The 109493-nt window shown below is 59.9% G+C and carries 117 protein-coding genes and 1 pseudogene (1 of these 118 running past the window's edge); 59 read left to right on the top strand and 59 right to left on the bottom strand.

The genetic code is table 11. The annotated features are described in order from the left end of the window. Positions 1-348 carry the 3' portion of an Lrp/AsnC family transcriptional regulator gene (locus ACR0JW_RS09690; protein WP_170679588.1) on the top strand. The gene continues 111 nt to the left of window position 1, outside the view, so the window shows 348 of its 459 coding nt (coding positions 112-459); its start codon lies beyond the left edge, outside the window; its stop codon occupies positions 346-348. 3 nt (positions 349-351) lie between these two features. On the opposite strand, the gene ACR0JW_RS09685 is transcribed toward ACR0JW_RS09690, so the two are convergent. Beyond that, a complete protein-coding gene (locus tag ACR0JW_RS09685) occupies positions 352-1191 on the bottom strand; it encodes a CPBP family intramembrane glutamic endopeptidase (protein ID WP_480713852.1) in 840 nt (279 codons plus the stop codon). A gap of 299 nt (positions 1192-1490) precedes the next feature. Between ACR0JW_RS09685 and ppk2 the strand changes: the two genes are divergently transcribed. Beyond that, positions 1491-2408, top strand: a complete 918-nt coding sequence (ppk2, locus tag ACR0JW_RS09680) for a polyphosphate kinase 2 (protein WP_170614336.1) — start codon at positions 1491-1493, stop codon at positions 2406-2408. 47 nt (positions 2409-2455) lie between these two features. Here ppk2 and ACR0JW_RS09675 read toward each other — a convergent pair whose 3' ends face one another. Both ACR0JW_RS09675 and rpsU read right to left on the bottom strand, forming a co-directional pair. Next, on the bottom strand, positions 2456-3562 hold the full coding sequence (locus ACR0JW_RS09675) for a CAP domain-containing protein (RefSeq protein WP_480713851.1): 1107 nt from the start codon (positions 3560-3562) through the stop codon (positions 2456-2458). A gap of 310 nt (positions 3563-3872) precedes the next feature. After that, positions 3873-4079 carry a 30S ribosomal protein S21 gene (gene rpsU / locus ACR0JW_RS09670; RefSeq protein ID WP_005614280.1) on the bottom strand — a complete coding sequence of 69 codons (207 nt, stop codon included), beginning with the start codon at positions 4077-4079 and terminating at the stop codon, positions 3873-3875. A gap of 111 nt (positions 4080-4190) precedes the next feature. Between rpsU and ACR0JW_RS09665 the strand changes: the two genes are divergently transcribed. Together ACR0JW_RS09665 and ACR0JW_RS09660 are read left to right on the top strand one after the other, a co-directional pair. After that, entirely contained in the window at positions 4191-4883 is a 693-nt protein-coding gene (locus ACR0JW_RS09665; RefSeq protein ID WP_170679592.1) for a COQ9 family protein, read from the top strand. A 55-nt stretch (positions 4884-4938) separates the two neighbouring features. Beyond that, a complete protein-coding gene (locus ACR0JW_RS09660; RefSeq protein ID WP_480713850.1) occupies positions 4939-5925 on the top strand; it encodes an NAD(P)H-quinone oxidoreductase in 987 nt (328 codons plus the stop codon). Positions 5926-5962: 37 nt separating this feature from the next. On the opposite strand, the gene ACR0JW_RS09655 is transcribed toward ACR0JW_RS09660, so the two are convergent. After that, positions 5963-6820, bottom strand: a complete 858-nt coding sequence (locus tag ACR0JW_RS09655) for a DUF2189 domain-containing protein (protein ID WP_170614340.1) — start codon at positions 6818-6820, stop codon at positions 5963-5965. 190 nt (positions 6821-7010) lie between these two features. Between ACR0JW_RS09655 and ACR0JW_RS09650 the strand changes: the two genes are divergently transcribed. Beyond that, on the top strand, positions 7011-7994 hold the full coding sequence (locus tag ACR0JW_RS09650) for a quinone oxidoreductase family protein (protein ID WP_170824909.1): 984 nt from the start codon (positions 7011-7013) through the stop codon (positions 7992-7994). 54 nt (positions 7995-8048) lie between these two features. On the opposite strand, the gene ACR0JW_RS09645 is transcribed toward ACR0JW_RS09650, so the two are convergent. The 7 genes from ACR0JW_RS09645 to ACR0JW_RS09615 all read right to left on the bottom strand — a co-directional run bounded on the left by ACR0JW_RS09645 (position 8049) and on the right by ACR0JW_RS09615 (position 12696). After that, positions 8049-8525: a YHS domain-containing (seleno)protein gene (locus ACR0JW_RS09645; protein WP_170679775.1), complete on the bottom strand. Its 477-nt coding sequence runs from the start codon at positions 8523-8525 to the stop codon at positions 8049-8051. 189 nt (positions 8526-8714) lie between these two features. Continuing rightward, positions 8715-8996 carry a hypothetical protein gene (locus ACR0JW_RS09640; RefSeq protein ID WP_480713849.1) on the bottom strand — a complete coding sequence of 94 codons (282 nt, stop codon included), beginning with the start codon at positions 8994-8996 and terminating at the stop codon, positions 8715-8717. Then, complete coding sequence (gene plsY, locus ACR0JW_RS09635; protein WP_170679600.1) at positions 8993-9598, bottom strand: glycerol-3-phosphate 1-O-acyltransferase PlsY; 606 nt, start codon at positions 9596-9598, stop codon at positions 8993-8995. The genes ACR0JW_RS09640 and plsY overlap by 4 nt, the downstream gene beginning before the upstream one ends. After that, a complete protein-coding gene (gene pyrC, locus ACR0JW_RS09630; RefSeq protein WP_170679602.1) occupies positions 9598-10878 on the bottom strand; it encodes a dihydroorotase in 1281 nt (426 codons plus the stop codon). The genes plsY and pyrC overlap by 1 nt, the downstream gene beginning before the upstream one ends. Continuing rightward, positions 10875-11261, bottom strand: coding sequence for a hypothetical protein (locus tag ACR0JW_RS09625; RefSeq protein ID WP_170679604.1), 387 nt, complete (start codon positions 11259-11261; stop codon positions 10875-10877). Before ACR0JW_RS09625 ends, pyrC begins: the two co-directional genes overlap by 4 nt. After that, positions 11246-11764: a hypothetical protein gene (locus ACR0JW_RS09620; protein WP_170679607.1), complete on the bottom strand. Its 519-nt coding sequence runs from the start codon at positions 11762-11764 to the stop codon at positions 11246-11248. Before ACR0JW_RS09620 ends, ACR0JW_RS09625 begins: the two co-directional genes overlap by 16 nt. Continuing rightward, entirely contained in the window at positions 11761-12696 is a 936-nt protein-coding gene (locus ACR0JW_RS09615) for an aspartate carbamoyltransferase catalytic subunit (RefSeq protein WP_480713848.1), read from the bottom strand. Before ACR0JW_RS09615 ends, ACR0JW_RS09620 begins: the two co-directional genes overlap by 4 nt. Before the next feature lie 762 nt (positions 12697-13458). Here ACR0JW_RS09615 and ACR0JW_RS09610 point away from each other — a divergent pair. The 6 genes from ACR0JW_RS09610 to ACR0JW_RS09585 all read left to right on the top strand — a co-directional run bounded on the left by ACR0JW_RS09610 (position 13459) and on the right by ACR0JW_RS09585 (position 20956). After that, positions 13459-14226: a uracil-DNA glycosylase gene (locus ACR0JW_RS09610; RefSeq protein WP_170679611.1), complete on the top strand. Its 768-nt coding sequence runs from the start codon at positions 13459-13461 to the stop codon at positions 14224-14226. Continuing rightward, positions 14223-14822 carry a metallophosphoesterase family protein gene (locus ACR0JW_RS09605; RefSeq protein WP_170679613.1) on the top strand — a complete coding sequence of 200 codons (600 nt, stop codon included), beginning with the start codon at positions 14223-14225 and terminating at the stop codon, positions 14820-14822. Before ACR0JW_RS09610 ends, ACR0JW_RS09605 begins: the two co-directional genes overlap by 4 nt. Further along, entirely contained in the window at positions 14819-15439 is a 621-nt protein-coding gene (locus tag ACR0JW_RS09600; protein ID WP_480713847.1) for a LysE family translocator, read from the top strand. Before ACR0JW_RS09605 ends, ACR0JW_RS09600 begins: the two co-directional genes overlap by 4 nt. A 6-nt stretch (positions 15440-15445) precedes the next feature. Next, entirely contained in the window at positions 15446-15988 is a 543-nt protein-coding gene (gene moaB, locus ACR0JW_RS09595) for a molybdenum cofactor biosynthesis protein B (RefSeq protein ID WP_170679617.1), read from the top strand. 106 nt (positions 15989-16094) lie between these two features. Next, entirely contained in the window at positions 16095-17549 is a 1455-nt protein-coding gene (locus ACR0JW_RS09590; RefSeq protein WP_170679619.1) for an RND family efflux transporter, read from the top strand. 5 nt (positions 17550-17554) lie between these two features. Then, the gene (locus tag ACR0JW_RS09585; protein WP_170679621.1) at positions 17555-20956 is read left to right on the top strand and encodes an efflux RND transporter permease subunit; all 3402 of its coding nucleotides are present in this window, start codon (positions 17555-17557) and stop codon (positions 20954-20956) included. Here the strand turns inward: ACR0JW_RS09585 and ACR0JW_RS09580 are convergent. After that, a complete protein-coding gene (locus ACR0JW_RS09580) occupies positions 20934-21368 on the bottom strand; it encodes an NUDIX hydrolase (protein WP_480713846.1) in 435 nt (144 codons plus the stop codon). The two genes, ACR0JW_RS09585 and ACR0JW_RS09580, sit on opposite strands and share 23 nt — an antisense overlap. A gap of 7 nt (positions 21369-21375) precedes the next feature. Beyond that, positions 21376-22188 (bottom strand): protein-disulfide reductase DsbD domain-containing protein, encoded by an 813-nt coding sequence (locus ACR0JW_RS09575; RefSeq protein WP_170679622.1) that lies wholly within the window; start codon positions 22186-22188, stop codon positions 21376-21378. 146 nt (positions 22189-22334) lie between these two features. Here ACR0JW_RS09575 and ACR0JW_RS09570 point away from each other — a divergent pair, with 146 nt between their 5' ends. Beyond that, entirely contained in the window at positions 22335-22889 is a 555-nt protein-coding gene (locus tag ACR0JW_RS09570) for a YqgE/AlgH family protein (protein WP_170679624.1), read from the top strand. On the opposite strand, the gene ACR0JW_RS09565 is transcribed toward ACR0JW_RS09570, so the two are convergent. Continuing rightward, a complete protein-coding gene (locus tag ACR0JW_RS09565) occupies positions 22890-23840 on the bottom strand; it encodes an L-threonylcarbamoyladenylate synthase (RefSeq protein ID WP_170679626.1) in 951 nt (316 codons plus the stop codon). Between the two features lie 137 nt (positions 23841-23977). Here ACR0JW_RS09565 and ACR0JW_RS09560 point away from each other — a divergent pair, with 137 nt between their 5' ends. From ACR0JW_RS09560 to ACR0JW_RS09530, 7 genes are all read left to right on the top strand, one after another. Continuing rightward, on the top strand, positions 23978-25681 hold the full coding sequence (locus tag ACR0JW_RS09560) for an acyl-CoA dehydrogenase family protein (RefSeq protein WP_170679628.1): 1704 nt from the start codon (positions 23978-23980) through the stop codon (positions 25679-25681). Further along, a complete protein-coding gene (locus tag ACR0JW_RS09555) occupies positions 25678-26727 on the top strand; it encodes an MBL fold metallo-hydrolase (RefSeq protein WP_170679630.1) in 1050 nt (349 codons plus the stop codon). Before ACR0JW_RS09560 ends, ACR0JW_RS09555 begins: the two co-directional genes overlap by 4 nt. A 3-nt stretch (positions 26728-26730) precedes the next feature. After that, positions 26731-27183: a DUF6173 family protein gene (locus ACR0JW_RS09550; RefSeq protein ID WP_170679632.1), complete on the top strand. Its 453-nt coding sequence runs from the start codon at positions 26731-26733 to the stop codon at positions 27181-27183. Positions 27184-27247: 64 nt separating this feature from the next. Next, positions 27248-29086 carry a glycerophosphodiester phosphodiesterase gene (locus ACR0JW_RS09545; RefSeq protein ID WP_170679634.1) on the top strand — a complete coding sequence of 613 codons (1839 nt, stop codon included), beginning with the start codon at positions 27248-27250 and terminating at the stop codon, positions 29084-29086. Next, on the top strand, positions 29073-29633 hold the full coding sequence (locus ACR0JW_RS09540; protein WP_170679637.1) for a hypothetical protein: 561 nt from the start codon (positions 29073-29075) through the stop codon (positions 29631-29633). Before ACR0JW_RS09545 ends, ACR0JW_RS09540 begins: the two co-directional genes overlap by 14 nt. A gap of 67 nt (positions 29634-29700) precedes the next feature. Beyond that, a complete protein-coding gene (locus ACR0JW_RS09535) occupies positions 29701-29835 on the top strand; it encodes an aa3-type cytochrome c oxidase subunit IV (RefSeq protein ID WP_170614361.1) in 135 nt (44 codons plus the stop codon). A gap of 17 nt (positions 29836-29852) precedes the next feature. Beyond that, positions 29853-30485, top strand: coding sequence for a hypothetical protein (locus ACR0JW_RS09530; protein ID WP_170679639.1), 633 nt, complete (start codon positions 29853-29855; stop codon positions 30483-30485). On the opposite strand, the gene ACR0JW_RS09525 is transcribed toward ACR0JW_RS09530, so the two are convergent. Together ACR0JW_RS09525 and ACR0JW_RS09520 are read right to left on the bottom strand one after the other, a co-directional pair. Further along, on the bottom strand, positions 30474-30806 hold the full coding sequence (locus tag ACR0JW_RS09525; RefSeq protein WP_170679642.1) for an AzlD domain-containing protein: 333 nt from the start codon (positions 30804-30806) through the stop codon (positions 30474-30476). The two genes, ACR0JW_RS09530 and ACR0JW_RS09525, sit on opposite strands and share 12 nt — an antisense overlap. After that, positions 30803-31525 (bottom strand): AzlC family ABC transporter permease, encoded by a 723-nt coding sequence (locus tag ACR0JW_RS09520; protein ID WP_170679644.1) that lies wholly within the window; start codon positions 31523-31525, stop codon positions 30803-30805. Before ACR0JW_RS09520 ends, ACR0JW_RS09525 begins: the two co-directional genes overlap by 4 nt. Between ACR0JW_RS09520 and ACR0JW_RS09515 the strand changes: the two genes are divergently transcribed. The 4 genes from ACR0JW_RS09515 to ACR0JW_RS09500 are packed head-to-tail and all read left to right on the top strand — an operon-like array spanning position 31524 to position 35657. Beyond that, complete coding sequence (locus tag ACR0JW_RS09515; RefSeq protein WP_480713845.1) at positions 31524-32462, top strand: formate dehydrogenase accessory sulfurtransferase FdhD; 939 nt, start codon at positions 31524-31526, stop codon at positions 32460-32462. The genes ACR0JW_RS09520 and ACR0JW_RS09515 overlap by 2 nt on opposite strands. Continuing rightward, positions 32459-33103, top strand: a complete 645-nt coding sequence (mobA, locus tag ACR0JW_RS09510) for a molybdenum cofactor guanylyltransferase MobA (protein WP_480713844.1) — start codon at positions 32459-32461, stop codon at positions 33101-33103. The genes ACR0JW_RS09515 and mobA overlap by 4 nt, the downstream gene beginning before the upstream one ends. Continuing rightward, the gene (mobB, locus tag ACR0JW_RS09505) at positions 33100-33591 is read left to right on the top strand and encodes a molybdopterin-guanine dinucleotide biosynthesis protein B (RefSeq protein ID WP_170679648.1); all 492 of its coding nucleotides are present in this window, start codon (positions 33100-33102) and stop codon (positions 33589-33591) included. Before mobA ends, mobB begins: the two co-directional genes overlap by 4 nt. Further along, on the top strand, positions 33588-35657 hold the full coding sequence (locus ACR0JW_RS09500) for a molybdenum cofactor synthesis domain-containing protein (RefSeq protein WP_480713843.1): 2070 nt from the start codon (positions 33588-33590) through the stop codon (positions 35655-35657). The genes mobB and ACR0JW_RS09500 overlap by 4 nt, the downstream gene beginning before the upstream one ends. A gap of 9 nt (positions 35658-35666) precedes the next feature. Here the strand turns inward: ACR0JW_RS09500 and ACR0JW_RS09495 are convergent, their stop codons facing one another. The 3 genes from ACR0JW_RS09495 to ACR0JW_RS09485 form a co-directional block, all read right to left on the bottom strand. Next, on the bottom strand, positions 35667-36656 hold the full coding sequence (locus ACR0JW_RS09495) for a hypothetical protein (RefSeq protein WP_170679650.1): 990 nt from the start codon (positions 36654-36656) through the stop codon (positions 35667-35669). Between the two features lie 14 nt (positions 36657-36670). Next, positions 36671-37141 (bottom strand): transcription elongation factor GreA, encoded by a 471-nt coding sequence (greA, locus tag ACR0JW_RS09490; protein ID WP_170679652.1) that lies wholly within the window; start codon positions 37139-37141, stop codon positions 36671-36673. Between the two features lie 232 nt (positions 37142-37373). Then, complete coding sequence (locus ACR0JW_RS09485; RefSeq protein ID WP_170679654.1) at positions 37374-37754, bottom strand: VOC family protein; 381 nt, start codon at positions 37752-37754, stop codon at positions 37374-37376. A gap of 86 nt (positions 37755-37840) precedes the next feature. On the opposite strand from ACR0JW_RS09485, the gene soxR reads away from it, so the two are divergent. The 4 genes from soxR to ACR0JW_RS09465 all read left to right on the top strand — a co-directional run bounded on the left by soxR (position 37841) and on the right by ACR0JW_RS09465 (position 42704). Next, positions 37841-38296: a redox-sensitive transcriptional activator SoxR gene (soxR, locus tag ACR0JW_RS09480; protein ID WP_170679656.1), complete on the top strand. Its 456-nt coding sequence runs from the start codon at positions 37841-37843 to the stop codon at positions 38294-38296. Positions 38297-38432: 136 nt separating this feature from the next. Continuing rightward, positions 38433-40079, top strand: coding sequence for an electron transfer flavoprotein-ubiquinone oxidoreductase (locus tag ACR0JW_RS09475; protein WP_170614371.1), 1647 nt, complete (start codon positions 38433-38435; stop codon positions 40077-40079). Between the two features lie 140 nt (positions 40080-40219). Further along, positions 40220-41896: a tetratricopeptide repeat protein gene (locus ACR0JW_RS09470; protein ID WP_170824913.1), complete on the top strand. Its 1677-nt coding sequence runs from the start codon at positions 40220-40222 to the stop codon at positions 41894-41896. Beyond that, positions 41886-42704 (top strand): 4-(cytidine 5'-diphospho)-2-C-methyl-D-erythritol kinase, encoded by an 819-nt coding sequence (locus tag ACR0JW_RS09465; protein WP_170679660.1) that lies wholly within the window; start codon positions 41886-41888, stop codon positions 42702-42704. Before ACR0JW_RS09470 ends, ACR0JW_RS09465 begins: the two co-directional genes overlap by 11 nt. On the opposite strand, the gene ACR0JW_RS09460 is transcribed toward ACR0JW_RS09465, so the two are convergent. After that, positions 42697-43695 (bottom strand): polyprenyl synthetase family protein, encoded by a 999-nt coding sequence (locus ACR0JW_RS09460; protein WP_480713842.1) that lies wholly within the window; start codon positions 43693-43695, stop codon positions 42697-42699. The genes ACR0JW_RS09465 and ACR0JW_RS09460 overlap by 8 nt on opposite strands. Positions 43696-43751: 56 nt before the next feature. Between ACR0JW_RS09460 and ACR0JW_RS09455 the strand changes: the two genes are divergently transcribed. The 3 genes from ACR0JW_RS09455 to ACR0JW_RS09445 all read left to right on the top strand — a co-directional run bounded on the left by ACR0JW_RS09455 (position 43752) and on the right by ACR0JW_RS09445 (position 45024). Continuing rightward, positions 43752-43967 carry a putative signal transducing protein gene (locus ACR0JW_RS09455; protein ID WP_170614375.1) on the top strand — a complete coding sequence of 72 codons (216 nt, stop codon included), beginning with the start codon at positions 43752-43754 and terminating at the stop codon, positions 43965-43967. Further along, positions 43964-44734: a tRNA1(Val) (adenine(37)-N6)-methyltransferase gene (locus tag ACR0JW_RS09450; protein WP_480713841.1), complete on the top strand. Its 771-nt coding sequence runs from the start codon at positions 43964-43966 to the stop codon at positions 44732-44734. Before ACR0JW_RS09455 ends, ACR0JW_RS09450 begins: the two co-directional genes overlap by 4 nt. Before the next feature lie 125 nt (positions 44735-44859). Further along, entirely contained in the window at positions 44860-45024 is a 165-nt protein-coding gene (locus ACR0JW_RS09445; RefSeq protein WP_170614377.1) for a YdcH family protein, read from the top strand. Positions 45025-45124: 100 nt separating this feature from the next. On the opposite strand, the gene yddG is transcribed toward ACR0JW_RS09445, so the two are convergent. From yddG to ACR0JW_RS09400, 9 genes are all read right to left on the bottom strand, one after another. After that, complete coding sequence (gene yddG, locus ACR0JW_RS09440) at positions 45125-45991, bottom strand: aromatic amino acid exporter YddG (protein ID WP_480713840.1); 867 nt, start codon at positions 45989-45991, stop codon at positions 45125-45127. Between the two features lie 80 nt (positions 45992-46071). Next, positions 46072-46794, bottom strand: coding sequence for an acetoacetyl-CoA reductase (gene phbB / locus ACR0JW_RS09435; RefSeq protein WP_170614379.1), 723 nt, complete (start codon positions 46792-46794; stop codon positions 46072-46074). 187 nt (positions 46795-46981) lie between these two features. After that, on the bottom strand, positions 46982-48157 hold the full coding sequence (locus ACR0JW_RS09430) for an acetyl-CoA C-acetyltransferase (protein ID WP_170679668.1): 1176 nt from the start codon (positions 48155-48157) through the stop codon (positions 46982-46984). 191 nt (positions 48158-48348) lie between these two features. Then, entirely contained in the window at positions 48349-49182 is an 834-nt protein-coding gene (locus ACR0JW_RS09425) for an EAL domain-containing protein (protein WP_170679670.1), read from the bottom strand. A gap of 113 nt (positions 49183-49295) precedes the next feature. Then, entirely contained in the window at positions 49296-49484 is a 189-nt protein-coding gene (locus ACR0JW_RS09420; RefSeq protein ID WP_170614382.1) for a hypothetical protein, read from the bottom strand. A gap of 92 nt (positions 49485-49576) precedes the next feature. Further along, a complete protein-coding gene (locus ACR0JW_RS09415) occupies positions 49577-50548 on the bottom strand; it encodes a sterol desaturase family protein (RefSeq protein WP_170679672.1) in 972 nt (323 codons plus the stop codon). Continuing rightward, entirely contained in the window at positions 50545-50931 is a 387-nt protein-coding gene (locus ACR0JW_RS09410; protein ID WP_170614384.1) for a hypothetical protein, read from the bottom strand. The genes ACR0JW_RS09415 and ACR0JW_RS09410 overlap by 4 nt, the downstream gene beginning before the upstream one ends. A 59-nt stretch (positions 50932-50990) precedes the next feature. Then, a complete protein-coding gene (locus tag ACR0JW_RS09405; RefSeq protein WP_170614385.1) occupies positions 50991-51320 on the bottom strand; it encodes a hypothetical protein in 330 nt (109 codons plus the stop codon). Positions 51321-51435: 115 nt separating this feature from the next. Continuing rightward, entirely contained in the window at positions 51436-52008 is a 573-nt protein-coding gene (locus tag ACR0JW_RS09400) for a TlpA disulfide reductase family protein (RefSeq protein WP_170679674.1), read from the bottom strand. 21 nt (positions 52009-52029) lie between these two features. On the opposite strand from ACR0JW_RS09400, the gene argH reads away from it, so the two are divergent. Genes argH through ACR0JW_RS09375 form a run of 5 tightly spaced genes read left to right on the top strand, consistent with a single transcriptional unit; the run spans position 52030 to position 57684 of the window. After that, positions 52030-53418, top strand: coding sequence for an argininosuccinate lyase (gene argH / locus ACR0JW_RS09395; protein WP_170679675.1), 1389 nt, complete (start codon positions 52030-52032; stop codon positions 53416-53418). Beyond that, the gene (locus tag ACR0JW_RS09390) at positions 53415-53600 is read left to right on the top strand and encodes an argininosuccinate lyase (protein WP_321249300.1); all 186 of its coding nucleotides are present in this window, start codon (positions 53415-53417) and stop codon (positions 53598-53600) included. The genes argH and ACR0JW_RS09390 overlap by 4 nt, the downstream gene beginning before the upstream one ends. Before the next feature lie 30 nt (positions 53601-53630). Beyond that, the gene (locus tag ACR0JW_RS09385; RefSeq protein WP_480713839.1) at positions 53631-53780 is read left to right on the top strand and encodes a hypothetical protein; all 150 of its coding nucleotides are present in this window, start codon (positions 53631-53633) and stop codon (positions 53778-53780) included. Positions 53781-53835: 55 nt separating this feature from the next. Beyond that, the gene (gene lysA / locus ACR0JW_RS09380; protein ID WP_480713838.1) at positions 53836-55101 is read left to right on the top strand and encodes a diaminopimelate decarboxylase; all 1266 of its coding nucleotides are present in this window, start codon (positions 53836-53838) and stop codon (positions 55099-55101) included. Between the two features lie 36 nt (positions 55102-55137). Beyond that, positions 55138-57684: a TIGR02302 family protein gene (locus ACR0JW_RS09375; protein WP_480713837.1), complete on the top strand. Its 2547-nt coding sequence runs from the start codon at positions 55138-55140 to the stop codon at positions 57682-57684. Between the two features lie 18 nt (positions 57685-57702). Here ACR0JW_RS09375 and ACR0JW_RS09370 read toward each other — a convergent pair whose 3' ends face one another. After that, the gene (locus ACR0JW_RS09370; RefSeq protein WP_170679679.1) at positions 57703-58416 is read right to left on the bottom strand and encodes a zinc-ribbon domain-containing protein; all 714 of its coding nucleotides are present in this window, start codon (positions 58414-58416) and stop codon (positions 57703-57705) included. 187 nt (positions 58417-58603) lie between these two features. Here ACR0JW_RS09370 and ACR0JW_RS09365 point away from each other — a divergent pair, with 187 nt between their 5' ends. Genes ACR0JW_RS09365 through ACR0JW_RS09350 form a run of 4 tightly spaced genes read left to right on the top strand, consistent with a single transcriptional unit; the run spans position 58604 to position 61509 of the window. Then, positions 58604-59281 (top strand): ATP-binding cassette domain-containing protein, encoded by a 678-nt coding sequence (locus ACR0JW_RS09365; RefSeq protein ID WP_170679786.1) that lies wholly within the window; start codon positions 58604-58606, stop codon positions 59279-59281. Further along, on the top strand, positions 59278-60177 hold the full coding sequence (locus ACR0JW_RS09360) for an FtsX-like permease family protein (protein WP_170679681.1): 900 nt from the start codon (positions 59278-59280) through the stop codon (positions 60175-60177). The genes ACR0JW_RS09365 and ACR0JW_RS09360 overlap by 4 nt, the downstream gene beginning before the upstream one ends. Beyond that, the gene (locus ACR0JW_RS09355; RefSeq protein ID WP_170679683.1) at positions 60177-60917 is read left to right on the top strand and encodes a lysophospholipid acyltransferase family protein; all 741 of its coding nucleotides are present in this window, start codon (positions 60177-60179) and stop codon (positions 60915-60917) included. The genes ACR0JW_RS09360 and ACR0JW_RS09355 overlap by 1 nt, the downstream gene beginning before the upstream one ends. Then, the gene (locus ACR0JW_RS09350) at positions 60904-61509 is read left to right on the top strand and encodes a pyridoxamine 5'-phosphate oxidase family protein (protein WP_170679685.1); all 606 of its coding nucleotides are present in this window, start codon (positions 60904-60906) and stop codon (positions 61507-61509) included. Before ACR0JW_RS09355 ends, ACR0JW_RS09350 begins: the two co-directional genes overlap by 14 nt. A 147-nt stretch (positions 61510-61656) precedes the next feature. Here the strand turns inward: ACR0JW_RS09350 and lpdA are convergent, their stop codons facing one another. The 10 genes from lpdA to mdh form a co-directional block, all read right to left on the bottom strand. After that, the gene (gene lpdA / locus ACR0JW_RS09345; RefSeq protein ID WP_480713836.1) at positions 61657-63045 is read right to left on the bottom strand and encodes a dihydrolipoyl dehydrogenase; all 1389 of its coding nucleotides are present in this window, start codon (positions 63043-63045) and stop codon (positions 61657-61659) included. 74 nt (positions 63046-63119) lie between these two features. Next, positions 63120-63389 (bottom strand): hypothetical protein, encoded by a 270-nt coding sequence (locus ACR0JW_RS09340; RefSeq protein WP_170679689.1) that lies wholly within the window; start codon positions 63387-63389, stop codon positions 63120-63122. A 2-nt stretch (positions 63390-63391) separates the two neighbouring features. After that, positions 63392-64909: a 2-oxoglutarate dehydrogenase complex dihydrolipoyllysine-residue succinyltransferase gene (odhB, locus tag ACR0JW_RS09335; RefSeq protein WP_170679691.1), complete on the bottom strand. Its 1518-nt coding sequence runs from the start codon at positions 64907-64909 to the stop codon at positions 63392-63394. Between the two features lie 3 nt (positions 64910-64912). Further along, positions 64913-67870 (bottom strand): 2-oxoglutarate dehydrogenase E1 component, encoded by a 2958-nt coding sequence (locus tag ACR0JW_RS09330; RefSeq protein WP_170679693.1) that lies wholly within the window; start codon positions 67868-67870, stop codon positions 64913-64915. After that, a complete protein-coding gene (locus tag ACR0JW_RS09325; RefSeq protein WP_170679694.1) occupies positions 67867-68406 on the bottom strand; it encodes a DUF805 domain-containing protein in 540 nt (179 codons plus the stop codon). Before ACR0JW_RS09325 ends, ACR0JW_RS09330 begins: the two co-directional genes overlap by 4 nt. A 206-nt stretch (positions 68407-68612) precedes the next feature. Further along, entirely contained in the window at positions 68613-69494 is an 882-nt protein-coding gene (gene sucD, locus ACR0JW_RS09320; RefSeq protein ID WP_170679695.1) for a succinate--CoA ligase subunit alpha, read from the bottom strand. Between the two features lie 19 nt (positions 69495-69513). Further along, entirely contained in the window at positions 69514-70035 is a 522-nt protein-coding gene (locus ACR0JW_RS09315; protein WP_170679697.1) for a hypothetical protein, read from the bottom strand. Positions 70036-70054: 19 nt separating this feature from the next. After that, complete coding sequence (locus ACR0JW_RS09310; RefSeq protein WP_170679699.1) at positions 70055-70723, bottom strand: class I SAM-dependent methyltransferase; 669 nt, start codon at positions 70721-70723, stop codon at positions 70055-70057. A 45-nt stretch (positions 70724-70768) separates the two neighbouring features. Beyond that, complete coding sequence (sucC, locus tag ACR0JW_RS09305; RefSeq protein WP_170614402.1) at positions 70769-71962, bottom strand: ADP-forming succinate--CoA ligase subunit beta; 1194 nt, start codon at positions 71960-71962, stop codon at positions 70769-70771. A 331-nt stretch (positions 71963-72293) separates the two neighbouring features. Further along, entirely contained in the window at positions 72294-73256 is a 963-nt protein-coding gene (mdh, locus tag ACR0JW_RS09300; protein ID WP_170614403.1) for a malate dehydrogenase, read from the bottom strand. A 161-nt stretch (positions 73257-73417) separates the two neighbouring features. On the opposite strand from mdh, the gene ACR0JW_RS09295 reads away from it, so the two are divergent. After that, complete coding sequence (locus ACR0JW_RS09295; RefSeq protein ID WP_170679701.1) at positions 73418-74173, top strand: sulfite exporter TauE/SafE family protein; 756 nt, start codon at positions 73418-73420, stop codon at positions 74171-74173. Positions 74174-74177: 4 nt separating this feature from the next. Here the strand turns inward: ACR0JW_RS09295 and ACR0JW_RS09290 are convergent, their stop codons facing one another. Then, positions 74178-74492 (bottom strand): hypothetical protein, encoded by a 315-nt coding sequence (locus ACR0JW_RS09290; protein ID WP_170679703.1) that lies wholly within the window; start codon positions 74490-74492, stop codon positions 74178-74180. Positions 74493-74659: 167 nt separating this feature from the next. Between ACR0JW_RS09290 and ACR0JW_RS09285 the strand changes: the two genes are divergently transcribed. The 11 genes from ACR0JW_RS09285 (at position 74660) to ACR0JW_RS09235 (ending at position 84906) form a co-directional block, all read left to right on the top strand. Next, positions 74660-75517: an HpcH/HpaI aldolase/citrate lyase family protein gene (locus tag ACR0JW_RS09285; protein WP_170679705.1), complete on the top strand. Its 858-nt coding sequence runs from the start codon at positions 74660-74662 to the stop codon at positions 75515-75517. A 6-nt stretch (positions 75518-75523) separates the two neighbouring features. Further along, complete coding sequence (locus ACR0JW_RS09280) at positions 75524-76078, top strand: NnrU family protein (protein WP_170679707.1); 555 nt, start codon at positions 75524-75526, stop codon at positions 76076-76078. A gap of 12 nt (positions 76079-76090) precedes the next feature. After that, complete coding sequence (locus ACR0JW_RS09275; RefSeq protein WP_170679708.1) at positions 76091-76297, top strand: DUF1737 domain-containing protein; 207 nt, start codon at positions 76091-76093, stop codon at positions 76295-76297. After that, positions 76297-77325 carry a MaoC family dehydratase gene (locus tag ACR0JW_RS09270; protein ID WP_170679710.1) on the top strand — a complete coding sequence of 343 codons (1029 nt, stop codon included), beginning with the start codon at positions 76297-76299 and terminating at the stop codon, positions 77323-77325. Before ACR0JW_RS09275 ends, ACR0JW_RS09270 begins: the two co-directional genes overlap by 1 nt. Positions 77326-77377: 52 nt before the next feature. Next, positions 77378-78049 (top strand): DUF1194 domain-containing protein, encoded by a 672-nt coding sequence (locus ACR0JW_RS09265; RefSeq protein ID WP_170614410.1) that lies wholly within the window; start codon positions 77378-77380, stop codon positions 78047-78049. Between the two features lie 205 nt (positions 78050-78254). Continuing rightward, positions 78255-78641 (top strand): succinate dehydrogenase, cytochrome b556 subunit, encoded by a 387-nt coding sequence (gene sdhC / locus ACR0JW_RS09260; protein ID WP_170679712.1) that lies wholly within the window; start codon positions 78255-78257, stop codon positions 78639-78641. Between the two features lie 13 nt (positions 78642-78654). Beyond that, entirely contained in the window at positions 78655-79026 is a 372-nt protein-coding gene (sdhD, locus tag ACR0JW_RS09255) for a succinate dehydrogenase, hydrophobic membrane anchor protein (protein WP_170614412.1), read from the top strand. Between the two features lie 19 nt (positions 79027-79045). Then, the gene (sdhA, locus tag ACR0JW_RS09250) at positions 79046-80851 is read left to right on the top strand and encodes a succinate dehydrogenase flavoprotein subunit (RefSeq protein ID WP_170614413.1); all 1806 of its coding nucleotides are present in this window, start codon (positions 79046-79048) and stop codon (positions 80849-80851) included. Positions 80852-80914: 63 nt separating this feature from the next. Further along, on the top strand, positions 80915-82582 hold the full coding sequence (locus ACR0JW_RS09245) for a glycosyltransferase family protein (RefSeq protein WP_170824919.1): 1668 nt from the start codon (positions 80915-80917) through the stop codon (positions 82580-82582). A 97-nt stretch (positions 82583-82679) separates the two neighbouring features. Beyond that, positions 82680-83459: a succinate dehydrogenase iron-sulfur subunit gene (locus ACR0JW_RS09240; protein ID WP_170679716.1), complete on the top strand. Its 780-nt coding sequence runs from the start codon at positions 82680-82682 to the stop codon at positions 83457-83459. Between the two features lie 601 nt (positions 83460-84060). Then, complete coding sequence (locus ACR0JW_RS09235) at positions 84061-84906, top strand: urea carboxylase-associated family protein (protein ID WP_480713835.1); 846 nt, start codon at positions 84061-84063, stop codon at positions 84904-84906. A gap of 43 nt (positions 84907-84949) precedes the next feature. Here the strand turns inward: ACR0JW_RS09235 and deoD are convergent, their stop codons facing one another. From deoD to ACR0JW_RS09220, 3 genes are all read right to left on the bottom strand, one after another. Next, positions 84950-85663 (bottom strand): purine-nucleoside phosphorylase, encoded by a 714-nt coding sequence (deoD, locus tag ACR0JW_RS09230; protein WP_170679720.1) that lies wholly within the window; start codon positions 85661-85663, stop codon positions 84950-84952. Positions 85664-85679: 16 nt separating this feature from the next. Next, positions 85680-85997 carry an H-NS histone family protein gene (locus ACR0JW_RS09225; protein ID WP_170614421.1) on the bottom strand — a complete coding sequence of 106 codons (318 nt, stop codon included), beginning with the start codon at positions 85995-85997 and terminating at the stop codon, positions 85680-85682. A 122-nt stretch (positions 85998-86119) separates the two neighbouring features. After that, positions 86120-88087: a protein meaA gene (locus ACR0JW_RS09220; RefSeq protein ID WP_480713834.1), complete on the bottom strand. Its 1968-nt coding sequence runs from the start codon at positions 88085-88087 to the stop codon at positions 86120-86122. Between the two features lie 143 nt (positions 88088-88230). On the opposite strand from ACR0JW_RS09220, the gene ACR0JW_RS09215 reads away from it, so the two are divergent. The 4 genes from ACR0JW_RS09215 to ACR0JW_RS09200 all read left to right on the top strand — a co-directional run bounded on the left by ACR0JW_RS09215 (position 88231) and on the right by ACR0JW_RS09200 (position 92100). Further along, positions 88231-89619 carry a 1-acyl-sn-glycerol-3-phosphate acyltransferase gene (locus ACR0JW_RS09215; RefSeq protein ID WP_170679724.1) on the top strand — a complete coding sequence of 463 codons (1389 nt, stop codon included), beginning with the start codon at positions 88231-88233 and terminating at the stop codon, positions 89617-89619. A gap of 113 nt (positions 89620-89732) precedes the next feature. Beyond that, the gene (ccrA, locus tag ACR0JW_RS09210) at positions 89733-91019 is read left to right on the top strand and encodes a crotonyl-CoA carboxylase/reductase (protein WP_170679726.1); all 1287 of its coding nucleotides are present in this window, start codon (positions 89733-89735) and stop codon (positions 91017-91019) included. Between the two features lie 204 nt (positions 91020-91223). Continuing rightward, positions 91224-91442, top strand: coding sequence for a hypothetical protein (locus tag ACR0JW_RS09205; RefSeq protein WP_170614121.1), 219 nt, complete (start codon positions 91224-91226; stop codon positions 91440-91442). Next, entirely contained in the window at positions 91381-92100 is a 720-nt protein-coding gene (locus ACR0JW_RS09200; protein ID WP_170614425.1) for a LuxR family transcriptional regulator, read from the top strand. The genes ACR0JW_RS09205 and ACR0JW_RS09200 overlap by 62 nt, the downstream gene beginning before the upstream one ends. A 48-nt stretch (positions 92101-92148) precedes the next feature. Here the strand turns inward: ACR0JW_RS09200 and ACR0JW_RS09195 are convergent, their stop codons facing one another. From ACR0JW_RS09195 to ACR0JW_RS09185, 3 genes are all read right to left on the bottom strand, one after another. After that, complete coding sequence (locus ACR0JW_RS09195) at positions 92149-92568, bottom strand: excalibur calcium-binding domain-containing protein (RefSeq protein WP_170614426.1); 420 nt, start codon at positions 92566-92568, stop codon at positions 92149-92151. A 72-nt stretch (positions 92569-92640) separates the two neighbouring features. Beyond that, positions 92641-93048, bottom strand: a complete 408-nt coding sequence (locus ACR0JW_RS09190; protein ID WP_170614427.1) for a universal stress protein — start codon at positions 93046-93048, stop codon at positions 92641-92643. Positions 93049-93118: 70 nt separating this feature from the next. Continuing rightward, positions 93119-93439 (bottom strand): antibiotic biosynthesis monooxygenase family protein, encoded by a 321-nt coding sequence (locus ACR0JW_RS09185; RefSeq protein WP_170614428.1) that lies wholly within the window; start codon positions 93437-93439, stop codon positions 93119-93121. A 120-nt stretch (positions 93440-93559) separates the two neighbouring features. On the opposite strand from ACR0JW_RS09185, the gene ACR0JW_RS09180 reads away from it, so the two are divergent. Next, positions 93560-94243: a hypothetical protein gene (locus ACR0JW_RS09180; protein WP_480713833.1), complete on the top strand. Its 684-nt coding sequence runs from the start codon at positions 93560-93562 to the stop codon at positions 94241-94243. 43 nt (positions 94244-94286) lie between these two features. Here the strand turns inward: ACR0JW_RS09180 and ACR0JW_RS09175 are convergent. The 3 genes and pseudogenes from ACR0JW_RS09175 to ACR0JW_RS09165 all read right to left on the bottom strand — a co-directional run bounded on the left by ACR0JW_RS09175 (position 94287) and on the right by ACR0JW_RS09165 (position 98737). Beyond that, positions 94287-96575 (bottom strand): annotated as a pseudogene (locus tag ACR0JW_RS09175) (glycosyl hydrolase family 28-related protein). Between the two features lie 137 nt (positions 96576-96712). Further along, a complete protein-coding gene (locus ACR0JW_RS09170) occupies positions 96713-97114 on the bottom strand; it encodes a DUF4864 domain-containing protein (protein WP_170679728.1) in 402 nt (133 codons plus the stop codon). A gap of 48 nt (positions 97115-97162) precedes the next feature. Beyond that, entirely contained in the window at positions 97163-98737 is a 1575-nt protein-coding gene (locus ACR0JW_RS09165; protein ID WP_170679730.1) for a lysine--tRNA ligase, read from the bottom strand. A gap of 239 nt (positions 98738-98976) precedes the next feature. On the opposite strand from ACR0JW_RS09165, the gene ACR0JW_RS09160 reads away from it, so the two are divergent. After that, positions 98977-99384 (top strand): hypothetical protein, encoded by a 408-nt coding sequence (locus tag ACR0JW_RS09160; RefSeq protein WP_170679731.1) that lies wholly within the window; start codon positions 98977-98979, stop codon positions 99382-99384. Positions 99385-99394: 10 nt separating this feature from the next. Here the strand turns inward: ACR0JW_RS09160 and hemF are convergent, their stop codons facing one another. The 4 genes from hemF to clpS are packed head-to-tail and all read right to left on the bottom strand — an operon-like array spanning position 99395 to position 102483. Then, positions 99395-100279, bottom strand: coding sequence for an oxygen-dependent coproporphyrinogen oxidase (hemF, locus tag ACR0JW_RS09155; protein ID WP_170679733.1), 885 nt, complete (start codon positions 100277-100279; stop codon positions 99395-99397). Positions 100280-100284: 5 nt separating this feature from the next. Further along, positions 100285-101085 carry an SDR family oxidoreductase gene (locus ACR0JW_RS09150; RefSeq protein ID WP_170679735.1) on the bottom strand — a complete coding sequence of 267 codons (801 nt, stop codon included), beginning with the start codon at positions 101083-101085 and terminating at the stop codon, positions 100285-100287. Between the two features lie 37 nt (positions 101086-101122). Next, entirely contained in the window at positions 101123-102088 is a 966-nt protein-coding gene (locus tag ACR0JW_RS09145; RefSeq protein WP_170679737.1) for a class I SAM-dependent methyltransferase, read from the bottom strand. A 53-nt stretch (positions 102089-102141) separates the two neighbouring features. Beyond that, positions 102142-102483 carry an ATP-dependent Clp protease adapter ClpS gene (gene clpS / locus ACR0JW_RS09140; protein WP_170614437.1) on the bottom strand — a complete coding sequence of 114 codons (342 nt, stop codon included), beginning with the start codon at positions 102481-102483 and terminating at the stop codon, positions 102142-102144. 91 nt (positions 102484-102574) lie between these two features. Between clpS and ACR0JW_RS09135 the strand changes: the two genes are divergently transcribed. Together ACR0JW_RS09135 and ACR0JW_RS09130 are read left to right on the top strand one after the other, a co-directional pair. Continuing rightward, entirely contained in the window at positions 102575-103276 is a 702-nt protein-coding gene (locus tag ACR0JW_RS09135) for an HAD family hydrolase (protein ID WP_170679739.1), read from the top strand. Between the two features lie 278 nt (positions 103277-103554). Next, entirely contained in the window at positions 103555-104955 is a 1401-nt protein-coding gene (locus ACR0JW_RS09130; RefSeq protein ID WP_170679741.1) for a D-alanyl-D-alanine carboxypeptidase family protein, read from the top strand. A gap of 59 nt (positions 104956-105014) precedes the next feature. Here the strand turns inward: ACR0JW_RS09130 and ACR0JW_RS09125 are convergent, their stop codons facing one another. The 5 genes from ACR0JW_RS09125 to ACR0JW_RS09105 all read right to left on the bottom strand — a co-directional run. Beyond that, positions 105015-106262 (bottom strand): hypothetical protein, encoded by a 1248-nt coding sequence (locus ACR0JW_RS09125; protein WP_170679743.1) that lies wholly within the window; start codon positions 106260-106262, stop codon positions 105015-105017. A 173-nt stretch (positions 106263-106435) separates the two neighbouring features. Beyond that, entirely contained in the window at positions 106436-107197 is a 762-nt protein-coding gene (locus tag ACR0JW_RS09120) for a 5-oxoprolinase subunit PxpA (protein ID WP_170679745.1), read from the bottom strand. 12 nt (positions 107198-107209) lie between these two features. Then, positions 107210-108208, bottom strand: a complete 999-nt coding sequence (locus ACR0JW_RS09115) for a 5-oxoprolinase subunit C family protein (protein WP_170679747.1) — start codon at positions 108206-108208, stop codon at positions 107210-107212. Then, positions 108208-108954 (bottom strand): 5-oxoprolinase subunit B family protein, encoded by a 747-nt coding sequence (locus ACR0JW_RS09110; protein ID WP_480713832.1) that lies wholly within the window; start codon positions 108952-108954, stop codon positions 108208-108210. The genes ACR0JW_RS09115 and ACR0JW_RS09110 overlap by 1 nt, the downstream gene beginning before the upstream one ends. Before the next feature lie 356 nt (positions 108955-109310). Next, positions 109311-109493: hypothetical protein (locus ACR0JW_RS09105; protein ID WP_480713831.1), on the bottom strand; the 183-nt coding region annotated here is incomplete at its 5' end.

The raw sequence follows: 109493 nt of genomic DNA, 5'->3' as shown, positions 1-109493 counted from the left end.
AGACGTGTACAACGGCTGGAGGTCGAAGGCTATATCCGCAACTACGTGGCACTGCTGGATGCGCGCAAGATGAACGTTCCGACAACCGTGTTTGTCGAGATCACGTTACAGGGTCAGGCCGAAGAGGTTCTGGATGCGTTCGAGAAGGCAGTATCCCGGATACCGGATGTTCTGGAATGCCATCTTATGGCGGGTACAGCGGATTACATCCTGAAGGTCGTCGCGGAAAACACCGAGGACTTTGCCCGTATCCACCGGCAATACCTGTCACGTTTGCCCGGCGTGGCGCAGATGCAGAGTTCCTTTGCGCTGCGGACCGTGTTCAAGACCACCGCATTGCCCGTGTGATCTTCAGGCTCGGCCGGGATAGGTGAACAGGGCCAGATGCAGGGCGTTGAAGGCGAAATGCATCACAACGGGAACCCAAATTCGTCCCGTCGCGAAATAACCCAGACCACAGCCCAGCCCAAGCAGCGATGCAAACAGGACCAGAGGGACGCCACCGCCCGCATGGGCCACGCCAAACAGAAGGCTTGCGACCGCAATTCCTGCGGCAGACCCGAACCGGGTCGCAAGGACCGTTTGCAGATAGCCGCGAAAGAAGGCCTCTTCCGCGAGGCAGGTCAGGAACAGGTTGGAAAGGGCAAAGGTCAGCCACCATTCGGGCAGGCCGACTTCTGGATGCACGGCCCCAGTCAGTAATCCTGCTGCAAAGAGCAGCGGCAAAGTTACGACACCAAGTGCAAGGGGCACCCAGCGCACCGGAGATTTTCGGCTCAACATCGCAGGACAAGCAAGCACAACCGCGAAGAACACCAGTGGTTTGTCCAGATTCAGGTGCATTGAGAACAGCGCGCTATCTGGGCCCGCGCGGACCTGATCCAGGACCAGAAAATTATGAAACCCGGGCAGCAGATGAGCACCAAGTGCGATGCACCAAACAATCAACGCCAGATGCCCGACCAGAACCCACCGGCCCTGTAGTCGATGAAGAAACCAGGCCCCGATCAAGCCCGACACGGCAAGTCCGGTTGCCAGCGGCGACAGAAGCCCGGTCAGCAGCGCGGCGACCGCGAAAACCGAAAGCAACGCAAGACCCAGCCGCAGATGCCCGGCCAAGGTGCTTACCTGAGCGGTTATCAGGATCGTCCATGGCCAGATCATGGGCAACAGAGAAACAAAATGGTCCACAAAAGCCTCATGCATTCGATGTCGGCATTGTTGCCGCGTGATTGGGGGAAATGGCAATATCGCTCTGGCCTGTTGGTTTCAACCTGTTGGCATTGCGTCAATTCTAACGCTTGTATCCCCGGCATCATGGGTCCACATTCAGGACAAAGACCGCACAACGCCCCTATTTCCGTGGTCGGTACCTGTGAGGTCAGCACCTCTTGCCCGGGGATTTGGCGATGCCACCGCATTTTCGGTGACATCCGGCAGTTACACTTGCCCGGTACGGTCCAGACCCGACGAATGATAAGGAGTAGACCTTGACCTACGAAAACAACAGTACCCCCAAAGATTGGCTTGAGGCGGAACTGGAAGACACGCTGGACGAAGATTTCGAAATCGAGTTCAGCGAACCGATGCTTTCGATGGAGGTCCGCAAGATCTACAAGGACCAGCATCCCGACATGCTGGACCGCAAGGTCTATTTTCAGAACCTCTTGCGCCTGCAGGCCGAGCTGATCAAGGTGCAGGATTGGGTGGTTCACACCGGCGCCAAGGTCTGCATTTTGTTCGAAGGCCGTGACAGCGCCGGCAAAGGGGGGGTGATCAAACGCATCACTCAACGCCTGAACCCGCGCGTCGCCCGAGTTGTGGCCTTGCCCGCGCCCAGCCGCAGGGAGCAGAGCCAGTGGTATTTTCAACGATACGTTCCGCATCTGCCTGCGGCAGGTGAAATCGTGTTCTTCGACCGCTCGTGGTACAACCGGGCCGGTGTCGAACGCGTCATGGGCTTTGCCAATGAAAACCAGGTCGAGCAGTTCTTTCAGGACGTTCCCGAATTTGAACGGATGCTGGTGCGGTCGGGGATCATTCTTCTGAAATACTGGTTCTCGATCACCGATGAAGAACAGCAACTGCGATTCCTCATGCGAATTCACGACCCGATGAAACAGTGGAAACTGTCACCCATGGATCTGGAATCCCGCATCCGCTGGGAGGCGTACACCAAGGCCAAGGAGGACATGTTCTTCCGCACCAATATCCCCGAGGCACCTTGGTACATTGTGGAAGGCAATGACAAAAAGCGCGAGCGGCTGAACTGTATCGAGCACCTGCTGACCAAAATCCCTTACGAGGACGTGCCGCAGGACAAGGTCAATCTGCCCGACCGCCGGTATAATCCCGAATACGAACGGCGCATCCTGCCGGATGAGCTTTACGTTCCCAAGATCTATTGATGAAGTTGTGCGAGGCTAGTTGTCCAGCCTCGCACCGGAACGCCGGATCAGGCTGCGTCCATCATGCAGTCCACGTTGAAGATATTGAACATCATGAAGTCACAGCCATCGTCGGCGAACGTGCCTGTATCAGCGGGGTCCTTCATCTGTTCGCTGTCTTCGCCCGTCACAAGATCAAAGTCATCCATGTTACCGGTTTCGTCGCCTGCGGTTTCGGTGCCATCCCAATCGAAATGATCGAACTGGGCCTGCAGGTTTTCCAGGAATGAAGCGATCTCATCCAGAAAGGCCTGTACGTCAAAACAATCGGACTCCGGTTCGCCTGAATCGGTCACTTCGGTATCGGGCGTTTCGGTTTCCGGATTTTCCGTCTCGGTATCATCCGCGTCAGTTGTTTCGGTCTCCGGTTCTTCGGTCTCGGTATCATCCGCGTCAGTTGTTTCGGTCTCCGGTTCCTCAGTCTCGGTTTCATCCGTGTCCGTTGTTTCGGTCCCCGGATCTTCCGTTTCGGTATCTTCGGTGTCGGTTGTTTCGGTCTCCGGATTTTCCGTTTCCGTCACGTCTGTGTCGGTCGTTTCGCTATCCGGCTCCTCGGGTTCAGTTACATCCGTGCCCGTCGTCTCGGTATCCGTTTCCTCCAGGTCGGGTGTTTCCTCGACCGGTGTGACCGGCGTTGCAGGTGCCGAGGGTTCTCCGGTGTCCGGCAGAACAGCGGCATCGGTTGCGGCAAAGTTCTGGGTGACCACGACCGCGTCAAAACCCTGCATGTCACCGGTTTCAATGCCGATACCGATATACTCGAATTCGGGGTTCAGGATATTGGCGCGGTGGCCCGGGCTGTTCATCAGACCCTGATGCAGTTGGGCAACATCATCGCTGATGCCTGGGGCGTCCCGTTCGGATTGCCAGGCGATGTTTTCGCCGGTGCGCCAGCTGCCTTCCAGGTCGAACCCGGCATTTTCCATCCGCTGAGTCGCGCTCGATCCGCCCGATCCGGTGTGGCTGAAGGTATCCGTGTTCAGCATCCAGCTGCTGTGGGTTTCCGACGAGTCGTTCAGCTGGGTTTCAAGTTTCAGCTGGTTCAGCCCGCGGGATGTGCGCTCCTGATTGATCAGCGCCAGCATTTCGCGTTCGAACGTGTTTGCAGTCGACATTGTTGCCTCCGTTTATGGTTGAGTCCTTGCGGACGACGCCACCTAGAGGTGCAAGGCGCGACAGCGATAGAGACTGTCGAAAGATGGGCGGTTTACGGCGAAGCGGCGCTTTCCGGGCAGGATTCGCTGCGCTGCAAAATGCCGGGCAAAATGCTGCTGATGGGAAAATGGCAGCTTGTCGCGCGGTCTGTCCCACGGGTCGGCGGAATGTAACCGGCAAACGGGCGATGCCCCCTGAAAACGACAAACCCCCGGGCAGGGCCTCGGGGGTCGTCAAATAGTGTCATCCAAAGCTGGACGAGCAAGGTGCTTAGAGCAAACCTTCGCGCTGTGCTTTCTTGCGTGCCAGTTTACGGGCACGGCGGATCGCTTCAGCTTTCTCGCGCGCTTTTTTCTCGGACGGTTTCTCGAAATGTTGCTTCAGCTTCATTTCACGGAACACGCCTTCGCGCTGCAGCTTTTTCTTCAGGGCCCGAAGCGCCTGATCGACGTTATTGTCGCGAACACTAACCTGCATGTGGTTGTCACCACCTTTCTAGATAGAGTTGCAAGGAAATTGCAGGAGTTGGCCGTATAGCAAAGCCGTTATATCTTGTCTAGTACTGGCTCTGAGAACCGGAGAACCGCTATGACCACCACTTATGAAGATGCAAAGCAACAGCTTTTGGACGCGATGCTGACCCACGTTCCGTTTGACGGCTGGTCCGAGGTGGGCTTTCGCGCGGCCATTGCGGACTGTGACATGGATGAAGGTCTGGCGCGCGCGATCTGTCCGCGTGGCGCGGTCGATCTGGCGCTGGCTTTCCACGCACGCGGCGATGCAGTCATGGTCGAACGTCTGATATCCGAAGATCTGGGTGATCTGAAATTCCGCGATCGGGTCGCTGCCGCAGTGCGCTTTCGGTTGCAGGCCGTCGAGGACAAGGAACTGGTCCGCAAGGGTATGACCCTTTTTGCGCTGCCCCTTCATGCGGCAGACGGGGCCAAGGCCCTGTGGCAGACCTGCGACCTGATCTGGGATACGCTTGGCGACACGTCTGATGACGTGAACTGGTACACCAAGCGCGCCACCCTGTCGGGAGTGTATTCTTCGACCCTGCTGTTCTGGCTGGGTGATGAGTCCCCCGCGCATCAGAAGACATGGGAGTTTCTGGACCGGCGCATCGACAATGTCATGCAGTTTGAGAAACTCAAGGCGCAGGTGAACGACAATCCATTGTTCAAGCCGTTCCTTGCGGTTCCGAACTGGCTGGCCGGGCAGGTGAAGCCGCCGATGAAAATGCGGACCGATCTGCCCGGGATGCTGAATCCGCGCAAGTAAGCGTCTGGGCCTTCCAGAAATTGCCTGCTAGGCATTGGGCAAAGGAGATTTGCCCATGACCCAGACGATGCGCGCCGTTGAAATATCCGAGCCTGGCGGCCCGGATGTTCTGCGATTGACCGAACGCCCGATTCCGAAACCGACCAATGGTCAGGTAATCCTGAAGGTCGCCTATGCCGGGGTGAACCGCCCCGACGCGCTGCAGCGCGCAGGTGCATACGATCCCCCTCCGGGCGCCAGTGATCTGCCGGGCCTGGAAGCTTCCGGCGAAGTGGTTTCCATCGGATCAGGGGTTGAAGGGCTGTCACTCGGCGATCAGGTCTGCGCGCTTCTGCCAGGCGGTGGTTACGCCGAATATGTCGCCACGCCCGCCGCCCATTGTCTGCCTGTGCCAAATGGTATGGGCATGAAAGAAGCCGCATGCCTGCCCGAAACCTTCTTCACCGTCTGGTCCAACGTCTTCACGCGCGGCGGGCTGAAAGCAGGCGAGCGGTTTTTGGTCCATGGCGGATCCAGCGGAATTGGCACAACGGCGATCCAGTTGGCCAATGCCTTTGGCGCACGGGTCTTTGCAACAGCCGGATCTGCCGAGAAATGCGAAGCCTGTGTCCGGCTGGGGGCAGAAAAGGCGATCAACTACCGGGACGAAGATTTCGTGGCGGCGATGCGGGTCGAAGGCGGGGCGAATCTGATCCTCGATATGGTGGGGGGTGATTACATCCCGCGCAACGTCAAGGCGTTGGCCGAGGATGGACGTCTCGTGCAGATCGCGTTCCTGCAGGGTCCGAAAGTCGAGCTGAACTTTGCCATGATGATGGTGAAACGCCTGACCCTGACCGGAAGCACCCTGCGCCCGCAAAGCGATCTGGCCAAGGCAAAGATCGCGCAGGACTTGCGCGAGGCGGTCTGGCCGCTTCTGGATGCCGGAAAGATCTCACCTGTGATGGACAGCGAGTTTGCCTTGGCCGAAGCGGTGGCAGCGCATGCGCGCATGGAAAGCTCGGGCCATATCGGCAAGATCGTTCTGAACGTCGCAGGCTAATGGAACAGCGCGCGGGGGTGCCCCGCGCGCGACCGCGTCAGGCGATGGCCCGACGATACAGATGCCAGGTCGAATGGCCCAGAACCGGCATCACCACGATCAGGCCCAGCAGCATCGGGATGGCCCCCAGAATAAGCAGGGCCGCGACGATGAAGCCCCAGGTCAACACCACACCCGGGTTTTGGCGCGTCACGCGGAAGGATGTTACCACAGCCACCGGTAGCCCGACCTGCTTGTCCAGCAGAAGCGGAAAGCTGACAACACTAATCGCCAGGGCGACAAGCGCAAACAGGAAACCGACGGCGGTTCCGACAACGATCATGGTCCAGCCTGCGCCGGTTGTGAACACCTGCGTTGCAAACACACTCAGAGAGGCGGGCGGTTCCGGCCCCAGCGTCTGTGCATAGATAGCTTGTGCGGCCATCAGCCAGATCAGCAGCAACATGACCAGGTAGAAGCCAAGCGCCAATATGGCACCGAAGGACGGCGACCGGAAAACACCGAACGCGTCCAGCCATTGAACCACTTCGCCCTGTTCGCGCTTGCGGCTGATTTCGTACAGACCCACGGCCGCGACCGGGCCGATCAGGGCAAAGCCCGCGATCAGGGGCGCCAGCAGTGGCACCATGTTCATGTTCAGCCCGAAGCCGACCATCAGAAGCCCGGCAATCGGGTAGATCAGCACCACGAAGATCGCGTCGGCGCGCGTTTCCAGAAAGTCCTGATATCCGGCTTTCAGGCAGGAACGCAGGTCCTGAAGTGTCAGTGTCTGAACCACCGGCAGGTGCTTGGTATCGGCGCTTCCGATCCGCGATACGCTTTCCGATATATGATCGCCGGACGCACTGATGTTTCTGGCGGCCCAGCTGATTGGATTACCGATTGTTTTTGCCATACTCATCCCCTCCCCTAACGAGGTTGCGTCTCGGATCATGTCCGGCGCAGGGGGTCGTGGCCGGATCAGCCGACAACGTTTGAAATCACTATAGCACAGTATCTCCTTTTACGCCGCCATAATTCTGAGACAGGTCAATTGCTCTGTGCCTCAGTCATGTTAGCTTTGTTGCAGGCGCAAGGAGGTGAGCATGCAGCAAACAGCACGTACCGTGGTCATTCATGAAACCGGCGGCCCCGAGGTTCTGCGAATCGAAGACAGGCCCGTGGGCGATCCCGGTCCGGGAGAGATTCGCATTCGGCATCACGCCTGTGGGTTGAATTTCATCGATGTCTATCAGCGGACCGGCCTTTATCCGCTGGAACTTCCGCACGCCCTTGGCATGGAGGCCGCAGGGGTCGTTGAGGCCGTCGGCGAGGGCGTGAGCCACCTACAACCCGGTCAGCGTGCCGCTTACGCAGCGGCTCCCCCGGGCGCCTATTGCGAGGCGCGCGTGATGCCGGCGGCGCAGGTCTGCCCGCTGCCCGACAGCATTCCGTTCGATGCCGCCGCTGCCTTGATGCTCAAAGGGATGACGGTCGAATATCTGTTTCACCGGACGACGCCCCTGAAACGCGGCGACACGGTGTTGTTTCACGCTGCCGCCGGCGGGGTGGGACTGATCGCCTGCCAGTGGGCCAAGTCCGAGGGCATCACCCTGATCGGCACGGCGGGCACGGATGAAAAATGCCAGTTGGCCAGGTTCAACGGGGCCGCCGAATGTATCAATTACCGGACCGAAAATTTTGCCGAACGCGTGGCCGAGATCACCCACGGCAAGGGGGTGGACGCGGTCATGGATTCAATCGGCGCGGATACGTTCGAAGGTTCTCTGGATTGCTTGAAACCATTGGGCATGATGATCTCGTTCGGCAATGCGTCCGGACCGGTGCCACCGGTGGATATCGGCATACTCGGCCGTAAAGGCTCGCTGAAGATCACCCGCCCGACCTTGTTCACCCACATCGCGGATCATTCGGTATGCCAGGCCATGGCCCGGCGTCTGTTCGGCAAGGTCGAAGGCCGGGAAGTCAGGCTGCACATCGATCAGCGCTTTGCCCTGTCACAGGTCGCCGATGCGCATCGGGCGCTGGAGGCGCGCCAGACGACCGGCAGCACGGTTCTTGAACCCTGAACGCAAATGGCGGCGGAAATCTCCGCCGCCGTTTGTTCTGAAAGGATCAGAAAATTACTGCTGCTGCAGTTCAGCAGGGGTTTTATGAGCGATGGTTTCCCAGTTCGCGTCCGCTTTTTCGTTGAAGCCCGGGATGTCGCCTTCCCAGCGTTCCTGGATGTCCGCCGACAGGTTCAGGTACAGCTTGTTGTCAACGATTTTCCAGTAGTTCGGATCACCGTCGAACTTGAAGCCCATGGCCGTGCCGAAGGCGCAGTAGCCGCCATATGCCGGCAGGTAAGCCTCTGGGTTCTCTTCGAATGCGGCTTTGTTTTCTTCCGAGGAGAAGCGGTACAGCGCTTCGTTGTGCAGTGCGGTGATGCGGTAGTCGCCTTTGGTCGCTTCACCTGCGGTGAAATAGGCCACCGGGTCGTAGCCCTGCAGGGCGAGGCCGGTCGAACTTGCGTTCAGTTCAACACCCGCCGCCATGGCCGAGCTTGCAATTGCAACAGACAGCGCGACGCCGCCGATAAGGGATTTGATCTTGTTCATTGCTTCACCTTTCGTGAACCGGGTCACCAGATGGCGTTGGAATTGCACCTTGGTTTCCCTCGTGATTTTGTCCTGTGCGGTCGGTAATTGGCCGTCACAACATCCCAGTTGGGAAGCGGGCTGTTCACGTTCAAAGCAATCAATTGTGATTGTGCGGTTATGAATAGGTGATGTGCGGGAACGAAGGTTTCAGCCGACCGGTTGCGGATCGGGCACCAGCGCCATCGTGAACGCGATCACCTTGGCTGCAGACATCTCGCAGGGCCGGAGCAGCGCACCGCTGTTCTTGGTCTGATACAGGTTCAGGCTGATGTAATCTGTGCCGCCCAGCTGATGCGCCACCGGCTTGTGCGACTTACCTTTCGCCACGGTCTGGCGGCACACGACATAACGCCCGTCGCGGCTTGTCCCGGTGAAAGTGCCTATGGGCAGGGCAAAGAATGCGTTCAGAAATTCGTCTGGCGGGGTCACGATTTGCCGATTTTCGGCTCGGTCCCGGCCTTGATACGCGCGACGTTGGCACTGTGCCGCCAATAGACCAGCAGGGTCAGGATTATCCCCAGAATGAAACTCGCGCCATCCGTCAGAACAACGATCCAGACCGTCAGCAGGGCCGCCGCCGCAAGCGCGCCAACCGAGGAGATCCTCCAGATCGCCGCCGCCACAAGCCAGCTCAGACAGCAGGCAACCCCGACCCGCCAGTCCAGTGCCAGCCACAGGCCCAGAAAGGTCGCGACACCCTTGCCGCCCTTGAAGCCCAGCCAGACCGGAAAGCAATGTCCCAGAAAAGCGGTCAGGGCGGCAATCTGGGCTGCGTCTTCTCCGGCCAGTGAACGTGCCAGCAGAACAGCCACCGCCCCTTTGGCCGCATCGAAAATCAGGGTTAGCGCGGCGGCGGCCTTGTTGCCGGTGCGCAGAACATTGGTGGCGCCGATATTGCCGGACCCGATACTGCGCAAGTTGCCCAGCCCCATGACCCTGGCGATGATCATGCCGAAGGGAACGGACCCCATAAGGTAACCGATCACGGCCCACAGGATCAGTTGGGTCATGGTGCTGTCGATCAGGGGCATCAGGTTCTCCGGTAAACTTCTTTGCCAGCGACAAAAGTCGCTGTGACCTTACCCTGCATCCGCTGGCCGTCAAACGGTGTGTTCTGCGACTTGGACTTCAGGGCGAACCGGTCCAGCACAAAGGGGACATCGGGATCGAACAGCACCAGATCGGCCGGTGCGCCTTCGGACAGGCGACCGCACTCCAGGCCCAACCGTTTCGCCGGGTTCAGGGCCATGGCGCGAAACAGCGTCGGCAGGTCCAGCTGCTCGGCATGATAAAGGCGCAGCGCGGCGGGCAGCAGTGTTTCCAGCGCCACCGCGCCCGAGGCGGCTTCTTCAAACGGCAGACGCTTGCTTTCTTCGTCCTGCGGCGTGTGCATCGAGCTGATCGTGTCGATCAACCCGGTGCGCAGCGCCTCGATCACCGCCAGCCGGTCGTCTTCGGACCGCAGCGGGGGTTTGACCTTGAAGAAGGTACGGTAGTCGGCCACGTCCAGTTCGTTCAGCGTCAGATGATGGATCGAAGTGCCCGCAGTGACGTCCAGCCCATTGCGCTTGGCGCGTTCCAGCGCGGGTAGGGCGCGGGCGGTGGTGATCTGGTCGGCGTGGTATTTTGCACCGGTCATTTCCAGCAGGGCGATGTCGCGGTCCAGCCCCATCCGCTCGGCCATTGGCGATACGGCGGGCAGGCCGCGCAGGGCAGCGAACTTGCCGCTGGTCGCGGCGGCCCCGGCGCTCAAGCCTGGTTCCTGCGGATGCGCGATGACCAGTGCGCCGCAGGATTTCGCGTAGGTCAACGCGCGAGAGAACACTTTGGTATTGGCGATAACGTGATCGCAATCGGTGAACGCAACGGCTCCTGCGTCTTGCAGGAAACCGATCTCGGTCATTTCGCGGCCCTCGCGGCCCTTGGTCAGGGCGGCCATCGGCAGCACGTTAACCGGTGTATCGGCCTGTGCCCGGCGGGTGACGAATTCCAACGTTTCCGGCGTGTCGATGGCGGGGCTGGTGTCGGGCCGGGTGACCATGGTGGTCACGCCACCGGCTGCCGTGGCCAGACCTGCGGATTTATAGCTTTCCTTGTGCCGTTCACCCGGTTCGCAGACCTTGACGCCGATATCGACGATTCCGGGGGCCAGGCATTGCCCGCCGCAGTCGATGATTTGGGAGTCGCAAACCGGTGCCTGCCCCTCTCCGCGCGCCACAATCCGACCCTCGGCGACCTGCAGCCACCCGGTTGCATCGGTTCCGGCCTCGGGGTCGATCAGGCGGGCGTTTGAGAAGAGAACGGTGCTCATGAAATGGCCCTTTCGATTGCGGCTTTGGTGGCGGCAGGGTCTGCCTGGTATTTGATCAGATGTTTGTCACCGCTTTTGGTGACGATCTGGACGAAGCTGCCCATGACGTTGACCGCATCAATCTGGTTCAGTGGCACATTGCGGGGGCCGGGGCCGGTCAGGATGGTATCCGTCATCTGCCATGTGGCAACCAGTTCTTCGGAGGCCAGATACCAGGCGCGGATACCGATGGCGGCAAGCCCGGCGGGTGCGCCGGTCCAGACGTAGGGGTTGCCGATCAGCCAGAGAACCAGCATCGCACACGCCATGGCCCCGGCAGCGAGCCAGGCGTTGGTGCGGATATAGGCGCCTTTGTCCGGTGCGAAACTTACAGGATCAGCCACAAAGCGCCTCCGATAACCAGAAAGATCACCAGAGCCAGAATGGCCGATCCCATACGGCGTGGCTTGTCATCAACAGGGGCGGCCTGAGGCGCCGAGAACGGTTTCGCGCTTTCGGTCTCGATCGGTCCGCCGGCCCAGTTGGTGGCCTCTTCAGTATAAAGACCGGTCAGGTGCAGCCTCGGGTCCGGCGTCAGTGTTACCGGGCGGTCGCCAAAGGCGGCACTGCGCACGACCATCACCCAGCCTTCGATTGCGTCCAACGCGGCGCGGTCCAGTTGGTCGGCAGAGACGCCGCAGCCTTCTCTCAGATAACCATACAGCCCGAGGTCCTCGAGATCCGAAACCGGGAAGACGTCGATCTGTTCCGGGTCCAGCCCCGGCACCCCCAATACCTGATCTGCGGCGCCGGTTTCCCGCAGAAACTTTGCCTCTTCCGGGCGCATATCCAGTGCAAACAGGCGGAGCACGCCGCGTTCGTGGGGGGCGACAGTCAGATCGCTCATGCGGCCTCGCGCAGGTTGCGGGCCAGCAATTCCATTGCGGCCATCCGCACCGCGACGCCCATCTCGACCTGTTCCTGAATGACGGACCGGTTGATGTCATCGGCCAGTGTGCCGTCGATCTCGACGCCACGGTTCATCGGGCCGGGGTGCATGACGATCGCGTCGGGTTTTGCCAGCGCCAGCTTGGCGGCGTCCAGCCCGTAGCGATGGTAGTATTCCCGTTCCGAGGGGATAAAGCCGCCATCCATCCGCTCTTTCTGAAGGCGCAGCATCATGACCACGTCGACATCTTTCAGGCCCTCGTTCATGTCGTCGTAGATTTCGGCTCCGAACTCGGCGAATTGCGCAGGCACCAGCGTCGGCGGGCCGATCAGGCGGATGCGGTTCTCCATCTTGCCCAGCAGGATCAGGTTCGAGCGGGCCACACGGGAATGGGCCACGTCTCCGCAAATGGCGATGTTCAGACGGTGTAGCCGGCCCTTGGCGCGCCGGATCGTCAGCGCATCCAGCAGCGCCTGCGTCGGGTGCTCGTGCCGCCCGTCGCCCGCGTTCAGCACGGCGCAGTTCACCTTCTGCGCCAGCAGATCGACCGCGCCGGAATGCGGGTGCCGCACCACCAGCAGATCGGGATGCATCGCGTTCAGTGTCATAGCTGTATCAATCAGCGTCTCGCCCTTTTTGATCGAACTGGCCTGCATCGCCATGTTCATCACATCCGCGCCCAGCCGCTTGCCCGCAATCTCGAAGCTTGCCTGCGTGCGGGTCGAGTTCTCGAAGAACATGTTAATCTGGGTCAGCCCCGCCAGCACATCCGAGTGTTTCGACGACAGGCGATTCATGTCGACGTATTTCTCGGCCAGATCCAGAATGGCGGTGATATCGGATTGCGACAGATGCTCGATGCCAAGAAGGTGACGATGGGCGAAACGCATGGGCGGGCTCCTGTCTGACAATCGGGCCGCTTATAAGAAGCCAGGCAGCGCAAGGCAACCTAAGGATCAGTGCTCTCGGGCAGTTTCTCGCACCCGCCTTTCGGCAGGCACTGCTCGCCGGGTTTGCACCATTTGCCATAACCGCAATCGATGGCCCGGACCGGCACACAGCCCTGATTTCTGGAGCATTTGAAGCCGGGACGGCACTGCGATCCGGTTTTTTCGCACAAGAACCAGCCCGGACGGGAGCAACCGCCAGCCGGCAGACAGGACGATCCCGCAGAACAGACATTTCCGTCGTCGCAGGCGCTTGGCAGCCCGGGGTTGAAATCGGGCGTGATCCGTTCGCATTCTCCGCGCCCGTTGCAGAAACTGTTGCTTGGACAATCAAGGCGCGACGTGCATTTGTTTGCCCCTGCAGGCGCACAGCGGGTGCCGCCTGCCACGCAGCGTTCAAATGGCCCGCAAGACCGGCCCCCGCCGCAATAGGTTCCGCCTGCCCGGATGCAGTGGCCGTCAAAGCTGCACCGCTGTCCTCCGCTGCAGCAGGTGCTGCCGCATTGGAACTGCCCTGCGCGGCACTGCCCGTGCTTGTCGTGAAAGGTTGCCATGGCCGGTCCGCTGCCAAAGACGTTGAACAGCAGGAGGAGCAGGAGATATCTCAGAGCAATCAGCATGAACATGGCCATCGTCGGTGCGACCGGGTGCCATGGCAAGGTCTATTCGCTTTCCCTCGGGCCAAAGCTGGTTAGATTATGAGGCATGGAATCGGCAATGGACCATCATACCGCGCGCGCCCTGCTGGAATGGCAGGTTGAACTGGGCGTCACCGACGCTATCGGTGACGCGCCGGTTGACCGCTATGCCTTGCCGGATACAGCGCCGAAGGCCCGGAAACAGGTTGTTGAACATTCGTCGCAAGAAAAGCCGCGACAGGCGGACCCAATTGCGGTTGCTGAAAAGGCCGCGCGCGGGGCAGGGTCGCTGCCGGAATTGCGCGCAACGATGGATGCGTTCGATCTGTGCGACCTTAAGCGGGGCGCGCGGCATCTGGTGTTCGCGGATGGCACCCCGGGCGCGCGGGTGATGATCATAGGCGAGGCGCCGGGCCGGGATGAGGATCGCGAAGGCAAGCCGTTTGTGGGTCGCGCCGGGCAATTGCTGGACCGGATGCTGGCTGCCATTGATCTGAACCGGGCCGAGAATGTCTATATCACGAACGTGCTGCCATGGCGCCCGCCGCAGAACCGTGATCCGAAGCCCGAGGAAATCGGCATGATGAAGCCGTTTCTGCAACGTCATATTGTATTGGCAAATCCTGAGGTTCTTGTGGTGATGGGCAATATCAGCTGTCAGGCCGTGCTGGGCAAACGCGGCATCACGCGGCTGCGCGGGAAATGGGAACAGGCGCTGGATCTGCCGGTCATACCAATGTTTCACCCCGCCTATCTGCTGCGGCAGCCGCAGATGAAGCGGCAGGCCTGGGCCGATCTGCTGGAACTCAGGGCGTGGCTGGAGGCGAAGCGATGAAAATACTGGCGTTCTCGGACCTGCATATGGCGCGCAACCGCGCCGCCGATCTGGTTGCGGCCAGTGCAGAGGCCGATCTGGTGATCGGGGCCGGGGATTACTGCAACATGCGTCAGGGTCTGGACGAAGCGATGGCCATGCTGTCCGGTATCGCGGCACCGATGGTTCTGGTGCCGGGCAATGCCGAAAGCGCGGAGGAGCTGGCAGATGCCGTCCCCGACGGGGTGCATGTGCTGCACGGGTCCGGGATGACCGTCGACGGGCTGCGGCTGTTCGGTCTGGGCTACGGCGTGCCGGTTACGCCTTTTGGCGACTGGTCCTGTGACATGACCGAAGGCGATGCGACCGAAATGCTGGCACGATGCGTCGGGACAGACATCCTGATCGCGCATTCACCGCCGAAAGGGTACGGCGATAAGACATCTCAGGGGCTTTCTGTCGGGTCAACGGCCATCCGGAATGCAATAGAACGGATTCAGCCCGCGTTGGTGCTTGGTGGCCATATCCATGACAGCTGGGGGTATCGCGGTTCGATCGGCCGGTCGCAGGTCGCCAATCTCGGTCCGCAAGTCAACTGGTTCGAGGTCCGCGCATGATCGAGACCCTGACGCTGCTGGCCTTTGTGCCTGCGGCCATCGCACTGAACCTCACGCCGGGTGCGGATATGATGTTCTGTTTCGGGCAGGGGCTGCGATCCGGCACAAAGCCCGCGATTGCCGCCAGCGCCGGAATTTCGATGGGTTCGATGATCCATGTTTCGCTGGCCGGACTGGGATTGGGCGCGCTTGTTGCCGCTGTTCCGTGGGTGTTCGACGCGATCCGCTGGCTGGGTGTCGCCTATCTGCTGTATCTGGCATGGGGTGCGATACGGCACGGCGCGATTTCGGCCGAAGGTCCGGCAAAACCGACACGCTATGCCTTTCGCGACGGGTTTCTGGTCAACCTGACCAACCCGAAGGTCATTCTGTTTGTCCTCGCCTTTATTCCGCAATTCGTAAACCCCGCCTCGGGGTCCGTTCTGCTGCAATTCCTGATCTTCGGGGCGATCATTTCCATCGGCGGGTTCTTTATCAACGGGCTGGTGGGCGTGTTTGCCGGGGGCGCGGGTCAAATGCTGATCAACAGCCCGCGCGCGTCCAGTATTCTGGGCTGGGTCAGTGGCGGCATCTTCACCGCTCTGGCGATCCGGCTTGCCATCATGGAAAGGGCCTGACGCCAAATGTCACGCATTGATGAAACCATGGAGTTCATCCCGGTCCGTATCGCCGTTCTGACCGTGTCAGATACGCGCTCGATCGAGGAAGACCGTTCCGGCCAGACCCTGGTCGACCGGATTGAACGGGCCGGCCACACCCTTGCCGACCGCAAAATCCTGCCGGATGAGCGCAGCCAGATCGCAGATCAGCTGCGCGCCTGGATCGCCGAGCCCGATATTGACGTTGTCCTGTCGACCGGGGGGACCGGCCTGACGGGGCGCGATGTCACGGTCGAGGCGCATCGAGACGTCTATGAAAAGGAAATCGAGGCGTTTGGAACCGTCTTCACCATCATCTCGATGGAAAAGATCGGCACTTCGGCTGTTCAGTCGCGCGCAACAGGCGGCGTGGCGGGCGGGACCTATTTGTTTGCCCTCCCCGGTAGTCCCGGCGCGTGCAAGGACGCCTGGGACGGGATTTTGGAAAAACAGTTCGATTACCGGCATCGCCCCTGCAATTTTGTGGAAATAATGCCTCGATTGGACGAACATCTGCGACGGAAGTAGACTGGCCATACGTTCAAGTCCTTATAACCGCCTTGTGGCTTGGCTTATTTTCCGGTCCAGCTACATTTCGCGTATGGCAGCTTTTTGCAACTTGGGTGAATGATTGATGCGATTTCTGAGGCAAAGCCTTGTCGGTGTCTTTCTGGCGTCCCTGACGCTGGCCCTGTTGTTTGTGGCTGCACAGATGATCGCAAATGCGCTGCAGGATGTGCTGACCAGGGACGAAAACCGCCCGCCAGCGCAGGAGAGGGTGTTTGCGGTCAGCGTCAAACCCGCGCTGGTGGAAACGGTAATCCCCTATCTGGATGCATTTGGCGAAGTGCAAAGCCGCCGCAGGCTTGAGTTGCGCGCGGCTCTGGGTGGGCGGGTTGTGTCCCTGGCCGAGGAATTTGAAGATGGCGGCGTTGTGTCCGCTGGCGAGGTGCTGGTTGAACTGGACCCCGCCGATGCGCAATCGGCGCTGGACCGTGCCAAGTCCGATCTGCTGGATGCCCAGTTCGAAGAGCGCGATGCCGAACGGTCGCTGCTGCTGGCGCAGGACGAGTTGAACTCGGCCGAAGCTCAGGCAGAGTTGCGCGGACGCGCCCTGCAGCGCCAGAAGGATCTGCAAAGCCGTGGCGTTGGTGCCGCCGCCAGCGTGGAAGAGGCTGAACTGGCCGCAGCGTCGGCTCAGCAATCGGTTCTGGCCCGGCGGATCGCACTGGCGCAGGCCGAATCCCGTGTCGATCAGGCCACCACGTTGCTGGCCCGCGCGCGGATCGCCTTGGAAGCGGCCGAGCGGGATCTGGACGACATGACGATTCGCGCCCGGTTTGGCGGCACGCTGACCGATGTCACACTGGTCGAGGGCCGATTGGTGACGGCCAATGAAAAACTGGCCGAACTGGTCGATCCGGACGCGCTGGAAGTGGCGTTTCGGGTGTCGACCGCACAGTATGTGCGCCTGCTGGACGCGCGGGGCGAGCTGATCAAAGCCCCCGTTTCCGTGTCGCTGGAAGTGACCGGCACTGACCTGGTCGCCCTTGGCCGGATCAGCCGCGACAGCGGATCGGCGGGGGAAGGGCAGACCGGTCGGTTGATTTATGCCCGCCTGAATGATGCGTTTGGTTTCAAACCCGGTGACTTCGTAACGGTCTCGGTCGAGGAACAACCCGTCGAGAATGTTGTTCGCATGCCGTCGACGGCCCTTGATGCGTTTGGCACCGTACTGGTGCTGGGTGATGGCGACCGGCTTGAGGCGCTGCCTGTGCAATTGATTCGCCGACAGGGCGATGAGGTGCTGTTGCGCGGGCAGGGGCTGGAAGGGCGCGAGGTGGTGATCGGGCGCACCCCGTTGCTGGGCGCAGGCGTACGTGTGCGCCCCTTGCGGGCCGAAGCCCGGGCGCAATCGGACACGGATATGGTCGAGTTGTCGGATGAACAACGCGCGCAGTTTGTGGCGCAGGTCGAAGCCAGTGCAGGCATGTCGCAGGACGCCAAGGCCCGCGTGCTGGGCCAGTTGAGCGAGGCGAAAGTGCCTGCATCGCTGGTGCGCCGTCTTGAAAGCCCGACAGGGGGATAAGCGTCATGATGCGCGAAATCCCCGGTGCGGCAGGCGGTATCCTGAGCTACTTCATCCGGCACCGGACCGTGGCCAATCTTTTGCTGCTGGTGATGTTGGTTCTGGGCGCCGCCGCGATTCCGAACATGCGGGCGCAGTTCTTTCCCGATGTGGTGCTGGAACGGGTGGACGTCACCGTCAACTGGGATCAGGCCGGCCCCGAGGATATGGACAGTGCCATCGTCAGGGTTCTGGAACCGGCCCTGCTGGCTGTCGAGGGCGTGACCAGCACCGAATCCAGTTCGCATCCCGGACATTCGCGCATCCGGATGGAATTCGAACCGGACTGGGACATGGCCCGGGCCGTCGAGGAGGTGCGCACCGCCGTTGACGCTGTGACCGATCTGCCGGACGACGCTGACGAGCCCATAATCCGGCGCGGCGCCTGGCGGGATCGCGTCACGGACGTTGTACTGACCGGACCGGTCGGGACCGAACAGCTTGCGAACTTCACCGATGAGCTGATCAGCCGCCTGTTCGCAGCCGGTGTGACCCGCACATCGATCCGCGGCATTGCCGCGCCGCGTGTGGTGGTCGAGGTGCCAACCGCGCAGCTGATTGCCAATGACATCACCCTGTCCGAGATCGCCTCGGCCATTGCGGCTGAGGTCAATGCCAGCCCTGCGGGGCTGGTAAGTGGGGCAAATGCACGCATCACAGCCGGCACAGAAAAACGTACGCCCGAAGAAATCGAAGGCATTGCGCTGCGCACGTTCGAGGACGGCGCGAAGCTGGTGGTCGGCGATGTGGCGCGGATTTTCGTCGAAGGCGTCACCCGTCATCGCAGCTATTTCGTCGATGACGACCCGGCCATGTCGATCCGCGTCGATCGCTCGAATCTTGGGGATGCGATCGACATCCAGCATCGGGTCGAGGATGTCGTCGCCGAAATGCAAGCCAGTCTGCCCGATGGTGTCACGATCGAACTGATCCGGACCCGGGCGCAGGCCATCACCGACAGGCTGAACATTCTTGTCGACAACGGCTTGCTCGGCCTGGGTCTTGTGGTCTGCCTGCTGTTTCTCTTTCTCAATGCGCGTATCGCGTTCTGGGTTGCAGCCGGTATTCCCGTCGCCATGTCCGCCGCGATCGCGTTCATGTATATCGGCGGGCTGTCCATCAACATGGTTTCACTGTTCGGCCTGATCATCACACTGGGTATTGTGGTCGATGACGCCATCGTGGTCGGTGAACATGCCGATTTCCGTGCACGGCGATTGGGCGAGGCACCGATGGTTGCAGCCGAACGGGCCGCCCGGCGCATGGCGATGCCCGTCTTTGCTGCGACAGTCACGACGGTTATCGCCTTTTTTGGCCTGACCCTGGTTGGTGGGCGCTTTGGCGTGTTGATCCGCGATGTCCCGTTTACCGTGATTGCCGTCCTGATCGCCTCACTGATCGAGTGTTTCCTGATCCTGCCGAACCATATGGCACACGCCATAAAACACTCGGCCAAGGAACACTGGTATGACCTGCCCAACCGGGTGGTGAACAAAGGGTTTCGCTGGGTGCGCGACCACCTGTTCCGACCACTGATCGCCTGGGTGGTCTGGGCCCGCTATGTGGTTGTCGCGGTGATGGTGGTGATTCTGGCCAGTCAGGTCGCGCTGTTTATCCGTGGAGATGTGAACTGGCGCTTTTTCAACGCACCCGAGCGTGGTTCGGTCACAGGCAGCTTCATCATGCGCGAAGGGGCGACGCGGGATGACACGTTGGAAATGATGCGCATGTTGCAGCAGGCCGCCGAAGAGATGGGTCAGATCTATGCGGAGCGCCATGGGCGCAATCCCATCGAATATGCGCTGGCCCAGATCGGCGGCACGCCGGGCTATGGGCTTGCGGCGGCAGACGGCAAGGACGGGTCGCTGCTGGGGGGTATTTCCATCGAACTGATCGATGCCGATCAGCGCCCCTATTCCAGTTTCGAGTTTGTCGGCGAATTGCAGGAATATGTTCCGCGCCATCCCAAGGTCGAGCTCGTCACGTTTCGCGGCTGGCGGTCCGGCCCGGGTGGCGATGCGATCGATGTCCAGTTTTATGGGGCTGAGATCGACACGCTCAAATCGGCGTCCGAGGGTTTGCAGACCGAACTGTCGAAATACCCCGAGGTTTCGGCGCTGCAGGACGATCTGGCCTATGACAAGGAAGACTTCATCCTGGAACTCACAGCACAGGGTCAGGCCCTGGGATTCCGGATTGAAACGCTGGGCCGGGTTCTGCGCAGCCGCCTGAACGGGATCGAGGCCGCAACCTTCCCAGATGGTCCGCGCAGCGCCGAAATACGGGTTGAACTGCCCGAAAGCGAACTGACGGCCGATTTTCTGGAACGCACACTGATGCGATCGCCCGAAGGGATATACGTACCGCTGGCCGATATCGTTTCGGTTCAGCGAAAGTCAGGCTTTTCCACGATCCGGCGCGAGAATGGCTTGCGGGTGGTCTCGGTAAATGGCGACATCTCCGAAGATGACCCCGATCGCGCTGCAGAAATCGAACGCGCCCTCAGTCAGGAAATCCTGCCCAAAATCGCCTCCGAGCGGCAGGTCGAATGGCGCATGTCGGGGCTGAGTGAGCAGGAAGATGATTTCCTGTCGCAGGCGCGCACCGGCCTGATCCTGTGCCTGACTGGCATCTATCTGGTTCTGGCTTGGGTCTTTGCAAGCTGGACACGGCCGTTGCTGGTCATGGCGATCATTCCATTTGGCCTCGTGGGCGCCATCTGGGGCCACTACATCTGGGCTGTACCGCTTAGCATGTTCACGGTCGTGGGCCTGCTGGGGATGACAGGGATAATCATCAACGACTCCATCGTGCTGGTTACAACTATCGACGCCTATCAACAGGACAGGGGATTAATTCCGTCCATTGTCGAAGGCACAGCCGATAGGTTGCGGCCGGTGATGCTGACCACTTTGACCACGGTTCTGGGTCTCACTCCGCTGCTGTACGAAGGCTCGCAGCAGGCGCAGTTCCTCAAGCCCACAGTGATCACGCTGGTCTACGGTCTTGGGTTCGGAATGCTTCTGGTTCTGTTGCTTGTACCTGCGCTGCTGGCCATTCTGAATGACGTGACACGTCCGATGACCTCAATGCGTCGCGCCCTGCGCGCGCCGGATAGGGTGGTGCAAGGGATGATTGTCATAACCGGTCTGGCATTGCTGGCCTGGTTTGCGGTGACGATGGTGTGGCCCGCTGTCGCGGGCACGCCGCTGACCGTTCTGGCCGACTTTTACCCCGGCGAAGATGGGTCTGCGGTTCTGCGTATGGGACTGGGTGTGTTCGCTGCTGGTGCGGCGCTGATCCTGGTGCTGAGCGTCGCGCTATCCGGTCTGATTTACACGCGGCTCAGAGGCCGGATCGGGGCTTGACCCCGTCCAATGCGGTCTCCAGCAGGTCGGCGACACGTGCGCTCATATTCAATTCGCCGCGCGTGATCTGATCGATGGGAAACCAGCGCGCGTCCATCGCGTCATCGCCGGCAACCGGATCGCCGGCCTGATATCGGCAGGCTACGCCGACCAGCAGGTAATGCGACAGAACCTGCCCGTTGGGATCACGACGCAGCAGATCCAGATTGTCCAGATACTGCAGAGGTTCAGCCATCACCGATGTTTCTTCGTGCAGCTCGCGCTGCGCGGCCTGCATCACGGTCTCGCCCCATTCGACATGGCCGCCGGGAAATCCCCAAAGTCCGGCATCCGGTTGCTTGGAGCGCTGAACCAGCAACACCCGATCCTGATGCACAACAACGGCCAGAGCGCCGATTTTTGGGTATTGCATCACCGGATCAGCCCGCGCTGCATCCCTGAATGTCAACCGCGTGGCTGCTGCCCAGCACGGTGATCCTGACGGCTGACCGGTCCAGCGCAAAGGGGCTGCCCGATGCATTGACCACCTCGGTCCGGGCGATCAGCGTGTCGCCCTGCCGCCGGGTTTCGGGATGTGCGGCCCACAACGCCGGATTGCCCGGCTCGATCACGGCGACCTCGGTCCCTCCGGCCGACGGCATGGTGATGCGCGCCTCGATTTGCATGCCATCTTTTGTGGGCGACAGGTGGCATTTGGCGCTGGCCACACGGGCCTCGTTGGCGGAATAGGGGCGTTGTGCCAATGCGGCGGCAATGGCCGGGTTGCGTCCTGCGTTCTTGTCCAGAGTATGATCGAAACCCAGCCGCTCGGGGATGCAGACATCCTTGCACACGCCCAGATCCATCTCACCGCGCAGACGTACTGGTTTGGCAGGATTCTTTGGCGTGATCTCGACCGGAAGGACCAGCTGATCCTGATACCCGATCGAGCGCAACCCGTTCTGGTCAAAAACATCCGGCGCAGGCCAGGTGATCGAAATGTCGCCAACGTTGCGCGACCCTTTCCAGTCGAACTGTGGCGGGATGCCCGCATCGCCCGGCGCGCGCCAGTAAGTTTTCCACCCGTCTTTCAGGGTCAGGCGCAACGCACCCAGATAGGTACCGTTGGCAGTGCGCCCGCCATCCAGAATATCCAGTTGCACAGGTTTGCCCGCGCTCTGCGACAGGGCAGGCGAGGCAAGGGCAAAACAGGCGGTCAGCGCAACTGCGGCGGGTCTGAGAAGTGATCGCATACTAAATAAATGCGCGCTCTGGCGCGCGAATCCAAGTCACGTTCCGGTCACTGGGGTGAAATACCGCTAAATGTCGGACGATCCCTTGCCAATTGTGGTCCCACGGGTTCATTGTTGAGACAGGACTCAGTCAGAAACGGCGGCTTATGGATCTTACCGGAAAACTGTTGATTGCGATGCCGGGAATGGGCGATCCGCGCTTTGACCACTCGGTTGTCTATATCTGCAGCCATGGTGAAGACGGCGCCATGGGGCTGATTGTCAACAAACCGTCGGACCTGCGCATCAAGACATTGCTGGGGCAGCTCAATATTGCCTGCAACATTCCCGTCATAGGTGAACGTCTGGTCCATTTCGGCGGTCCGGTCGAGATGTCGCGCGGCTTCGTCCTGCACAGCGCTGATTACGAAGCCAACCTCCACTCGATGCAGATTTCGACCGATTTCAGCATGACGGCCACGCTGGACGTGCTGGAAGATCTGGCTTCGGGGCGGGGGCCTTTGAACTCGATGCTGACGCTGGGATACTCCGGATGGGGCCCGGGCCAGCTTGAGGACGAGATTGCCATGAATGGCTGGCTGACGACCGATGCAACCTCGAAGCTGGTGTTCGATGTCGCTGATGACGAAAAGTGGGAGGCCGCGCTGGCAACCCTGGGCGTTGACCCCCTGACCTTGTCGGCCAGCGCAGGACGCGCCTGATCAGCTGTCGCGGGGGGCCGCCGCGCGGCGCAGCCGGTCGTTGATTGCCGCCCCCAGGCCATGGTCGGGGATCGGGGAGACCGCAATCGGGCGACCTGTTGTGTTCAGTGCATGAAGGGCAGAAAACAGGTTGGCCGCGGCTTCGGTCAGAACACCATCAGCCGACAAGTTCAAATCGCAGTCGACCGGCCCAAAACCCAGCAGGACTTCATCGCCCTGTCGGGACAGCGCATTCAGCCGAACCGGCGCGTCCGGCGCATAATGAGACTGTAGTTGTCCCGGCGCTGTCAGCAGGTCCCCGGGCTGGTGATGATGCAGTCGCGTGTTCAGAACTTCCTCGATCTGTTCCAGCGCCACGCCGCCCGGACGCAGCAGCGCCGGTTCTCCGGCCAGGCCGACGATGGTCGATTCCAGCCCGACACCGCAGGGGCCGTCATCCAGAATGGCTGCGATACGCCCACCCAGACCGGCGCGCACATGCTCGGCGGTGGTCGGGCTGATCTGACCTGACGGGTTGGCGGATGGTGCGGCCACCGGACCATCGAATTCGGCCAGCAATGCCCGCGCGCTGGGATGCGCAGGCACCCGCACGGCCAGCGTGTCCAGCCCGGCTGTGACCAGCGATGAAATGCCATGCCCGTCGCGCAGCGGCAGGACCAGCGTCAAAGGCCCGGGCCAGAACGCGGCGGCCAGTTGCTCGGCCTGATCGGACCAGCGGACGAACCGCTGCGCCGCCTGAACGGATGCGACATGTGCGATCAGCGGATTGAAGCTGGGCCGCCCCTTTGCTTCATAAATCCCGGCGACCGCTTCGCCATTACGGGCATCACCGCCCAGGCCATAGACCGTCTCGGTCGCAAACGCGACCAGAAGACCCTGCCGCAGCAGGTCCGCAGCGCGTGAGATGCCGGCCGGATCTGAGCTCAGGTCGAGTGTGCCGTGGGGGATCATGACTGGTGACGCCGCGTTTTGATTGCTTGTAACATGGGGAAGAGTAGGTAATGCCTTCGAGCCCAGATGCATAGTGCCGTGCGCGGATGATTCCAAGCCCGCCTGCGCAAACCGAACTGACAGCCCCGAGGGAAGCCATGACGTATCGCGCCCCAGTCCCAGATTATGAATTCCTGTTCCGCAACGTGATCGGCTTCGACCAGATCGCAGCCACCGAGATGTTTTCAGAGGCCAGCACGGACGTGGTCAGCGCCATTCTGACCGAAGCAGGCAGGATGTGCGAAGAGGTGATGGCCCCGCTGCAACGCCCCGGTGATCTGGAACCGGCGCGACTGGAAAACGGGGTTCTGCGCTCTTCCCCGGGGTATGCCGATGGCTGGAAGGCGATATCCGAAGGGGGCTGGATCGGGATAAGCGGCGATCCTGAATATGGCGGCATGGGCCTGCCGATGACCTTGACCAGCGCCGTGAACGAGATGATGAGCGCGGCCTGCCTTTCGCTGCAACTGGCCCCGCTGATGAGCCAGGGCCAGATCGAGGCGCTGGAGCATCACGCCAGTGCCGAGCTGAAAGAGCTTTACCTGCCCAAACTGATGTCGGGCGAATGGTCCGGCACGATGAACCTGACCGAGGCGCAGGCCGGGTCGGACGTGGGTGCCCTGGCCTCAAAGGCGGAACCGAACGGGGATGGCACCTACGCGGTGACGGGTCAGAAGATCTTCATCTCGTGGGGCGACAACGATTTCGCGGACAACGTCTGCCACCTGGTGCTGGCGCGCCTGCCGGACGGCGTTCCCGGGACCAAGGGAATTTCCTTGTTTCTGGTGCCCAAGTTCATCCCGGATGAGAACGGCAATCCGGGCGTGGCGAACGATCTGAAGGTTGTGTCGCTTGAGCACAAGATGGGCCTGCACGGCTCACCGACCTGCGTCATGCAATATGACGGGGCCAGGGGCTGGCTGGTTGGCGAGGAACATGGCGGCATGGCCGCGATGTTTACGATGATGAACAATGCCCGTCTGGGTGTTGGCGGGCAGGGCGTCGGCGTTGCGGAAGGCGCCTATCAGCATGCGCTGGCCTACGCGCTTGAGCGCAAGCAGGGCAAAACGCCCTCGGGTACGATCATCGACCATGCCGATGTGCGCCGCATGCTGATGGAAATGCGCGCGGATGTGTTCGCGGCACGGGCCATCCTGCTGGCCAATGCAGTGGCCATCGACATGGCCAACGCGACCGGCGATGCGGACTGGTCGGCCCGCGCGGCTCTGTTCACGCCGATTGGCAAGGCTTTTGGCACGCAGACCGGCATGCGTGTCGCTGAAACCGGCGTGCAGGTTCACGGCGGCATGGGCTTTATCGAGGAAACCGGAGCGGCCCAGTATTACCGCGACGTTCGCGTGACCGCGATTTACGAAGGCACCAATGGCATTCAGGCGATGGATCTGGTCGCCCGCAAAATGATGGACGGCGGTGAGGCTGCGGCACGGCTGCTGGATGAAATCGAAGATCACGCAGAACAGGCGCGGGCCACCATGCCGGAACTGGCCGGCCCGGTCTGGGAAGCCACCGAAAGCCTGCGTGAGGCCACCGAATGGCTGGTTTCCCAGTCGGAAATGAACAACCGCTTTGCCGGGGCCGTCCCATATCTGCAAGCCTTTGCGCGGGTTCTGGGCGCGCATTACCATCTGGCGGCAGCTCTGGCGGAACCCGATGGGCCGCGGTTCAAGCTGGCGCGGTTCTACATCAACGCTTTGTTGCCCGAATATGCGGGCCTGCTGGCACAGGCGCAAAACGGGGCGGACGATATCTTCGCGCTCAACGTGGACGAGCTGCTGGCATGAAGGATGGTGAGCAACGATTGACGACACACTACCCCTGGCCGGACCCTCCGGCCCCCGGTGAGGCGATCGAGATTGCCGAAGGCGTCCTTTGGCTGCGCCTGCCGCTGCCCATGGCGCTGGATCATGTCAATGTCTATGCGCTGGATGATGGCGACGGCTGGACGGTGATCGACACCGGTATTTCGTCCAGAAAGTCGCGTGGCATCTGGCAAACGCTGATGGACGGGCCACTGGCGGGCAAGCCGGTGACCCGTGTTGTCGTTACGCATCATCACCCCGACCATGTTGGCAATGCAGGGTGGTTCCAGACCGAACACGGCGCTGAACTGGTGGCCAGCCGCACCGCATGGCTGTTTTCGCGGATGCTGACGCTGGACCTGCAGGAAACCTGGCCGCAGGAAACGCTGGACTACTACCGCAGCGCGGGCATGGCGCATGAAATTCTGGCAAAGCGCATGTCGGACCGGCCCTTCAACTTTGCCGACACCGTCTATCCGATGCCGTTGGGCTATACCCGCATCAAACAGGGCGACGTGATCCGCATGGGCGGGCGTGACTGGGACGTTCACATGGGCAATGGCCACGCGCCCGAACACGCCACGTTCTGGAGCCGCGATGACAATCTTGTCCTGTCCGGCGATCAGATCATCAGCTCGATCAGCCCCAATCTGGGTGTCTATGTCACCGAACCCATGGCGGATCCGGTGGCCGAGTGGCTGGAAGCCTGCGAGCGGCTGTCGGCGCTGGCGCGTCCCGATCATCTGGTGCTGGCCGGGCACAAGCTGCCCTTCACCGGATTGCCGGTTCGCATGCGGCAACTGGTCGACAATCATCACGGCGCGCTCCGGCGGCTGCTGGATCATCTGGACCGGCCCAAATCTGCCGCCGAGTGCTTTGCCCCCCTGTTCAAGCGTCCGATTGGCGAAGGTGAATACGGTCTCGCGCTGGTCGAGGCGGTTGCACATCTGAACCATCTCTACCACATTGATGCTGTAACCCGGTCGCGCCGCGCGGACGGGGCGTGGGAGTTTCAGCGCAAAGGGTAAGCCATGCAGGATCAGATCGAAACCTCGGCCGAGGCCGCAGAATCCGCCGCATTGCCACGCTGTTACGAGGTCCACGCCAACTCCAGTGCGCAATCGGGCAACAAGGATCTTCCCGGCCCCCTGAAAAAGCCGGTCGAAACCAAAAGCCCGGCCCAGTGGGCCTATGAACGCCTGATCCTGTATATCCAGAATTTTGAAAAGACGCTGGACGGCGATCAGGAGGTCGCGATGGGCTTCACCGGCGGTGATGCCGGGGTGATGCGGATCGAGGGGATGGGTTATTTCGACCCTGACGTGATCACCTTTTTCGGCTCGGACGCCACCGGTGCGCGCACCCAACTGGTACAGCATGTCAGCCAGTTGAACGTGATGCTGCGCGCGCTGCCCAAATCGGTCGAGGACAAGCCTGCCAACCGCATCGGTTTTCGGCTGGCTGCGGATCTGGAAGAAAGCTGACAGTCCCGCTTGCAATTCACGCAATCGCAGCCTTGAATGAGCGTATCATTCAGGAGAGCGCCGCGTGACACATTTCTCAACCGTTACAGAGGCCTGGCGGGGGGCTTGGGCGCGCCGTCGGGTGTTCGTACCGATCTATGTTGCGGTGCGACTTTTGCTGGTGGCGCTGATTGCGCCGGGCGTGGCGATAGCCGTGCAACTGGCGGTGTCGCTGTCCAATCAAAGCGCCCTGACCGATCAGGCCATTGCCGGGTTCATCCTGTCCCCGGTGGGCTTTATCGCGGCGATCCTTGCGCTCAGCCTGTTTCTGCTGGCCGAAGTGTTTGTCTTCTCCGTCATGGCGGGTTCTCTGCGCATGGGCGAGGCCGATCCCTGGCGCGCCGGCAGTTCCGCCATCCGGCTGATCCTGTCCCGACTGCCCGCTTTGTTCAGCTTTGCAGTCCGGTTTGTCCTGCGCGTGTTGCTGCTGGTTCTGCCCTTTGCAGCCATTGCCGCCGTTGTCGCGTGGTGGACACTGACGGAATACGACATCAACTATTACCTGACCTTCCAGCCACCCTCGTTCTGGGTGGCGGTTTTGCTGATCGGGTTAATCGTTCTGGCATTGGCCTGGGTTTTGATCCGCAGGCTGTCGGCCTGGGCCCTGTCGCTGCATCTGGTTCTGTTTGAAAGCTGCAATCCCGCAGACGCGTTTGAGGCCAGCACCGGGCGGATGGAGGGCAAACGCGGACGCCTCAAGATCGAATTGGCGCAGTGGCTGGGTATTCGCATTGCGATCGCAGCCGGAATTGCGGCTGTGGCCGGGTTTCTGTTCGATCTCGTGCCCCTGCAACCAGGTGGTCGTCTGCAACTGGCACTGACCTACACGCTGGTGATTGCCGCGCTCTGGTCGCTGGCCGGTCTTGTTCTGGCGGGCGTCGCGCTGGGCGCTTTGGCGGTGCTGCTGGACGGGTTTTTCGAGGCGAAAACGTCAGACATCCCCCACCCCGAACCGGGCAACTTGAGGTTGCCGCTATTTGGTGTTCTGGGGGCTGCCGTCCTTGCAATGCTGGCCGGTGGCTGGTTCGGGCAGCGGCTGCTTGAACAGGTGCAGGCCCCCGACCACGCGGATGTCATCGGCCACCGCGGGGCCGCGGCATTGCGGCCCGAAAACACCATGGCGGCCGTTCTGAAGGCCATCGAGGATGGCGCGGACTGGGTTGAGATCGATGTGCAGGAAACGGCGGATGGTGAGGTCATCGTCGCCCATGACAGCGACTTCATGAAACTGGCGGGCGTCAACCTCAAGGTCTGGGATGCCACAATGGACGACGTCGCGGACATCGATATCGGCAGTTGGTTCGGACCCGAATACGCCTCGGAACGCACGCCGACTCTGCGTGAGGTGCTGGAAGCCGCAAAAGGCCGGTCGAAGGTGATCATCGAACTGAAATATTACGGCCATAACGTCGATCTGGAAAACCGGGTTGCCACAATTGTCGAAGAAATGGGGATGCAGGACGATATCGCCACAATGTCCCTGAAATACCCGGCGGTGCAGAAGATGAAGGCCCTGCGCCCGGACTGGCGCGCCGGTGTTCTGGCCGCGACCGCAGTTGGCAATCTGTCGGGGTTGGATGGCGATTTTCTGGCGGTGAACGCAGCGATGGCGACACCCGGGCTTATCCGGTCTGTCCATGCTGCCGGCAAGGATTTGTATGTGTGGACGGTGAACGATCCGTTGCAGATGTCTGCTTTGGCGTCGATGGGCGTCGATGGTCTGATCACCGACCGGCCTGCCATGGCACGCGAGGTTCTGCGCGTCCGAGCCGAGATGGGTCCGGCGGAACGTTTGCTGCTGTGGTTGGCCACAGAGTTCGGGATGACGGTGGACACAGAGGCGATGCGCGATGCGAGCCCTTAAACCGGCGCTTATCCTGATCGCCCTTGGCACATCCACCGCCGCACAGGATCTTATGCGCGGCATCGAGATGCCCGGCCATCAGGCCCTGATGACACAATCGGCCGGGGCCGAAGTGACGCCATTTGAAACCGATGGCTGCTCGGGCGGGCTGTCGGCCAGCTGGCGATTGGTGGCTGACATGATCCCAAGCTTCGCCGCACGCTATGAAAACGACCCTCCGTGGGAATATTGCTGCGTTACCCATGACCGCGCCTATCACAACGCCGGCGGCGCAACGCGGGCCGAAGACAGCTATGACGCCCGCCTGTCAGCGGACGATGCACTGCACGCCTGTGTCGAACAACACGGCGATGCGCATGCCGAAGAATACGCGGATCGCTACGGGGTGACACCCGAACAGGTCCGAACCGCCCATTCGGTCACCGCGGATGCCATGTATATGGCGGTGCGATTTGGTGGCGGCCCCTGTTCCGGCCTGCCATGGCGATGGGGCTTTGGTTTCCCGGGCTGTTCGGTATTCGGGTCACAGTCACCTGCGCGCGAATGACGTGGTGACAGCGCTTTCGTTTTCCTTTATCCAAAGCCCAAACACGCGAATTCAGGAGTCTTCCGACATGGCCGAACACAAGCACGGCGAGATGGACATCACAGTTCAAACCAAAACCTTCGAAGGGTTCGTCAAAGCCACAGTCTGGTGCTGCGTGGCCATTGCTTTCCTGGGATTGTTCCTGGCGGTTTTCGCGTCTTGATCTGAACGGGGCGAACCGTGCTCAGAATAATTGTTGCCTGCCTGCTGGCAGTGACCGTGGCTGGCTGCACCGGATCGAATCGTCCGCAGGCAGATCTGGCCGAGGTCGCTGCACGGTCCTACCGTGACCCCGGCCCGTCGACGCTGACGCTTTACACGATGATCAACACCCGGACCGGATCGGGCGCGCATACGTCGCTGATGATCAGCGCCAGAGAGCGGGTGATCTTTGACCCTGCGGGATCGTTCCGTGCGGATGTGGTTCCGAACAAGGATGATGTCCTTTACGGCATTACGCCCGCGGTCGAACGTGCCTATCGCAGTTCGCACGCGCGCGAGACGCATTTTGCGCGCATCCAGACCATCGAGGTCACGCCGCAACAGGCCGAGATCGCCTATCAACTGGCCAAGCAGTCCGGCCCGGTGGCCAGCGCGTATTGCGCCCATTCGACGGCCAGTATCCTGAGGCAAGTGCCGGGGTTCGAACAGATCGACGTCACATTTTACCCGGTCAAACTGTCGGAACAGTTCGCTCAGATTCCGGGCGTGGTGACAGAAGAATACCGTGAATACGACGACGCGGACCTGCAAAAGGGACTGGCTGCGAATAACGCGCGCCTCAATCAACTGGACGCGACCTCAACCCAGTAGGTAGAGCAACCCGTACAGCGTGGCGGCGCCCGAAAAGATTGCCGCCAGAACGTTCTTGGTGACCAAACCGACCGACAGCGCCACCACGGCGGCAGCCATGCGGGGCAGGTCCGGCTGACCTTCGGTTGCGGCGGGCCAGACGACAAGTGGTGCGATCAGCGCCGGAATGATCGCTACCGCCGTGTACCGCAGATGACGCAGCAGCCAAGGCGGCATGGGGCGGTCTCCGACGAGGCCGATAAAGGTAAAACGCAGGGCAAAGCTGCCGACGGCCAGCCCGACGATGATGATCCACATGGTTGCCGGGTCAATCTGGGTCATGTCTCTTTCCGCTCCAGCCTGCGTTCCAGCATCAGTTCGGCCTGCGCGCCCGCCATCATGCCCGCCGCGCCAGCGATCAGCAGGCCCAGATTGAATGGCACCGATACGGCCAGCAGGGCGACAATGATCGCCACCAGCGCCGCAATCACATGCGCCAGCGTCCGCATCATTGGTCCGATCATGGCCAGAAACGTGATCGGCAGGGCGAAATCCAGCGCCCAGCTTTCCGGGATTTGCGCGCCCAGCACCGCCCCGATATAGGTGGCGAATATCCAAAGCGGGGTGATCGGTGTGACCGAGCCAAAGAAATAGGCCATCCTTTGTGACACGGTCATCTTCGGCTCTTTTTCAAACTGGACGATCCCGCAGGCATAGGATTGATCGACCGTCAGGTAAGCCGCAATGGCCCTTTGCCACAACGGGGCGGCCCCAAGATAAGGTGTCAGCGAGGCGGAATACATCGCCACCCGCAGGTTCACCGCAAGCGCCGAGATCAAAACAATCGCCGTAGGCGTGTTGTCCTGCAACAGTTGCAGGGCGGTGAACTGCGCGGCACCTGCAAACACCGTTGCGGAAAACGCGATGGTTTGAACGATATCCAGCCCGGCCTCGGTCGCGAAAACCCCAAACAGCGTGCCAAAGGGGATCGCCACGAAGATAAACGGCGTGCCGTCCCGAAAACCCTTCCAGAAGTAAGACTTGGATGTGGTGTCTGCCATGGCTAGATCCTATGGTGTCGCCAGCACAACTAGCGGTCTTGGGAAAGGGTTGCAATTGGCCACGCACACGGACCTGTCGGACTACATCATCGCGCCTGATCCCGGCGCGGCCCGCCTGACCCGCGCGGTGGAAGGCGTGGACCAGAACGGCGAGGTCAGCCAGATCTCGGTGGTTGAGGAGCGCCCGCTGACGATTTTCCTCAATGCGCAGGAGATCGTGACGGCGATGACCATCGGCGACTACCCCGAATTTCTGGCGCTGGGTTTTCTGCGCAATCAGGGGATGCTGCTGGCGGATGATGAGATCACCGGCGTCGATTATGACGACGATCTGGAAACCGTGGTTGTTCGCACAGCGCGCCAGACCTCGTACGAGGACAAGCTGAAGAAAAAGACCCGCACCAGCGGTTGCGCGGTCGGTACCGTCTTTGGCGACATGATGGACGGGCTTGAGGATGTCCGCCTGCCGCAGGTTTCTGTCCGCACCTCATGGCTTTATGAACTTGCGGCCCGGATCAACCGTACACCGTCGCTGTATCTTCAGGCCGGGGCGATTCACGGCACCGTCCTGTGCCGGGAAAACCGCCCGCTGGTCTATATGGAAGATGTGGGTCGCCACAACGCCGTCGACAAGATTGCTGGCTGGATGCTTTCGACCAGGGAAGAGGCTGGTGACAAGATCCTCTACACCACGGGCCGCCTGACGTCCGAGATGGTGATCAAGACCGCGATGATGGGCATTCCGGTTCTGGCTTCGCGATCGGGATTCACGGCATGGGGCGTTGAAATTGCACGTGAAGTCGGGTTGACCCTGATCGGTCGGATGCGCGGCCAGCGGTTCGTATGCCTGTCCGGCGAGGATCGTCTTGTTCGGGATATCGACCCCTCGTCCGTGGCGGTTGAGGACAAAAAACATCGCAGGAAAAGCGCAGGATGACCAAACCAAAGGGCGTGATCCTCGCAGGCGGTCTGGCCACCCGGATGGGCGGAGGCGACAAGGGCTTGCTGCAACTGGGCGGGCAAAGCCTGCTGACCCGGGTAATTGACAGGCTGGCGCCGCAGGTAGACGGTCTGGCGCTGAACGCCAACGGCGATCCGGCCCGGTTCAGTGCCGTTAACCTGCCTGTGCTACCGGACACAATCGAAGGTTTTGCCGGTCCGTTGGCCGGTGTTCTGGCCGGTCTCGACTGGGCCGCGGAGCAGGGCGCCAATAGCATCGTCACCGCCGCTGCCGACACGCCGTTCTTTCCCCGCGATCTGGTGGCGCGGCTGACGCAGGCGGCTGAAGGACAGGCGCATCCGCTTGTACTGGCGACGACCCCGCGCACGGGTGACGAAGCTCTGAAATCCGGCGGTGGAAAGCGGGTCAACCGGCACCCGACATTCGGGTTGTGGCCAGTCGCATTGCGCGACGATCTGCGGGCCGCGTTGCAAGACGGGCTGCGCAAGGTCGTCTTGTGGACCGATAAACATGACGGGCGCGAGGCCCTGTTTCCGGCAGACCCTTTCGATCCGTTCTTCAACGTGAACACGCCCGAAGACCTCGAAAGGGCGCAGACCTTGCTGGAGCAGGCATGAGGGTCTACGGCGTCACCGGCTGGAAAAACGCGGGCAAGACCGGGTTGATGGAGCGACTGGTGGCCGAGATCACCGGACGGGGGTTCACGGTTTCAACCGTCAAACACGCGCATCATGCCTTTGACGTCGATCAGCCGGGCACCGACAGCCACCGTCACCGTGGTGCCGGCGCCTCCGAGGTTCTGCTAGCGTCCGGGCAGCGTGTCGCCCTGATGCAGGAACTGCGCGGCGCGCCCGAGCCGTCTCTGGACTCGCTGCTGGCCCTGCTATCACCGGTCGATCTGGTCCTGATCGAAGGATACAAACGTGAAGGCCACCCCAAGGTCGAGGCATTTCGGGCCGAACCCGGCAATCCGCTGATCGCCACAAAAGATGAAACGATCCGGGCGGTGGCCAGCGATACGCCACTGGATCTGGATCGCCCGGTCTTTGACCTGAACGACACTGCGCGCATTGCTGCGTTCATCCTGCAAGAGGTTGGTTTGTGACCGCATTCGACACCTATGCGATGGTCGATTGGTCTGGTGGAAATGACACCGGGCCAACGCCCCGCAAGGATGCGATCTGGGGGTGCGTGGTACGCGATGGAGCCCCTGGCGAAGCGGAATACCTGCGCAACCGGCAAGTAGCGGAAGACTGGCTGACAGGGCTGATCGAAACGGAACTGAGCGCAGGCCGTCGTCTGTGTCTGGGGTTCGACTTCCCGTTTGGCTATCCCCGGGGGTTTGCCCGCGCGCTGACCGGCTCGGACGATCCGCTGGTCTTGTGGGACTGGTTCGAGCACCGGATCGAAGACGCGCCAAAGGCCAATAACCGTTTCGACCTTGCCGGTCGGATCAATCGGGATTTCGGCGGCAAGGGGCCATTCTGGTTCAACGGTCTGGCCCGCGAAATCCCGGGCCTGCCAAAGACCAAAACGGACTACCACAATCCTTTCCCGGATCGTCGACAGGTGGAAATTCTGGCCAAGGGCAGCTTCACCTGCTGGCAGATGGGCGGATCCGGCGCGGTTGGCGGGCAGGTGATGACCGGGCTGCCGGTTCTGTCCCGCCTGCGCCGGCGATTTGCAGGGCAGGTGGCCGTCTGGCCGTTCGAAGTGCTGGACAAACCGGTCGCCTTTGTCGAAATCTGGCCCTCACTGACACTGGGGGCGGAACCCGATGACCGGATCAGGGATGCCTGGCAGGTCGAACAGGTCGCGAAGTCTCTGGCGCAGATGCCAGAGGCGGAACTGACCCGGCAGCTGACCGTCAGCGCCGCCGAAGAAGGATGGATTTTGGGCGTGCCACAGGACAAACCGAATATCACACCACCGTCATTGCAAAACGACTGCTTTGCCCTGCCCGCAGGCGTGGACTGGACCCCGGTGGATGAGGCACTGGCCTTGCTGCAGGACCGGCTTTCGGTAGTGAAGGGGGCTGAGACCGTGCTACTGGGTCAGGCGACAGGTCGTATTCTGGCGGCGGATCAGATCGCGAAACGCTCCAATCCGCCGCAACCCAATACGGCGGTAGATGGCTATGGGTTTGCAGGGCCTTTTGCAGAAGGCGCACAGGTTCTGCCCCTGATCCAAGGGCGCGCGGCGGCGGGCATACCGTTTGAAGGCACCGTTCCACCCGCTCAGGCCCTGCGGGTTCTGACCGGGGCGGCTCTGCCCGCGGGTGTGGATACCGTGATCCTAGAAGAGGATGTGACCGTTCAGGACGGCCACATTGCCTTTCACGGCCCTCTAAAAAAGGGCGCGAATACCCGAAAGGCAGGCGAGGATGTGGCCGCCGGAGATCTGGCTTTGGCCGCAGGCCGCCGCCTGACACCGCCCGATCTGGCGCTGCTGTCGGCAGTGGGAATTGCCGAGGTTCCGGTGCGCAAGACCCTGCGCGTGGCGGTTCTGTCCACCGGTGACGAACTGGTCGAAGCCGGAGAGCCCACCGGTCCCGGGCAGATATTCGATGCCAACCGCCCGATGTTACTGTCTCTGGCAGCCCGGATGGGATTCTCTGCGGTCGATCTGGGCCGTGTGGCCGATGATCGTGACGCGCTGGCGACGCGACTGGACGAGGCGTCCGAGCGGGCCGACGTGATTCTGACCAGTGGTGGCGCATCCGCGGGCGACGAAGATCATGTCTCCGCTCTGCTGCGGCAGGCCGGGGCGATGCATGAATGGCGCATTGCGCTGAAACCGGGCCGTCCGCTGGCGCTGGGGATGTGGAAGGGCACTCCGGTCTTCGGCTTGCCGGGCAATCCGGTGGCGGCACTGGTCTGCACGCTGATCTTTGCGCGCCCCGCCCTGGGGCTGATGGCCGGTGAAGGCTGGCAGGAACCGCAAGCGTTTGACCTGCCCGCCAGCTTTGAAAAACGCAAGAAACCTGGTCGCCGCGAATATCTGCGTGCTCGGGTCCGGGACGGTCGTGCCGAAGTATTCGCGTCAGAAGGTTCGGGCCGGATCAGCGGCCTCAGCTGGGCCGAGGGACTGGTCGAGATCGAAGACGGCGCGCGCCATATCCGGCCCGGCGACCCCGTCCGGTTCATTCCCTATGGCAGTTTCGGGCTGTAGCGGTGCCTGTCAGTCGAAGGTACCCGCAACCCGTCCCAGCAGCATGAAAGCGCGGGCGGTTCGGGTTTCACCCAGCGCGGTCAGTTCAGCATCGCTGGCGATGGGCTCGAATTCCACGATCAAGTTGTCGAACCGGCGCAGAAAATGGTGCGCGGCGTCGCGGAAAATCGGGTCCTGCTTCATTCGCGCCGCCGTCAAGGCCAGCGAGGATCGGTCCCGAATGCCGCCCAGAGCGGCCACTGCACGGCCGCGTGCGCCCTGCGCGAACTGGCGCCAGATTTCAGGTCGGGCCATGTCGGGACGCAGATCGTCCATATAGATCCCCTCCTGGCTGAGAAGGGTCAGTACATCCTGCGAGGCCTGCACCAGTTGTGCGGTCTTTCTGTCCTTCAGCGCCAGCCTCAGGGCGTCGAACCCTTCGGCATCGTCCTGTGTTTCGGGAAAGTTCAGGGCACGGATAAAGATACCGGTCGGCAGAGGGCGCGCGATGTCTTCCGCTGGCGTGCCCAGCGCAAGCGAGGTTTGGTCCCCCGGTGATGGTGCGGCCCTTCGCACAGGTTCGCGGCGCTTGGAAGAAAACGTAGCCAATGCGCTTTCCGTCTTCTTCGCCGTCTGCGCGATTTCATCCAGCTTCTTGCTGACGGCGGGCTCATACGTACTGGCGGCGCGCTGCTGCTGCGTGACATAGGCGTTTCGGATCGCGTCGATTGCTGTCTGCAGTCGGGCACTTTCCTCGCGCATGACGCGGCTGGCGCGCATGGCCATGGCCGCCACCCAGATCATGGCCACGGGCATGAACACTGCAAGCAGCGTGACGATGAAACTGCTGGTTTCGACCCGGCCGGGCAGCACCAGAAAAACCACCGAAACAACCAGCCAGATCAGGCTGAGAACAACAGCCGCGATCTCGATGCCGCTCACTGACGGCGCTCCGGGGCGATCATAGATGCCCAGAGATGTCGGTTGCTTGGTTTCGCGGTCAGGACTGGACCCCGACATGATCAACGCTCCGATCAGGCGTACTCGATACTCAGAATTTCATAAGACCGCACACCGCCGGGGGTGCGGACTTCGACACTGTCCCCCTCTTCCTTGCCGATCAGGGCGCGGGCAAGGGGGGATTTGATGTTCAGCAGGCCTTTTTCGATATTGGCCTCGTACTCACCCACGATTTTCCAGGTCTTTTCTTCGTCGGTGTCTTCATCGACCAGCTTGACCTTGGCGCCGAACTTGATCGCGCCCGACAGTTTGGCCGGATCAATTATGTCAGCCAGCGACAGGATGCCTTCCAGCTCTTTTATGCGCCCTTCGATAAAACCCTGTTTTTCACGGGCCGAATGATACTCGGCGTTTTCCTTCAGGTCGCCCAGTTCCCGCGCCGTTGCGATGGCCTCGATGATCGCCGGGCGTTCGACGGACTTCAGGTTCTTCAATTCCGCCTCAAGCGCGGCATTGCCCGCGGGCGTCATGGGAATTTTTTCCATTTTGTCTTCGTCCACGCATAAATTGAGTCGCCCCGCCGCTCAAAGCGTCGGGGCGAATGATGGGTCGTCAGATACCTGACCCAAATGCAGCGTGAAATGCAAGGGGGCTCAGCGGTTCCGGTGCTTTATTCGCGAACTCGCGCCGTCTGGATGGGGCAAGGCATGCCTGCGGCGATGCCCCGGAAGGTCGCCCCTGCGCCAGTGATGCGCTTCGGTTCCCAGCCACAGCAACTCAATCATACTGCACCACCTCGAATTCGATGCCGTTGTCATCCTCGAAATAGAACCGCCTGCCGGGTTCGTAATCCGCATGGTTGTGCGGCTTGAATCCCGCTTTGCGCACCTTGCCTTCAGTGGCATCGATATCCTCGACCAGCACGCCGACATGGTTCAACCCGCCGACATAGTCGTAACTGTTCTCACCAGAGCGCATGGGTTTGCCCGGCGCATAGAGCGCAAGATAGGTGTGTGCGCTGCCCACGTGGACCGTATAGCCGCCAGCGATTGCCGGACCTTCCCACCGGGTTTTCCAGCCAAAGACCTTCTCCATCCAGTCTGCCGACGCCTTTGGGTCGCGGACAGTGAAATTGGTGTGTTCAAGCGTCGCCATCATGGGATCTCCTTTGCGAATTCAGGCTTGTCACGACTCACCGTAATTTCTAAACCTAACTTTAGGTCAAGAAATTTTTTGAGGTTCCGATGGCTGCATCCGAAGGGCTGGCAATTGGCGCACTGGCCCGGCGCACCGGACTGGCTGTTTCAGCCATCCGGTATTACGAGGCGCAGGGCCTGATTGCACCCTGGCGCAATGCAGGCGGGCAGCGTCGCTATCAACGTGCCGATATCCGGCGGCTGAGTTTTGTCATGATCGCCCAGCAATTCGGCCTGACCCTGCCGGAGATCCGAGAGGTGTTGTCGGGCCTGCCCGGAAACCGCACCCCCACACCGCAGGACTGGAAGCAGATCAGCACCACCCTGCGCGCCCGGCTGGATCAGCGAATCGATACCCTGACACGATTGCGCGACAATCTGGATGGCTGCATCGGGTGCGGCTGCCTCAGCCTGCCGAAATGCGCCCTTTACAACCCCGATGACCGGGCAAATTCCAATGGTAGCGGTCCCAGGTATCTCATGGGTGATACACCAGACGGCTGAACTGCCGTATTGCTGCTGTTTTACGCCGTGTTTCGATTGACCAAGGTCTTGCCGACCGGGTAATCAGCCGTGAAACAAAATTGCGCACACCACGCAGTGAAAGCGCCAATTCGGAAAGTTAGCTAAGGAGCCCGCGATGGCCGAGATTGAACGCGAAGCGATGGAATACGATGTGGTGATCGTGGGCGCAGGCCCCGCGGGCCTGTCGGCGGCCATTCGTCTGAAACAGCTGGATGCCGACCTGAACGTCGTTGTTCTGGAAAAGGGCTCGGAAGTGGGCGCACATATCCTGTCGGGTGCGGTACTGGATCCGTGCGGTCTGGATGCGCTGATCCCCGACTGGAAGGAAAAGGGCGCGCCGCTGAACGTGCCTGTGCACGAAGACAACTTCTACATGCTGGGTGAGGCGGGCAAGATCCGCATCCCGAACTTCCCGATGCCGCCGCTGATGAACAACCACGGCAACTACATCGTGTCGATGGGCAATGTCTGCCGCTGGATGGCGGAACAGGCCGAGGAACTGGGCGTGGAAATCTTCCCGGGCATGGCGTGTTCTGAACTGGTTTACGGCGACAATGGCGAAGTCAAAGGCGTTGTTGCTGGCGTTTTTGGCCTGGAAGCAGATGGTTCCTACGGCCCGAACACCGAACCGGGCATGGAGCTGCACGGCAAATACGTCTTCCTGTCGGAAGGTGTGCGCGGCTCGCTGTCGAAAGAAGTCATCGCCAAATACGACCTGTCGGCCGGCAAAGAGCCGCAGAAATACGGCGTCGGCATGAAAGAGATCTGGGAGATCGACCCGGCCAAGCACAAGGAAGGCTCGGTCACGCACACCATGGGCTGGCCGCTGGGCAGCAATGCGGGCGGCGGGTCGTTCATCTATCATCTTGAAAACAATCAGGTCTATGTCGGTTTCGTGGTGCACCTGAACTACAAGAACCCGCACCTGTATCCTTACATGGAATTCCAGCGCTTCAAGCATCACCCGATGGTCGCCGAACTGCTGAAAGGCGGCAAGCGCGTGGCCTACGGCGCCCGCGCGATCACCGAAGGCGGCCTTCAGTCGATGCCGAAACTGGTCGCACCCGGCGTGGCGCTGTTGGGTTGTTCTGCGGGCATGGTCAACGTGCCGCGCATCAAGGGCAACCACAACGCGATGCTGTCGGGCAAGGCCGCAGCCGAGGCTGCTTATGACGCCATCAAGGCCGACCGCTCGGGCGACGAACTGACCGCCTACGAGGCCGACGTGCGCGAAGGCGCAATCGGCAGCGACCTCAAGAAGGTGCGCAACGTCAAGCCGCTGTGGTCGAAATACGGCCTGACTGCTTCGCTGGTGCTGGGCGGCATGGACATGTGGACCAACACGCTGGGCTTCTCGTTGCTGGGTACTCTGGGTCATGGCAAGAACGACGCGGAATCGACCGAAGATGCCAGCAAGCACAAGCCGATCGACTATCCCAAACCTGACGGAACGCTGTCGTTCGATCGTTTGACCAACGTTTCCTTCGCGGCCACCAATCACGAGGAAAGCCAGCCCTGCCACCTGCGCCTGGCCGACCCCGAGATTCCAGTCAAGGTCAACCTGCCCAGGTTCGACGAACCGGCGCAGCGCTACTGCCCGGCGGGCGTCTACGAGATGGTCGAGGATGAAAACGGTCCGCGATTCGTGATCAACTTCCAGAACTGCGTCCACTGCAAGACCTGCGACATCAAGGATCCCAGCCAAAATATCACCTGGACCACACCGCAGGGCGGCGACGGGCCGAACTATCCAAACATGTAAGCGAAAACCCGGGCAATGGCGGCGTCGTGAAGGCTCTGCCATTGCCTCTCAGGGGCCAAAGCCCTAGCTTATCGTTCAGATAACGATAGCGAGGCAGAATTCTGGTGATTTCCCTGGTTCGACGCGTGGCATTGGCTGCAATGCTTTCTTCCCCTATTGCCGTTCCGGTCTTGGCCGATACCGGCGCCGGGGCGTATCTTGCGGGTCGTCAGGCGATCTATGAAAGCGACTATACGGCGGCCGAGAAATACTACTCGCAGGCCCTGCGCTTTGATCCGGAAAACCTGCACCTGCTGGAAAGCGTGGTCGTGGCCCGTCTCGCGCTGGGCGAGATCCAGCGGGCCCTGCCCGTCGCGCAGAAAATCGTGGACAACGACTTGCCAAGCCAAGCCGCTCGCATGGTGCTGTCGGCGACTTTGGTGGCAGACGAAAAATATGACGCGTTTCTGGCGCTTGATCCGGAAACGCAAGGCGTCGGGCCGCTGGTTGACGGGCTAATGATTGCCTGGACCTACATGGCGCAGGGCGCCATGACCAAAGCGATGGAGCAGTTTGACAAGGTTTCCACGCAGGACGGTCTGAGGGAGTTTTCGCTGTATCACAAGGCAATGGCCCTTGCGTCCGTGGGCGATTTCGAAGGGGCTGAGGCAATTTTTGCCGAAAACAACGGAACCATTGCCCGCTTCAGCCGCCGCGCTGCACTTGCCCGGGCCGAGGTCCTGTCGCAACTGGATCGCAATGCCGATGCGCTGGCATTTCTGGACGAAGTGTTTTCCATCGGCAGCGACCCGACCATCGAAGGCTACGAGACCCGCCTGACCGACGGCGAAACCCTGCCTTTCACACATATCGGTTCCGCGCGGGACGGCATGGCCGAGGTTTTCTTTTCGGTCGGCGCGGCACTGAATGGCGAAGCGGCACAGAACTATGTCCTGCTTTACACACGTGTGGCGACCTTTTTGCGCCCCGACCACGTCGACGCGATTTTGCTGGGGGCAGAGCTGCTGGACGATCTGGAACAGTTTGATCTTGCCGTGGCGGCCTATCGGACAGTGCCTTCCGACAGCGCCGATTTTCACGTTGCCGAACTGGGCCGGGCCGAAGTTTTAGGGCGTGCAGGAAAGAAAGACGCTGCAGCGGAAGTTTTGCAGAACCTTGCGGCACAACGCCCTAACCTGCCGTCCGTTCATGTGGCACTGGCCGATTTGTTGCGTCGGGACGAAAACTATGCCGCCGCCGTGCCGTCCTACGACCGGGCGATTGAGCTGACCGAAACAGGGGCGGGCGGCAGTTGGTTTCTGCATTATGCTCGCGGAATTTCGCATGAGCGTCTCAAGAACTGGGATCAGGCCGAGGCGGATTTTCGCCGCGCGCTTGAACTGAACCCGGATCAGCCGCAAGTGCTGAATTACCTCGGCTACTCGTTGGTCGAACGTCGCGAAAAGCTGGACGAGGCGCTTGAAATGATCGAACGCGCCGTCGCCACGCGCCCGGACAGCGGTTATATCGTGGACAGCCTCGGCTGGGTTCTGTTCCGGCTCGGCCGCTATGAAGAAGCCGTTGAGCATATGGAACGCGCCATCGAACTGATGCCGGTCGACCCGGTGGTCAATGATCATCTGGGCGACGTGTACTGGGCCGTTGGACGCGACCGCGAGGCCGAGTTCCAGTGGAAACGCGCCCTGTCTTTCATCGACCCCGACGACACCGATGGTGAGGCCGATCCCGACCGTATCCGGCGAAAGCTCGAGATCGGGCTGGACGCGGTTCTGGCGGAAGAAGGCGCAGAGCCGCTTCAGGTTGCCAATGAAGGCTGAGGCATTTGCCCCCGCCAAGATCAACCTGACCCTGCATGTGACCGGCCAGCGCGAAGATGGCTATCACCTGCTGGATTCTCTGGTCGTGTTCGCAGATATCGGTGACCACCTGACGTTCGAGCCCGGTCCGGACCTGTCGATGGACGTCACCGGTGAACATGCCCGGGGTGTCCCATCCGATCAGCGTAATCTGGTTTGGCAGGCGGCGGATGCAGTTGGCTGGACAGGCCGAATTACCCTGAACAAGTCGTTGCCCCATGGGGGCGGTATCGGCGGCGGGTCTTCGGATGCGGCCGCGACATTGCGTGTGCTCGCGGGATCGGGCAACGGAAAGCTGCCGAACCCGGTGTCACTGGGTGCTGATATCCCGGTCTGTTTGATGGCGAAAGCCGTGCGAATGCGGGGCATAGGCGAACAGATCAAGCCTGTTTCCCTGCCACAGCTTTATGCGGTTCTGGTCAACCCTTGCGTCGGGGTACCGACCGGTTCCGTGTTCAAGGCGATGGAAACGCGCCACAACCCGGCTATGCCCGAGGATATCCCTGAATTTGAAACGGCGGAAGACTGCGCCGCGTGGCTGAAAGGCCAGCGCAACGATCTGCAGGCACCGGCCATGGGCATTGCGCCTCAGATCGGGCGGGTTCTGGATGAGCTCGACGCCTCTCGCGGTGTTCTTTTGTCGCGTATGTCCGGCTCGGGCTCGACCTGTTTCGGGCTTTACCCGTCCATGAAGGCCGCGCATTTCGCGGCCTATGAAATCGGCGCGGCCCATTCCGACTGGTGGTGCCGCGCAACGCAGCTTAATTGAGGCGCGCGACCACGTAGTCGGCCAGATCCCGGAGCAGCGACCGGATCTCGTGATCGGGCAGCACCTCCAGCGTGGTTTTGGCCTTGGCGGCCCAGCCGATGGCATCCGAACGGGTGGCCTCCAGCGTGCCGTATTTGTTCATCAGGCTTAGCGCGTGATCCAGATCGCCATCCTGCTGGCGGCCCTTGCCAATCGTGCGTTCCCAGAAGGCGTGTTCGTCTACCGTGGCCTGCGCCACGGCCTTGATCACCGGCAGGGTCAGCTTACGCTCGCGGAAATCATCGCCGACATTCTTGCCGGTTGCCTTGCTGTCGCCCTGATAGTCCAGCAGGTCATCGGCGATCTGAAAGGCAATGCCAAGCGCGTCGCCATAGTCGAACAGCGCTTTCACCTGCTCTTCCGATGCACCGGCTATTACGCCGCCTACCTCGGTTGCAGCCGAAAACAGCGCGGCCGTCTTTCCGCGCACCACCTGCAGATAAATGCCCTCGTGGGTGCCCAGGTCGGTGGCTGCCGTCATCTGCAACACTTCACCCTCGGCAATCGTGGCCGAAGCGTTTGCCAGAATGTCCAGAACGCGCAACGACCCGGTTTCCACCATCAGCTGGAAGCTGCGGGAAAACAGGTAATCGCCAACCAGAACACTGGATTTGTTGTCCCACAGCAGGTTTGCCGTGGGCCGCCCGCGCCGCTGGGCGCTTTCGTCAACGACGTCGTCATGCAACAGCGTGGCGGTATGAATGAATTCGACCGTCGCGGCCAGACGCACATGGTGGTCGCCCGAATAGCCAAACAGACGGGCTGCGGCCAGAGTCAGCATGGGGCGCAGACGCTTGCCGCCCGCCTCAACCAGATGAGCGGTCACTTCGGGGATACGGGGGGCGTGTTCCGACGCCATGCGCGTGCGGATCAGATGGTTTACCGCATCCATTTCACCGGCCAGAATGTCGGCCAGCCGTTCATGTGGTTTCGAGATTGTGCTGACGTTCATCACACTCCTGATACAAGGCTCGACTTCCGCCGCTCCTTGCCCTTACATCCATCCCCATGGAAGAACTATTGCGCAGCACCGATCCGACAATCCTGGCCTTTGCATCCGCTCTCCTTGAAGGCGAGGATATAGACTGCTTTCAGATGGACGTAAATATGAGCATCCTCGAAGGCGGTATAGGAATTTTCCCCCGCCGCCTGATGGTGCGCGCCGACGACCTGATCCGCGCCGAACGGGTAATGCGTGACAACGACATCCCCTTGGGCCGATGAGCGGGTTCTCCGACAGCGAGCTGAGCTGCAACGAGTTCCTCGGCGGACGCGTGCGGCTGTGGCAGCCATTGTCCGGCTATCGCGCAGGTGTTGACCCGGTTCTGCTGGCGGCCTCGGTTCCGGCCACGGCAGGCCAAACCGTGCTGGAGCTTGGCTGCGGGGCAGGCGCCGCCATCCTGTGCCTTGCCGCCCGCGTGCCGGGCCTGCATCTGACAGGTGTTGAGCTGCAACCTGCATATGGCGATCTGGCGCGGCGCAACGCCGCAGAGAACGATGTGCCGCTGGCAGTGATACAGGCAAACCTGACCGATCTGCCCAATGATCTGAGGCAAAGACAGTTCGATCACATTATAGCCAACCCGCCCTATTACCGCCCCGGCGCACACAGCCCGGCGCAGGATTCAGGGCGGCAGGTGGCGCTGGGCGAGCAGACACCGCTGTCGGACTGGATCGGCGTGGCCGCCAGGCGACTTGCCCCGCGCGGCTATCTGCACATGATCCAAAAGGCCGAACGCCTGCCGGACATGTTGTCGGCCTGTGCCGGCAGACTGGGTTCAGTCGAAGTCCTGCCGCTGACGCCGCGCGCGACCCGAAACGCTGAACTGGTCATTCTGCGCGCACGGAAAGAGGGGCGCGCCGCCTTCCAGCTCCATTCCCCGCTGATCCTGCACCAGGGCGCACGGCACGAGAGGGACGGTGAGAGCTACACGCCCGAGGTCACTTTGGTGCTGCGGAACGGGGCCGCGCTGCCCGGATTTTCGGATTGATAGGCGGTGACCGGCCGAATTTGTCGGATTTGTGACAGATTCTGTGCGTCTGCGGCGTGACAGGCTGGAAACGATGTGGTCAACTTCCCATGTAATACTCAGACATCCAACTAAGGAGGATCGCCATGAGCGTGAGCGCACATCTGACGGAACTGAAGAAAAAACACGAAAGTCTCGGTCTCGAAGTGGAAAAAGCCCAACGCTCGCCAGGAATTGATGATCTCCATATTGCGCAGCTCAAAAAGCAGAAGCTCAAGCTGAAGGAAGAGATCGAACGCCTGTCCAATTAAAGTGTCCAGCACCTGACCTGAATCACTCTGTATCGCCAATTTCCCGAAAGCACCAAAGGCGCGAAAGGTTATTGGCGATGCAAGTTCAGGGCAGGGCGAACTAGGACTTCAGACTGGCCCGCGCCGCAATTGTGGCCCCGCCGGTGATCAACAGCGCCGCGACCGCCAGACCCCAGGACGGGGCGGCGATCCCGGCCAGAACCAGCGCAAGCGTAGACAGCAATGGTGCCGCATAGGACGCGGTGGCCAGTATCTGAATGTCGCCCCGCTTGACCCCGATATCCCAAACATAAAACGCCAGCCCGACCGGTCCCAGACCCAGTGCAAGGATCGATGCCCAGCCGAATGCGGTCGCGGGCCAGACCGTTTCTTCCACGGCAAGATGCAGCGCGCCCGAGGCAATTGCCGCGGCGATGCAGAAAACGGCAACCGAACTGGTGGGTGTATCGCCCAGACGCCGGGACAGAACGGAATAGCCCGACCAGGTCAACGCGCACATCAGTGCCAGCGCATATCCGGGCAGGTGTTGCACCTGAAACCCGGTGCTGCCGCCACCGGCAATGATCAGCGCCGCGCCCGCGAAACCGAAGCAGGCCCCAATCAGATGCCCGATGCGCAACCGCTCGCCGGGCAACAGCCCCGACAGCAGAACGATCAGCAAAGGCCAGAGATAGGCGATCAGACCCGCCTCGGCCGCGGGGGCCATCCTCAGTGCCGAGAAATACAGGGCGTGATAGCCGAACAGACCCAGCGTTCCGAACAGATAAGTTGTCCAGGGTACGCGCCGCAGTTGTTGCAATCCGCCGGTGGCCCAGGTCCAGATCAGGCCCAGAGTGCCGCCAATTGAAAAGCAGACGGCGTTCAGCAGCAACGGTGGTGTCGGTGTCGAGCCGACAGTGAACAGGGCCAGCAGGGACCACAGCAGCACAGCAATAAAACCAATGGCCGTTGCGCGCATTCTGCTCATGGGGCAGCCTCTTCGGGATTCTGAAATTGACAGGGCCGGCCCATTTGGACCGGCCCGTTCAAAATTGCAATCGCTCTTGATCAGACGAAGAACTGCGCACCGTTGGCCGAGATGGTCGAGCCGTTGATGAACTGGGAATCGTCCGATGCCAGGAACGCCACGCAGCGCGCGATTTCCTCGGGCTCGCCCAAGCGGCCGGCCGGGATCTGACCGATGATCGATTCGCGGACTTTTTCAGGAACCGCCATCACCATTTCAGTGGCAATGTAGCCCGGGCAGATAGCGTTGGCGGTGATGCCCGCACGTGCACCTTCCTGCGCCAGCGACTTCACAATGCCCAGATCGCCCGCTTTTGTCGCGGCATAGTTCACCTGCGCGAACTGGCCCTTCTGTCCATTGATCGAGCTGATGACGATCACGCGGCCAAATTTCCGCTCGCGCATGCCGGGCCAAACAGGGTGAACGGTGTTGAACACGCCGGTCAGGTTGGTGTCGATCACCTGATGCCACTGCTCGGGCGTCATCTTATGGAAAGGAGCGTCTTTGGTGATGCCGGCATTTGCCACAACGATGTCGATCGGGCCAACTTCGGCCTCGACCTTTTCGATACCCGCCTTGGACTCGTCATAGTCGGCGACGTTCCACTTATAGGTGGCGATACCGGTCTCTTCGGTGAATTTCGCGGCGGCTTCGTCATTCCCCGCATAGGTGGCTGCAACGTTGTACCCTTCGGCCTTGAGCGCCTTGGAAATTGCTGCGCCGATGCCGCGGGAGCCGCCGGTTACGAGTGCTGTACGTGCCATTTAGGAGTCCTCCAAATTTAGTCGGCTTGGTAATTCTGTTACTCTGAGAGAGATTGGTGCGCAATATCGTTTCGTTCAGGTCTTTACTTTTCTGCTCAGCGAAATTGTCGCAGCTACGGTGTAAGGCTTGATTGTAACAAAAAAGGGCGCCCGTGGGACGCCCTTTTCTATTTGGTTCTCAACCCACTTAGTCGCGCTCCACACACAGGGCGACACCCATACCGCCGCCGATGCATAGGGTCGCCAGGCCCTTTTTCGCGTCGCGGCGCTTCATTTCGAACAGCAGCGTGTTCAGAACGCGGCAGCCCGAGGCACCGATCGGGTGGCCGATGGCAATCGCGCCGCCGTTCACGTTCACGATCGACGGGTCCCAGCCCATGTCCTTGTTCACGGCGCAGGCCTGCGCGGCAAAGGCTTCGTTCGCCTCGACCAGATCCAGATCGTCTACCGACCAGCCGGCTTTCTCCAGCGCCTTGCGCGACGCGTAGATCGGGCCCACACCCATGATCGACGGGTCCAGACCGGCAGTGGCGTAGGATGCGATACGGGCCAGCGGCTCGATCCCGCGCTTTTCGGCGTTTTCAGCAGACATCAGCAGGGTTGCGGCCGCGCCGTCGTTCAGGCCCGAGGCGTTTGCCGCGGTGACAGAACCGTCCTTGGTGAAGGCAGGGCGCAGCTTGGCCATGGCTTCCATGGTCGCGCCGTGACGGATGTATTCGTCGCTGTCCATCACGATGTCGCCCTTGCGGGTCTTGATGGTGAACGGCGTGATCTCGTCGGCGAACTTGCCGGCCTTCTGCGCGGCTTCGGCCTTGTTCTGCGAGGCAACGGCGAATTCGTCCTGCATGTCGCGGCTGATCTGCCACTTCTCGGCGACGTTTTCAGCGGTCTGACCCATGTGATAACCGTTGAAGGCGTCCCACAGACCGTCGCGGATCATCGTGTCGATGTATTTCATGTCGCCCATCTTGTGACCGGCGCGCAAGGCGGCAGCATGGGGCGAAAGGGTCATGTTTTCCTGGCCGCCGGCGGCAACGATGTCGGCGTCGCCCAGCTGGATGTGCTGTGCGCCCAGAGCAACGGCACGCAGGCCCGAGCCACAGACCTGGTTGATGCCCCAGGCCGCGCTTTCCTGCGGCAGGCCGGCATTGATATGCGCCTGGCGCGCGGGGTTCTGGCCCTGAGCGGCGGTCAGAACCTGGCCCATGATGGTTTCGCTAACCTCGCTTTTGTCGATTCCCGCGCGTTCGACAACGGCCTCAAGCACAGCGGCCCCAAGATCGTGGGCGGGGGTGTTGGCAAACGAGCCGCCAAAGCTGCCGACACCGGTACGTGCGGCGGATGCGATTACTACGTTGGTCATTCGATTAATCCTTTACCGTCATTGTCCTGTGGGAAATGTGACGGCGCAGATCGTAGAGGATCCCCCTGCAATCAAGAGCGCCCCGTGATCCCCGCTCCAGCACCATTTGGATATCGCAATGCTGCACGCGCAGCAACGGGCAGCTTGTCTCAGGGCGGCTGGTCGTAGGCTGAAATGTGTTGCGGCAGGTGTTAAGTCCCTGTCTCCTGTGTCTTTTCCGCTTTCCACGGCGGTTTGACCGAGGGCGCGCCGAACAAAAAGCCCTGCAGGCAATCGACACCGCTGGCCACCAGAAACTCGGCATCCTGCTTGGTTTCGACCGATTCGGCAGTCACGAGGATTTCGAATTCGCGGGCAACCGCGATCAGGGCTCTGACCAGCGCCTGATTGTCGGGGTTCGTGCTGACACCACGCAAGAATTGTCCGTCGATCTTGGACGCGTCGAACAGAAACTCGCGAAAGTGGCGAAAGCTGAAGTTGCTGGCGCCAAAATCGTCCAGCGCAAAGGCGATGCCGCGGGCCTGCAGACGATCCATGAAATCGACCACCAGTTCCGGTACCTGCATCGCCGAACTTTCCGAGATTTCCAGGATCAGGCGTTCACCCAGTGCGGGGTCATTTTTCATGAACCGCTCAAGAATACGCGACCAGCGGGCGTAACCGATCGAGCGGGCCGACATGTTGATCGACAGTCGGATCCCCGGATTGCGGGTCAGGGTGCGCAAACCCATTTCAAGCGCGACACAGTCCAGCTCGCGCCCGATTGGCGTGTTTTCAACCTCGGGCATGAACTCGCGCGCGGGAATGACCCGCCCGGTTTCGTCCAGCACCCGGATGAACCCTTCGTAGAACGCCACGCCTTGGGGGGCATTGGCCTGCATGACCGGCTGAAAGGCCAGCTTGCATTGCTTGTGTTTCACCGCCTCTGTCGCCATTTGCACCGTCGACAAATCGCGCGAAGCCACCGCCGCGTTCAGCGGATTGTCCGAGCCTTCCGGCAGATCAGCCAGTTTCCTGTTCCGCATGGGCACGCCCAATCCTTGCGTAAGATCAATAGGGGTCCGCGCCCATATCAGAGCAAAGAAGTGAATCTGACGTTAATGGAGACAGAAGCGTAACAGCCGCTATGTGTCGGGGTTCACTTGGCCGATCGGCTGGTCTGGCGCAATGTGGTTGCTGCGCCGATCAGGGCCCCAAGAAGGCCCAGCGTCATCATTGCAAAGCCCAAACCCAGGAATACCGAAGGTCCTCCGCCAATGGCTGTCAGCATGGCAAGGACAAGGCCGGTCAGGCCAAAAACAGTATAAAGGGTCGTTGTACGAGACATAATGGCCTCCGGGCACGCTAAATCAAAACATCGATCTAATATGAAGCCGGGGCCAAATATTTCAAGTATTCAGCGTAAGATAGTCGTTGCGCTCAGGATTGTTCCGCCTGTTTTGCGGGCAAAAATTCCTCGAGATGTTCAAATCCGGGCGTTCCGCGATCTTCGGGATGTCGGGCCAGATGGCTGGCTTTGATCTGCTCAGAATTCTTCCGGCTTCCGTCATGGCTGTAGCCCGGCGGCGCAAAGCAATAGGCCAGGCGTTGCCGCCATGTCAGCCCGGGCTGCGTCGCGTCGCGCCAGATGCCGACCCATTCGTGAAAGGCCACGCGCAGCGGGTTGAACGTGCCGATATTATGCACCAGCCCATAGTCGACACGGTCGTCATCCTGTTCCGGTACAAAAGTACCGAACATCTTGTCCCAGATGATGAAGACACCGGCATAGTTGCAATCCAGGTAACGCGCATTGCGGCCATGATGCGCGCGGTGATGGCTGGGCGTGTTCATCACCGCCTCGAACCAACGCGGCATTTTGCTGATGGCTTCGGTGTGAATCCAGAACTGATAGATAAGATTCAGCCCGCCGACGAAAAGCACCATCGCGGGGTGAAACCCCAGCAGGATCAGCGGCGCGCGCACCACCATCATGAAGGTGAATGTATAGGTCCAGGTCTGCCGCAGGGCAGTGGTCAGGTTGTAATGCTGCGAACTGTGATGGTTCACATGGCTGGCCCAGACCCAGCGGATGCGATGGCCAAACCGGTGCACCCAGTAATAGCGCAGGTCATCCAGCACGAAGCACAGGATAATCACCGGGATCGAGGCGCCAAGGTCCAGCGGCGTGATCCGCCACAGCCACATGAAAAACGCGTATGCGATGAAGCCCAGCAGAAAGCCAGAGGCGATGTTGCCCGCGCCCATGATCAGCGAGGTCACTGCGTCGCGCGTCTCATACCGCCCACCGCGGCCCTTGATGGCGATCCACAGAAACTCGGCCAGAATGGCGGCGATGAAGAACGGGACGGCCCATTGCACGGCGTCGGGAAAGCTCACTTGGTCGGTCATGAAGGGTCCATCATCAGACGCCAGTGCTGGCGTTCGCTGTCATCAAGGCTGAGGATTACGCGTGGGGTGCTGAAATCATGAAACTGAACCTCGATGCCTTTGGGATGGTCCATCCAGTCGAAATCAAGCAAATGCCGCGCCACGGTATCCGCACCGAACGACCACAAAAGCCCCTTGCCGGCGTCCGTGCGGATCAGCGCCGCATGGCCGTCATGGGCAATCATGACATCAATGATGTAATCCTCCGGGGCATGTCGCAGCCATTCCGACCGCGCCGTGTCCGGTGTCAGAAGGCGCAAACGGGACTTGCCCGTCGCATGCAGCAACAGGGTAATTCCGGCGATACCGCCGACCACCAGAACCAGCAGGATTTCAAGCGGCATTCCGTCCTCCCGCCGACAAGTTGCAAGGCGGATAACGGACTGTCAAAGGTGGCGTTGCGTCAGCCTTTTTCCAGACTTTCCAGGATTTCATGCTGCACCACGCGCCGGACGAACGGAACCAGACCTTCGGGACCCGATGTGCGGTCTTTCAGGTGAATGCAGATATCCGGACGGCGGGAGGCGATAATGCCCACCATTTCGCCCCGTACCTTGTCATCCAGCCCCGCACCCATGATGGCGCATGCGATCCGGGGTTCGGCGTCCAGTTGCCGCCGCACCTCATCAGGATCATGTGCACCCAGCCATTGAATCGGCAGGTGATCCAGTTGCTGCGCGACATCCCCGATCACATTCGGCAAGCGTCCAATCAGCAAAACCACAGGTCTCATCGTCACCTCCATTCCCAAAACGCAAACTGCCCCGCCCAACAGGAGGGGCGGGGACAGTATATCACGAGATTGAAATCGACGAGCCTACATTACCGGATTGTACCGATGGTCTTTTTCAGCTTTCGCCCTCTGTGCCGACCAGCGCCGCGATGATCGCCTTGGCGCTGTCCGAATTCCATTCCGCATCCCCGATCAGGCGCGCGATCTCCTGTCCCTCGGGGTTAAGGATGACTGTGATCGGCAAGGCGATGACGCCGAATTCACGCGCGGCGGCCTGGCTGGGGTCCTGATGGCGCGGAAGGTTGACGATTCCGTTCTCGTCGAAGAACTTCTTGATCCCGGCAGGGGTGTTTCGACCGGTGGCCAGGGTGAGAACCTGAAATTTGTCGCCGCCGAATTCTTCCTGCAACTCTGCAATCTGGGGCATTTCCTTGCGACAGGGCGCACACCAGGTGGCCCAGAAATTCACCAGCACATATTTGCCGGCGTAATCTTCAAGTGTGCCGACCCCGCCGTCATCCTCAAGCTGGAACTCGATGGTCTTTGCCGGTTTGGGTTCTTTATGCAGGATCAGCCGTTTCAGGCTGCCGTCCCGCAGCGGCGCCAGAGTTTCGGCATCACTGGCCAAAGCCGCATTTGCACCCAGCGCAAGGGCCATATAAAGGGGGATCAGACGAAACAGGCGCATATCAACTCCGGGTTTTCCAACATGACCGATCAATCCTCGAACCAGATGTGGGGCGGCCGCTTTGCCGCCGGTCCAGACGCGATCATGGAGGCGATCAACGCCTCGATCGGGTTCGATCAGCGGATGGCAGCCCAGGACATCGCAGGCTCGCGCGCCCATGCCGCCATGCTGGCTGCCACAGGCGTTATAACTGATAGTGACGCGCAGGCCATTCGGGAAGGGCTGCTCACCGTTTTGTCAGAAATCCAGAACGGAGAATTTCAGTTCTCGACCGCGCTGGAAGACATCCACATGAATGTCGAAGCGCGCCTGAAGGAAGTGATCGGAGAGCCCGCAGGCCGTTTGCACACGGGCCGCAGCCGTAACGATCAGGTGGCAACCGATTTCAAACTCTGGGTCCGCGATCAGCTGGACGCGGCGGAAACCGGGTTGCTGGCCCTGATCCGCGCGCTTTTGGCGCAGGCCGAGGCCGGGGCGGACTGGGTCATGCCCGGATTTACCCATCTGCAAACCGCGCAGCCAGTGACGTGGGGTCACCACATGATGGCCTATGTCGAGATGTTTGGCCGCGATCTATCCCGCGTGCGCGACGCCCGAGCCCGGATGAACGAATCGCCGCTGGGTGCCGCCGCGCTTGCGGGCACTTCTTTCCCGATCGACCGGCACATGACGGCCGAGGCGCTCGGTTTTGACCGCCCCGCGGCGAACTCGCTGGATGCGGTCAGCGACCGCGACTTCGCACTGGAATTCCTTTCGACCGCCTCGATCTGTGCCGTGCATCTGTCGCGCTTCGCCGAGGAACTGGTGATCTGGTCCTCGGCCCAGTTCCGGTTTGTGACGCTGTCCGATCGTTTTTCGACCGGTTCGTCGATCATGCCGCAAAAGAAAAACCCCGACGCGGCGGAACTGATCCGCGCCAAGGTGGGGCGTATCTATGGCGCCAATACCGCTCTGATGATGGTGATGAAAGGCCTGCCGCTGGCCTATTCCAAGGACATGCAGGAAGACAAGGAACAGGTCTTTGACGCCGCCGACAACTGGATGCTGGCGCTGGCGGCGATGGAAGGCATGGTCAAGGACATGACCGCCAACCGCGACAGTCTTGCCGCCGCCGCCGGTTCCGGTTTTTCGACCGCCACCGACCTGGCTGACTGGCTGGTGCGCGTTCTGGGCCTGCCGTTCCGCGACGCCCACCACGTCACCGGCGCGCTGGTAGCCATGGCCGAAGCCAAGGACTGCGACCTGCCCGATCTGACCCTTGAGGCCATGCAGTCTGTCCATGCCGATATCACGAATGATGTCTATTCTGTCCTAACCGTCGAAAATTCGGTAAACTCACGTCAGTCCTATGGTGGCACGGCACCGGATCAGGTCCGCGCCCAGGCCGAGCGATGGAAGGGATTGGTGTGAAACAGGTCATGCGCATCTTCATGCTGATCGCGGTCGGAGTTGCTCTGGCCGGGTGCGGCGCGGACGGCGAGCCGACCACCCCAACCATGAGCGCCAGTGTCGGTGTCGGATCAAATGGCGTTCACGTCGGCGCAGGCGTCGGATTCTGGCGCGGACCCGTCGGTGTGTTCTTTGGTGTCTGACCGGCCGAACGAAAGAACGAAAAACTCTTGATGAAAACCTTTCTTCTGATCCTTTCGCTGGCCGCCCTTGCAGCTTGCGACCCAAACTACAAACCGCGCTCTGAACCGGCGGCGCAACCCAGAGGTTCGGGCATTTCCATCTCGGGGTATGGCCGCGTGGGAATTTCGACGACAAAATAAGGGTTCCGCCGGAATCATTTGCTCCGAATGCCCTTTTTGGTCTAAGCGCGCAGTCATGGATCACTTTCTCTACCGCGACGGCGCGCTCTACGCCGAGGATGTCCCGATTTCCGAGATTGCAGCCGCGGTCGGAACGCCGTTCTACGTCTATTCCACCGCGACATTGCTACGGCACTTTCAGTTGTTCGATGACGCGCTTGAGGGCACGGATCACCTTGTGTGCTATGCGATGAAGGCGGCCAGCAATCAGGCGATTCTGAAAACGCTGGCGCAAGCCGGTGCGGGAATGGACGTGGTCTCGGGCGGGGAATATCTGCGCGCCAAGGCAGCCGGTGTGCCGGGCGACAGGATCGTGTTTTCGGGCGTTGGCAAGACGGCGGATGAAATTCGCACCGCACTGACCGGTGGCATCCGCCAGTTCAACGTGGAATCCGAGCCCGAGATGGAGGTGATCAATGCCGTCGCGCAGGAGCTGGACGTTGTGGCGCCGATCACAGTGCGGGTGAACCCCGACGTCGACGCCAAAACCCACGCCAAGATCGCGACCGGCAAGTCCGAGAACAAGTTCGGCATCCCGATTGCGCGCGCCTCCGAAGTCTACGCCCATGCTGCCAGCCTGCCCGGGCTGGAGGTCATCGGCATCGACGTTCATATCGGCTCGCAACTGACCGAGCTTGAGCCGTTCGAGCTGGCATATACCAAGGTGGCGGAGCTGACAGAAAAGCTGCGGTCTGAAGGGCACGATATTCGTCGCCTCGATCTGGGCGGTGGCCTCGGCATTCCGTACACCCGCTCGAATGACGCACCACCACTGCCAGTGGAATACGGTGCACTGATCAAGAAAACGCTGGGCCATCTGGGTTGCGAGATCGAGATCGAGCCGGGCCGATTGATTGCCGGAAATGCCGGGCTGATGGTCAGCAAGGTGATCTATGTGAAATCCGGCGAGGGTCGCGATTTCCTGATCCTTGACGGCGCCATGAACGACCTGATTCGCCCCGCAATGTACGAGGCGTATCATGACATTGTCGTCGTTCATGAACCCGCGCCGGGGGTCGAACAGCAACCCTATGACATCGTGGGCCCGGTCTGCGAAACCGGTGATACCTTTGCCAAGCAGCGCGATATGCCGCCGCTGCACGCCGGTGATCTGGTCGCGTTCCGCAGCGCCGGGGCCTATGGTGCGGTGATGGCCAGCGAATACAATACCCGTCCCCTGATCCCCGAGGTTCTGGTGCATGGGGATCAATTTGCGGTTATTCGTGAACGCCCAAGCTTTGACGAAATCATAAACCGCGATACCATACCCCCATGGCTCTGACGCGATGATCGCACGGGCCTGATCAGGAGGCCCGCCTTGAGCGACAGATCAAACCTGCCTATTCCCCGGCTGTCCCTGTGGCTGACGCACGCAGGGATGCTGGCCGAGCGGGTTTTGCGCGCGTTTTGGCCGTTTTTTTCGATTTTGATGGCCATTTTGGCCGCTCTGATGTTGGGTCTGCAGGATCTTGTCAGTGTCGAATTTGTCTGGGCGGCGGGCAGTGTCGCGCTGATCGGACTGCTTTCTGCGCTCATGCTCGGGGTCAGGCGATTCCATCTGCCGACACGCGCCGAGGCGTTGGTGAGGCTGGATGAAACACTGCCGGGACGCCCGATCCAGGCCTTGGTGGACGATCAGGCCATCGGCTCCATGGACGCGGCCTCGGTCGCCCTGTGGCAGGCACACCAGAAACGCATGGCACAAAAGGTGGCGCAGGCCGAACCCGTAAAGCCTGACCTTCGGCTGGCAGACCGCGACCCCTTTGCCTTGCGCTATGCAGCGCTTCTGGCGCTGGTGATCGCAACCCTGTTCGGGTCGTTCTGGCGTATCGGATCCGTGGCCGAGATGACGCCCGGTACCGCGACAGCGGGGCAGGGGCCAAGCTGGGAAGGCTGGATCGAACCGCCCAGATACACCGGTCTGCCGACGCTCTATCTGGCCGATCAGCCGGGCCCCGATCTGACGCTTCCACAGGGCAGCCGCATCACGTTGCGCTTTTATGGTGAAGTCGGGGCACATAGCCTGACCGAGACCACGTCTCTTTTGGGGGCCGAGGCCGAGACCAATCCCGAACAGGATTTCGTGGCCGAACATTCAGGGCAATTGAAGATCGAAGGCCCCGCAGGGCGCGAATGGGCGCTGAACCTGCTTGCCGACGCCGCGCCGCAGATTGCGGTGACCGATGTGGCCGAAGCCGAGGCGGGTGGTCAGATGAAACTGCCCTTTGCGGCAAGCGATGATTATGGCGTGGTCTCGGGCACCGCATTGATCGAACTTGATCTGGCCTCGGTTGATCGCCGCTTTGGCCTGACTGCAGACCCTGAACCGCGCGAAGCCGTGACCGTTGAACTGCCCATGCCGATCACCGGCGACCGGGCCGATTTCACGGAAGACCTGATCGAGGATTTCTCGGAACATCCCTGGGCGCACCTGCCGGTCACGATAACCCTGATGGCACGGGATGCCGCCGATCAGGAAACCTGGTCCGATCCCTATAAGACCGCCTTACCTGCGCGCCGTTTCTTCGACCCGCTGGCTGCCGCGGTGATTGAACAACGGCGTGACCTGTTGTGGGCCCGTTCCAATGCGCCGCGCATTGCGCAAGTTCTGCGCGCCGTGTCCCACCGCCCCGAGGATTTGTTTCGGTCCGACACCGCCTATCTGAGGCTTCGGGTCGTGCTGCGCCGGTTGGAGACGTTTACCGATTATGGCCTGAAGCCGGATCAGCAGGCCGAGATAGCCCAGGCCCTGTGGGATCTGGCCGTGCTGATCGAAGATGGCACTCTGGCCGATGCGCTGGAACGCATGCGCCGCGCGCAGGAGCGCCTGACTGAGGCGATGAAGAATGGGGCCAGTGACGAGGAAATCGCCGAGCTGATGCAGGAGTTGCGCGAAGCCACGCAGGATTACATGCGACAGCTTCAGCGGCTGGCGCAGGAAAAAAGTGAAGGTGGTGAGAACCAGACAGGCCCAAATGGCGAGTCTCTGCAGATGACACAGGACGATCTGCAGCGGATGATGGACCGCATTCAGGAATTGATGGAACAGGGCCGCATGGCCGAGGCGCAGCAGGCGCTGGAAGAGTTCCAGCAGATGATGGAAAACATGCGCGTGACCCAAGGACAGGGGCAGGGCGGACAGTCCGAGGGTCAACAGGCCATGGAAGGGCTTGCGGAAACCCTGCGCGAACAGCAGGGCCTCAGCGATCAGGCGTTCCGGGATTTGCAGGAACAGTTCAACCCCGGTGCGCAGGCCGGTGAAAGCCGCGGCAACGAAGGCCGTTCCGGAGGCCTGGGCCGGGGCCAGAGCCATGAAGGTCAGGGCGGTCAGGGTGACGGCTCGGACGATCAGGCCGGCGGCGGACAACAGGGCCAGGGATCGCTTGCAGACCGCCAGCAGGCCCTGCGAGAGGAACTCAGACGTCAGGAACAGGGCTTGCCGGGTGCCGGAACCGCCGAAGGTGAAGCGGCGCGCGAGGCGCTGGACCGCGCCGGTCGCGCCATGGACGAAGCGGAAGACGCCCTGCGCGGCGACGATCTGGCCGAAGCCATTGACCGACAGTCCGAAGCGATGGAGGCCCTGCGCGAGGGCATGCGCTCGCTGGGCGAGGCGCTGGCGCAGAACCAACAGAACCAACCGGGACAGGGCTCGCAGGAAGGCGACATGGAGGCCAACAACCGCGATCCGCTGGGCCGCAGCCCGGGTGCTGCCGGGTCGATCTCGACCGACGACAACCTGTTGCAGGGGGAAGACGTCTATCGCCGCGCGCGTGAACTGCTGGACGAAATCCGCCGCCGCACCGGTGAATCCGATCGGCCCAAGATCGAGCTGGAATACCTCAAACGCTTGCTGGAACGTTTCTGACGCTTGGTTTTGCGCGGCTCAGTTCTGAACCGTCCCGGATTGCGCCTGAAGCCAGACACGCGCCTGATCCACCAGCGAGACATAGGGTTTCAGAACAGGGTCGGCCTGCGGAACAGCTTCACTGATCTGCTGCGCGTTGCCGTAGATCAGAAACAGAAGAACGCCGATGATCAGGATCAGTGAGAATCCCCGCAGAAAGCCGCCCGATTTGCGCTGCGCGGGCTGATCGTCGGTATCGGACGCGTTCACTTCATCGCTGCGCAGGCTGGAATTGATCGCCTCGACATCCGGCAAAGCGTCTTTCTGCCCCGCATCGGCGGCGGTTTCCACGGGAACGGATTGCGTCGCAGGCGCCGGTTTGGCGACCGGTTCCAGCGCAAGATCAGGCTGGCTTTCAAGGCCGCCCCCTTCCTTGGCCCGCAATTCCGCCTCGCGGGCTGCCTCCTCCTTCAGGATGCTGGCGACAGAGGGGTCGACACCGCTTTTGGCCTCGGCAGGCTGGGCCTCTGCGGGCTCGTTCATGTCGTCGGCTGGCGGCGATGCGGGCTCGGGCGCCTCATCGGTTGCAGCATCCGGTGCTGCCGGTTCGGGCGCAGAGGCTGCTTCAGCCGGGTTCTTCGCCTGAAACCACGTCTCTTCACAATTGGAACACTGAACGTCGCGGCCTTCTTCCGGAATGACCTCATCCGGAACTTCATACTGGGCACTGCAATTGGGACACGTAAGACGCATGCTGCCTCCTGGCCGATTGATCGGCCTGATAGTAGTTTTTTAAGAAACCATATTCCGTTAAGACCCAACAGCAAAGGGCGATTTCGGTTTCACGGGTCAAGTGTCACCAAATCGACCCGGTGCAGGCATTGAAACCGCAACCGCGCTCGGGCAAGAAGAGCGGCAGAAAAAACTGGGGGCGCACCTTGTGATCGAGCTGGAGAATGTCAGCTACACCTATGGCGACGGCGAACTGCTGAGCGACGTGTCGATTCAGCTGCCGCCGGGGTCCTTCCACTTTCTGACCGGTCCCTCGGGTGCGGGCAAGACCACGTTCCTCAAACTATGCTACGGCGCTCTGTTGCCGACATCCGGTCGTCTCAGCGCGTTTGACAGCGATATTGCCCGGCTGGACCGCGACCAGATGGCGCTGTTGCGCCGCCGGATCGGCGTGGTCCATCAGGATTGCCAGTTTCTCGACCACATGACACTGGCGGAAAACGTGGCCCTGCCGCTAATGGTCTCGGGGCGGGCCGAAACGGCGGAACAGGACAACCTGACAGAACTGCTGAGCTGGGTCGGGCTTGGATCAAGGCTCGAGGCGCATCCGCCGGAACTGTCGGGCGGCGAACGCCAGCGCGCGGCGCTGGCCCGCGCGGTGATCCTGTCGCCGGATGTGGTGCTGGCGGATGAACCCACCGGCAACGTCGACTGGGAGATGTCGCAGCGCCTGCTGCGCTTGCTGGTCGAACTGAACCGGATGGGCAAAACGGTGCTGATCGCGACCCATGACCTCAGCCTGATCCGCGCCGCCAAAAGCCAGGTACAGGCGCGTGTTCTGCGGATCTCGCAGCGCAAGCTGCAGCTCGCGGGGGCCGATCTATGAGCAATGGCACCATCCGCAACCTGCTGTCGCGTGACAAACGCGCCGACCGGGTGGTTCCGCCCACAGGATATACCGCGCATCTGACCCTGTTCGTGTCGGGCGCGATGGGATTTCTGGCGGTATTTGCGCTGGCCCTGTCGCTGGCTTCTGGCCGCGTGGCGGATCGCTGGGCGTCGGAACTGGCCGGTGCCGCCACCTTGCGCATCAACGCCCCTGCCGGACAGCTTGCGGCCCAGACCGAAGCCGCCCTGATCGTCCTTGGCCAGACCCCTGGAGTCGCCTCGGCCCGCGCCTTGACGGATCAGGAACAGGCCGCTCTGCTATCGCCATGGTTCGGACCCGATCTGCCACTGGACACTCTGCCCGTGCCGCAACTGATCGAGATTATCGAAGGCGAACCGGGGCTGGATGCCGCCGGGCTGCGCCTCCGACTGAGCGCCGAGGTACCTGGCGCGGTTCTGGATGACCACACACGCTGGCGCGAACCGCTGGTTGACGCGGCCATGTCCGTGCGGCGACTGGGCTGGATTTCCATTTTGCTGATCGGCGGTGCAACCGCCGCAATGATCACGCTGGCTGCCAACGCCTCGCTGGCTGCCAACGCCCGGATCATCGAGGTCCTGCGCCAGGTCGGAGCCCGCGACCGTTTTATCGCCGGAGCCTTCGTGCGCCGCTTTACCTATCGGGCGCTGCTGGGGGCCGGGATCGGAACCCTGTTTGGAATGATAGGCGTGTCACTGCTGCCCGAAACCTCGGATGCGGGCGGGTTTCTGACCGGGCTCGGCTTTCAGGGGGCAGGATGGTTGCTGCCAGCCGTCATCCCGCTTCTGGGCGCTACGGTTGCGTTCTTCGCGACCTGGAGCGCCGCCCACAGAAAACTAAAGGAGCTTTCCTGATGCGAACAGGTTTTCAATGGATTCGCTCTTTGATCTTCATGATCACAATCTATGCCTGGATGTTGATCCTTGGCATTGTCTTCGCGCCCTATGCCCTGTTCACCAAACGCGGCGCATTGCAGGCCTGCAAGACCTACGCCCTCAGCACGATCTGGCTGGCCCGCTGGATGGTCGGCATCCGCTGCGAGGTGCGCGGATCACCCCCCCATGAAGAAGTCGTCATCGGCGCCAAGCACCAGTCCTTCCTCGACATCATCATGATCTTCAGCGCCATCCCCCACGGCAAGTTCATCATGAAACGAGAGCTTCTGTGGACCCCGATCATCGGCATGTATGCCCGCCGCTTGGGGTGCATTCCGGTCAACCGCGGCAAAAGGGGCGCGGCTGTAGCGAAGATGGTCAAGGACGTCGCAAAGGAATTCACCGAACCCGGACAGCTGGTGATCTACCCGCAAGGCACCCGTGTCGCGCCGGGCGTTCAGAAACCATACAAGGTCGGAACCGCGGTGCTTTATGAAGGTCTCGGGTTTCCATGTGTTCCGGTGGCCACCAATGCGGGCGTTTTCTGGCCCCGCTCCGGGATCATGCGCAAGCCCGGCCTTGCAATTGTCGATTTCCTGGAACCGATCGAACCGGGCGTGGCCCGGGACGAATTTCTGGACCGGCTGGAACAGGAGATCGAGACGCGGTCGAACAGTCTGATGCGGGAAGTGGGGTTTGATCCGGATGGAGTTCATTGAAGACATAGCCGCGCTTGAGGCGCTTTACGGCAAACCCGGCGCGCCGTCCTTGCGCAAGGTGGTGCGCGATCTGACACCGCTTTACCGGAAATGGATCATGGCTTCACGCCTTTGTATTCTCAGCACGGTGGGCCCCGAAGGTGTCGATGGCAGCCCGCGTGGTGACGATGGTCCCGTGGTGCTGGAGCTTGACGCCAAAACTCTGGCGCTTCCGGATTGGCGCGGAAACAACAGGCTGGATTCCTTGCGCAATATCGTCCGCGACCCGCGCGTTTCGCTGATGTTCATGGTGCCGGGGTCGAACAATGTCGTTCGGCTGAACGGAACCGGGCGCCTGACCGCAGACGCGGGAATGCGTGACAGGTTCGAGAAACACGGGAAGACCCCGGCAACCGTCATTGTCATCGAAATAGACGAAATCTACACCCAATGCGCCCGTGCCCTGATGCGGGCCGGAACTTGGACAGGCAGGGACCAGAGCACCGATCTGCCAACGATTGGCGAAATGCTGGCCGAAGCGTCAGATGGCGAGGAAGGCGGCGCGGACTACGATCGTGAATGGGGCGCCCGCGCGGCAAAAACCTTGTGGTAACGGGGGCTCTGCCCCCGCCGCGCGTGCCGCGCGACTCCCCCGGGATACTTTCGGCCAGATGAAGAGCGGATCCGAACTTCATCTGGCTCCAAATATCCCGGAGCGCGAGGCAGAGCCTCGCATACCTTGGTTCAGTCTGGTGGACCCCTAAGAGTGTATCGGACCGTCGCCACAGGCCAGTGCTGCTTCGCGCACTGCCTCGGAATACGTGGGGTGGGCATGGCAGGTCAGGGCCAGATCCTCGGCCGAGGCACCAAACTCCATCGCCACGCAGACCTCGTGGATCAGATCTCCGGCAGCCGGGCCGATGATATGCGCGCCCAGAATTCGGTCCGTGTCCTCGTCGGCGAGGATTTTGACAAATCCATCGGCGGCAAAATTCGCCTTGGCGCGGCCATTTCCCATGAACATGAATTTGCCGACCTTGTAGGCGCGGCCCTGTTCCTTGAGGGTCGCTTCGGTCTCGCCCACATTGGCCACCTCGGGCCAGGTGTAGATCACGCCGGGAATGACACCATAATTCACATGCCCATGCTTGCCTGCAACCTGCTCGGCGGCGGCCATGCCTTCATCCTCGGCCTTGTGCGCCAGCATCGGGCCTTCGGTCACATCACCGATGGCATAGATCCCCGGCACATTGGTCTGCCAGTCGGCCCCAACCTTGATCTGGCCGCGCGGCGTCATCTCAACACCGAGAGCGTCCAGTCCCAGTCCGTCCGAGTATGGCTTGCGCCCGGTGGCGACCAGCACGGTATCGGCTTCGATCACGTGGTCGCTGTCGTCCTTGAGCAGCTTGTAGGTCACCTTGGCTTTGGTCTTGGTGGCTTCGGTCTTCTGGACTGCCGCCCCCATGACGAATTTCAGGCCCTGCTTCTTGAGGATGCGCTGGAAGGTCTTCTGCACCTCGGGGTCCATGCCCGGCGTGATTTCCTTGAGGAATTCGATCACCGTCACCTCGGCCCCCAGGCGGCTGTAGACCGAGCCCAGTTCCAGCCCGATCACACCGGCGCCGATGACAACCATCTTCTTCGGAATCTTGCCCAGCGACAGCGCTCCTGTCGATGTCACGACGACCTTTTCATCGACCTCGACACCCGGCAGAGCAGACGGTTCGGAGCCGGAGGCGATGATGATGTTCTTGGCCTCATGCACCTCGCCGCCCACCTTGACCTGACCGGCAGCGGGGATCGAACCCCATCCCTTCAACCAGTCGATCTTGTTCTTCTTGAACAGGAACTCGATGCCCTTGGTGTTGCCCTCGATCACCTCGTCCTTGTAGGCCTGCATCTGTTTCCAGTCGACCGAGGGGCTTTTGCCCTTCAGGCCCATCTTGGCAAAGTTATGCTCGGCCTCGTGCAGCTGATGGCTGGCATGCAGCAGTGCCTTCGACGGAATGCAGCCCACATTCAGGCAGGTTCCGCCCAGCGTCTCGCGCCCTTCGACCACGGCGGTTTTCAGCCCCAGCTGGGCGCAACGGATGGCGCAGACATAGCCGCCGGGTCCGGCGCCGATTACGATGACGTCATAATTTGCCATAATATTCTCCTAACTCGACCGGATCGCCCGGTGGCCGCTCGACCCGGCATCGGCGGGTCGGGGCATGTTCGTCCTTAGACGGGTTCCAACAGCTTGATCGTGATATGGGCAATGCCGCCGCGCTCGTGATGCATGGCCAGTTCCTCGGATCCGAAAAAATCCCTCGCCTTGTCCAAATCCAGAACCTCGAACATCGCTATTGCATGGTCCTTCTGATCCGGGTCGCGCCAGACATGGAGGTCGCGGATACCCGCGGCCTTGCGCATCGGGTTGTCCTCGCGGAACACTTTCAGCCAGGCATCGAAATCGGCCACATCGGCCTGCCAGAGTACATGTGTCGCCATGATTACAGATCCATCAGAAGGCGGCGCGGATCTTCCAGCGCCTCTTTTACACGTACAAGGAAGGTCACGGCGCCTTTGCCGTCAACGATCCGGTGATCGTAGGACAGCGCCAGATACATCATCGGGCGGATCTTGATCTCACCGTTGATGACCATGGGACGGTCCTGGATCTTGTGCATGCCCAGAATACCCGACTGCGGGGGGTTCAGGATCGGCGACGACATCAGAGAGCCGTAGACACCACCGTTCGAGATGGTGAAGGTGCCGCCCTGCATTTCGGCCATCGACAGCTTACCGTCACGGGCGCGCTTGCCTTTTTCGGCGATGGCTTTTTCGATTGCTGCAAAGGACATGCTGTCAGCATCACGGATGACCGGAACAACCAGACCTTGAGGCGTACCGGCGGCAACCCCCATGTGCACGAAGTTCTTGTAGACGATATCGGTGCCGTCGATCTCGGCATTGACTTCCGGAACCTCTTTCAGCGCGTGGCAGCAGGCCTTGGTGAAGAAGGACATGAAGCCAAGCCGCACTCCGTGCTTCTTCTCGAACTGCTCCTTGTACTGATTGCGCAGGGCCATCACCTCGGTCATGTCCACCTCGTTATAGGTGGTCAGGATCGCGGCGGTGTTCTGTGCATCCTTCAGGCGCTTGGCGATGGTCTGGCGCAGACGGGTCATGCGTACGCGTTCCTCGCGGGCCTCGTCCTCGGCGGCGACCGGTGCGCGCGGGGCCTGGGCAGCGGGGGCGGGCACAGCCGCCGCAGGGGCAGGGGCTGTAGCCGCTGCAACAGCTTTTGCCACGTCTTCTTTCATGATGCGGCCATCGCGGCCCGTGCCCGTGACCTGATCGGAGGACAGACCGGCCTCGGCCATCGCCTTTTCGGCGGACGGCGCGTTTGCAACGTCCTTGCCAGCGCTGGCCGCCGCCGGAGCAGCCGCAGCGGCAGCAACAGCCGGTGCGGGCGCCGCGCCAGCGGCCGCACCCGAGATCACCGCCAATTTCGCGGTAGCATCAACGGTCGACCCTTCGGGCGCCACGATTTCGGCCAGAACGCCGGCTGCCGGGGCCGGGACCTCGACAGACACCTTGTCGGTCTCCAGCTCACACAGCATCTCGTCCTGCGCCACGCCGTCGCCAACCTGCTTGAACCAGGTGGATACGGTTGCTTCTGTAACGGACTCGCCCAAAGTCGGGACCATCACGTCGATGCTGCCTCCGGATGCTGCCGGTGCTGCCGCCGGAGCCGGGGCGGCCGCAGCCGGCGCAGGGGCGGCGCCTTCACCGGCGGTAATGGTGGCCAGCAGGGCGTTCACGCCAACCGTTTCACCCTCTGCCGCTACAATCTCGCCCATCACGCCTGCGGCGGGCGAAGGAACTTCAACCGTCACCTTGTCGGTTTCCAGTTCACACAGCATCTCGTCCAATGCCACGGCGTCGCCGGGTTTTTTGAACCATGTTGCGACCGTGGCTTCTGTGACGGATTCGCCAAGCGTGGGAACACGAACTTCAATCGTCATCGCTTACTTTCCTTCAATGCTCAGCGCTTCGTTCACGAGCGCCTCTTGTTGGGCTTTGTGTTGGCTGGCCAGACCCGTCGCGGGCGAGGCCGAGGTTGCGCGACCGGCATAGACCGGGCGGGTGTGTTTTGCGCCGATACGGGTCAGCACCCATTCGATATTGGGTTCGATAAAGGACCAGGCGCCCTGGTTTTTGGGTTCTTCCTGACACCAGACCATTTCGGCGCCCTTGAAGCGCTCAAGCTCGTTGATCAGCGAATGCGCCGGGAACGGGTAATATTGCTCGATCCGCATCAGATAGACGTCATCGATGCCGCGCGCGTCGCGTTCCTCCAGCAAGTCGAAATAGACCTTGCCGGAACACATGACGACGCGTTTGATCTTGTCATCGGCAACCAGCTTGGTGTCCGAATTACCCTTCTGCGCGTCGTCCCACAGCACCCGGTGGAAGCTTGAGCCGGTGGTGAAATCCTCGGCTGTGCTGACCGCCAGTTTGTGACGCAGCAGCGACTTGGGCGTCACCAGGATCAGCGGCTTGCGGAAGGTTCGGTGCAGCTGACGGCGCAGGATGTGGAAGTAGTTCGCAGGCGTCGTACAGTTGGCCACGATCCAGTTGTCCTGACCGCACATCTGCAAGAACCGCTCCAGACGGGCCGAGCTGTGTTCAGGCCCCTGACCTTCGAACCCATGCGGCAGCAGCGTGACCAGACCGGACATTCGCAGCCATTTGCTTTCGCCCGAGCTGATGAACTGGTCGAACATGATCTGCGCACCGTTGGCAAAGTCACCAAACTGCGCCTCCCAAAGAACCAGTGCGTTGGGTTCCGCCAGCGAATAACCGTATTCGAAACCCAGAACCGCATATTCGGACAGCATCGAGTCAATCACGTCATATTGCGACTGGCCCGCGCGAATATGGTTCAGCGGGTAATAACGCTCTTCGGTTTCCTGGTGGACGAAACCTGAATGGCGCTGGCTGAACGTGCCGCGCGTCGCGTCCTGACCTGCCAGCCGCACCGGGTAGCCCTCGGTCAGCAACGACCCGAAGGCCAGCGCCTCGCCCGTGGCCCAGTCAAACCCCTGACCCGTCTCGAACATCTGTTTCTTGTGATCCAGCAGACGACCCACGGTTTTGTGCAGGGCAAAGCCCTCGGGCGCACGGGTCAGCGCACCTCCGATTTCGCTCAGCGTTTCGGGTGTGATGGCCGTCTCGCCGCGCATGTATTCTTCTTTGTTCTTGTCCAGATGAGACCAGCGCCCGTCCAGCCAGTCGGCCTTGTTGGGTTTATAGTCCTTTCCGGCCTCGAACTCGTTGTTCAGATGCGCCTGGAAGGCCGCCTTCATGTCCTCGATCTCGCCCTCGGGGATCAGGCCGTCCTTGACCAGCCGCTCGGTATAAAGCGACAGCGTGGTCTTATGCGTCTTGATCTTCTTGTACATGATCGGGTTGGTGAACATGGGCTCGTCGCCCTCGTTGTGCCCGAACCGGCGATAGCAGAAGATGTCGATGACCACGTCCTTGTGGAACTTCTGACGGAACTCGGTTGCCACCTTGGCGGCATGTACCACGGCCTCGGGGTCGTCGCCATTCACGTGGAAGATCGGTGCCTCGACCATCAGCGCGATATCGGTGGGATAGGGGCTGGAGCGCGAGAAGTGCGGCGCGGTCGTGAAACCGATCTGGTTGTTCACGACGATGTGCATGGTGCCGCCGGTCTTGTGCCCGCGCAGACCCGACAGACCGAACCCTTCGGCCACGACACCCTGACCGGCAAAGGCCGCATCGCCATGCAGCAGAATGGCCATCACCTTGGTGCGGTCGGTGTCGTTCAACTGATCCTGCTTGGCGCGGACCTTGCCCAGTACCACCGGGTTCACCGCCTCAAGGTGCGATGGGTTGGCGGTCAGCGACAGGTGCACCGAGTTGCCATCGAACTCGCGGTCGCTGGACGCGCCGAGGTGGTATTTCACGTCGCCCGAACCGTCCACGTCCTCGGGCTTGAAGCTGCCGCCCTGGAACTCGTTGAAGATGGCGCGATAGGGTTTGCCCATCACGTTGGCCAGAATGTTCAGACGGCCCCGGTGCGGCATCCCGATCACGATATCGCTCAGACCCAGCGCGCCGCCGCGCTTGATGATCTGTTCCATCGCGGGGATCAGCGCCTCACCGCCGTCCAGACCGAACCGCTTGGTGCCCATGTATTTGACGTGCAGGAACTTTTCGAACCCTTCGGCCTCGACCATCTTGTTCAGGATCGCCTTGCGGCCTTCCTTGGTGAAGGCGATTTCCTTGCCATAGCCCTCAATCCGTTCCTTCAGCCAGGCGGCCTCTTCCGGGTCAGAGATATGCATGTATTGCAGTGCGAAGGTGCCACAATAGGTCCGCTTCACGATCTCGACGATCTGACGCATGCTGGCCATCTGCAGGCCCAGAACGTTGTCGATGAAGATCGGACGGTCCATGTCGGCATCGGTAAAGCCGTAGGTCCTTGGGTCCAGCTCGGGGTGGTTGCTGGCCGCGCGCATGCCAAGCGGGTCCAGATCGGCGGCCAGGTGGCCCCGGATACGATAGGCCCGGATCAGCATCAGCGCCCGCAGGCTGTCCAGCACCGCGCGCTTGATCTGATCGTCGCTGACCTCGACACCCTTTGCCGCAGCCTTGTCCTTGATCTTCTTGCCTGCCGCCTTGGCGTCGATCTCGGCCCATTCGCCGGTCAGCGCACCCGTCAGGTCATCCGCCGGCACCGGCGGCCAGTCCGTGCGCGCCCAGGATGGCCCCTCCGCTTCTTTCTGCACATCCGGCGCGTCGTCGCCCATGGCTTTGAAGAACTCGGCCCAGGCGGCATCCACCGCACCGGGGTTCTTGGTGTACTGGGCGTAAAGCTGCTCCAGATATTCGGCATTATGCCCCTGCATGAAGCTCGAGGCATGAAAGGCTGAGTTGGGCGAATGTTCGGTCATTGGGCTACCTCATATGGGTTGGGACCGTATTGGTTGGTGCCTGGCTGGCTGGGGCGGGTCAGCCACCACAGCACCAGAAGGGGCGACACAAACAGAACAAGAAGTGTCGGAATGACGATAAGCAGCGTGGCACGTGTCAGCAGAATATCCATCGTACCACCGTGGAACTGGTTGGCGAGGCCGATGCCAAAGATCAGAACCGCAAACGCGCCCACAATCAGCAGGATCGGCAGCAGGGCATAAAGCCCGCTGCGCCCGGTGTCGTGCATCCGGCGGAATGCCACGGCCAGATGCGGAAAGAATACGATCAGGCCGACAATGCTCTGCACAGGTTGCCGGGACGTGGCGGCGACGGACTTGACCTCATCGCTTTCGCTGACTGCGACCTGAGTGAAGAACTGCCAGTCGATGATACCGGCAATGATGTTCCAGATCACGATGAACAGGAAAAAGAACCAGTATTCGGGCCGCGAGGCTCTCCCTGAGAAGGTAAAGAACTTGGAGAAACAGGTGCGGATGGCGTCGGAGAAGGTCATGGGCTTACCGACCATCGCGTTACGAACCGACCATCGGCAGCGGACGCAGCCTTGGATTGAGCGACTGTTGCAGCCAATATCGCGACGAATGGAATTGCCCAAGTAGCAAATTTACGAGGCAAAAAGATAGGAACATCGGGCGGGCGTTTTTCGCCCACCCGTTTTTCGGGCGTTGCCCTCAGAGCATATGCCCGGTGGTTGGTCAATTACCCGATCGCTTCCAGCACAGCCTCACCCAGCTGGGCGGGGCTTTCGGCCACGACAATACCGGCCGAGCGCATGGCTTCGATCTTGTCTTCGGCACCGCCCTTGCCACCGGCGACAATGGCACCTGCGTGGCCCATGCGACGGCCCGGAGGGGCTGTGCGGCCTGCGATGAAACCGGCGGTCGGCTTCTTGCGGCCCTTCTTGGCCTCATCCGCCAGAAACTGCGCGGCTTCTTCCTCGGCCGAACCACCGATTTCACCGATCATGATGATCGAAGTGGTCTCGTCATCGGCCAGGAACCATTCCAGCACGTCGATATGCTCGGTGCCTTTGATCGGGTCGCCGCCGATGCCTACGCAGGTGGACTGGCCCAGACCCACATCGGTGGTCTGTTTGACGGCCTCATAGGTCAGGGTGCCCGACCGCGACACAACGCCGACCGAGCCGCGCTTGTGGATATGGCCGGGCATGATGCCGATCTTGCAGGCATCCGGCGTGATGACGCCGGGGCAGTTCGGGCCGATCAGGCGCGACTTGCTGCCTTCCAGCGCACGCTTCACCTTCATCATGTCCAGAACTGGAATGCCTTCGGTGATGCAGACGATCACTTCCATCTCGGCATCGATCGCTTCGAGGATCGAGTCGGCTGCAAACGGCGGAGGAACGTAGATCACGCTGGCGTTGGCTTCGGTCACATGCTTGGCCTCGTGGACCGAGTTGAACACGGGCAGGTCAAGATGGGTCATGCCACCTTTGCCCGGGGTCACACCGCCGACCATCTTGGTGCCATAGGCGATGGCTTGCTCAGAGTGGAATGTGCCCTGCGAGCCGGTGAAGCCCTGACAGATGACTTTGGTGTTTTCGTCGATGAGGACTGCCATTTACTTTCCTTTGTTCCTGCTAGCCGGGATAGGTCATAGAGACGCGCACAGTGCCCGGAGTTTCATATCTGTGGTTGTTCTGGATGGTTGAGAGTTCGATGATCAACGGCAAGCCGCCGTCCAATGAGATATGCCAGCTTGTCGGGCTGAACTGCTCAGTCGTCGGAAAATACTGGTAAAGCGTTCGGCCCACGATCGCCGCCATGTCCGCCTGATTCAGATGGGTTGTGTACACAGTGCAAAGACCGGCGGGACGGCTGGTATCGTCCACCTCGGCATGCGCTGTGTTTGCGGGTGCGTCGAAATAGTGGCTGCTGCCCCGATGAATACCGTATTCGTTCACGCCGCGATCGACCTTGCGATAGGTGAACCCCGCCGCCGGAAAGGCCTGCGCGGCCTGCGCCCGACGGAACATCACCTCGACGCACCAATAGGTCAGGCCGGTGACATTGGCCTGCGCCGCATCACGCAGCGTTACGCCCTGCTGCGCCAGAGCCGGTTGCGCCAGCGTCAAAAGCGATATGAATGCCCAACGGATCATGACAGGGTTTCAGCGCCTTTCATGACGCACCTCTGTGCCGCTCAAGGGCGGCGATGACCTGTTCGCGTAACCAAATCCCCAATGACCGCTGGTTCTGCCCCGCCGGGCTTTGCAGATACTCGGGGTCCAGGTTGATCTCGCCTGTTTCCGAAATGGTCTCAACGGGGTCGTCGAAATTAAATGGCGCGGCGCAGGGGTTGAACCTTTGAAAGCCAGCATTGGCTCTCAGCCTTCCATTGACGGGAACGTAATGCATTGTGGTCAACAGGTAGGGTGTCCCGCTTCGCACGAAGTTTTCGAAGAAGGCCCAGCGCAGCCACCATTTCAGGTGAAACAGGCAATCCCGGCACATCATCAGGTCGACCCGGGGCAACGGATCGGACGTGATGTCCAGATGCATGAAGGAACGACCCGGTGCCCCGTGCCGGGCTTTGACCGCGTCAACCACCTCAAGCGAGATATCGCCGCCGGTATAGTCGATGCCCGTCAGATCCACATGCTGCATCCATGTCCAGTCCCCACAGGGCGCATCAAGAAAGGTCCGGACCCGATACCTTTCAAAGATCCCGGGCAGTGCCGCGCGTAGCGGAGCCGTCGCCTCAAGCGTCGAGCCCTGACCCGAGCGCGGCCCCTTACGGCGCCCCGCCCAGCTCAAGCTTTCAAACGCGTTTCTCAGACCGCTGCGCATCCCGGATGTCCTATCAGCCCCTGTGGTTGAACCAGCTACCCGAGCTTACCCCTTGACCGCCTTCACGATCTTCTCGGCGCCGTCTTTCAGGTTGTCTGCCGCAATCACATCCAGGCCGGAGGTGTTGATGATCTCTTTGCCCTTCTCGACATTCGTGCCTTCCAGGCGCACGACCAGCGGTACTTTCAGGCCGACCTCTTTCACAGCCGCGACAACGCCCTCGGCAATCACGTCACAGCGCATGATGCCGCCGAAGATGTTGACCAGAATGCCTTTGACATTCGGATCGCTGGTGATGATCTTGAACGCTTCGGTTACTTTCTCTTTGGTCGCACCGCCGCCAACGTCCAGGAAGTTGGCTGGCTCGGCCCCATAGAGCTTGATGATGTCCATCGTCGCCATCGCCAGACCCGCGCCGTTGACCATGCAGCCGATCTCTCCGTCCAGCGCGATATAGTTCAGGTCGTATTTTGACGCTTCCAGTTCCTTGGGATCTTCCTCGGTCGTGTCGCGCAGTTCGGCGATATCGGGGTGGCGGTAGACCGCGTTGCCGTCAAAGCCTACCTTGGCGTCCAGCACCTTGAGGTCGCCCTTGTCCGAGATGATCAGCGGGTTGATCTCCAGCATCTCCATGTCCTTCTCGACGAAGGCATTGTAGAGCTGGTTCATCAGCTTGACGCATTGTTTGACCTGCGCGCCTTCCAGACCCAGCGAGAATGCGATGCGGCGGCCGTGATAGGCCTGATAGCCGGTCGCGGGGTCTACTGAGAACGACAGGATTTTCTCGGGTGTGGCTGCGGCCACTTCCTCGATGTCCATGCCACCTTCGGTCGAGCAGACGAACGAGATGCGGCTTGTCTGGCGGTCCACCAGCAGGGCCAGGTACAGTTCACGCTCGATGCCCGAACCGGCTTCGATATAGATGCGGTTGACCTGCTTGCCAGCCGGGCCGGTCTGATGGGTCACCAGTGTGCGGCCCAGCATCTTCTTGGCTTCTTCGGCGGCTTCCTCAACCGACTTGGTCAGACGGACGCCGCCCTTTTCGCCGGCATCGGCTTCCTTGAAGGAGCCCTTGCCGCGCCCACCCGCATGGATCTGTGCTTTGACGACCCAAAGCGGCCCATCCAGTTCACCGGCTGCGGTTTTGGCTTCCTCGGCGCGCAGAACCGCGCGACCCTCGGAGACCGGAGCGCCATAGCTGCGAAGAAGAGCCTTGGCCTGATATTCGTGAATGTTCATCGAAACTGTCCCGTCTGACTACGATTAAACCGTTATAGGGGGGTCTAAGGGGCAAGTTTAAAGGGTTTTTTGATGGGGGTGGGGAAATTAGCGAAGATTTTTCGGATTTGTGATCACAGCGTTTTATCGTGTGATCACAAAATCTAGTAGCCGTCGTCATTGATTCGAAAATTCTTTGGCGGCACTGGAAAACATATTCAAAAAAGGCATTTGCGACGTTTGCGCCAACACTGCCGATCGGGTTTTGTCCTGAAATCCGTCGTCGTCCGGATAGTATGACAAAAAGAGCCGGCCCGAAACGGACCGGCTCAGCTTTAGTGCAGGCGCGGGATTAGCTCAGCGAGCCGTCGATGCCTTTGCAGGCTTCGATCAGACCTTTGACGGCGTTGACCGAGTTGTCGAACCCGGCCTGCTCGTCTTCGTTCAGCTTGATGTCGACGATCCGCTCGATGCCGCCGGCACCGATAACGGTCGGCACACCAACATACATCCCATCGACACCGAACTCACCGTTGCAATAGGCCGCGCAAGGCAGAACGCGCTTTTGGTCTTTCAGATAGGCCTCGGCCATTTCGATCGCCGAGGTGGCGGGCGCGTAATAGGCCGAACCGGTTTTCAGCAGGCCAACGATTTCGGCGCCGCCGTCACGGGTGCGCTGCACGATGGCGTCCAGTTTCTCCTGCGTGGTCCAGCCCATCTCGACCAGATCGGGCAGCGGGATGCCGGCGACGGTCGAATAACGGACCGACGGCACCATGGTGTCGCCGTGGCCGCCCAGGACAAAGGCGGTGACGTCGCGCATCGAGACGTTGAACTCTTCCGACAGGAAATGCGCAAAGCGCGCCGAATCCAGAACGCCCGCCATACCGCAGACCTTGTTGTGGGGCAGACCCGAGAATTCGCGCAGGGCCCAGACCATCGCGTCCAGCGGGTTGGTGATGCAGATCACGAATGCGTCGGGGGCGTGGGCCGCGATGCCTTCGCCGACCGACTTCATGACTTTCAGGTTGATGCCCAGCAGGTCATCGCGGCTCATTCCCGGCTTGCGGGCCACGCCTGCGGTGACGATGCAGACATCCGCGCCCGCGATATCCGCATAGTCGCTTGTGCCGGACATGGCCGCGTCAAAGCCCTCGGACGGGCCGGACTCGGCAATGTCGAGCGCTTTGCCCTGCGGCAGCCCGTCAGCAATGTCAAACAGGACAACGTCACCCAGTTCCTTGACAGCTGCAAGGTGCGCGAGCGTGCCGCCGATGTTCCCCGCGCCGATCAGCGCAATCTTGGGTCTGGCCATTTGGAATATCTCCGGTCGGTTTTGAAATCGCGGTTTTGCTAGTCCTTAAATGGGTTTCGCGCAAGGGCCGCGCAGCGCGGCATGCGACCGCATACCGTTTGCGCCGGGCAATCAGTTTGCGCTAAACCGGCTGGGAAATATGCCAAATCGGGGCCGCCCGCATGTTCGATCTGAACCTGATGTTTTTTGCCGTGGCGATCCCGGCGGTGATATTTGCGGGGATTTCCAAGGGCGGTTTCGGCTCGGGCGTGGCTTTTGCGTCCTCGTCGATTCTGGCGCTGATCCTCGAGCCGGGGCAGGCGCTTGCCCTGATGCTGCCGATCCTGATGGTGATCGATGTGGCCACCCTGGGGCCCTACTGGAAACGCTGGAGCTGGCCGGATTCGCGCCTGTTGATCCTGGGTGGCGTGCCGGGCGTGGCGCTGGGCGCATGGCTCTATCGCGCCACCGATGACGACCTGCTGCGGCTACTGATCGGCGGGATCTCGGTCGGGTTCGTGATCTGGCATCTCGCGCAAACCCGGGGCTGGGTGCGCGGCTTTGCCAACCGGCTGCCGCCTTCGGCAGGTCTGACAGCCGGTCTGGTCGCAGGCTTCACCAGCTTTGTCAGCCATGCCGGCGGTCCGCCCGCCGCCGTCTATCTTCTGTCACAGCGCCTGTCGAAGACCGAGTTTCAGGCCTCGACCGTTCTGGTGTTCTGGGTGATCAACGTCGCCAAGTTCATCCCCTATGCTTTTCTCGGCCTGTTCACCTGGCATACCGCGCTGGCGGACCTTCTGCTGGCGCCCTTCGCCATTCTCGGCGCCTGGCTGGGCGTCCGGGCGCACTGGATGATGTCCGAGCGCCTGTTCTTTGGCATCGCCTACGTCCTGCTGACCCTGACCGGAACCAAGCTGATCTGGGATGCACTGACCTGACGGGTCAGATCTTGTCACCTTTTGGCGGCAGCGCATCCGCCAGCGCCTCATAGGATTGACCCGCCGCCACCAGGCACGCCATGCCGTCAGGCAAGGTGACAATGATGGTCCAACTGCCGGTTTCGTCTGACGCGTAGATCTCCATCACCGCGCCTTGGCGGGCAATCCCGATGCCTTTTCGCGTTTCGCCGTATGTCGCGGCCAACCGCTCGGTTACGTCCGTGCGCGGGGCGCAGGTGCCCGGCCGGGCAATGACCTGTTGCGCGGCGGCGACCATGATCATCAGACCCAATGTCATCCTCAGAACCGTCACCCTCATATCCGACCCCATTGCTGTAAGACCTCAAAAGCTGACGGCAGAGGCGTGAAATCCGGTTAAACCGCCGAACGTTGCGTGCTGATGCTGCGCTGCGGCGATTTTTGCCTTGAACTTTCCGGTAAAAAATGCCCCATTCCGCGCAATATTATTTCTTTGGGAGAAGACAGATGGACCCGCGCCAGCGCCCCTATCGTTCCGTTCTTTATATCCCCGGTTCGAAAGAACGGGCGCTGGACAAGGCGCGCACTCTGCCTGTGGACGCGATTATTTTTGATCTGGAGGATGCGGTTGCAGCAGACGAAAAGGACAATGCGCGCGAAACGCTGAAAGGTGCTCTGGCCCAAGGCGGTTACGGCAACCGGGTCCGGATCGTGCGAATCAACGGTCTGGACACCGAATGGGGCCGCGCCGATGCCGAGGCCGTGCGCGACATGGACGCAGACGTCGTGCTGCTGCCCAAGGTCAACTCTGCCGCAGATGTGGACGCGCTGGCGGCCATCACCGGCGATCTGCCAATCTGGGCGATGATGGAAACCCCGCGCGGCATGCTGAACGCGGCTGAAATCGCGGCGCATCCCCTGATGGCCGGATTTGTCATGGGCACCAACGATCTGGCCAAGGAACTGCAAACCCGTTTCCGCCCCGACCGCCTGCCTCTGATGACCTCGCTGGGTCTGTGCCTGCTGGCCGCCAAGGCCGAGGGCCTCATTATCGTCGACGGCGTCTACAACGCCTTCAAGGACAATGACGGGTTGGCCGCCGAATGCGCGCAGGGTCGCGACATGGGCTTTGACGGCAAGACGCTGATCCACCCGGCGCAGGTCGACGTCACCAATGCGGCCTACGCGCCATCGGACGCCGAGATCGATCTGGCCCGTCGTCAGATCACCGCGTTTGAAGAGGTCGAGGCCCAGGGGCAGGGGGTTGCTGTCGTCGATGGGAAGATTGTTGAAAACCTTCACGTTGTAACCGCACGAGAAATTCTGGCAAAAGCAGAGGCAATATTGGCTTTGCAAGCGGGGTAGCCGGCAATGGGTTTTCTTCTTCTGATTCTTGGTGTGGCGCTTTGGTGGGCGGCGCATCTGTTCAAACGCGTCCGTCCGGAGCAGCGCGCCGCCATGGGCGAAAAGGGCAAGGGCGCGGTGGCATTGGCGCTGCTGGTGTCGGTCCTGCTGATGATTTTCGGCTACCGCATGACCGATTTCATCCATGTGTGGTCGCCGCCGACCTTCATGATCCACATCAACAACCTGTTGGTCCTGATCGCGATATTCATGATGAGCCCCGCAGGAACCAAGGGAAAGCTGCTCAACGGCATGCGCCATCCCATGCTGGCCGGGTTCAAGACATGGGCCTTCGCGCACCTGCTGGTAAACGGTGATCTGGCGTCGATCATCCTGTTCGGCGGGCTTCTGGCCTGGGCCGTAGTCGAGGTGATCGTGATCAACCGGTCCGAGCCTGAATGGACGCCCGGCGAACCCGGCACCTATGGCAAGGACGCGATGTTCTTTGTGGCTTCGATCATTCTCCTGGGCGTCATCGGTTATATCCACGGGCTGGTCGGCCCTTCACCTTTCCCCTCGTAAGGAGCTGACAATATGGCATTGCTCTACCGTCTCCTGACCGAGGAAGACACGTCAGCCTTCTGCCACAAGGTTTCGGACGCGCTGGCCAAAGGGTGGGAACTGCACGGATCACCGTCCTACGCATTCGATCCGGCCGGCAACGTCATGCGCTGCGCGCAGGCCGTGACCAAAGAGGTTGCGGCCGACTATTCACCTGACATGAAACTGGGACAGCAATAATGGCAAAGACAAATCCGGGTCATTTCTTCGAGGACTATTCTGTCGGGCAGGTTCTGCATCACGCGGTGCCCCGCACCGTCACGACCGGCGAGCGTGCACTGTATCACGCGCTTTATCCCGCGCGGCATGCGCTTTACTCCTCGGATGAATTTGCCCGGAATTGCGGCCTGTCGCAAAGTCCGATTGACGATCTGGCCGCCTTTCACGTTGTGTTCGGCAAAACGGTCCCCGACATATCGCTGAACGCGGTGGCCAACCTGGGCTATGCCGAGGGCCGCTGGCTGCAACCGGTCTATCCCGGCGATACGCTTCGGTCGGAATCCGAGGTGATCGGGCTAAAGCAGAACTCGAACGGCAAGACCGGTGTGGTCTGGGTGCGTACCCGCGGGCTGAACCAGCGCGACGAAGTTGTGATCGAGTATGTCCGCTGGGTCATGGTGCGCAAAGCGAACCCTGATGCCCCTGCGCCGGAAACGGTTGTTCCGGATCTGAAAAAAGTACTGGACCCGCAAGATCTGGTGGTGCCGCAGGGCCTAGATTTCTCGAAATATGACTTTGTACAATCCGGCGAATCCCACCGCTGGGATGCGTACAAAACAGGCGAAACCATCGATCACGTCGATGGCGTGACCGTGGAAGAGGCCGAGCATATGCTGGCCACCCGCCTGTGGCAGAACACCGCCAAGGTTCATTTCGATCTGACCTTCCGCCGCGAAGGACGTCTGATCTATGGCGGCCACGTCATCTCGATGGCACGTGCGCTGTCGTTCAACGGGCTGGCAAACGCGCAGATGATCGTCGGCCTGAACGGTGGTGCCCACGCCAATCCGTGCTTTGCCGGCGACACGATCAAGGCGTGGAGCGAGGTTCTGGACAAGGCCGAAACCGGCACGCCCGGCATTGGTGCCATCCGTCTGCGACTGGTGGCGACCAAGGGGGGTGAACCGTTTGGGTTGAAAAGCAATGACGGAAAATACCTGCCGGACGTTCTTTTGGATCTGGACTACTGGGCCCTGATGCCGATCTGACAGATTACATTCATTTGAACGCAGATCGCGCCAACCATGCTAATCTGCGTTCATGTCTTGGCTTCGCAATATTCTGGCCTGCCTCTGCTTTGCTCCACCGGCAGCCGCGTGCGATCTTGCGCTGGCGCTGGCGGTTGACGTATCGGGATCGGTCGACGCGCAGGAGTTCCGTATTCAGATGGATGGCCTGTCTGCTGGATTGCGCGACCCGGTTGTGTCCGAGGCACTTGTCAGGGGGCAGGCGCAACTGATGCTTGTGCAGTGGACTGGGTCCTCGCGCCAGAGGATCACTATCCCCTGGACCCGCATCGACAGCTTCGAAGCGCTCGACCGGTTTTCCCAACAGGTTTCTGATGATCCAAGGGTATGGCGCAACTTTTCCACGGCGATTGGCGAGGCACTGGAGATGACGGTTCCCAGCTTTGACGAGGTTGCGGACTGCAAACGACGCCTGATCGACATTTCCGGGGACGGGATTTCGAACGAAGGGGTTGAACCCTCGCAGCTCCATGCGGTTCTGCGCAGCCGGGGCATCACCGTAAACGCCATCGCAATCGAAGAAAGCGAGCCGGATCTGACCGCCTATTTCTTTGAGAATGTCATTGTCGGCGAGGGCGCATTTGTCGTCTCGGCGGCGGGTTTTGACGATTACCCGGAGCGTATCCGCAAGAAACTGCTGCGCGAAGTGACGCAACAGACGGCGGGCTTGCGACAGAGCAGATGAGATTCGTGATCACATTGCTTTGCCGTTGAAAACGCTAACATAGGCGGCGTAATATGTGATTTGTGATCACGAGAATATTTACCGTGATCACATATTAACTTTATCTGCGAATTTGGGCTGAATATGCGGCTTTTTGCATTCGCAGCACGTGACAGACCCTCAAAAAACGGTAAAACCTTCGGTAGCCAACCGAAAAGGAGCCGCCATGGCCGATGTTAATCGGGGCAACCGCCCGCTTTCTCCGCATCTGTCGATTTATCGTCCGCAGCTGACGTCGGTCACGTCGATCCTGACGCGCATCACCGGCAACGCCATGATCGTGGCCGCTTTGCTGATCGTCTGGTGGTTCCTGGCCGCTGCCACATCGCCCGAAGCATTCGAACGGGCCAACTGGTGGCTGACCTCGGTTCTGGGCGATCTGATCATGGCCTTTTCGTTGCTGGGCCTGTGGTATCACCTGCTGGCGGGCGTGCGCCATCTTATCTGGGACAACGCTGTGGGGTTGGACATTCCAACCGCCTACAAGCTGGGTTGGGCCGTGGTGATCGGTTCCGTTGTACTGACCGTTCTGACCCTTTTGATGGTCGGATAATTAGGAGGCCCTCATGCGTTATCTTACCGACCGCAAGCGTGCGATTGGCTTGGGCTCTGCCAAGTCCGGCACGGCTCATTTCTGGGCGATGAAGGTCAGCTCGGTTGCTTTGCTGATCCTTGTGCCACTTTTCATTTTCACTTTTGGACCGATATTGGGGCAACCGTTTGACGTGGTGCTCGACTACTATGCGCGCCCGTTCCCGGCCATTGTCGCCGCGCTGACCCTGGCGGTCGGTTTCAAGCACTTCGCCGACGGCGCGCAGGTGATGATCGAGGACTACGTGCATGGCACGATGAAAAAGGTCCTGATCATCCTGACAATCTGCCTGTCCTACGCCGCTGCCGCCGCTGGCATCTTTGCCATTGCGCGCATCGCCCTGTAACACCCCGGAGCTGAACGAAATGGCTGCATACGAATACGAAACACACGAATATGACGTGGTCGTTGTCGGCGCTGGCGGGGCCGGTTTGCGCGCCACGCTGGGCATGGCCGAGCAGGGGCTTCGCACAGCCTGCGTAACCAAGGTTTTCCCGACCCGTTCGCACACGGTTGCCGCGCAGGGCGGTATTGCCGCGTCGCTGGCCAATATGGGCCCCGACAACTGGCAATGGCACATGTACGACACCGTCAAAGGCTCGGACTGGCTGGGTGATACCGACGCGATGGAGTATCTTGCGCGCGAGGCTCCCAAGGCGGTCTATGAACTGGAGCATTACGGCGTGCCGTTCAGCCGGACCGAAGAGGGCAAAATCTATCAGCGTCCCTTTGGCGGTCACACCACCGAGTTCGGTGAAGGCCCCGCAGTGCAGCGCACTTGTGCGGCGGCTGACCGAACCGGTCACGCAATTCTGCACACGCTTTACGGCCAATCGCTTAAGAACAACGCCGAATTCTACATCGAGTATTTCGCCATCGACCTGATCATGTCCGAAGACGGGCAGTGTCAGGGTGTCGTCTGCTGGAAGCTGGACGACGGCACGATGCACGTCTTCAATGCCAAGATGGTTGTGCTGGCCACCGGTGGTTACGGCCGCGCCTACTTTAGCGCCACCTCGGCCCACACCTGCACCGGTGACGGTGGCGGCATGGTGGCCCGTGCCGGTCTTGCGCTGCAGGATATGGAGTTCGTTCAGTTCCACCCAACCGGCATCTATGGGTCCGGCTGCCTGATCACCGAAGGTGCACGGGGCGAGGGCGGATACCTGACCAACTCGGAAGGCGAACGGTTCATGGAGCGTTATGCGCCCCAGTACAAGGACCTTGCACCGCGTGACTATGTGTCGCGTTCGATGACCATGGAGATCCGCGAAGGACGCGGTGTTGGCAAGGACGGGGATCACATTCACCTGAACCTGAGCCACCTGCCGGCAGAAGCGTTGGCCGAACGTCTGCCGGGCATTTCGGAAAGCGCCAAGATCTTTGCCGGCGTTGACGTCACCAAGGAACCGATTCCGGTACTGCCGACCGTACACTACAACATGGGCGGCATTCCAACGAACTATTGGGGCGAGGTTCTGAACCCGACGGCCGAAGACCCGACCGCCGTGGTTCCGGGCCTGATGGCCGTGGGTGAGGCAGGATGTGCCTCGGTGCATGGTGCGAACCGTCTGGGGTCGAACTCGCTGATCGACCTGGTGGTTTTTGGCCGTGCGGCAGCGATCCGCGCCGGTAAGGTTGTGGACGCAGATGCGGCGAATCCTGTTTTGAATCAGGCGTCGGTCGACAAGGCCTTCGACAGGTTTGACGCCGTGCGCAATGCCGATGGTGCAATCCCGACCGCCGATCTGCGGCTCGAGATGCAGCGGACCATGCAGGCCGATGCAGCCGTGTTCCGGACCGCTAAGACAATGGCGGAAGGCGTCGAAAAGATGACTGCGATCGCGGCCAAGATGGACGACCTGAAAGTCACCGACCGCAGCCTGGTCTGGAACAGCGACCTGATGGAATCGCTGGAGCTGACCAACCTGATGCCCAGCGCGCTGGCCACCATCGTCGGTGCCGAAGCCCGCAAGGAATCGCGCGGCGCCCATGCCCATGAAGACTTCACCGAACGCGATGACAAAAACTGGCGCGTTCACACTGTCAGCCGTGTCGAGGGCAACAAAGTCGATCTCAGCTATCGCCCCGTTATTGTCGATCCGCTGACAACCGAAGATCAAGGTGGCATAAACTTGAAGAAAATCGCGCCCAAGGCGCGCACGTTCTGAGGGTTCGGGGCAAGGTAAAACTCTGAGGTTTTGATTGCATGCGTTGTCGGAGAAAACGTCGGAATGGCTAAGCAACACCAAAAAGGTTTCCACCTTGCTGATGGGCTTGACTATCTGGAATTCCTCCGGCGTCTGCACTTGAATCTGAAACCGGAATGGTATTTCGAGGTTGGAACCCAGACAGGTGCCAGTCTGCGTCTGAGTGATGCGAAATCCATATCGGTCGATCCCAGTTTCGCAGTGCGACACGAACTGATCGGTGCAAAACCCGAGTTATATCTGTTCCAGCAAACCAGCGACGAATTTTTCGCTGAAAACCGGCTTGCCGTTCTTGGGGTCACCGTCGATCTGGCGTTCCTTGACGGTATGCATTTGATGGAATTCCTGCTGCGCGACTTCATCAACACCGAGCGGTACTGCTCCGCGGATAGCGTGATCGTGATGCACGACTGCGTGCCTTGGAACAGCGCCATCACGGCCCGCCAGCGTGGTCAGGGTCCGACCAGCGACTGGACGGGTGATGTATGGAAAATCGTTCCTATTCTTCAGGCGTATCGTCCGGACCTGGAGCTTGAGATCGTCGATTGCGCACCGACGGGTCTCGTAATCGTCACGGGCCTTGATCCGGACAGCAACTTGCTGTCCGGCGCATATGACGAAATACTGGCCAGGTTTAAGGATACCGATATCGAAGACTACGGTGTCGAGCGATATTTTGATTCAATCGATATTGTTCCCGCTGAACAAAGCCGGTGGCTTTCTGCATGTCCAAGGCTGTTGCCCGCCGATTGGAAGCGAAACCCGGATGTATCCATCAAAGTAGCCGCGCCCAACCGTGAGACGCTGACAGCCTGGGGAGACTATTACTTTGCCCTCGGCCTGGCCAAGGCATTTTCTCGGCTGGGGTACAAAACAACGATCGATCCGGCAGATGAATGGTACAGGAATTCGAAACCCGGTGGGATTGATCTTGTACTGCGGGGGCGAGCGAATTTCGGGAGGCAACCCGGTCGGAAATGTCTTTATTGGGCGATTTCAAAAGGGCTCCGAAAGATAAACTACGCTGAGGCCGATCATGTGTTCTGGGCGTCTCGCCCCATGTATGATGCCGCACTAGAGGGCGAGATGGCCGCGAAATCGTCCCTGCTTCCGCAGGGTTTCGATTCTGACGTTATGTACCCTCGGGAAAGTCTTCGCGGCGATGGAATTGTATTTGTTGGCAGAAACCGGGCAGGGTTTGAACGCGTCGCTGTCGGGTATGCGGCTCGTTCGGGTCATGGTTTGAAAATCTGGGGCCCAGGCTGGAACGCCAGTAAACATGCCGAATTTGTTTGCGGTGATCATGTTGAAAATGACCGTTTGTCGGGCGTTTATGGGCAGGCGGACATCGTGCTGAACGACCATACACCGAAAATGAAAGAGAACGGTCAGCCCTCCAATCGCATTTTCGATACGCTGGCTTGTGGGTCTGTACCGGTTTCCGATGATGCCGGATGGTTGCCGGATGATATGACAGAGTATGTCTACCTGTTTGAAGATGAAGAAAGTTTTGGCCGGGCGTTGCGCGCTGCCTCATCTGAAAGCGATACAAAGCGCCGTAAGCGCCTGAAATTTGCCAGCCAGATGCGCGAGACTCATTCGTTTGAGGCAAGAGTCCGAACTATTCTGGAAGTGGTCGAAACACTTCCCGTTGAAGGCGAACATGAAACCGCAGCGGAGGTCAGCCAGTGAAAAAAGCTTGTCCCGCCTGCGGTGGACCTGAACGCCGCTATCCCGCGCTGAACAAGTACGGGCCTGAACTGCCGATGCCCTGCCGGAGAGTCCAAAAATGGTTCAATTAACGCTTCCCAAGAATTCCCGTATCACCACGGGCAAAACCTGGCCCAGGCCGGAAGGCGCCACCAACGCGCGCAAATTCCAGATATATCGCTGGAATCCGGATGACGGACAGAACCCGCGCGTAGATACATATTTCGTTGATATGGATGACTGTGGTCCGATGGTTCTGGATGCGCTGATCTACATCAAGAACAAGATTGACCCGACCCTGACCTTCCGCCGGTCCTGCCGCGAAGGCATCTGCGGTTCCTGTGCAATGAATATCGACGGGATCAACACGCTGGCCTGTATCTACGGCATGGACGAGATCAAGGGCGACGTGAAGATTTATCCTCTGCCGCACATGCCGGTGGTCAAGGATCTGATCCCCGACCTGACGCATTTCTACGCGCAACACGCCTCCATCATGCCGTGGCTGGAAACCAAGACCAACCGCCCGGCGAAAGAGTGGAAGCAGTCCATCGAAGACCGCAAAAAACTGGATGGTCTTTATGAATGCGTGATGTGCGCCAGCTGCTCGACATCCTGCCCTAGCTACTGGTGGAACGGTGATCGTTACCTCGGCCCCGCCGCTCTGCTGCACGCCTATCGGTGGATCATCGACAGCCGGGACGAGGCCACGGGCGAGCGCCTGGATGATTTGGAAGATCCGTTCAAGCTTTACCGCTGCCATACGATCATGAACTGCGCCAAGACTTGCCCCAAGGGACTTAATCCGGCCAAGGCTATTGCCGAGATCAAGAAAATGATGGTTGAGCGCGCCGTTTAATCGAAACACGACAATATGTGCTTGCCGCCTTGCGGCAAGCGCATTGCCCGTCTGCAAAATTGTATGATGTAGCGGTGACCCTGCAGCTATATCTTTTCGACAGGGAGGAGTGACAGGATCTAACGGGATCACTCCGATGAAAAAATCTTAAGAAAACAAAAAGATCAACGCGTCCGAAGCGCTGGAGATTCTGGATCAGGCCTGGGTCTATTACACGCCGGAACCTGTGCTGAGGCTGGCTGAGGGTGAGCCTGAGTTGTTCGAATACGCAAACGCAGCTTGATGCGCGTGGCAAGGGCAACCCTCTTGAAATTTACCGACAGATGAGCAAAGCAGAACCATGCCAGTGCTTCTACTTTTGCTCGCTGCGGGTGTTTTTGTCTATTTCTTTTGGAGGTCGCGCCATTCGTCTCTGACCCGGGATTGCCGGTGGCGCCAGCATCTGAAAGAGGGCACGTGGTCCTGCGCTTTTTGTGGGGCCGTTGTCCAAACAAATGATCAGCCCACGCAATGCCTGAGGAATCAGACCTAGCCGGAACGCCGAGGCTTTTCAGGTCACGTGATATGAGGCACTCTGGCCAAAAAGTTGGATGGACTGAAGATGGCTCTGCCCCCTGAAGATGCTGCGGCCCGCCGGGCGATAAAACCGGTGATCTGTTATCCCAATGACACTTTGCCCATACCTGATCTTGCGCTGTACCGGCGCGTCCGAAAGGATGCGATCAAGACGGATGAGGTGTTGGTGCCCCCGCGCGATGCCCGGTGTTTCGAGGTGCCGGCGGGTCATTTCTTTCGCATCACCTCTGTCGAAGGGCCGCAGGTCGGCGATCTGAATATTTGGAATCTCAACGACTTATCGGAACGATTCTATTCCGGAAAGTCCCGTGCCCTGCATGGCACGCATCTGACAGTCGGAGAGCGGATGTGGTCAAGCTTTCCCAACTTGCGCCCGCTGGCCACGATTGTCGAAGACACGCTGGACTGGTACGGGATCGACGAATTTGGCGGGTCCGTGCATGATGTGATTGGAACCCGGTGTGATCCTTACACCGGAAACCTGTTGTCGGGGACGCAATACCACCATTGCTGCCACTCCAATCTGACCCGCGCACTGGCGGACCATCTGGGAATTGAGATGTCCGAGGCTGAGCAGGCAGTTCACGACGTCCTTAACGTTTTCATGTGCACCGGATTCACGCGAGATACCGGTCAGTATTTCATGAAGGCGTCACCCGTCCGTCCGGGCGATTACCTGGAGTTCTTTGCCGAGATCGACCTGTTAGGCAATCTGAGCGCATGTCCGGGCGGGGATTGTTCATCCGTGCATTCTTCGGATACCGCAACCTGCCATCCGTTGCTGGTTGAAGTCTTTGCCCCGTTGGACGGTGCGCTGGACGGCTGGGCAAGCCCTGATCCGAACGGGTATGACCGATCGCATGGGCGTTAGCCTGACGGGGCAATAAGGGGCGAAAGGATCGCCCCTAGTTTGGTCACGTTGCGTCCGGGAACGCGGCCTGCAATGCGATTTCGACCATGTCGCCAAAGCTGCTTTCACGTTCTGACGACGGCAGCGCCTCGCCGGTCAGCAAATGGTCTGAAACGGTTAGAACCGCCAGCGCCCGGCATTTGTGGCGGGCGGCCAGAATATACAGCTCTGCGGCTTCCATCTCGACGCCCAGAATGCCGTGCCGGACCATCTGTTCATTCAGATCGGGACGCTCATCGTAGAATACGTCTGACGAATAGATGCCGCCGACATGCGTGGTCGTGTCCTTGGCTTGCGCGGCGCTGGCTGCGGCCTGCAACAAGCCCCAATCGGCGCAGGGGGCAAAGTTCAGTTCTTTCATGATCCCGCGCGAAGGCGTGCTGAGCGTGGTCGAGGTCATGGCCAGAATAACGTCACGGATATTGACGCTATCCTGCATTCCACCGCACGAGCCGATGCGGATCAGGGTTTTCGCGCTATAATCACGGATCAGTTCATTGACGTAAATTGACAGGGACGGCATTCCCATACCGCTGCCCTGAATGGTTACAGGATTTCCCTTCCAGGTGCCGGTAAAGCCCAGCATTCCGCGCACGTCATTGATTTTTCTGACATCCGTCAGAAACGTTTCCGCCGCCCATTTTGCCCGATACGGATCACCGGGCAAAAGAACGGTTTCTGCGATTTCACCTTTTTCAGCGCCGATATGAATAGTCATTTTCCGGCCAGCCCTGTCAGATTTCCAGATCTGCTATATCCGCGCCCGACTTCAGCGCGTCATGTACCCATTGCGGTTTGCGACCGCGGCCAGACCAGGTCTGTTCGGGTGCGGCCGGATTACGGTATTTTGCCTTAGCTTTTGAGCCTTTGGGTCCACGCGGCGCGTCGCTCGACAATTCGGCCAGTGAAAACCCAAATTCTGCGGCAGCTTGTTCTGCCGCTTTCAAGGCGTTTTGGCGCTCGCGTTTTTCCGCTGTTTTAAGTGCCTTTTCGATCTGATCGCGCAATTCCAACAGGTCCTTGCGGGACATATTGTCCAGATTGATCCCCATTATTTCTCTCCCATTAATTTATTTTACGAAAGGCCAATTGGCCTTTCGCCTCCCGAACAATGCCGTAATCCATTCATTCGGGTTTGGGAATAGAAACTGGGAATTAATCTCGGTTTTGTGCGTTATTCCGCTGCAAGGTTTTTTGGATCGGCCAAGGTGACAATATCGCCCATGATCGCATTCAGTTCGAAATTTTTTGGCGTGTAAATTCGGGCAACGCCAAATGATTTCAGTTTTGCCGCATCGTCATCCGGAATAATGCCGCCGACAATGACCGGGATATGATCCAGTCCGGCTTCGCGAAGCCGGGCCATGACATCCTGAACCAGCGGCAGATGGCTGCCGGAAAGGATCGACAGGCCAATGACATGGGCGTCGTCCTCGATCGCGGCCGTCACGATTTCCTCGGGCGTAAGGCGGATGCCCTCATAGCTGATATCCATACCGCAATCGCGGGCACGGAAGGCGATTTGTTCGGCTCCGTTGGAATGACCGTCCAGCCCCGGTTTGCCAACCAGGAACTTCAGGCGCCGCCTCAGCTTGTCGCTGACCGCGTCCACCGCGGCCCGCAGATCCTCCAGGCCTTCGGTCTTGTTCGAGACCGAGCCCGAAACGCCGGTCGGGCCGCGATAGGTGCCGTACACCTTGCGCATCTCTTCGGCCCATTCGCCGGTTGTTACGCCCGCCTTGGCGGCGGCAATCGAGGGTTCCATGACGTTGGCCCCGGATTGCGCGGCCTCGCGCAACGCCGCCAGAGCCGCTGCGACCGCGTTGTCGTCGCGGTCCGCCCGCCAGTCGTTCAGCCGCCCGATCTGCTCCTGTTCAACCGCCGGGTCGACGACCATGATGCCGCCATCTTCGGTTTGCAGCGGCGAAGGCTCGCCTTCGGTCCATTTGTTCACGCCGACCACGACGGTCTCATTGCGCTCGATGCGGTTCAGGCGATCCGCGTTGGAATCCACCAGCCGCGATTTCATGTATTCGATCGCGGCAACAGCACCGCCCATCGATTCGAGGTTTGCCAGTTCGGCCCGCGCACCCTCTTTCAACTCTTCGACCTTTGCATCCACGGCCGGGTTGCCGTCGAACAGGTCGCCAAATTCAAGCAGGTCGGTTTCATAAGCCAGAATTTGCTGCATCCGCATCGACCATTGCTGATCCCAGGGCCGCGGCAGACCCAATGCTTCGTTCCAAGCAGGCAACTGCACTGCCCGGGCCCGCGCCTTTTTCGACAACGTCACGGCCAGCATCTCAATCAGGATGCGGTAGACGTTGTTTTCCGGCTGTTGCTCGGTCAGACCAAGAGAGTTCACCTGAACGCCATAGCGGAATCGGCGGAATTTGGGGTCTTCGACCCCATACCTTTGTTGCAGGATTTCATCCCAAAGGTCGACGAATGCCCGCATTTTGCACATTTCAGTGACAAAGCGGATTCCCGCATTCACAAAGAACGAAATTCGTCCGCACAGCGCGGGGAAGTCTTCGGCCGGAACGCGCGGGCGCAGTTCGTCCAGAACGGCGATAGCGGTGGCCAGCGCATAGGCCAGTTCCTGTTCAGGTGTCGCGCCAGCCTCTTGCAGGTGATAGGAACACACGTTCATCGGGTTCCACTTCGGCACGTTGGTGTAGCAGTATTCGGCCACGTCCGCGATCATCTTCAGCGACGGTTTCGGCGGGCAGACATAGGTGCCGCGGCTCAGGTATTCCTTGATCAGATCGTTCTGAACCGTGCCCTGCAGCTTGGAAACGTCCGCGCCCTGTTCTTCGGCCACGGCGATATAAAGCGCCAGCAGCCAGGGCGCGGTGGCGTTGATCGTCATCGAGGTGTTCATCTGCTCCAGCGGAATCTGGTCGAACAGAACCCGCATGTCACCCAGATGGCAGACGGGCACACCCACTTTACCCACCTCGCCCCGTGCCAGCGTATGATCGCTGTCATACCCCGTTTGAGTTGGCAGATCGAAGGCAACGGACAGGCCGGTCTGCCCTTTGGCCAGGTTGCTGCGATACAACGCGTTCGAGGCCTGTGCGGTGGAATGACCAGCATAGGTTCGGATGAGCCAGGGGCGGTCTTTCTGCATCTGCGTCATGGGTGGACCTCGTGTTTGGGTGGGCAACATAATTTCGTCTAAGGGTTCTAAAGCGCAATTTTTGGGATATGTCAATTCGCTGCGTTGCGGCATCCCGAATTGTTCAGATTGTAGGTGTTTTGGAATAATGGCACTGTGCCGCCATGACGCAGACCGTGGAACTTCCGCTTTGGCTGTTTGTACTGATCGTGGTCTTCGCTGCGGTCACTTTTGCGTCGCATTTTCTGTTCCCGTCGGTGCGTTGGTTTTTTCGCCGCCGCCTGGAACGGGCCGTGTCGCGCCTGAACCAGCGACTGCAAAGACCGATTCAGCCGTTCAAGCTGGCCCGGCGGCATGACATGATCGAGAGGCTCATCTACGACCCGCAGGTTGGCTATGCGGTGCAGCGACATGCGCGTGAAGAAGGTATCCCCGAAGGCGTCGCCTTCGAGCAGGCCCGCCGCTTTGCCCGAGAGATTGTTCCGTCTTTTTCCGCTTTTGCCTATTTCGGCTTTGCCATCCGTATCGCGCGCATGCTGAGCAACGCGTTTTACGAAGTCCGCCTGAGCCATCAGGACGAGGACGCCTTAAAGAAAATAGATCCCGAAGCGACGGTTGTCTTTGTCATGAACCATCGCAGCAACATGGATTATGTACTTGTCACCTACCTGGCAGCGCAACAATCGGCACTGTCTTACGCGGTCGGAGAATGGGCGCGCGTCTGGCCGCTGAGCCGCCTTATCCGGGCGATGGGCGCGTATTTCATCCGGCGTAAATCGGGAAGTGACCTCTACCGTCATGTACTGGCTTGTTATGTGCGTCATGCGACCGAGGCCGGTGTTACGCAGGCGATGTTCCCCGAAGGCGGGCTGAGCCTGACCGGCGCATTGGGGCGGCCCAAGCTTGGCTTGCTTAAATACATCATAGACGGGACCACATCCGATGGCCGGGATGTGGTCTTTGTTCCCGTGGCGCTGAATTACGATCGTGTACTGGAAGATACGATTCTGACCCGGGCCGCGCTGGGAAGCGAGCGGCGCTTTCGCGCAAGGATCGGGGTTGTGACGCGTTGGATGCTCAAGCAGGTCTGGCGGCGCATTATTGGTCGATACACAAGGTTCGGCCTTGCCTCTGTGCGCTATGGCGAGCCTGTTTCGCTGCGGGCCTATCGGGCAGGTGGCAGCAAGGACCTGATGACCGATCTCGCACGTCTGCTGATGGCGCGTATTGGTGAGGCGATACCCCTGGTGCCTGCGCCTGCAGCCTGTTGGCTTGTGCGCGAACATGGTGAGATGTCCGGTGCAATGCTGACCGACCTGATCGCCCGCTTCATGCAGCGGGACGGAGGCGGATCCGAATCCAACAGCGATGCGATAACGTCCGCTGTCAACCAGTTGGTCGAGCGCAGGGTATTGCGACAGGTTGACGGGAAAATCTCATCCTCAGGGCAAAGATTGGATCTTCTGAACTACTATGCCGCCTCTGCGCCAAAGGAAATCGAGGCGTACTATGCTGCAGAAGCGAAAGGTCTTTCTGCAACTGCTGGGTCATAAAATTACAAAAACAGCGTCAATATCTATTGCAATGTTACTCGATGGCCAATATTCCATCGGTTAACGGGCGCGATTCTGCGTCGCGGCAAACGAACTGACTAAAGGAGGCCAACATGGCTCTGGACACCGACAGCGGTATCGCGTCGTACGAGGCACCTGAAAAAGACCTCTATGAGATGGGTGAGATCCCTCCGATGGGGTATGTCCCCAAGAAAATGTATGCCTGGGCCATCCGCAAAGAGCGCCATGGCGAGCCTGAAACTGCCATGCAGCTGGAAGTGGTTGATGTGCCTGTATTGGACAGCCACGAGGTGCTGGTTCTGGTGATGGCCGCAGGTGTCAACTACAATGGCGTCTGGGCGTCGCTGGGCAAGCCGATCAGCCCGTTTGATGGCCACGGCCAGCCGTTTCACATCGCAGGTTCCGATGCTTCGGGTATCGTCTGGGCCGTGGGTGACAAGGTAACACGCTGGAAAGTCGGCGACGAGGTCGTGATCCACTGCAACCAGGATGACGGTGATGACGAGCACTGCAATGGCGGTGATCCGATGTACTCGCCCAGCCAGCGTATCTGGGGCTATGAGACTCCGGACGGCTCGTTCGCGCAGTTCACCAACGTTCAGGCTCAGCAGTTGATGCCGCGTCCCAAGCACCTGACCTGGGAAGAAAGCGCCTGCTACACGCTGACTCTGGCAACCGCATACCGGATGCTGTTCGGTCACGAGCCGCATGACCTGAAGCCGGGTCAGAACGTTCTGGTCTGGGGCGCGTCGGGTGGTCTGGGCTCTTACGCGATCCAGTTGATCAATACAGCGGGCGCGAATGCGATCGGTGTGATATCGGACGAAAGCAAGCGTGACTTTGTCATGGGGCTGGGCGCCAAGGGTGTACTGAACCGCAAGGACTTCAATTGCTGGGGGCAGCTGCCCACCGTGAACACGCCGGAATATGCCGAGTGGTTCAAAGAGGCCCGCAAGTTCGGCAAGGCAATCTGGGACATCACCGGCAAGGGTGTGAACGTCGACATGGTGTTCGAACATCCGGGCGAAAGCACCTTCCCGGTCTCAACATTCGTCGTCAAAAAAGGCGGCATGGTTGTGATCTGCGCCGGCACCACCGGCTATAACCTGACCTTCGACGTGCGTTACATGTGGATGCACCAGAAGCGACTTCAGGGGTCTCACTTCGCGCATCTGAAGCAAGCCGCCTCGGCCAACCAGCTGATGGTCGAACGCCGTCTTGATCCCTGCATGTCCGAGGTCTTTTCCTGGAACGAATTGCCTGCTGCGCACATGAAGATGATGCGCAACGAACACAAGCCCGGGAACATGTCCGTTCTGGTTCAGGCACCGAGAACCGGTATGCGCACACTGGAAGAGGTTCTGGACGCGCGCGACTAAGTTCACGAAAGCCAATTTCAACGCCCGCGAATCACGGTTTTGGTTCGCGGGCGTTTCTTATTTCAGAGGGACTTCAATGCTTTCAGAGAGTTGCAATTTCGGCCCCCGCTATTTTTGGGGAGTAGAAAGCAGTGAATATGCGAAAAAACACTATGCATGCTATGGTTGTGTTAACCCTTCGTTAACCGTTTCGGAGAGACCCTGATGGCGCAAAATGAGTGGATACTGGACGTATTGTCGGACCTCAACGCCTTTGCTTCGGCAAACGGTTTGACCGCGCTGGCCGAGCAGCTTGACGATACCAGGCTGATCGCAGCGGCCGAAATCGCGTCCATGAAGAATGAGGTGCGGGCGCCGGCGGATGGTCACAAGACTCGATTTGAGCCAGATCCTGGAGGATTTGGAAAACACCAGCACGCTTGATGAGCTAAGCGCTATCGCTGTTCATCTCAGAGACAAGCTGCAGATTGAACACATCATCTATCACTGGGTCGATGGGGCAGGGGACCAATACGGATATACGACCTATCCCGACGCCTGGGCCGAGCGATATCAGGAAAAGAACTATCACCGGATCGACCCGGTCATAATCGGGTGCTTCCAGCGATTTCATCCTGTTGACTGGAAATCACTGGACTGGTCCGGAAAGGTCGCCAAGGCTTTTCTTCTGGACGCGCAGCAGCACGGCGTCGGCAATCAGGGTTACTCCATCCCGATCCGCGGTCCCAACGGCCAGTTTGCCCTGTTTACAGTGAACCATTCCTGCGATGACGAAACCTGGCAGGATTTCATCTCCGAAAATGGGCGTGGCCTGATCCTGATTGCCCATTACTTCAACCGAAAGGCGCTGGAGTTTGAGCGTGAGCGGCAACCGGACGCTCCTCGCGCCCTGTCCCCGCGCGAGATTGACGCGATGACCTTGCTTGCACTGGGATATAGTCGCGCTCAGGTCGCACACTCCCTGTCGATTTCGGAACACACGCTGCGTGTCTATATTGAAAGCGCGCGGGCAAAGCTGGGCGCACAGAATACCACCCATGCCATCGCCACGGCCCTCAGTCGGGGACTGATCGTGGTTTGATGGCCTGCGGTTCGGGTTTGTCTTTGTGGTTGCGCAGGTGCTCAGCCTTTAGGGCCGGACGAATTTTGCGTTGCCGACCGAGCGCACGCTCGTGGCTGGGGGGCGTTGTTGTGTCTGTCCGGTCGAAGAGGCTTGATTGAGAATCCCACAGGCGACACCGTCGCCATTTGGATCGTTGCGTTCATGATACCCTGGTTGGCCCCGGACGAATGGTCCCGGGACAATCTTCAGAACGGTGTCACACCCCGCCATCGCCACAAGATGAATAATGGCGTCGTTTCTTTCGTACTCGGACGTCCGCAAATAGATGTTGACGGCGACCAGTGCCGTAGTCAGGGGCAGGGCCAGAACCATGAACAGAATGCGGATCGGGGACAGAGCCCTTTTGCGCGTCGCGTCTGCCCGACGATACCGGTGAGCGGCGCGCGGATTCAGTTCGGGCTCAGGTGGTACGGATCTTTTTAACATTTCGCGCTGATCTTCGCCCGGATTTGTGGCAAAGCTTTGGCCCCGGAATGGCGAATGCTGAAGGACTGAATATCAGCGTACTACGTGAACCGCGCAGGCCGCATGGCGCACCACATGGTTGGCGGTTGATCCAAGCAACAGATCCTGCATGCCCGGTCGGTGGGAAGCGATGATGATCAGGTCAGGTTTATGCTCCTGCGCCCAATCCAGGATGGTCCGGCCGGAATGCCCTTCGACCACAACGCCCCGCGCGTTGGGAATATTTGCTGCCAGTTTGTCCAACTCGGCCTGAATGGCCCTTCGGGCTTCGGTCAGATATTCCGTCGGCATGTACGAGATCGCGTAGCTTGGAATATGTTCAACGACATGCAGCAGCGTGACCTTTGCCTCGGGGGTCGCCAGAATTTGCGCCAGTTTCAGTGGTCCGGACGTGTCACGTTCGACATCGAACGAAATGGGTACAAGAATGTTGTGATACATGACACGAGCCTCCGTTTCAGGTTTTCAGACTGAACCCAAGTTCAGTTGTGGTCTTTGATTCAGGTCAGGATCAGCCGAATGTTTCCGCGACATCATACATGACCGGTTCGAAACTTTTGCACAGCTCATTGATCTTGCGGTTCCGGTCGCGCATCTCGGGGGTGCGGAGCATGGCAAGGAAGTCTTCGCGGCGTTCCCATTGCGAGTAGTTTGCGATCCTGGTTTGGGCATCGTTGACGTGCAGACCGGCGGATACGAAACCCGGTTGTTTTGAGATGAATTCCGCATAGGCATCCGTCAGCGCCTCAAGCAGGTCCTGACAGGTCCCCGGCGTCATTTCGAATGTGGTGATGACAGTCTGAACGCTTGCGGATTTTGAAATCTGTAGCATCTGGAATCTCCTTTGGCTTTTCTCAGCCTAACACAGGAACGGGAAACGTCTCGTGTTTCGTTTGGTGTCTTCGGGAATTAGTTTCCAGAAAACAAACGAAAAACTAACGATCCGTTAACCATGCTCGGGGAAGGTGAGGTCATGATCCGCATGTTGCTTTTCCTTTTTCTGATGACATTGGCCGGTCCGGTTTTTGCCGGGGCCTGGCTGAGGGAACAGAATGCCGGCTTTGTCGCGGCTGCAATCACGGGATTCAGGTCCGAGGACGGCAGCTACGAATACAAATCGTCACTTTATGCAGAATGGGGGTTACGGCCCGGACTGACGATTGGGCTAGACGCCGAAGAGCACCAACACCTTTATGGCCACGCTTTGATTTTCGCCCGTACTCCGGTTGCGGATCTTGGGCGCAAAGGTCGGTTTGCCGCCGAATTTGGTGTCGGCGCACATCACCGGCAAAAAAGCGCGTGGGCCTTGTACAAGGCGACTATGTCTTACGGAAATGGGTTTGAAAGCGGCTGGGGGAATGGCTGGATCGCGATAGACGCAGCTTTGGAATACCGCACGCACGATGCGCTGTTTCGCAAACTTGATCTGACGGCGGGGCTGTCGTCTCAGCGATGGATCAATCCACTGCTGCAGCTTGAAAGCACATATACCGCCGGCCGTCCGGTTTATTGGAGCGCACGGCCGTCAGTGATGATCCGCCGAAAGGGCGGGAACACAACTTGGGTTGTTGGTGCCGAGCGGAATGCCTTCCAAAGCAACGTCGGGATCAAATTTGCCTTGTGGCGCGATTTCTGACGCGGCGGGAGTTGGCCGTCCGACTGTACGGCCCAATGGTGCGTCAGCTGTCCATTCTCAGTATGGCAGTGACTTCTCCATTCAGTTCGTGGGGCCAGCGCAGGACTACATCCCGGGCACCGAACCCCTGCTCGAGCTCAACAAAAGGGTTGGCAAAGCTCACTGTGCCGAACACCGTGTATAGCGGACCAATCGTTGTGACTGCATCGCAACCGCGCGCTTTTGTCAGAAATGGCAGTCGACCTTCGGACAATACGCCCCAGAACGCCGACGCGCTGTTTTGCTTGTGCTTAACGCGAAGAGGATTCTGCGCCTTGTAGTCGACCCCGTTAAACGTGTTGCTTGCAAAGACCACGTTGACATGCGCGTCATTGTTCAGACCTGCGAATGTCGTGTCAACCAGATCCACACGGTTTATACGACCGCTCGAAGACCGAAATTTGTTGCCGGTGGCAATAAAGCCATTCAAGAAATGGCCGGGGCCATGTGGTCGAATAACAATAAAGCTGAACCAAGGGGCGGCCTCGCTACAATAAAAGATATTGTCTGTGATACTCAGCGCGCTGAAGGAATAGCCGGACGTATAGGTCGGAGCGGCATCCCGTTCATTCGTCCATTCGAAGTAGAAATTGTCGATGTAGTTCTCTGCAATGGTCGAACTGTTGTAAGTGCGGGTCAGGATCAACCCGGCTGTTCGCAACCCCTGCGGAATACTGTCGCCCTGAAAGAAATGATTGCCAAGAATCAAGTTGTTGGTGCCGCCCAGCAGCGCAAAATGCAGGAACCGGACCGCCCGATTGTGCCGCAGTTTGACATCATTCGCTGTTGCATTGAGGGCGATCGAACGGCGATCGGTAACGTTCAGGGACTCCTCGGCGGACAGGAACTGGCAATTGTCGATCAGCATGCCCTGACAACCGGTTCCGATGGATGTGATCCCCCGATCCATGGGACGGCTGATAAAGCAATTGCTGACCGCAAACGTGCTGCCGGATGGAGCTAGGCGAATGGCGCTACATCTGCTGTTGCACTGAAATTCGATCTCTTCCAGGCCGAATTTCCGCAGCGTGTCAAAGCCGCTGAAATCAAGCAGATACTTGAAGCTGGTGAAGGTGAATGTCTGTGTGCCAGCAGCATTGTAAATCGGCGCGTTCAGCGTGATTTCACCGGCACCCTCGTTCTTCGAGCGGACGTAAATCTCACGCCCGACACCATTGCCCTGAACCAGGGCACCAACCGGAATATTCGCAACGTTGGCGACATTTGTCAGCCGGGTTTGGTCCGCAGGGTTTTAGGTTGCGACCGAGGTGAAGATCTCGGTGTCCCAGGCCGAGCTGCTTTTGACGTCAAACTGACCATTGCGGATCACGCGCCGGGTTGAAAAACCACTTTGCTTATTGGGAACGGCAGCGGCCATGTCGATGGGCTGGCTGACCGAAATCTTGCGCCCGCCCATATCCAGCGAATCATGATCTGAATTGTTCAGCAAAGCCTGAAACGCTTTTTTGAAAGCAAGCTCTTCATCGCCAAAGGCCGATATATAAGTCGGCAGGTCAAAACCTTGGGTCAGCAACAGCATCTTGTCGTCGGGCATTGTAACGGTGCCCTCAAAGTCAACTTCTGACACGATGGTTGTGTTTTCTGCCAGCAAATAAGTACCCTGCGGCACAAACACACGACGGCCCCCCGCCGCCTGATCGGCTGCTTCGAACGCAAGGGAATCGTCCACAATCCCATCGCCGACTGCGCCGAAATCCGTGACATCCACGATGCTGATCATATCGCGCAGAAAAACACTCGTGATGTCGGTGATCTGAAGATCGTCAATGCGCACCACGGCCCCATTTGGCCCGTCGATATCCAGACCGAAATGTCCATACATTGCCTGTGCGCCCCACGCCATGTCGACGCCAGCCCGCTGACCAGTTCCGACTATGGCGGTAATCTCATGAACTGTGCCGTACCCCGACAATTGCGTGGCAGGCCCCTGTTCGACGACACCGGTCACGTGCACGTCGCCGGCACCACCGGCCCACCCTGCGATCCTGACGGTGGGCAAGGGACCACTGATGGCTTTGACCCGTGCCTTGATTTGCAGGTAACAGCCGGGCAGCAATGGCGTTTGCCCCATATAGCGCAAGTGTTGGGTCGTGCTCACTTTGAGGATTTCAAGACATCCGGCAAAGTTCGGATCCGAGGGCACAAATGCGCCCGTACCCGACCCGGCATATGTCGGAGACCCCGGGGTGCCATCGCCACTTGACCAGACGCCCAAACCATCTGCGAACTGAGGCGGCATAAACACGATGCCGTCGGTGATTGCCTTGTTCATTCGAATCCCTTTCCCAAGCGCTGCCGATCAGATTGCAGCGCGCACCAGACCATTGCCCGGGTGAATTCCGGGCGCGAAAGTCTGGATAACGAATGGGGATTAACCGGGTCTCATGTCACCGTGACGGTCGTGTTGCGTCAGGCTGCGGGGTCTGCTTTCCCCAGCAACTGAACCGCGTTGATTTTCCAGCCGTCTTCCTGCTGAACCATCTGATAGTCCAGGATATGGGTTTGGCCGCGACCATCCACGATCAGAACTTTCTGCCACAACGCCCCGGCAATTTCGCGCAGTTCCAGAAACCGCAGGTCCGACGGGCGCCAGACCATCGGATATCCATTGCGAACCATTGCCCCGAAATTATCGGGGTTTCGGAACAGACGCTGGATATTCGGGCTGGCGAAAGTAAAGGCGGTATCAAAATCATCGACTTTGAACGCCTGAATCTGCGCCGCTATATTTGCCTCGATTTCGGAGTTCTGGGCAAAAACGCCCGTAGCCACTGCGACAGATAACGATAAGGCAAGTAATGAACGACGCATGGGGTCACCTCCTGACGGAAGGGTAGCCCCATGCGGGATCAGGTCAAATCAGGCCAGTTCTCCGGCCAGCGCTTTTTCGATCAGCGCGATGGTTTCAGGCACGCCATAGAGCGCAATGAAGCCGCCGAAACGCGGCCCCTGAGAGGCGCCAAGCAACACTTCGTACAATGCGGTGAACCAGCCGCGCATCGGATCAAACCGCTCGCGTCCGATGGAATAAACCACTGACTGCAGCGCCTCATCTTCAATCGGGCCGTCATAAACCTCCAGCGCGGCTTTCAGCGCTTCCAGCGCCTCGCGTTCCTGATCCGTCGGTGCGCGATGTTTGCGGGTCGGCTTGACGAAATCATTGAAGTAACGCACCGCAAAGCCTGCCGCCTGATCCAAGTCGGGATGCGTCTCGGCCGTGGCCTCCGGCGCGTAGCGACGGATAAAGCCCCACAGCGCTTCTTTGTCTTCGGCACCAGATACCGATGCCAGATTCAGCAGCATCGCGAACGGAACCATCAGCGTGGACTCAGGGACATCCCCACCATGGATATGCCAAACGGGGTTGTTCAATTGCGCCTTCAGATCCTGCCCCGGATAAGCGCGCAGCTGTTGATGATACTCATCATAGGCCTTTGGGATCACGTCGAAATGCATCCGTTTCGCCGTCTTGGGCTTCTGATACATGAAATATGCCAGCGACTCGGTCGGTGCGTAGGTCAGCCATTCATCAATCGACACGCCATTGCCGGAGGATTTTGAGATCTTCTGCCCGTTCTCATCCAGAAACAGCTCGTAAGAAAAATGCTCGGGCGCGCGACCACCCAGGGCTCGACAGATCGCGTCGTAGATTTTCTCGTTGGTGGCATGTTCCTTGCCATACATCTCGAAATCCACACCCAGCGCCGCCCAGCGCGCACCGAAATCCGGCTTCCACTGCAGTTTGACGTGGCCACCGGTGACAGGAACCGTCCATTCCTTACCAGTCTCATCGTCAAAGGTCACAGTATAGGTCTCGGCGCAGACCTTTTTCATCGGCACATACATCACCCGCCCGCTTTCGGGGTGCAGGGGCAGGAAGATCGAATAGGTCTGCTGGCGCTCTTCCCGGAGGCTTTTGAGCATGATCGCCATGATCTCGTCATAACGCTCGACCGCACGCTTGAGCACTTCGTCAAACTGCCCGGACTCATAAAATTCCTTGGCCGAGTAGAACTCGTACTCGAAACCAAACGTGTCCAGAAACCGCCGCAGCATCGCATTGTTATGCTCGCCGAAGCTGTCATATTCACCAAACGGATCAGGCACCGAGGTCAGCGGGCGCTGCAGATGCTGCTCCAGAATCTCGGGGTTCGGCACATTGGTCGGCACCTTGCGCATTCCGTCCAGATCGTCCGAGAAGCAGATCAGCTTGGTCGGAATATCCGACAACGCTTCGAATGCGCGCTTGACCATCGTGGTCCGCGCGACCTCGCCGAAGGTTCCGATATGCGGCAGACCGGACGGGCCATAGCCGGTCTCGAACAGCACATACCCCTTATCCGGAGCCCCTTTCTGATAGCGTTTGAGCAACCGGCGCGCCTCTTCAAAGGGCCAGGCCTTGGACGACATCGCGGTTTCACGCAGGTCAGACATTTGCTTTGAACTCCATAGGGAAATGCGCAGGTCGCCCGATGCGACCAACCCGGCCTCTCCTATTGTGCCGGTGCAGCATGAGTCAATAAAGGGCGTTCGTTTTCCCGGCAAATTCGAGCCGTCTGCCAAATGCACAGGGGTAAAACACTGAAAAAGGGCAGGCGACCACGGCTTTACTCGACGCGCAGCACAATTATTATTTTATATCGGATAACTTGGGTTACACGGAGGCGATCAAGATGCGGATTGCAAAGACTGCGGCTCTGGCGATGTTGATCGTCATACCGGGGATAGCACAGGCGGTCGGTTTTGGCATTGCCGTGCGGCCCGCGTTTCGGACCACGGTGACGCCGCTGCCAAACGGTGTCTACGAGGTTGCCGCGATCGGCACTTCTGCCCCGGTGGCGTACTGGTGCGGCATAGGGGATTATGCAATCCGGACGCTGAGAACCAAATCCAACCAACGCATATATATTGCCGGCGCCTATGTGCCCAAAGCAAGGACTGTACAGTTCTCGCTGACTCCGCCCGAGGGTGCCGATACCAGCCCGGGCTATTCCGTCACCGTCAAACGGGTAGGCGCGAACATGACGGCGGCCTCAGCACAGGACTATTGCTATGACAATTTCATGGATTTCGGGTTCTGAACGAGATTGATCAGACCCATTTGGCCAAAGGCGGCAGGCTCATCAGAACGGCGTCCGGATCGTGCCCGGTTTCCAGTCCGAATTTGGTGCCCCGGTCGTAGACCAGATTGTATTCCGCATAAAGCCCGCGATGCACAAGCTGAGCGTTCTTGTGGGTGTCATCAAAACCCTGGACCCGACGCCTTTCCACCAATGGCAGGAACGCAGGCAGGAATGCGCGGCCGATGTCCTGGGTCAGGGCAAAATCAGCCTGCCAGTCGCCGGTGCAGTAATCATCCATGAATATGCCGCCAACCCCGCGTGCCCGCTTCCGGTGGGGGATATAGAAATACTCGTCAGCCCAATCCTTCAGACGTGGGTAATGTCCTGGCCCGTGCGGGTCCAGATGGGCTTTTTGGGTGGCGTGGAAATGCGCAGTGTCCTCGTCATATTCAATGCAGGGATTCAGGTCTGAACCGCCCCCGAACCACCAGGCATGAGGTGTCCAGAACATCCGCGTGTTCATGTGCACCGCCGGTACGTGCGGGTTTTGCATGTGCGCGACAAGGCTGATGCCCGAGGCCCAGAACCTGGGGTCTTCGGTCATGCCGGGAATACCCTTGCGGGCTGCCATGGCCTGCTGCGCACGCTCGCCCAATGAGCCGTACACGGTCGAGACGTTGACACCGACTTTTTCAAAAACGCGCCCACCGCGCAGGACCGACATCAACCCGCCACCTGCGTCCGATCCATCCTCTGATTGCCGCGTGGTCTGTTTGACTTCAAAACGTCCGGCCGCGGCGTCCGAAAACGGCCCGGTTTCATGCGTGTCCTCGAGTGCTTCGAACGCTGCAACGATTTCGTCACGCAATTGGCGGAACCATGCGGCAGCGGTGGATTTTTCGTTTTCGAACATTTGTCTCAGTGCGCTGGAGCGGCGACCGGATCCAGCAGGGTTCGGCCTCCGTCGATTGTCATGATCTGACCGGTAATGAAGCCGGCCGCATCAGAGGCCAGAAACTGCGCGGTTTCCGCCAGTTCGTTCGGAGCAGCAATCCGGGCCAAAGGCGTATGTTTTTCAATGTCTTTTCGAAAATCGCGGTTTTCTTTCAGGGTTGATTGCAGTGACGCGCTCATGACCGAACCCAATGCGATGGAATTGACGCGGATACGGTTCGGCGCCAGTGCAACTGCCAGAGAACGCGTCATCTGATCCAGTGCAGCGGTCGAGACAGAATAAGCCAGCAAATCGGGGTGCGTGCGTCGCGCGGCAATCGAAGACAGGTTGATGATCGAACCCGCCGGGCCATCATCCTGATCTTCGGCCTGTTTCGTCATGCGTTTGGCAACCAGCTGACTGAGCCGCAAGGCAGGCATCAGGTTCTGGTTTAGCAAATCACGGACCGAGTCGTCTTCCGCATCCAGCGGGTCCGTCTGCCGGACCTGCCTTGATCCGTTGACCAGAATATCCACCTGATCGAAGGCATCGATGGTTGCGGAAAGCAAATTGGCAATGGTCAGCTTCTCGCGCAGATCGCCTGCGAAATACCGAATGTTGCTGTCATCTGCCTGTTCCCCCAACTCCTCGATCAATCGTTTTTCGTCCATATCCGCGAACATGACGTTTGCGCCCGCATCCGCAAAGTGACGGCCGATTGCCAGACCTACACCGCTGGCACCGCCTGTTACGATTGCGGATTTGCCTGATATGGAAAACGACATGAGCTTCCTCCGGAGGTTTGGCGCAGGTTAACCGGGATCACCGGCGAGGGCGAGAGGCGTGGAACACCTTGAAACGGTTGTCACCGGCGACCTCTTCAACTTGTCTGAAACAGTCTGACAATGTGGCCTCATAGGGCAGATGCCGGTTTGCGACGATCCACACGTCGCCATTGCGGGTCAGGTTGCGTGTTGCCGCCTTGATAAAGTCCTGGCCCAGCGCAGGTTCAGCGCTTCTTCCGGTGTGAAACGGTGGGTTCATTACCACTGTGTCCAAGGGCTCGGGCGCGGTCCACGTCACGGCATCAGCCCAATGAAAACACGCAACTGGCGAAGTCACGTTAGAGCGCGCGCAGGACAACGCTGTATGATCGGCCTCGACAAGATGCAGCGTGCGAACTTGGGCTCGTTCCAGCAGTTTGGCCGAAAGAAATCCCCAGCCCGCGCCGAGATCGGCAACCCGAGGCCCCGGATTTTCAGGCAGTACCTGCGCCAGCAATGCCGATGCCGGATCGATACCGTCAGCCGAAAAGACACCGGGGGCTGTTAGATAGCCGTCAGCGTGTTGAACCTCCGGCGCGGCCCAGTCGGGAAAGGCCGATTTGTCGGACTGGAACCAGAAAATCTTGCCATGCGCCTTTGCAATCGGTCCCTCGACAGGCACCCGTTTGCGAACGTCTTTGAGAATGCTGTCAACGCCATTCGTTTTGCTGCCGTCGACGACGATCCTACGGCTGGCACGGTGACACGCCTGATGAATCATGGACCGGGCAAGCGCTTTGGCGCGTGGCAAAAAGACAATTGCGTCCTCGCACGGTTCCTCAGATGCCGGCGTGACATCGAAACCCAACGTCGCGAAATGGTCGTGGAAGGGTTTGAAGGGCTGAACCACCTGAGTTCCGCGTGGCAGAGCGGAAAGATTGCAATCCGGCGAAGGGCCGATCACGGTCAGCGGCTGCGACAGCACCAGACCGCTTTCCAGAGCAAGATCAATACGTGACGTCATGTGTGATTCCGGCAAGAGGTCCGGCTCGGAGCATCAGGCCCGGCCGCTTTTGCTTACTCTTCTCTTTCCATGGTGCATTGCAGGGGGTGTTGGTGCCTGCGGGCGAAATCCATTACCTGTCCCACTTTGGTTTCGGCGATCTCGTGGCTGAAGACACCCACAACGGCAACACCCTTCTTATGAACCGTCAGCATGATCTCGAACGCCTGTGCATGGGTCATCCCGAAGAATCGCTCCAGTACATGCACCACAAATTCCATCGGCGTGTAGTCGTCGTTCAGCAGCAGAACCTTGTACAATGGCGGACGCTTGGTCTTGGGGCGTGTCTGCACAAGGACCGACGAGTTCGCATCGTCGTCCGATTGGTCAGACATCATCCATTGGTAATGCAGCATCGCGTGTAACAATTCGATTCAGGCTTCGGTTTATCTGAGCGCTTATATAACGTCGTTGGCGTCAGAGGAAAGAGCAAGCGGACGTATCGGAATGCATGAAAAACTGACCACCATCGGCTTCGATGCAGACGACACATTGTGGCACAACGAGCGATTCTTTCAGCTCACCCAAGCCCATTTCGCGGATCTGCTGGCCGACCACGCGGACCGAGATCACTTGATGGATCGCCTGTTGGCTGCAGAAAAGCGGAATATCCGGCATTACGGGTACGGTATCAAGGGCTTTACCCTTTCCATGATCGAAACAGCAATCGAAGTGACCGAGGATCGGGTGCCCGCATCCGTCATTCGGCAGCTTGTCAATGCGGGGCAGGAGATGCTGGCCCACCCAATCGAGCTTTTGCCGCATGCGCAGGCCGCTATCGAAGGTGTATGTGAAACCCACCGTGTGGTTCTGATCACCAAGGGAGATCTGATCGATCAGGAAAGGAAACTGGCACAGTCGGGATTGGGCGATCTGTTTGATCACGTGGAAATTGTCTCGGAAAAGACACCGGAGGTTTATCGCGGGATTTTCGAACAGCATGGCGATGGTCCGCTGGCTTCGATGATGGTCGGCAACTCGATGCGGTCGGATGTCGTTGCGCCAATTCGGGCCGGCGCATGGGGCGTTCATGTACCGCACGGGCTGGTTTGGGAGGTCGAGCAGGCCGAAACCCCCAGCGACAATCCGCGATTCCACGAGCTTGCGGATCTGGGCGATCTGGTCGATCTCGTCATGGGTCTGACCTGATGTTGCCAATAGGCCTCAGTTTCATAAATTCTTGATCCACAGTGACTTTACCCGTGCATGGGGCATGCATCTAGTGGGCAGATTTGGCCGCGCCGCTACATATTGGGGTTTTGTTAGGCGTCACGAATGGGCGAATTGCCCAGCTTTCGGTTTATTTAGCGACAGCCCTGTGCTAGCCTTGTTGCCAACAAAATAAATGAAGCCGACCGGGAAAACCCGGCGGTGCGAGGCAGACAGAGGCAAAGATCGTGCAGATTCGGCGGACAGTTCCAGCCCGAATGGGCTTATTCCTTACAGCACTGTTGTGGTTACTTGTTTTTGTGCCATTGCAGGCCATTGCAGCACCCTACGCGGCGATGGTGATTGATGCGCGCACCGGCGAGGTTCTTCATTCGCGCAATGCCGATACGCGACTTCACCCGGCCTCTCTGACCAAGATGATGACGCTGTACATTGCGTTCGAGGCGGTTCGTAACGGTGAAATCACGCTCGATACACCGGTTCGGATCACCAGCAAGGCTGCTTCCGAGCCGCCTTCAAAACTGGGCCTGCGGACCGGACAAACCATCGCGTTTCGCTATCTGATCCGCGCAGCCGCAGTAAAATCGGCCAATGATGCGGCCACGGCCATCGGGATTACTCTCAGCGGGTCCGAGGCAGCCTTTGCCCGCCGCATGACGCGGACCGCCAAGGCGATGGGGATGAGCCGCACGACCTTCAAGAACGCGCATGGCTTGACCGAGTCGGGTCATTTGTCGACAGCGCGCGACATGACAACGCTAGGGCGCCATCTGCTTTATGATTATCCGCAGTACTATAACCTGTTTTCGCGCCAGTCGACGCATGCGGGCATTAAGACCGTGCCCAACACCAACCGCCGGTTGCTGGCTGCCTACAAAGGCGCGGATGGGATCAAAACCGGATACACACGGGCTGCGGGCTTCAACCTCGTTGCATCGGCTAAGCGCAAGGATGAACGGATCATTGCAACTGTCTTTGGTGGCAAGTCGGGCGCGTCGCGCAACGCAAAGGTGGCCGAACTGCTGGACATGGGTTTCCGCCGGGCTCCGTCGCGCGCGCCAATTCGCAAACCCGCACGTCCTGCCTATGCAGGAAACGCCGGGCTGGGCAGTGCTACGCTGGTCGCCAGCCTTGTAGGCGCGCCGGAAAAAAGCCTGCGACCGGTCCTTCGCCCAACCGCTGGTGGTGCGGTGCAGGTCGCGGGAACCGTCGCCGAGACAGCAGCCGAGAACGGAGAGCGTATTCAGGACGGGATAGCGGCAGCGATTGCGGCGGCAGATATCGCGCCGACCGCACCTCCTGTCGAAAATTCGGACACGCGTCCGGCGCTTCGCCCGGACAATCTGGTTTTGGCGTCGGCCGAACCTGCAAAAGAGCCAGAACCCGAGCAGGAGGTCGTTACCCGCCTGTCTACTTCAGGTGGGCATCTTTGGGGCGTGAACGTGGGACGCTACACAACCCGGTATGAAGCTGAGAAGATTCTGCTGAAAACGGCGCTGTCGGAGATGACCACGCTGGAAGGCACGTTGCGCAAGGTGAACCAAAGCTCGCGCGGGTTTGACGCCACCTTTCAGGGCATGACCCGCGAACAGGCCGATCTGGCCTGCCGCCGCCTGCAGGCGCGCAATGTCACATGTTTCATGATCGGGCCATCATAAGGTCCGGCATATTCTCTCCTGGATGGGTCTGGGCTGCGAGTTCCCCTCGCAGCCTTTTTTCAGTCGAATACGTGGCCGTGTTCGTATTGTTCATCCTGACCGGCGGCGGCTGTCAGGGCAGCGACGTTATCCTTGGTGAAGAACCCGTCATACTTGTGGCAGCGTTCGATATACTCGGTGATCAGCAAAGTGTTCTTCGAGTGTTTAGAGAAGATCTGTTTAAGGTTTGGGTCGTCTTTGCATTCGCCCACCACATGGGCCAGAAACGGTACGCCCTTGTCCTTGAGGGTGTTCACCACGAAATCGACGTTCTTTTCACCCGCGCCGTGATCGCCATCCAATATTTCGACGGCCATGTGATGCAGGCGGCGTCCGAAGTTGCGGACAAAATCCTCGGTCGGCATCGGCAGCTTGGCAAATGAATTCACGAATGACGGTGTGTTGTTGGCCGTGAACACCTTGGCCGGCGATTTCTTGTCGTCATCGACATTGGCGTTCCGGTTCACGTTCGTGGACGAATTCATGTCAAAGATGTTGTACGCCCCCCAGAAATAGTAGGGAACCATGGTCAGAAACTCGAGGATCGCATCTTCCCGCTCACCGGCCAGAACACGGGTGGCCAGATGGTCGAACCCCAGCATCAGGGGACCGATCTTGGTGTCTTCCGCAAAGGCCGCCGCCTCATGCAGAAGCTGCTTCTCGGCGTCGCTCAACAAGACGCGGTCGCCCAGGCCAAGGCTGTCGGGATCATTGAAATCATGTGAGGAATAGCCGACCCGGTTGCAGGTGAAATCCGACGGGGTGGTAAAGCGAAATCCGTCCAGCGTGTAAAACGGGTTCTCGGTATCACCGCTATATTCAAATCGGATGTTCTGTTCTTCCAGCGTTTTGCTCAGACCATTCAGGTGCGAGGCCGCGAATACCTCACCCACGTACCGGGTTTGCGGTGTTTTGCGCGCCAGAGGGTACATGCGGTTGATGCGGGGTATGAAATCCTCGAACGTGTCGCTCAGCGGGGCCATGATGATCAGCGCCGGATATTCGGGATGAGAGTGCATTACCGCGAACTTGTGCGTCGCCCCAAGATAGCTTGCCGAGTGGCGATACGGCGTCATCACGTAAAGCTCGACCATCGTGTCGAACAACGCATTCGGTTCGACCTGAATGACAATCGCCCGCATTGGTCCGACCTGATCAGCAATTCCGGAACTGGTCCGCCGCTCATAAATCATTGGCAGATACTCAGCGAAAAATTCGGAATTCTTCTTGTCGCCTCTGGGCTGATACGACATCAGGTCGAAAGACATTTGTGTGCCTCCTTGTGCGAAAATGGGTTGCGACCGGATTGACCGGACCAACCATCCGCGAATTACGTTGTTTCAATTACAGTATTCAGAACATGCACTTGCGCACATGCTAGGGGCTGACCGGCAATCGGGCAACAGTAAGATATTGGGGGCAGATGGTTGCGAAGACCTGTCTATCTGGTGAATTTTGTGACCTCGACCCCGCCGTCAATCAGGTTCTGGCGTACCGAGCGGGCGATCTGAACGGCGGTTGGTCCGTCGCCATGCAAACAGATCGTGTCGATCGAAGTTTCCAGCCGCTTGCCGCTTTCGGTGATGATTGCGCCCTCCCGGACCATGTTCAGAATGCGTGGCCCGGCGATGTCGGCGTCGTGAATGACGGCACCGGGCAGGCTGCGGTCGACCAGAGTGCCATCATCGTTGTAAGCGCGATCGGCGAAGATCTCGCCCACCCAGTTGCAGCCCAGTTCGCGCACGGCTTCTTCCTGCCGGGTTACTGCCAGAACCATTATGATGATGTCCGGGTCCACGTCCAAGGCACCCTGATAGCAAGCCCGCGCCATGTCTACATCGACCGAGCACATGTTGGCCAACGCGCCGTGCAGCTTCAGGTGCCGTACTTGGGTCCCCACCGCTTTCGCCACCCCAATGGCGGCGCCCAATTGATACCGCACCAGATTGCGCAGGCTGGCATGCGGCACTTTCATGTTGCGCCGTCCGAAGCCCTGAAGGTCAGGGAAGCCGGGATGCGCGCCGATGCCGACGTCATTTTCAGCGGCAGTGGCCATTGTTTTCGCCATCACATCCGGATCGCCCGCGTGAAAGCCGCAGGCAATATTGGCCGAGGTGATGATCTTTAGCAGGTTCTCGTCGTCCCCCATTTTCCAGGGTCCAAAACTTTCACCCATATCGGCATTCAGATCGACGCGGGGCATCGGCATATCTCCTTAGTCGGTGGCGGAGACTACTCCGCCGATCAATTGGTAGGACAACAGGTCGGCGATGTCATGCGGGTCGCGCACAAGCGCCTCGACACGGCCCGGCAGGCGCGCAAGGTCAGATTGGTAAGCGGCATGCAGGTTCAGGGCCTCGTCCATGGTGACAAACGAAAACCGAATCTTTCCACCCGCCGGGGTCTGCGCAGCGCGCGGCAAATCGCATGGTAGAACGGTAGCGATACGCGGGTAACCTCCGGTGGTCTGGCACTCGGGCAGCAGAATGAAGGGGCTTCCAGTGCCGGTCATCTGGATGTCGCCGGGCGTGATAACCTCGGACAGAATATTGAGCTGACCTTTGGCGGCAAAGCCTTCGCCATCACTCTCCAGTTGCATGCCCATCCGATTGGCCCGCGCGCCCCGCCGGAACTCGGTGGCGGCAAAGCGATCAAGGATTGCATTGTCAAAGAGAGGGGTCTGAAAACTTCTGACAACGCGCAGTATGCCACCCGAAAACCGATCATCGGGGCACAGTTTCATCCCAGTATTGCCGTTGTCAGATCCGGCAACCAAAACATCGCCAGGCTGCAATGGTTGCCCGATCCTGGCGGTCAGGTGGGTCGAGCGGGACCCAAGAAAAACCTCGGCATCAACGCCACCGCCCAGATGCAGGTAGCCATAGTTGCCTTGAAGCGCCGCCCCGATCACCAACCGCTGCCCGGTCTCCAAACTGTGCGAGGCGTGCCACGCGACGGCGCTGCCATCAATGCTGGCCTGCATCGGTGCACCGGTCAAAGCGATGCGAATGGTCCGGGTGGCTTCGAACTCCCCCCCGGTCCCCGCCAATTCCAAAGCTGCACATTCCGGGCTTTGCCCCAACAGGGCCGCGCCTTCGTGCAATGCAAGATTATCGGCGGCTCCTGACCTTGAAAGACCTTGATCCAGATAGCCAGAGCGTCCCTGATCCTGGAGCGTGCAAGACGGGCCAATGCGATGGACGATCAGACTCATCAGACAATCTCCTGACAGGTCGCGTCACCTGTGCCGTCACTGTTTGTTGCCTGAATATGTTCCAATTCCTCACGCGAGACGGGTTCGAATTGCATTTCGTCCCCAGGATTCAATGCAAAGCATGGATCGCTCTCGGGCCGGAAACAGCGAAAGGCAGTCTGCCCCACATGCCGCCATCCGGTCGGCGTTGGGCCGGAGAACAGCACGAACTGCGAGATTGCCAGAACCAAAGCTCCTTCTGGCACCATCGGATTCAGCTCCTTCAGTCTGGGAATATTGAACTCCGGGCCCAATGGCCCGAGATATGGCTGCCCCGGTGCAAAGCCGATTGTCAGCACACGAACCCGGGACTGGCCAAGCCGATGAATCGCTTCACGCGGTGTCAGCCCGGCCGCCTTGGCGGCATCCTCCAGTTGGGGCGCGAGTTCCGTGCCATATACTGTTGGCACACGCCACAGTTTGCGGCCCGAAGGCAAAGCAGCGTTGTACCAATCGCGCTGTTTCAGAAGCGCTTGGACGCGACCCTCCAACTCACGATAGTGCAGGCGTAACGGATCAAACCGAATGTAGACCGATGCAAGAGAGGTCGATGTTTCGCACACACCTTCCCAGTTCCGGTTTTCAACTTCTGTCCGAAACGCCAGCGCTGCACGATTTGACCGTTCTGTCATGGTATCGGCGTAGGTCACCAGGATGCCGTCAAGGCCGACGGTTCGAACCATTGGGAAAGGATCAACGGTATTCATGTTTTGCCATAGCCGGTACAGTTTCAGTCGCCCGGGAACCTGACCGCATCTGACGTACGGGCGCAAGTGTTTGGCTGGATGTATCTCCGGTTACCGCCTGCTAGCAAACGGGTTGGGAAAATCGATCGCCAATGTGCCTTGTTGTGTGAATCGTATCGCCAAGCTTGGCGATTCAGACCCGGATTGCCCGGCGACTCGCCCAATCCGAGTCGTGGCTTCTTGTGTAGCGTATCCACGTAGCCTCTATATATTGTGTGCTGGTGCTGGTCCCCGTACGATTCCAAGAAAGGGTTCCGCCTGCTAACCGTGATGAGGGTATGGATTCTAGGGCAGTATGGCATCTTATAATATTGATATTATTTCAGAAAATTGCTCTTCGCAAAAAATTTCCGCAGAACGTGTTTTTTCGCTTGCGGCTGATAAGTGTTATGCTTAGAACCCCCTTCATCGGCGCTGCTGAGGCGGTGCTGACGGGTCGGAGAGACGGCCTGACGGACTGGAAAGACGGTTGAGACGCTCAGGATAGACTGGGGGCATCT

The organism is Ruegeria sp. BG6 (genome assembly GCF_056538465.1).
Note: the sequence above shows the minus strand (reverse complement) of the source record. Positions and strands in the feature narration are given on the sequence as shown.

Excerpts from the sequence above, each read along its gene's own strand:
- ACR0JW_RS09675 (WP_480713851.1), bottom strand. The coding sequence starts at position 3,562 with ATGTCGACTGCAAACACGTTCGAACGCGAAATGCTGGCGCTGATCAAT.
- rpsU (WP_005614280.1), bottom strand. The coding sequence starts at position 4,079 with ATGCAGGTTAGTGTTCGCGACAATAACGTCGATCAGGCGCTTCGGGCC.
- ACR0JW_RS09665 (WP_170679592.1), top strand. The coding sequence starts at position 4,191 with ATGACCACCACTTATGAAGATGCAAAGCAACAGCTTTTGGACGCGATG.
- ACR0JW_RS09660 (WP_480713850.1), top strand. The coding sequence starts at position 4,939 with ATGACCCAGACGATGCGCGCCGTTGAAATATCCGAGCCTGGCGGCCCG.
- ACR0JW_RS09655 (WP_170614340.1), bottom strand. The coding sequence starts at position 6,820 with ATGGCAAAAACAATCGGTAATCCAATCAGCTGGGCCGCCAGAAACATC.
- ACR0JW_RS09650 (WP_170824909.1), top strand. The coding sequence starts at position 7,011 with ATGCAGCAAACAGCACGTACCGTGGTCATTCATGAAACCGGCGGCCCC.
- ACR0JW_RS09645 (WP_170679775.1), bottom strand. The coding sequence starts at position 8,525 with ATGAACAAGATCAAATCCCTTATCGGCGGCGTCGCGCTGTCTGTTGCA.
- plsY (WP_170679600.1), bottom strand. The coding sequence starts at position 9,598 with ATGCCCCTGATCGACAGCACCATGACCCAACTGATCCTGTGGGCCGTG.
- pyrC (WP_170679602.1), bottom strand. The coding sequence starts at position 10,878 with ATGAGCACCGTTCTCTTCTCAAACGCCCGCCTGATCGACCCCGAGGCC.
- ACR0JW_RS09620 (WP_170679607.1), bottom strand. The coding sequence starts at position 11,764 with ATGAGCGATCTGACTGTCGCCCCCCACGAACGCGGCGTGCTCCGCCTG.
- ACR0JW_RS09615 (WP_480713848.1), bottom strand. The coding sequence starts at position 12,696 with ATGCGTTTCGCCCATCGTCACCTTCTTGGCATCGAGCATCTGTCGCAA.
- ACR0JW_RS09610 (WP_170679611.1), top strand. The coding sequence starts at position 13,459 with ATGGAATCGGCAATGGACCATCATACCGCGCGCGCCCTGCTGGAATGG.
- ACR0JW_RS09605 (WP_170679613.1), top strand. The coding sequence starts at position 14,223 with ATGAAAATACTGGCGTTCTCGGACCTGCATATGGCGCGCAACCGCGCC.
- ACR0JW_RS09600 (WP_480713847.1), top strand. The coding sequence starts at position 14,819 with ATGATCGAGACCCTGACGCTGCTGGCCTTTGTGCCTGCGGCCATCGCA.
- moaB (WP_170679617.1), top strand. The coding sequence starts at position 15,446 with ATGTCACGCATTGATGAAACCATGGAGTTCATCCCGGTCCGTATCGCC.
- ACR0JW_RS09590 (WP_170679619.1), top strand. The coding sequence starts at position 16,095 with ATGCGATTTCTGAGGCAAAGCCTTGTCGGTGTCTTTCTGGCGTCCCTG.
- ACR0JW_RS09585 (WP_170679621.1), top strand. The coding sequence starts at position 17,555 with ATGATGCGCGAAATCCCCGGTGCGGCAGGCGGTATCCTGAGCTACTTC.
- ACR0JW_RS09580 (WP_480713846.1), bottom strand. The coding sequence starts at position 21,368 with ATGCAATACCCAAAAATCGGCGCTCTGGCCGTTGTTGTGCATCAGGAT.
- ACR0JW_RS09575 (WP_170679622.1), bottom strand. The coding sequence starts at position 22,188 with ATGCGATCACTTCTCAGACCCGCCGCAGTTGCGCTGACCGCCTGTTTT.
- ACR0JW_RS09570 (WP_170679624.1), top strand. The coding sequence starts at position 22,335 with ATGGATCTTACCGGAAAACTGTTGATTGCGATGCCGGGAATGGGCGAT.
- ACR0JW_RS09565 (WP_170679626.1), bottom strand. The coding sequence starts at position 23,840 with ATGATCCCCCACGGCACACTCGACCTGAGCTCAGATCCGGCCGGCATC.
- ACR0JW_RS09560 (WP_170679628.1), top strand. The coding sequence starts at position 23,978 with ATGACGTATCGCGCCCCAGTCCCAGATTATGAATTCCTGTTCCGCAAC.
- ACR0JW_RS09555 (WP_170679630.1), top strand. The coding sequence starts at position 25,678 with ATGAAGGATGGTGAGCAACGATTGACGACACACTACCCCTGGCCGGAC.
- ACR0JW_RS09550 (WP_170679632.1), top strand. The coding sequence starts at position 26,731 with ATGCAGGATCAGATCGAAACCTCGGCCGAGGCCGCAGAATCCGCCGCA.
- ACR0JW_RS09540 (WP_170679637.1), top strand. The coding sequence starts at position 29,073 with ATGCGAGCCCTTAAACCGGCGCTTATCCTGATCGCCCTTGGCACATCC.
- ACR0JW_RS09535 (WP_170614361.1), top strand. The coding sequence starts at position 29,701 with ATGGCCGAACACAAGCACGGCGAGATGGACATCACAGTTCAAACCAAA.
- ACR0JW_RS09525 (WP_170679642.1), bottom strand. The coding sequence starts at position 30,806 with ATGACCCAGATTGACCCGGCAACCATGTGGATCATCATCGTCGGGCTG.
- ACR0JW_RS09515 (WP_480713845.1), top strand. The coding sequence starts at position 31,524 with ATGGCTAGATCCTATGGTGTCGCCAGCACAACTAGCGGTCTTGGGAAA.
- ACR0JW_RS09520 (WP_170679644.1), bottom strand. The coding sequence starts at position 31,525 with ATGGCAGACACCACATCCAAGTCTTACTTCTGGAAGGGTTTTCGGGAC.
- mobA (WP_480713844.1), top strand. The coding sequence starts at position 32,459 with ATGACCAAACCAAAGGGCGTGATCCTCGCAGGCGGTCTGGCCACCCGG.
- mobB (WP_170679648.1), top strand. The coding sequence starts at position 33,100 with ATGAGGGTCTACGGCGTCACCGGCTGGAAAAACGCGGGCAAGACCGGG.
- ACR0JW_RS09495 (WP_170679650.1), bottom strand. The coding sequence starts at position 36,656 with ATGTCGGGGTCCAGTCCTGACCGCGAAACCAAGCAACCGACATCTCTG.
- greA (WP_170679652.1), bottom strand. The coding sequence starts at position 37,141 with ATGGAAAAAATTCCCATGACGCCCGCGGGCAATGCCGCGCTTGAGGCG.
- ACR0JW_RS09485 (WP_170679654.1), bottom strand. The coding sequence starts at position 37,754 with ATGATGGCGACGCTTGAACACACCAATTTCACTGTCCGCGACCCAAAG.
- soxR (WP_170679656.1), top strand. The coding sequence starts at position 37,841 with ATGGCTGCATCCGAAGGGCTGGCAATTGGCGCACTGGCCCGGCGCACC.
- ACR0JW_RS09475 (WP_170614371.1), top strand. The coding sequence starts at position 38,433 with ATGGCCGAGATTGAACGCGAAGCGATGGAATACGATGTGGTGATCGTG.
- ACR0JW_RS09470 (WP_170824913.1), top strand. The coding sequence starts at position 40,220 with ATGCTTTCTTCCCCTATTGCCGTTCCGGTCTTGGCCGATACCGGCGCC.
- ACR0JW_RS09465 (WP_170679660.1), top strand. The coding sequence starts at position 41,886 with ATGAAGGCTGAGGCATTTGCCCCCGCCAAGATCAACCTGACCCTGCAT.
- ACR0JW_RS09460 (WP_480713842.1), bottom strand. The coding sequence starts at position 43,695 with ATGAACGTCAGCACAATCTCGAAACCACATGAACGGCTGGCCGACATT.
- ACR0JW_RS09455 (WP_170614375.1), top strand. The coding sequence starts at position 43,752 with ATGGAAGAACTATTGCGCAGCACCGATCCGACAATCCTGGCCTTTGCA.
- ACR0JW_RS09450 (WP_480713841.1), top strand. The coding sequence starts at position 43,964 with ATGAGCGGGTTCTCCGACAGCGAGCTGAGCTGCAACGAGTTCCTCGGC.
- ACR0JW_RS09445 (WP_170614377.1), top strand. The coding sequence starts at position 44,860 with ATGAGCGTGAGCGCACATCTGACGGAACTGAAGAAAAAACACGAAAGT.
- yddG (WP_480713840.1), bottom strand. The coding sequence starts at position 45,991 with ATGAGCAGAATGCGCGCAACGGCCATTGGTTTTATTGCTGTGCTGCTG.
- phbB (WP_170614379.1), bottom strand. The coding sequence starts at position 46,794 with ATGGCACGTACAGCACTCGTAACCGGCGGCTCCCGCGGCATCGGCGCA.
- ACR0JW_RS09430 (WP_170679668.1), bottom strand. The coding sequence starts at position 48,157 with ATGACCAACGTAGTAATCGCATCCGCCGCACGTACCGGTGTCGGCAGC.
- ACR0JW_RS09425 (WP_170679670.1), bottom strand. The coding sequence starts at position 49,182 with ATGCGGAACAGGAAACTGGCTGATCTGCCGGAAGGCTCGGACAATCCG.
- ACR0JW_RS09420 (WP_170614382.1), bottom strand. The coding sequence starts at position 49,484 with ATGTCTCGTACAACGACCCTTTATACTGTTTTTGGCCTGACCGGCCTT.
- ACR0JW_RS09415 (WP_170679672.1), bottom strand. The coding sequence starts at position 50,548 with ATGACCGACCAAGTGAGCTTTCCCGACGCCGTGCAATGGGCCGTCCCG.
- ACR0JW_RS09410 (WP_170614384.1), bottom strand. The coding sequence starts at position 50,931 with ATGCCGCTTGAAATCCTGCTGGTTCTGGTGGTCGGCGGTATCGCCGGA.
- ACR0JW_RS09405 (WP_170614385.1), bottom strand. The coding sequence starts at position 51,320 with ATGAGACCTGTGGTTTTGCTGATTGGACGCTTGCCGAATGTGATCGGG.
- ACR0JW_RS09400 (WP_170679674.1), bottom strand. The coding sequence starts at position 52,008 with ATGCGCCTGTTTCGTCTGATCCCCCTTTATATGGCCCTTGCGCTGGGT.
- argH (WP_170679675.1), top strand. The coding sequence starts at position 52,030 with ATGACCGATCAATCCTCGAACCAGATGTGGGGCGGCCGCTTTGCCGCC.
- ACR0JW_RS09385 (WP_480713839.1), top strand. The coding sequence starts at position 53,631 with ATGAAAACCTTTCTTCTGATCCTTTCGCTGGCCGCCCTTGCAGCTTGC.
- lysA (WP_480713838.1), top strand. The coding sequence starts at position 53,836 with ATGGATCACTTTCTCTACCGCGACGGCGCGCTCTACGCCGAGGATGTC.
- ACR0JW_RS09370 (WP_170679679.1), bottom strand. The coding sequence starts at position 58,416 with ATGCGTCTTACGTGTCCCAATTGCAGTGCCCAGTATGAAGTTCCGGAT.
- ACR0JW_RS09360 (WP_170679681.1), top strand. The coding sequence starts at position 59,278 with ATGAGCAATGGCACCATCCGCAACCTGCTGTCGCGTGACAAACGCGCC.
- ACR0JW_RS09355 (WP_170679683.1), top strand. The coding sequence starts at position 60,177 with ATGCGAACAGGTTTTCAATGGATTCGCTCTTTGATCTTCATGATCACA.
- ACR0JW_RS09350 (WP_170679685.1), top strand. The coding sequence starts at position 60,904 with ATGGAGTTCATTGAAGACATAGCCGCGCTTGAGGCGCTTTACGGCAAA.
- lpdA (WP_480713836.1), bottom strand. The coding sequence starts at position 63,045 with ATGGCAAATTATGACGTCATCGTAATCGGCGCCGGACCCGGCGGCTAT.
- ACR0JW_RS09340 (WP_170679689.1), bottom strand. The coding sequence starts at position 63,389 with ATGGCGACACATGTACTCTGGCAGGCCGATGTGGCCGATTTCGATGCC.
- odhB (WP_170679691.1), bottom strand. The coding sequence starts at position 64,909 with ATGACGATTGAAGTTCGTGTTCCCACGCTTGGCGAATCCGTCACAGAA.
- ACR0JW_RS09330 (WP_170679693.1), bottom strand. The coding sequence starts at position 67,870 with ATGACCGAACATTCGCCCAACTCAGCCTTTCATGCCTCGAGCTTCATG.
- ACR0JW_RS09325 (WP_170679694.1), bottom strand. The coding sequence starts at position 68,406 with ATGACCTTCTCCGACGCCATCCGCACCTGTTTCTCCAAGTTCTTTACC.
- sucD (WP_170679695.1), bottom strand. The coding sequence starts at position 69,494 with ATGGCAGTCCTCATCGACGAAAACACCAAAGTCATCTGTCAGGGCTTC.
- ACR0JW_RS09315 (WP_170679697.1), bottom strand. The coding sequence starts at position 70,035 with ATGATCCGTTGGGCATTCATATCGCTTTTGACGCTGGCGCAACCGGCT.
- ACR0JW_RS09310 (WP_170679699.1), bottom strand. The coding sequence starts at position 70,723 with ATGCGCAGCGGTCTGAGAAACGCGTTTGAAAGCTTGAGCTGGGCGGGG.
- sucC (WP_170614402.1), bottom strand. The coding sequence starts at position 71,962 with ATGAACATTCACGAATATCAGGCCAAGGCTCTTCTTCGCAGCTATGGC.
- mdh (WP_170614403.1), bottom strand. The coding sequence starts at position 73,256 with ATGGCCAGACCCAAGATTGCGCTGATCGGCGCGGGGAACATCGGCGGC.
- ACR0JW_RS09295 (WP_170679701.1), top strand. The coding sequence starts at position 73,418 with ATGTTCGATCTGAACCTGATGTTTTTTGCCGTGGCGATCCCGGCGGTG.
- ACR0JW_RS09290 (WP_170679703.1), bottom strand. The coding sequence starts at position 74,492 with ATGAGGGTGACGGTTCTGAGGATGACATTGGGTCTGATGATCATGGTC.
- ACR0JW_RS09285 (WP_170679705.1), top strand. The coding sequence starts at position 74,660 with ATGGACCCGCGCCAGCGCCCCTATCGTTCCGTTCTTTATATCCCCGGT.
- ACR0JW_RS09280 (WP_170679707.1), top strand. The coding sequence starts at position 75,524 with ATGGGTTTTCTTCTTCTGATTCTTGGTGTGGCGCTTTGGTGGGCGGCG.
- ACR0JW_RS09275 (WP_170679708.1), top strand. The coding sequence starts at position 76,091 with ATGGCATTGCTCTACCGTCTCCTGACCGAGGAAGACACGTCAGCCTTC.
- ACR0JW_RS09270 (WP_170679710.1), top strand. The coding sequence starts at position 76,297 with ATGGCAAAGACAAATCCGGGTCATTTCTTCGAGGACTATTCTGTCGGG.
- ACR0JW_RS09265 (WP_170614410.1), top strand. The coding sequence starts at position 77,378 with ATGTCTTGGCTTCGCAATATTCTGGCCTGCCTCTGCTTTGCTCCACCG.
- sdhC (WP_170679712.1), top strand. The coding sequence starts at position 78,255 with ATGGCCGATGTTAATCGGGGCAACCGCCCGCTTTCTCCGCATCTGTCG.
- sdhD (WP_170614412.1), top strand. The coding sequence starts at position 78,655 with ATGCGTTATCTTACCGACCGCAAGCGTGCGATTGGCTTGGGCTCTGCC.
- sdhA (WP_170614413.1), top strand. The coding sequence starts at position 79,046 with ATGGCTGCATACGAATACGAAACACACGAATATGACGTGGTCGTTGTC.
- ACR0JW_RS09245 (WP_170824919.1), top strand. The coding sequence starts at position 80,915 with ATGGCTAAGCAACACCAAAAAGGTTTCCACCTTGCTGATGGGCTTGAC.
- ACR0JW_RS09240 (WP_170679716.1), top strand. The coding sequence starts at position 82,680 with ATGGTTCAATTAACGCTTCCCAAGAATTCCCGTATCACCACGGGCAAA.
- ACR0JW_RS09235 (WP_480713835.1), top strand. The coding sequence starts at position 84,061 with ATGGCTCTGCCCCCTGAAGATGCTGCGGCCCGCCGGGCGATAAAACCG.
- deoD (WP_170679720.1), bottom strand. The coding sequence starts at position 85,663 with ATGACTATTCATATCGGCGCTGAAAAAGGTGAAATCGCAGAAACCGTT.
- ACR0JW_RS09225 (WP_170614421.1), bottom strand. The coding sequence starts at position 85,997 with ATGGGGATCAATCTGGACAATATGTCCCGCAAGGACCTGTTGGAATTG.
- ACR0JW_RS09220 (WP_480713834.1), bottom strand. The coding sequence starts at position 88,087 with ATGACGCAGATGCAGAAAGACCGCCCCTGGCTCATCCGAACCTATGCT.
- ACR0JW_RS09215 (WP_170679724.1), top strand. The coding sequence starts at position 88,231 with ATGACGCAGACCGTGGAACTTCCGCTTTGGCTGTTTGTACTGATCGTG.
- ccrA (WP_170679726.1), top strand. The coding sequence starts at position 89,733 with ATGGCTCTGGACACCGACAGCGGTATCGCGTCGTACGAGGCACCTGAA.
- ACR0JW_RS09205 (WP_170614121.1), top strand. The coding sequence starts at position 91,224 with ATGGCGCAAAATGAGTGGATACTGGACGTATTGTCGGACCTCAACGCC.
- ACR0JW_RS09200 (WP_170614425.1), top strand. The coding sequence starts at position 91,381 with ATGGTCACAAGACTCGATTTGAGCCAGATCCTGGAGGATTTGGAAAAC.
- ACR0JW_RS09195 (WP_170614426.1), bottom strand. The coding sequence starts at position 92,568 with ATGTTAAAAAGATCCGTACCACCTGAGCCCGAACTGAATCCGCGCGCC.
- ACR0JW_RS09190 (WP_170614427.1), bottom strand. The coding sequence starts at position 93,048 with ATGTATCACAACATTCTTGTACCCATTTCGTTCGATGTCGAACGTGAC.
- ACR0JW_RS09185 (WP_170614428.1), bottom strand. The coding sequence starts at position 93,439 with ATGCTACAGATTTCAAAATCCGCAAGCGTTCAGACTGTCATCACCACA.
- ACR0JW_RS09180 (WP_480713833.1), top strand. The coding sequence starts at position 93,560 with ATGCTCGGGGAAGGTGAGGTCATGATCCGCATGTTGCTTTTCCTTTTT.
- ACR0JW_RS09170 (WP_170679728.1), bottom strand. The coding sequence starts at position 97,114 with ATGCGTCGTTCATTACTTGCCTTATCGTTATCTGTCGCAGTGGCTACG.
- ACR0JW_RS09165 (WP_170679730.1), bottom strand. The coding sequence starts at position 98,737 with ATGTCTGACCTGCGTGAAACCGCGATGTCGTCCAAGGCCTGGCCCTTT.
- ACR0JW_RS09160 (WP_170679731.1), top strand. The coding sequence starts at position 98,977 with ATGCGGATTGCAAAGACTGCGGCTCTGGCGATGTTGATCGTCATACCG.
- hemF (WP_170679733.1), bottom strand. The coding sequence starts at position 100,279 with ATGTTCGAAAACGAAAAATCCACCGCTGCCGCATGGTTCCGCCAATTG.
- ACR0JW_RS09150 (WP_170679735.1), bottom strand. The coding sequence starts at position 101,085 with ATGTCGTTTTCCATATCAGGCAAATCCGCAATCGTAACAGGCGGTGCC.
- ACR0JW_RS09145 (WP_170679737.1), bottom strand. The coding sequence starts at position 102,088 with ATGACGTCACGTATTGATCTTGCTCTGGAAAGCGGTCTGGTGCTGTCG.
- clpS (WP_170614437.1), bottom strand. The coding sequence starts at position 102,483 with ATGCTGCATTACCAATGGATGATGTCTGACCAATCGGACGACGATGCG.
- ACR0JW_RS09135 (WP_170679739.1), top strand. The coding sequence starts at position 102,575 with ATGCATGAAAAACTGACCACCATCGGCTTCGATGCAGACGACACATTG.
- ACR0JW_RS09130 (WP_170679741.1), top strand. The coding sequence starts at position 103,555 with ATGGGCTTATTCCTTACAGCACTGTTGTGGTTACTTGTTTTTGTGCCA.
- ACR0JW_RS09125 (WP_170679743.1), bottom strand. The coding sequence starts at position 106,262 with ATGTCTTTCGACCTGATGTCGTATCAGCCCAGAGGCGACAAGAAGAAT.
- ACR0JW_RS09120 (WP_170679745.1), bottom strand. The coding sequence starts at position 107,197 with ATGCCCCGCGTCGATCTGAATGCCGATATGGGTGAAAGTTTTGGACCC.
- ACR0JW_RS09115 (WP_170679747.1), bottom strand. The coding sequence starts at position 108,208 with ATGAGTCTGATCGTCCATCGCATTGGCCCGTCTTGCACGCTCCAGGAT.
- ACR0JW_RS09110 (WP_480713832.1), bottom strand. The coding sequence starts at position 108,954 with ATGAATACCGTTGATCCTTTCCCAATGGTTCGAACCGTCGGCCTTGAC.